This is a genomic window from Streptomyces venezuelae, assembly GCF_008642355.1.
In the GTDB taxonomy this organism is placed as follows: domain Bacteria; phylum Actinomycetota; class Actinomycetes; order Streptomycetales; family Streptomycetaceae; genus Streptomyces; species Streptomyces venezuelae_B.
In genome coordinates this window covers 3,413,946-3,527,314 of record NZ_CP029193.1, presented here as the reverse complement: position 1 = coordinate 3,527,314, position 113,369 = coordinate 3,413,946, and the positions used below count along the sequence as shown (strand labels likewise).

At 71.5% G+C, this 113,369-nt stretch carries 103 protein-coding genes, 2 tRNA genes and 2 pseudogenes (2 of these 107 cut by a window edge); 55 read left to right on the top strand and 52 right to left on the bottom strand.

Going from position 1 to position 113,369, the window contains the following annotated elements; all coding sequences use genetic code 11:
- The 7 genes from DEJ47_RS16285 to snpA form a co-directional block, all read right to left on the bottom strand.
- On the bottom strand, window positions 1-275 hold the 5' end (the start) of the coding sequence (locus tag DEJ47_RS16285; RefSeq protein WP_150169046.1) for an alpha-glucoside ABC transporter substrate-binding protein. 976 nt of this gene lie to the left of the window's left edge; the window shows 275 of its 1,251 coding nt (coding positions 1-275); it begins with the start codon at window positions 273-275; its stop codon lies beyond the left edge, outside the window.
- A complete protein-coding gene (locus tag DEJ47_RS16280; RefSeq protein ID WP_223828379.1) occupies window positions 272-1,450 on the bottom strand; it encodes a hypothetical protein in 1,179 nt (392 codons plus the stop codon). Before DEJ47_RS16280 ends, DEJ47_RS16285 begins: the two co-directional genes overlap by 4 nt.
- A complete protein-coding gene (locus DEJ47_RS16275) occupies window positions 1,447-2,913 on the bottom strand; it encodes a VWA domain-containing protein (protein ID WP_150169044.1) in 1,467 nt (488 codons plus the stop codon). Before DEJ47_RS16275 ends, DEJ47_RS16280 begins: the two co-directional genes overlap by 4 nt.
- The gene (locus DEJ47_RS16270; protein WP_223828378.1) at window positions 2,862-5,216 is read right to left on the bottom strand and encodes a tetratricopeptide repeat protein; all 2,355 of its coding nucleotides are present in this window, start codon (window positions 5,214-5,216) and stop codon (window positions 2,862-2,864) included. The genes DEJ47_RS16275 and DEJ47_RS16270 overlap by 52 nt, the downstream gene beginning before the upstream one ends.
- 41 nt (window positions 5,217-5,257) lie before the next feature.
- Window positions 5,258-7,054: a trypsin-like serine peptidase gene (locus DEJ47_RS16265; RefSeq protein ID WP_161237750.1), complete on the bottom strand. Its 1,797-nt coding sequence runs from the start codon at window positions 7,052-7,054 to the stop codon at window positions 5,258-5,260.
- 195 nt (window positions 7,055-7,249) lie between these two features.
- Window positions 7,250-9,136, bottom strand: a complete 1,887-nt coding sequence (locus DEJ47_RS16260; protein WP_190415437.1) for a transglycosylase domain-containing protein — start codon at window positions 9,134-9,136, stop codon at window positions 7,250-7,252.
- 108 nt (window positions 9,137-9,244) lie between these two features.
- Window positions 9,245-9,925 carry a snapalysin gene (gene snpA / locus DEJ47_RS16255; protein WP_150169040.1) on the bottom strand — a complete coding sequence of 227 codons (681 nt, stop codon included), beginning with the start codon at window positions 9,923-9,925 and terminating at the stop codon, window positions 9,245-9,247.
- 304 nt (window positions 9,926-10,229) lie between these two features.
- Here snpA and DEJ47_RS16250 point away from each other — a divergent pair, with 304 nt between their 5' ends.
- Entirely contained in the window at window positions 10,230-10,664 is a 435-nt protein-coding gene (locus DEJ47_RS16250; RefSeq protein ID WP_398337509.1) for a PPOX class F420-dependent oxidoreductase, read from the top strand.
- 3 nt (window positions 10,665-10,667) lie between these two features.
- Here the strand turns inward: DEJ47_RS16250 and DEJ47_RS16245 are convergent, their stop codons facing one another.
- On the bottom strand, window positions 10,668-11,987 hold the full coding sequence (locus DEJ47_RS16245; protein ID WP_150169036.1) for a cytochrome P450: 1,320 nt from the start codon (window positions 11,985-11,987) through the stop codon (window positions 10,668-10,670).
- Between the two features lie 359 nt (window positions 11,988-12,346).
- Here DEJ47_RS16245 and DEJ47_RS16240 point away from each other — a divergent pair, with 359 nt between their 5' ends.
- From DEJ47_RS16240 to DEJ47_RS16230, 3 genes are all read left to right on the top strand, one after another.
- Complete coding sequence (locus DEJ47_RS16240; RefSeq protein WP_161237933.1) at window positions 12,347-13,063, top strand: hypothetical protein; 717 nt, start codon at window positions 12,347-12,349, stop codon at window positions 13,061-13,063.
- A gap of 151 nt (window positions 13,064-13,214) precedes the next feature.
- Window positions 13,215-13,700 carry a two-component system response regulator gene (locus DEJ47_RS16235; RefSeq protein ID WP_150169032.1) on the top strand — a complete coding sequence of 162 codons (486 nt, stop codon included), beginning with the start codon at window positions 13,215-13,217 and terminating at the stop codon, window positions 13,698-13,700.
- A 266-nt stretch (window positions 13,701-13,966) separates the two neighbouring features.
- Window positions 13,967-14,587 carry a DUF4232 domain-containing protein gene (locus DEJ47_RS16230; RefSeq protein WP_150169030.1) on the top strand — a complete coding sequence of 207 codons (621 nt, stop codon included), beginning with the start codon at window positions 13,967-13,969 and terminating at the stop codon, window positions 14,585-14,587.
- 23 nt (window positions 14,588-14,610) lie between these two features.
- Here DEJ47_RS16230 and DEJ47_RS16225 read toward each other — a convergent pair whose 3' ends face one another.
- The 4 genes and pseudogenes from DEJ47_RS16225 to DEJ47_RS16210 form a co-directional block, all read right to left on the bottom strand.
- Window positions 14,611-15,048 (bottom strand): DUF488 family protein, encoded by a 438-nt coding sequence (locus tag DEJ47_RS16225; RefSeq protein WP_150169028.1) that lies wholly within the window; start codon window positions 15,046-15,048, stop codon window positions 14,611-14,613.
- Entirely contained in the window at window positions 15,045-15,665 is a 621-nt protein-coding gene (locus tag DEJ47_RS16220) for a DUF488 family protein (RefSeq protein WP_150169026.1), read from the bottom strand. Before DEJ47_RS16220 ends, DEJ47_RS16225 begins: the two co-directional genes overlap by 4 nt.
- Window positions 15,662-16,354 carry a dual OB domain-containing protein gene (locus DEJ47_RS16215; RefSeq protein WP_150169024.1) on the bottom strand — a complete coding sequence of 231 codons (693 nt, stop codon included), beginning with the start codon at window positions 16,352-16,354 and terminating at the stop codon, window positions 15,662-15,664. The genes DEJ47_RS16220 and DEJ47_RS16215 overlap by 4 nt, the downstream gene beginning before the upstream one ends.
- Window positions 16,355-16,524: 170 nt before the next feature.
- Window positions 16,525-16,839: pseudogene (locus DEJ47_RS16210) on the bottom strand (Uma2 family endonuclease); the annotation flags it as partial.
- Between the two features lie 345 nt (window positions 16,840-17,184).
- On the opposite strand from DEJ47_RS16210, the gene DEJ47_RS16200 reads away from it, so the two are divergent.
- From DEJ47_RS16200 to DEJ47_RS36435, 3 genes are all read left to right on the top strand, one after another.
- Complete coding sequence (locus tag DEJ47_RS16200; RefSeq protein ID WP_150169022.1) at window positions 17,185-18,438, top strand: helix-turn-helix transcriptional regulator; 1,254 nt, start codon at window positions 17,185-17,187, stop codon at window positions 18,436-18,438.
- Between the two features lie 89 nt (window positions 18,439-18,527).
- The gene (locus tag DEJ47_RS16195) at window positions 18,528-19,052 is read left to right on the top strand and encodes a hypothetical protein (protein ID WP_150169020.1); all 525 of its coding nucleotides are present in this window, start codon (window positions 18,528-18,530) and stop codon (window positions 19,050-19,052) included.
- Complete coding sequence (locus DEJ47_RS36435; protein ID WP_190415435.1) at window positions 19,049-19,561, top strand: hypothetical protein; 513 nt, start codon at window positions 19,049-19,051, stop codon at window positions 19,559-19,561. The genes DEJ47_RS16195 and DEJ47_RS36435 overlap by 4 nt, the downstream gene beginning before the upstream one ends.
- 400 nt (window positions 19,562-19,961) lie before the next feature.
- Here the strand turns inward: DEJ47_RS36435 and DEJ47_RS16185 are convergent, their stop codons facing one another.
- The 4 genes from DEJ47_RS16185 to DEJ47_RS16170 form a co-directional block, all read right to left on the bottom strand.
- A complete protein-coding gene (locus DEJ47_RS16185) occupies window positions 19,962-20,192 on the bottom strand; it encodes a helix-turn-helix domain-containing protein (protein WP_150169018.1) in 231 nt (76 codons plus the stop codon).
- 515 nt (window positions 20,193-20,707) lie between these two features.
- Window positions 20,708-20,780 (bottom strand) — tRNA-Arg (locus DEJ47_RS16180).
- 105 nt (window positions 20,781-20,885) lie between these two features.
- On the bottom strand, window positions 20,886-21,422 hold the full coding sequence (locus DEJ47_RS16175; protein WP_150169016.1) for a cupin domain-containing protein: 537 nt from the start codon (window positions 21,420-21,422) through the stop codon (window positions 20,886-20,888).
- Window positions 21,423-21,531: 109 nt separating this feature from the next.
- Window positions 21,532-21,948: an organic hydroperoxide resistance protein gene (locus DEJ47_RS16170; RefSeq protein WP_150175674.1), complete on the bottom strand. Its 417-nt coding sequence runs from the start codon at window positions 21,946-21,948 to the stop codon at window positions 21,532-21,534.
- Between the two features lie 116 nt (window positions 21,949-22,064).
- Between DEJ47_RS16170 and DEJ47_RS16165 the strand changes: the two genes are divergently transcribed.
- The gene (locus DEJ47_RS16165; protein ID WP_150169014.1) at window positions 22,065-22,532 is read left to right on the top strand and encodes a MarR family winged helix-turn-helix transcriptional regulator; all 468 of its coding nucleotides are present in this window, start codon (window positions 22,065-22,067) and stop codon (window positions 22,530-22,532) included.
- On the opposite strand, the gene DEJ47_RS16160 is transcribed toward DEJ47_RS16165, so the two are convergent.
- The 4 genes from DEJ47_RS16160 to DEJ47_RS16145 all read right to left on the bottom strand — a co-directional run bounded on the left by DEJ47_RS16160 (window position 22,529) and on the right by DEJ47_RS16145 (window position 27,088).
- A complete protein-coding gene (locus tag DEJ47_RS16160; protein ID WP_150169012.1) occupies window positions 22,529-23,167 on the bottom strand; it encodes an isochorismatase family protein in 639 nt (212 codons plus the stop codon). The two genes, DEJ47_RS16165 and DEJ47_RS16160, sit on opposite strands and share 4 nt — an antisense overlap.
- A 55-nt stretch (window positions 23,168-23,222) precedes the next feature.
- Entirely contained in the window at window positions 23,223-24,893 is a 1,671-nt protein-coding gene (locus DEJ47_RS16155; protein WP_150169010.1) for a (2,3-dihydroxybenzoyl)adenylate synthase, read from the bottom strand.
- On the bottom strand, window positions 24,890-26,149 hold the full coding sequence (dhbC, locus tag DEJ47_RS16150) for an isochorismate synthase DhbC (RefSeq protein ID WP_150169008.1): 1,260 nt from the start codon (window positions 26,147-26,149) through the stop codon (window positions 24,890-24,892). Before dhbC ends, DEJ47_RS16155 begins: the two co-directional genes overlap by 4 nt.
- A 135-nt stretch (window positions 26,150-26,284) precedes the next feature.
- Window positions 26,285-27,088, bottom strand: coding sequence for a 2,3-dihydro-2,3-dihydroxybenzoate dehydrogenase (locus DEJ47_RS16145; RefSeq protein WP_150169006.1), 804 nt, complete (start codon window positions 27,086-27,088; stop codon window positions 26,285-26,287).
- Window positions 27,089-27,433: 345 nt separating this feature from the next.
- On the opposite strand from DEJ47_RS16145, the gene rho reads away from it, so the two are divergent.
- On the top strand, window positions 27,434-28,606 hold the full coding sequence (rho, locus tag DEJ47_RS16140) for a transcription termination factor Rho (protein ID WP_150169005.1): 1,173 nt from the start codon (window positions 27,434-27,436) through the stop codon (window positions 28,604-28,606).
- On the opposite strand, the gene DEJ47_RS16135 is transcribed toward rho, so the two are convergent.
- Window positions 28,593-29,897: a M6 family metalloprotease domain-containing protein gene (locus DEJ47_RS16135; RefSeq protein WP_150169003.1), complete on the bottom strand. Its 1,305-nt coding sequence runs from the start codon at window positions 29,895-29,897 to the stop codon at window positions 28,593-28,595. The genes rho and DEJ47_RS16135 overlap by 14 nt on opposite strands.
- A gap of 278 nt (window positions 29,898-30,175) precedes the next feature.
- Here DEJ47_RS16135 and DEJ47_RS16130 point away from each other — a divergent pair, with 278 nt between their 5' ends.
- Both DEJ47_RS16130 and DEJ47_RS16125 read left to right on the top strand, forming a co-directional pair.
- Window positions 30,176-30,832: a TetR/AcrR family transcriptional regulator gene (locus DEJ47_RS16130; protein WP_150169001.1), complete on the top strand. Its 657-nt coding sequence runs from the start codon at window positions 30,176-30,178 to the stop codon at window positions 30,830-30,832.
- A gap of 120 nt (window positions 30,833-30,952) precedes the next feature.
- Window positions 30,953-32,476, top strand: coding sequence for an MFS transporter (locus DEJ47_RS16125; protein ID WP_150168999.1), 1,524 nt, complete (start codon window positions 30,953-30,955; stop codon window positions 32,474-32,476).
- A gap of 28 nt (window positions 32,477-32,504) precedes the next feature.
- Here the strand turns inward: DEJ47_RS16125 and DEJ47_RS16120 are convergent, their stop codons facing one another.
- Window positions 32,505-33,020 (bottom strand): MarR family winged helix-turn-helix transcriptional regulator, encoded by a 516-nt coding sequence (locus DEJ47_RS16120; RefSeq protein ID WP_150168997.1) that lies wholly within the window; start codon window positions 33,018-33,020, stop codon window positions 32,505-32,507.
- 121 nt (window positions 33,021-33,141) lie between these two features.
- Between DEJ47_RS16120 and DEJ47_RS16115 the strand changes: the two genes are divergently transcribed.
- A complete protein-coding gene (locus DEJ47_RS16115) occupies window positions 33,142-33,912 on the top strand; it encodes a dioxygenase (protein WP_161237925.1) in 771 nt (256 codons plus the stop codon).
- 74 nt (window positions 33,913-33,986) lie between these two features.
- Here DEJ47_RS16115 and DEJ47_RS16110 read toward each other — a convergent pair whose 3' ends face one another.
- Window positions 33,987-34,904 carry a questin oxidase family protein gene (locus DEJ47_RS16110; RefSeq protein WP_150168995.1) on the bottom strand — a complete coding sequence of 306 codons (918 nt, stop codon included), beginning with the start codon at window positions 34,902-34,904 and terminating at the stop codon, window positions 33,987-33,989.
- Between the two features lie 465 nt (window positions 34,905-35,369).
- Between DEJ47_RS16110 and DEJ47_RS16105 the strand changes: the two genes are divergently transcribed.
- On the top strand, window positions 35,370-36,371 hold the full coding sequence (locus tag DEJ47_RS16105) for an RNA polymerase sigma factor RpoD/SigA (RefSeq protein WP_150168993.1): 1,002 nt from the start codon (window positions 35,370-35,372) through the stop codon (window positions 36,369-36,371).
- 114 nt (window positions 36,372-36,485) lie between these two features.
- Here DEJ47_RS16105 and DEJ47_RS16100 read toward each other — a convergent pair whose 3' ends face one another.
- The gene (locus DEJ47_RS16100; RefSeq protein WP_150168991.1) at window positions 36,486-37,490 is read right to left on the bottom strand and encodes a helix-turn-helix transcriptional regulator; all 1,005 of its coding nucleotides are present in this window, start codon (window positions 37,488-37,490) and stop codon (window positions 36,486-36,488) included.
- A 62-nt stretch (window positions 37,491-37,552) separates the two neighbouring features.
- On the opposite strand from DEJ47_RS16100, the gene DEJ47_RS16095 reads away from it, so the two are divergent.
- Window positions 37,553-39,070: an MFS transporter gene (locus DEJ47_RS16095; RefSeq protein ID WP_150168989.1), complete on the top strand. Its 1,518-nt coding sequence runs from the start codon at window positions 37,553-37,555 to the stop codon at window positions 39,068-39,070.
- 137 nt (window positions 39,071-39,207) lie between these two features.
- Here DEJ47_RS16095 and DEJ47_RS16090 read toward each other — a convergent pair whose 3' ends face one another.
- A complete protein-coding gene (locus DEJ47_RS16090; RefSeq protein WP_223828377.1) occupies window positions 39,208-40,461 on the bottom strand; it encodes an extracellular solute-binding protein in 1,254 nt (417 codons plus the stop codon).
- 148 nt (window positions 40,462-40,609) lie between these two features.
- Here DEJ47_RS16090 and DEJ47_RS16085 point away from each other — a divergent pair, with 148 nt between their 5' ends.
- The 5 genes from DEJ47_RS16085 (at window position 40,610) to DEJ47_RS16065 (ending at window position 45,789) form a co-directional block, all read left to right on the top strand.
- On the top strand, window positions 40,610-41,257 hold the full coding sequence (locus DEJ47_RS16085) for a TetR/AcrR family transcriptional regulator (RefSeq protein ID WP_150168985.1): 648 nt from the start codon (window positions 40,610-40,612) through the stop codon (window positions 41,255-41,257).
- Between the two features lie 157 nt (window positions 41,258-41,414).
- A complete protein-coding gene (locus DEJ47_RS16080; protein WP_150168983.1) occupies window positions 41,415-42,176 on the top strand; it encodes a DeoR/GlpR family DNA-binding transcription regulator in 762 nt (253 codons plus the stop codon).
- 131 nt (window positions 42,177-42,307) lie between these two features.
- On the top strand, window positions 42,308-43,255 hold the full coding sequence (pfkB, locus tag DEJ47_RS16075; protein WP_150175672.1) for a 1-phosphofructokinase: 948 nt from the start codon (window positions 42,308-42,310) through the stop codon (window positions 43,253-43,255).
- Window positions 43,256-43,322: 67 nt separating this feature from the next.
- Complete coding sequence (locus DEJ47_RS16070) at window positions 43,323-45,401, top strand: fructose-specific PTS transporter subunit EIIC (protein WP_150168981.1); 2,079 nt, start codon at window positions 43,323-43,325, stop codon at window positions 45,399-45,401.
- A gap of 109 nt (window positions 45,402-45,510) precedes the next feature.
- On the top strand, window positions 45,511-45,789 hold the full coding sequence (locus DEJ47_RS16065; protein WP_150168979.1) for a hypothetical protein: 279 nt from the start codon (window positions 45,511-45,513) through the stop codon (window positions 45,787-45,789).
- A gap of 36 nt (window positions 45,790-45,825) precedes the next feature.
- On the opposite strand, the gene DEJ47_RS16060 is transcribed toward DEJ47_RS16065, so the two are convergent.
- The 5 genes from DEJ47_RS16060 to DEJ47_RS16040 all read right to left on the bottom strand — a co-directional run bounded on the left by DEJ47_RS16060 (window position 45,826) and on the right by DEJ47_RS16040 (window position 51,240).
- On the bottom strand, window positions 45,826-46,602 hold the full coding sequence (locus tag DEJ47_RS16060; RefSeq protein WP_150168977.1) for a DUF6227 family protein: 777 nt from the start codon (window positions 46,600-46,602) through the stop codon (window positions 45,826-45,828).
- Window positions 46,603-46,798: 196 nt separating this feature from the next.
- Entirely contained in the window at window positions 46,799-48,031 is a 1,233-nt protein-coding gene (locus DEJ47_RS16055; RefSeq protein WP_150168975.1) for an Ig-like domain-containing protein, read from the bottom strand.
- A 146-nt stretch (window positions 48,032-48,177) separates the two neighbouring features.
- A complete protein-coding gene (locus tag DEJ47_RS16050) occupies window positions 48,178-49,251 on the bottom strand; it encodes a P1 family peptidase (protein ID WP_150168973.1) in 1,074 nt (357 codons plus the stop codon).
- Between the two features lie 25 nt (window positions 49,252-49,276).
- The gene (locus DEJ47_RS16045; protein ID WP_150168971.1) at window positions 49,277-50,482 is read right to left on the bottom strand and encodes a low temperature requirement protein A; all 1,206 of its coding nucleotides are present in this window, start codon (window positions 50,480-50,482) and stop codon (window positions 49,277-49,279) included.
- Window positions 50,483-50,514: 32 nt separating this feature from the next.
- On the bottom strand, window positions 50,515-51,240 hold the full coding sequence (locus DEJ47_RS16040) for a sirohydrochlorin chelatase (RefSeq protein ID WP_161237898.1): 726 nt from the start codon (window positions 51,238-51,240) through the stop codon (window positions 50,515-50,517).
- A gap of 422 nt (window positions 51,241-51,662) precedes the next feature.
- Here DEJ47_RS16040 and nirB point away from each other — a divergent pair, with 422 nt between their 5' ends.
- From nirB to DEJ47_RS16015, 5 genes are all read left to right on the top strand, one after another.
- On the top strand, window positions 51,663-54,419 hold the full coding sequence (gene nirB / locus DEJ47_RS16035) for a nitrite reductase large subunit NirB (RefSeq protein ID WP_150168967.1): 2,757 nt from the start codon (window positions 51,663-51,665) through the stop codon (window positions 54,417-54,419).
- A 174-nt stretch (window positions 54,420-54,593) separates the two neighbouring features.
- The gene (locus DEJ47_RS16030; protein WP_150168965.1) at window positions 54,594-56,027 is read left to right on the top strand and encodes a NarK family nitrate/nitrite MFS transporter; all 1,434 of its coding nucleotides are present in this window, start codon (window positions 54,594-54,596) and stop codon (window positions 56,025-56,027) included.
- A gap of 267 nt (window positions 56,028-56,294) precedes the next feature.
- Window positions 56,295-58,565 (top strand): formate C-acetyltransferase, encoded by a 2,271-nt coding sequence (gene pflB / locus DEJ47_RS16025; protein WP_150168963.1) that lies wholly within the window; start codon window positions 56,295-56,297, stop codon window positions 58,563-58,565.
- 132 nt (window positions 58,566-58,697) lie between these two features.
- Window positions 58,698-59,519, top strand: a complete 822-nt coding sequence (gene pflA, locus DEJ47_RS16020; protein ID WP_150168961.1) for a pyruvate formate-lyase-activating protein — start codon at window positions 58,698-58,700, stop codon at window positions 59,517-59,519.
- A 37-nt stretch (window positions 59,520-59,556) separates the two neighbouring features.
- Window positions 59,557-59,772, top strand: a complete 216-nt coding sequence (locus DEJ47_RS16015; RefSeq protein WP_150168959.1) for a hypothetical protein — start codon at window positions 59,557-59,559, stop codon at window positions 59,770-59,772.
- A gap of 34 nt (window positions 59,773-59,806) precedes the next feature.
- Here the strand turns inward: DEJ47_RS16015 and mscL are convergent, their stop codons facing one another.
- The 6 genes from mscL to DEJ47_RS15980 form a co-directional block, all read right to left on the bottom strand.
- Complete coding sequence (gene mscL, locus DEJ47_RS16010; protein WP_165284311.1) at window positions 59,807-60,310, bottom strand: large conductance mechanosensitive channel protein MscL; 504 nt, start codon at window positions 60,308-60,310, stop codon at window positions 59,807-59,809.
- Between the two features lie 135 nt (window positions 60,311-60,445).
- Window positions 60,446-60,850, bottom strand: coding sequence for a hypothetical protein (locus DEJ47_RS16005; RefSeq protein ID WP_317850811.1), 405 nt, complete (start codon window positions 60,848-60,850; stop codon window positions 60,446-60,448).
- Window positions 60,851-61,160: 310 nt separating this feature from the next.
- The gene (locus DEJ47_RS16000; RefSeq protein WP_150168954.1) at window positions 61,161-62,039 is read right to left on the bottom strand and encodes an S-methyl-5'-thioadenosine phosphorylase; all 879 of its coding nucleotides are present in this window, start codon (window positions 62,037-62,039) and stop codon (window positions 61,161-61,163) included.
- 95 nt (window positions 62,040-62,134) lie between these two features.
- The gene (locus tag DEJ47_RS15995; protein ID WP_150168952.1) at window positions 62,135-62,470 is read right to left on the bottom strand and encodes an FmdB family zinc ribbon protein; all 336 of its coding nucleotides are present in this window, start codon (window positions 62,468-62,470) and stop codon (window positions 62,135-62,137) included.
- 67 nt (window positions 62,471-62,537) lie between these two features.
- Complete coding sequence (locus tag DEJ47_RS15990) at window positions 62,538-63,809, bottom strand: MFS transporter (RefSeq protein WP_150168950.1); 1,272 nt, start codon at window positions 63,807-63,809, stop codon at window positions 62,538-62,540.
- A gap of 224 nt (window positions 63,810-64,033) precedes the next feature.
- Window positions 64,034-65,539, bottom strand: coding sequence for a potassium/proton antiporter (locus DEJ47_RS15980; protein ID WP_150168948.1), 1,506 nt, complete (start codon window positions 65,537-65,539; stop codon window positions 64,034-64,036).
- Window positions 65,540-65,809: 270 nt separating this feature from the next.
- On the opposite strand from DEJ47_RS15980, the gene DEJ47_RS15975 reads away from it, so the two are divergent.
- Complete coding sequence (locus DEJ47_RS15975) at window positions 65,810-68,656, top strand: penicillin acylase family protein (protein WP_150168946.1); 2,847 nt, start codon at window positions 65,810-65,812, stop codon at window positions 68,654-68,656.
- Between the two features lie 74 nt (window positions 68,657-68,730).
- Here DEJ47_RS15975 and DEJ47_RS15970 read toward each other — a convergent pair whose 3' ends face one another.
- Window positions 68,731-69,354, bottom strand: coding sequence for a 5-formyltetrahydrofolate cyclo-ligase (locus DEJ47_RS15970; RefSeq protein WP_150168944.1), 624 nt, complete (start codon window positions 69,352-69,354; stop codon window positions 68,731-68,733).
- Between the two features lie 92 nt (window positions 69,355-69,446).
- Here DEJ47_RS15970 and galU point away from each other — a divergent pair, with 92 nt between their 5' ends.
- The 9 genes from galU to DEJ47_RS15925 all read left to right on the top strand — a co-directional run bounded on the left by galU (window position 69,447) and on the right by DEJ47_RS15925 (window position 77,027).
- Window positions 69,447-70,358 (top strand): UTP--glucose-1-phosphate uridylyltransferase GalU, encoded by a 912-nt coding sequence (galU, locus tag DEJ47_RS15965; RefSeq protein WP_150168942.1) that lies wholly within the window; start codon window positions 69,447-69,449, stop codon window positions 70,356-70,358.
- Between the two features lie 4 nt (window positions 70,359-70,362).
- The gene (gene glp, locus DEJ47_RS15960) at window positions 70,363-71,709 is read left to right on the top strand and encodes a gephyrin-like molybdotransferase Glp (protein ID WP_223828375.1); all 1,347 of its coding nucleotides are present in this window, start codon (window positions 70,363-70,365) and stop codon (window positions 71,707-71,709) included.
- Window positions 71,710-71,793: 84 nt separating this feature from the next.
- Window positions 71,794-72,318: a cyclic pyranopterin monophosphate synthase MoaC gene (moaC, locus tag DEJ47_RS15955; protein WP_150168938.1), complete on the top strand. Its 525-nt coding sequence runs from the start codon at window positions 71,794-71,796 to the stop codon at window positions 72,316-72,318.
- A 125-nt stretch (window positions 72,319-72,443) separates the two neighbouring features.
- Window positions 72,444-72,959: a molybdenum cofactor biosynthesis protein B gene (locus DEJ47_RS15950; protein ID WP_150175671.1), complete on the top strand. Its 516-nt coding sequence runs from the start codon at window positions 72,444-72,446 to the stop codon at window positions 72,957-72,959.
- Window positions 72,956-73,579 (top strand): GNAT family N-acetyltransferase, encoded by a 624-nt coding sequence (locus tag DEJ47_RS15945; protein ID WP_150168937.1) that lies wholly within the window; start codon window positions 72,956-72,958, stop codon window positions 73,577-73,579. The genes DEJ47_RS15950 and DEJ47_RS15945 overlap by 4 nt, the downstream gene beginning before the upstream one ends.
- A 247-nt stretch (window positions 73,580-73,826) precedes the next feature.
- Entirely contained in the window at window positions 73,827-75,032 is a 1,206-nt protein-coding gene (glpR, locus tag DEJ47_RS15940; RefSeq protein WP_150168935.1) for a gephyrin-like molybdotransferase receptor GlpR, read from the top strand.
- Window positions 75,033-75,118: 86 nt separating this feature from the next.
- Window positions 75,119-75,192: transfer RNA gene (locus tag DEJ47_RS15935), tRNA-Ala, on the top strand.
- Between the two features lie 100 nt (window positions 75,193-75,292).
- Window positions 75,293-75,763, top strand: a complete 471-nt coding sequence (locus DEJ47_RS15930) for a hypothetical protein (protein WP_150168933.1) — start codon at window positions 75,293-75,295, stop codon at window positions 75,761-75,763.
- A gap of 22 nt (window positions 75,764-75,785) precedes the next feature.
- Window positions 75,786-77,027 (top strand): sensor histidine kinase, encoded by a 1,242-nt coding sequence (locus DEJ47_RS15925; protein WP_150168931.1) that lies wholly within the window; start codon window positions 75,786-75,788, stop codon window positions 77,025-77,027.
- On the opposite strand, the gene DEJ47_RS15920 is transcribed toward DEJ47_RS15925, so the two are convergent.
- Complete coding sequence (locus tag DEJ47_RS15920) at window positions 77,009-77,533, bottom strand: GNAT family N-acetyltransferase (protein WP_150168929.1); 525 nt, start codon at window positions 77,531-77,533, stop codon at window positions 77,009-77,011. The two genes, DEJ47_RS15925 and DEJ47_RS15920, sit on opposite strands and share 19 nt — an antisense overlap.
- A gap of 92 nt (window positions 77,534-77,625) precedes the next feature.
- On the opposite strand from DEJ47_RS15920, the gene DEJ47_RS15915 reads away from it, so the two are divergent.
- Together DEJ47_RS15915 and DEJ47_RS15910 are read left to right on the top strand one after the other, a co-directional pair.
- Window positions 77,626-78,417, top strand: a complete 792-nt coding sequence (locus DEJ47_RS15915) for an exodeoxyribonuclease III (protein WP_150168927.1) — start codon at window positions 77,626-77,628, stop codon at window positions 78,415-78,417.
- 221 nt (window positions 78,418-78,638) lie between these two features.
- Window positions 78,639-79,637, top strand: a complete 999-nt coding sequence (locus DEJ47_RS15910; RefSeq protein WP_223828374.1) for a DUF6528 family protein — start codon at window positions 78,639-78,641, stop codon at window positions 79,635-79,637.
- A gap of 28 nt (window positions 79,638-79,665) precedes the next feature.
- Here the strand turns inward: DEJ47_RS15910 and DEJ47_RS15905 are convergent, their stop codons facing one another.
- The gene (locus tag DEJ47_RS15905; RefSeq protein ID WP_150175670.1) at window positions 79,666-80,292 is read right to left on the bottom strand and encodes a MerR family transcriptional regulator; all 627 of its coding nucleotides are present in this window, start codon (window positions 80,290-80,292) and stop codon (window positions 79,666-79,668) included.
- A gap of 247 nt (window positions 80,293-80,539) precedes the next feature.
- Here DEJ47_RS15905 and DEJ47_RS15900 point away from each other — a divergent pair, with 247 nt between their 5' ends.
- The 3 genes from DEJ47_RS15900 to DEJ47_RS15890 are packed head-to-tail and all read left to right on the top strand — an operon-like array spanning window position 80,540 to window position 83,867.
- Complete coding sequence (locus DEJ47_RS15900; protein ID WP_150168923.1) at window positions 80,540-82,066, top strand: flavin-containing monooxygenase; 1,527 nt, start codon at window positions 80,540-80,542, stop codon at window positions 82,064-82,066.
- On the top strand, window positions 82,063-82,992 hold the full coding sequence (locus DEJ47_RS15895) for an alpha/beta fold hydrolase (protein WP_150168921.1): 930 nt from the start codon (window positions 82,063-82,065) through the stop codon (window positions 82,990-82,992). Before DEJ47_RS15900 ends, DEJ47_RS15895 begins: the two co-directional genes overlap by 4 nt.
- On the top strand, window positions 82,989-83,867 hold the full coding sequence (locus DEJ47_RS15890) for an SDR family oxidoreductase (RefSeq protein WP_150168919.1): 879 nt from the start codon (window positions 82,989-82,991) through the stop codon (window positions 83,865-83,867). The genes DEJ47_RS15895 and DEJ47_RS15890 overlap by 4 nt, the downstream gene beginning before the upstream one ends.
- Window positions 83,868-83,936: 69 nt before the next feature.
- On the opposite strand, the gene DEJ47_RS15885 is transcribed toward DEJ47_RS15890, so the two are convergent.
- Both DEJ47_RS15885 and DEJ47_RS15880 read right to left on the bottom strand, forming a co-directional pair.
- Window positions 83,937-84,143 (bottom strand): hypothetical protein, encoded by a 207-nt coding sequence (locus DEJ47_RS15885; protein ID WP_150168917.1) that lies wholly within the window; start codon window positions 84,141-84,143, stop codon window positions 83,937-83,939.
- A gap of 116 nt (window positions 84,144-84,259) precedes the next feature.
- Window positions 84,260-87,547: a S41 family peptidase gene (locus DEJ47_RS15880; RefSeq protein WP_150168915.1), complete on the bottom strand. Its 3,288-nt coding sequence runs from the start codon at window positions 87,545-87,547 to the stop codon at window positions 84,260-84,262.
- A gap of 217 nt (window positions 87,548-87,764) precedes the next feature.
- Here DEJ47_RS15880 and DEJ47_RS15875 point away from each other — a divergent pair, with 217 nt between their 5' ends.
- Entirely contained in the window at window positions 87,765-88,355 is a 591-nt protein-coding gene (locus DEJ47_RS15875) for a TetR/AcrR family transcriptional regulator (RefSeq protein WP_150168913.1), read from the top strand.
- A gap of 94 nt (window positions 88,356-88,449) precedes the next feature.
- Complete coding sequence (locus DEJ47_RS15870; RefSeq protein WP_150168911.1) at window positions 88,450-90,687, top strand: MMPL family transporter; 2,238 nt, start codon at window positions 88,450-88,452, stop codon at window positions 90,685-90,687.
- Between the two features lie 59 nt (window positions 90,688-90,746).
- On the opposite strand, the gene DEJ47_RS15865 is transcribed toward DEJ47_RS15870, so the two are convergent.
- A complete protein-coding gene (locus DEJ47_RS15865) occupies window positions 90,747-91,091 on the bottom strand; it encodes an SsgA family sporulation/cell division regulator (protein ID WP_150168908.1) in 345 nt (114 codons plus the stop codon).
- A 197-nt stretch (window positions 91,092-91,288) separates the two neighbouring features.
- Between DEJ47_RS15865 and DEJ47_RS15860 the strand changes: the two genes are divergently transcribed.
- From DEJ47_RS15860 to DEJ47_RS15845, 4 genes are all read left to right on the top strand, one after another.
- The gene (locus tag DEJ47_RS15860) at window positions 91,289-92,362 is read left to right on the top strand and encodes an energy-coupling factor ABC transporter permease (RefSeq protein WP_150168906.1); all 1,074 of its coding nucleotides are present in this window, start codon (window positions 91,289-91,291) and stop codon (window positions 92,360-92,362) included.
- 32 nt (window positions 92,363-92,394) lie between these two features.
- Window positions 92,395-93,156, top strand: coding sequence for a cobalt ECF transporter T component CbiQ (gene cbiQ / locus DEJ47_RS15855; protein WP_150168904.1), 762 nt, complete (start codon window positions 92,395-92,397; stop codon window positions 93,154-93,156).
- Complete coding sequence (locus DEJ47_RS15850; RefSeq protein ID WP_223828373.1) at window positions 93,144-93,953, top strand: energy-coupling factor ABC transporter ATP-binding protein; 810 nt, start codon at window positions 93,144-93,146, stop codon at window positions 93,951-93,953. Before cbiQ ends, DEJ47_RS15850 begins: the two co-directional genes overlap by 13 nt.
- A gap of 77 nt (window positions 93,954-94,030) precedes the next feature.
- The gene (locus tag DEJ47_RS15845) at window positions 94,031-95,206 is read left to right on the top strand and encodes a serine hydrolase domain-containing protein (protein ID WP_150168902.1); all 1,176 of its coding nucleotides are present in this window, start codon (window positions 94,031-94,033) and stop codon (window positions 95,204-95,206) included.
- A gap of 361 nt (window positions 95,207-95,567) precedes the next feature.
- Here DEJ47_RS15845 and DEJ47_RS15840 read toward each other — a convergent pair whose 3' ends face one another.
- The gene (locus DEJ47_RS15840) at window positions 95,568-95,834 is read right to left on the bottom strand and encodes a hypothetical protein (RefSeq protein WP_150175668.1); all 267 of its coding nucleotides are present in this window, start codon (window positions 95,832-95,834) and stop codon (window positions 95,568-95,570) included.
- Between the two features lie 5 nt (window positions 95,835-95,839).
- A complete protein-coding gene (locus tag DEJ47_RS15835) occupies window positions 95,840-96,334 on the bottom strand; it encodes a hypothetical protein (RefSeq protein ID WP_150168899.1) in 495 nt (164 codons plus the stop codon).
- 110 nt (window positions 96,335-96,444) lie between these two features.
- Here DEJ47_RS15835 and DEJ47_RS15830 point away from each other — a divergent pair, with 110 nt between their 5' ends.
- Both DEJ47_RS15830 and DEJ47_RS15825 read left to right on the top strand, forming a co-directional pair.
- The gene (locus tag DEJ47_RS15830; RefSeq protein WP_150168897.1) at window positions 96,445-96,807 is read left to right on the top strand and encodes a PadR family transcriptional regulator; all 363 of its coding nucleotides are present in this window, start codon (window positions 96,445-96,447) and stop codon (window positions 96,805-96,807) included.
- A complete protein-coding gene (locus DEJ47_RS15825; RefSeq protein WP_150168895.1) occupies window positions 96,804-97,442 on the top strand; it encodes a permease prefix domain 1-containing protein in 639 nt (212 codons plus the stop codon). Before DEJ47_RS15830 ends, DEJ47_RS15825 begins: the two co-directional genes overlap by 4 nt.
- A gap of 43 nt (window positions 97,443-97,485) precedes the next feature.
- Here DEJ47_RS15825 and DEJ47_RS37630 read toward each other — a convergent pair.
- Both DEJ47_RS37630 and DEJ47_RS15815 read right to left on the bottom strand, forming a co-directional pair.
- Window positions 97,486-97,650: pseudogene (locus DEJ47_RS37630) on the bottom strand (DUF397 domain-containing protein); the annotation flags it as partial.
- Between the two features lie 27 nt (window positions 97,651-97,677).
- Window positions 97,678-98,538, bottom strand: coding sequence for a helix-turn-helix domain-containing protein (locus DEJ47_RS15815; protein ID WP_398337656.1), 861 nt, complete (start codon window positions 98,536-98,538; stop codon window positions 97,678-97,680).
- Window positions 98,539-98,617: 79 nt separating this feature from the next.
- On the opposite strand from DEJ47_RS15815, the gene DEJ47_RS15810 reads away from it, so the two are divergent.
- Window positions 98,618-99,394 (top strand): alpha/beta fold hydrolase, encoded by a 777-nt coding sequence (locus DEJ47_RS15810; RefSeq protein WP_150168893.1) that lies wholly within the window; start codon window positions 98,618-98,620, stop codon window positions 99,392-99,394.
- A gap of 314 nt (window positions 99,395-99,708) precedes the next feature.
- On the opposite strand, the gene DEJ47_RS15805 is transcribed toward DEJ47_RS15810, so the two are convergent.
- From DEJ47_RS15805 to DEJ47_RS15780, 6 genes are all read right to left on the bottom strand, one after another.
- Entirely contained in the window at window positions 99,709-99,906 is a 198-nt protein-coding gene (locus DEJ47_RS15805; RefSeq protein WP_150168891.1) for a DUF397 domain-containing protein, read from the bottom strand.
- 113 nt (window positions 99,907-100,019) lie between these two features.
- The gene (locus DEJ47_RS15800; RefSeq protein WP_150168889.1) at window positions 100,020-100,871 is read right to left on the bottom strand and encodes a DMT family transporter; all 852 of its coding nucleotides are present in this window, start codon (window positions 100,869-100,871) and stop codon (window positions 100,020-100,022) included.
- Window positions 100,868-101,413, bottom strand: coding sequence for a YbaK/EbsC family protein (locus DEJ47_RS15795; protein WP_161234813.1), 546 nt, complete (start codon window positions 101,411-101,413; stop codon window positions 100,868-100,870). Before DEJ47_RS15795 ends, DEJ47_RS15800 begins: the two co-directional genes overlap by 4 nt.
- Window positions 101,414-101,517: 104 nt before the next feature.
- Window positions 101,518-103,233 carry a penicillin-binding transpeptidase domain-containing protein gene (locus tag DEJ47_RS15790; RefSeq protein ID WP_223828372.1) on the bottom strand — a complete coding sequence of 572 codons (1,716 nt, stop codon included), beginning with the start codon at window positions 103,231-103,233 and terminating at the stop codon, window positions 101,518-101,520.
- Window positions 103,234-103,361: 128 nt separating this feature from the next.
- Window positions 103,362-104,990: a penicillin-binding transpeptidase domain-containing protein gene (locus tag DEJ47_RS15785; protein WP_150168885.1), complete on the bottom strand. Its 1,629-nt coding sequence runs from the start codon at window positions 104,988-104,990 to the stop codon at window positions 103,362-103,364.
- 157 nt (window positions 104,991-105,147) lie between these two features.
- Window positions 105,148-106,887 (bottom strand): dolichyl-phosphate-mannose--protein mannosyltransferase, encoded by a 1,740-nt coding sequence (locus DEJ47_RS15780; protein WP_150168883.1) that lies wholly within the window; start codon window positions 106,885-106,887, stop codon window positions 105,148-105,150.
- A 95-nt stretch (window positions 106,888-106,982) separates the two neighbouring features.
- Here DEJ47_RS15780 and rsmI point away from each other — a divergent pair, with 95 nt between their 5' ends.
- From rsmI to DEJ47_RS15745, 7 genes are all read left to right on the top strand, one after another.
- Entirely contained in the window at window positions 106,983-107,846 is an 864-nt protein-coding gene (rsmI, locus tag DEJ47_RS15775; protein ID WP_263398894.1) for a 16S rRNA (cytidine(1402)-2'-O)-methyltransferase, read from the top strand.
- Between the two features lie 207 nt (window positions 107,847-108,053).
- On the top strand, window positions 108,054-108,503 hold the full coding sequence (locus tag DEJ47_RS15770) for a hypothetical protein (protein WP_150168879.1): 450 nt from the start codon (window positions 108,054-108,056) through the stop codon (window positions 108,501-108,503).
- A gap of 41 nt (window positions 108,504-108,544) precedes the next feature.
- Window positions 108,545-109,420, top strand: a complete 876-nt coding sequence (locus DEJ47_RS15765; RefSeq protein WP_150168877.1) for a TatD family hydrolase — start codon at window positions 108,545-108,547, stop codon at window positions 109,418-109,420.
- Window positions 109,421-109,554: 134 nt separating this feature from the next.
- Complete coding sequence (locus DEJ47_RS15760; RefSeq protein WP_150168875.1) at window positions 109,555-110,934, top strand: resuscitation-promoting factor; 1,380 nt, start codon at window positions 109,555-109,557, stop codon at window positions 110,932-110,934.
- Between the two features lie 71 nt (window positions 110,935-111,005).
- Window positions 111,006-111,872, top strand: a complete 867-nt coding sequence (gene rsmA, locus DEJ47_RS15755) for a 16S rRNA (adenine(1518)-N(6)/adenine(1519)-N(6))-dimethyltransferase RsmA (protein ID WP_150168873.1) — start codon at window positions 111,006-111,008, stop codon at window positions 111,870-111,872.
- Entirely contained in the window at window positions 111,869-112,762 is an 894-nt protein-coding gene (locus DEJ47_RS15750; RefSeq protein WP_150168871.1) for a 4-(cytidine 5'-diphospho)-2-C-methyl-D-erythritol kinase, read from the top strand. The genes rsmA and DEJ47_RS15750 overlap by 4 nt, the downstream gene beginning before the upstream one ends.
- Before the next feature lie 370 nt (window positions 112,763-113,132).
- Window positions 113,133-113,369, top strand: the 5' end (the start) of a protein-coding gene (locus DEJ47_RS15745) for a DUF4328 domain-containing protein (protein WP_150168869.1). Its footprint extends 591 nt past the window's final position; only the first 237 of its 828 coding nucleotides appear in the window; the start codon lies at window positions 113,133-113,135; the stop codon falls past the right edge of the window.

Here is a 113,369-nt window from a genome sequence, read left to right as displayed (position 1 = left end):
TCGCCGATGCTGTTGAGGATCGCCACGTCCGGCGGGTCGCCCGCCTCCAGCTGCGCGCCGAGCGTCTCCCGCAGCGAACGGGTGCCCTGGTACGTGTACGACTTGCCGGTGCCGTCGTCGAGGCGGTGCAGCATCGCCTCGAAGGCCTTGCCCTCCGGACCGGTCCAGGGCCCCAGCACGACGAGGGTCTCGGGCCGCTCGCTCCCGCAGGCACCCGCGGTGACGGCGAGCAGACAGGTCGCGAGGAGGGTGCGGAACACGGTCCGGGGACTCATGGGGTGGCTCCTGGGCGGGAGACGAGGACGTACTCGCGGCGGTAGGCGTGGAGGGTGACCGCGGTGACGCCCGCGCTGAGGAGACCGGCGGGCGCCACCCACGGCGCGACCCCGTCCAGCGAGGAGAGGCGGCCCGCCGCCAGGTCGCGGTTCGCGTGCTCGTCCAGGGACCGGATCAGGAGCGGGTGGCGGGCGCCGAACGGGTCGTCGTCGACGGTCGACTCGATCGCCGGGGTCGTCCGCTCGGCTATCCCGGCCGCCGTCGACACCACCCGTTGCTGCGCCCGGTGGGCGAGGACGGCGTCGGCCGTCAGGAACGGCACGGCGAGCAGCGGCAGGGCGGCGACGAGCAGCGGGACGCTGACGTGGAGGTGCAGCCGGTGGTGGACGAACACCTGGGTGCGCCAGTGGCCGCACGCGAGCAGCACCAGGGCGAGGGCGGAAAGGGATGCCGTGGCGAGGACGCGGCCGCCCGGCGCCGCCCGGTCCGCGAGCCTGTCGCGCAGCCTGTCCTCCAGGGAGGAGATGCGGTCGACGACGGCGGTCGCGTCGGAGCGCGAACCGGTGGCGGGACGGCAGGCCGGATAGCCGTCCGCGCCGGCCTTCCCGGTGGGCGCGGGCCCGGGGGCCGAGCAGAGCATGCTGCGTGCGTACGAGAGTCCGGCGTCCCGGAGCGTGGGGTCGGCGACGTTGTTCTGGGCGAAGGTGATCCAGGTGCCGTAGTCGACGACGAGCCCGGAGACGACGTCGAGCTCCTGGCGTTCGGCGGTGGTCAGGGCGCCGCTGCGGGCCACCTGGTTGAGGTGCTGCACGGCCCTGGTGGTGCGCGTGGTGTACCGCTTGCTCAACCCGCTGAGCTGTACGGCCTCCCCGGCCGCCAGGCTCTCCGCGGCCTCGCGGTCGGCGATGCGCAGGGACGTCTCGGCCTCGGCGAGCCCGACGAGCGCGGGCAGGAAGCTGTCCCGCAGGGTCGCCGAGTCCTCGCGCACGTCCGCGTACGCCCAGCCGAACGTTACGGCCGCGACGACGGTGAGCAGCGGCAGCGCGACGAGCCGGTCCCGCAAGTACCGGCGGTTGCGCGGACGTTCGGCCAGCGGTACCGGCCACGCGTACCGGCGCAGGGCGCGCAGCGCGTCGGCGGCGAGCGGCGGGACGGCGCGCCACAGGGCCGTCACCGGGCGGCTCCGGGCGGCCGTGGGCCGGGCAGGTGGACGCCGGGCAGGACGGTCGTGCTGGTCTGGATGCGGGCGGCCTCGACGTCGAACTTCGCGATGCGGTCCCGGAGTTCGACCCGCCCGCTCGCCGAGTCGCGGACGCGGACGAGGCGGCGCAGATGCTCCTGCATCGCGGTGTCGCCGGTCTCGGCGGCGAGCCGCCACGCGGTGCCGAGCAGCGCCTCGGCGGCCGACCGCCTGCCGAGCTTCAGCTCCGCGCAGGCCTCCTCGAAGGTGCGGTGCAGCTCTTCCTCCTGCCGGTAGTGGGCGACCTGCGGGTCGAGTCGGCTGTACAGGTCGGGGTCGTCGGTCCAGCGCATCAGCACGGGCTGCGGCGCGGGCAGCCGCAGCGGCGCCGGGCTCTCCGCGTCCAGTTCGACCTCCGTGAGGAGGAGCTCCTTGCCGAGCTGGGCGGGGTCGTAGGGCGCGCCGACACACAGCAGATAGGCGCGGGTCTCCTGGCCGCACGGGCCGAGGTCGTACTCCTCGACGGGACCGCCCGCGCCCGTCCCGACACCCGACAGGTCGACGCGGTCGGGGTGGAGCGCGACCCGCGTGGGATGGACCTGCTCGAAGGAGTGCGGACGCACCCCGGCGCGGTGGTAGAGGCGCAGCCGCAGGCCCGTGACGTCACGCCCGGCGGCCCGCCCGGTGAGCGAGGCCAGCTCGTCGGGCAGCCGCGTCAGATCCGCGACGGCACGGGCGCCGCCCCCCAACGCACGGGCGATGAGCAGGAGTTCCTCGGTCTCCCAGGCGTCGCCGATGCCCACGACGTCGCAGGCGAAGGCCCGCGCGCACCGCTCGACCCGCTCCTGCAGCTCGGCCCGCGTCTCGTACCCGGGTTCGTTCTTGCCGTCGGTGAGCAGCAGCGCGTGCCGCACCCAGCCGCCGCCGTCGCCCGTGGCCGGCAGTTCCCGGAAGAGCTGCCGGGCCCGCTCCAGCCAGGTGCCCATCGCGGTGCCGCCACCCGGGGTGCAGTCGTGCAATGCGGCCTCGGCGGCGGCCCGCGACTCGGCGTGCGCGACGGCGAGACCCGGCCGCCTGGGATAGATCATGGCGGTCCTGTCGCCCCCGGCGACCAGAGCGAACAGCGAGCCGTCGGGGATGCGGGCCAGCGCGCTGACGGCGGCGGCGCGGGCGGCGGCGAGACGGCTCGGCGGCATCACCATGGAGGAGGAGTGGTCGATGAGCAGCACCTCCGCGAGGCGGGCCCCGGCCGCCCCCGCATCCGCTGCGGCCGGGTCGCGCACCGTTGCGGCGGGCGGCGCGTGCGCGGCGCCCGCCCTGCGGACCGTCACCGTGAGGACGGCGTACATGCGGGCCGTGTCCTGCCCGCCCGGGGTGCGCGGGCGGGGCAGCTCGACGACCTGGCTCACTTCCAGGCCGACCGAGGCGGCCGGTTCCTGATCTTCTTGCCCAGCCATGGGAAGTCCTTGCCGAATCGTGCGTGCAGGAAGCCGAAGGGGCGGACCGCGTAGGCGCGGTCGAGGAGGATCTCGGCGAGCGGTATGCCGTCGTCCGGCGTCGGCGCGTCCCGGGCGGCCTGGTGGGCCAGGACCCGGTAGAAGCGGGACAGGTCGGTGCGGAGCGCCCGTACGTCGGCGGGGAATTCGAGCAGGGGATCGGCGTGCGCGGCGACGGCACGCAGCTGGGCCCCGGTGATCGCCCCGCCCCCGCCGTCCGCGTCGCCGAGGAGCCGGTGCGCCGCGCCCCACACCTCCGTCTTCATCCGTACGCGCGACGGTTCGTCGGTCAGGCCGTGTGCGGAGAAGAGCCGGCCCAGCGCGCGCACCGCAGCGCCGAGGCCCTCGGCGTCCCGCGCGTGGTCGACGCGGATGCGGACGGCGGCCGTGCGGGCGGCGGTGCGGTGCCGGGAGTGCTGCGGGACCGCGTCGAGCGCGGCGATGGCGTCGGTGAGGGCGTCGGGGCCGCCGAGGGCGAGCCGCGCCCGGACGGCGCCGAACGCCGCGCTGCCCAGCGAGGGGTTCCGCAGCCGCACGGCCTCGTAGAAGGTGAGGGCCTCGTGCAGCCGCCCGAGCTGTTCGGCGCAGTAGCCGAGGGCGAGTTTCGGGGCGTACTCGCCGGGGATCGCGGCGTAGACCCGGTCGAAGCGGCCGCGGGCCTCCGGCACCCGGGAGCGGGCCAGGGCGAGCAGCCCCCGGTGCCAGTCGAGCCGCCAGTCGTGCGGTCCGTTCGCGGGCCCTATGGCGTCCTCGGCCAGGGCGAGCGCGGTCTCGGCGCCGGTGAGGTCCCCGTCCTCGGACCGCAGCGCCACCCGCAGCCGCAGCCTGCACCGCAGCAGGTGCACCTCGGGGGAGTCCCGCCAGTCGCCGGTGTGCTGGAGCAGCGCCTCGGGGTCGTCGTCGCTGAGCCTGCTGAGCTCGCCGTGGTGGTCGTCGTCCGGGTCGGGGCGCGGCACGGGGAGCCGCCCGGCCACTTCGGGCGGGCCGGGGGCGGGGTGGTGCGGCGCGGCCGGGGCGGTGGCCCAGTGCCGGACCTCGGGGGCGGCGCCGAGCCCGCCGTCGAGGGCGTACGCGGACTGGAGGAAGAGCGGGGAGGGCTCGAACGTCTCGGCGCCCGTGCGCAGGGACCGCAGTTCCCGGAAGACGCCGCGCAGCTGCTCGTCCATCTCGCGGGCCGTGGCGAAGCGTCCGGCGCGGGCGGTGCGGGTGGCGCGGCGCAGCGCTCTGGCGAGGGAGACGAGACCGAGTCCGCGGTGGCCCCCGGTGGCGTCGTCGAGCGGGGCGAGCGCCGCGAGGTCGGCGAGGTCGTGGCGGGTCGCGCCGAGCCCGCACAGGGTGCGCAGTGTCTCGCCGAGGCTGAACAGGTCGTCCTGCGGCTCGGATTCGCCGTGCGGGCCGACGCTGGGCGCGCGGTAGAGGGCGGTGGTGAGGCCGGGGGCGCCCGCGCGGCGGACGCTGCCGACGTCGACGAGCTTGGTGGTGGAGCCGTCGTGCATGACGTTGGGCGGCTTGAGGTCGCCGTACACCTTGCCGCGCTCGGGGGCGTGCAGGTGCGCGAGCGCCGCCAGGATCCGCACGCCGTACGCGAGGACGAACTCCAGGAAGCGGTCGCCGCCGAACTCCTCGGGGTGCTCGTGGGCGCGGGCCCGCACCTCTTCGAGGTTGAGCCCGTCGACGTACTGGAGGACGAGGAAGTCCCCGACCCCGGCGTGGTGCCCGTAGTTGAACACCCGGATGAACCCGTCGTGGTTGAGCTCGACCAGCTCTCTGCGCTCGCCCTCCAGGAGGCTGTACGACTCCGTGGCGAGCTCGGCGTGGAGCATCTTCACGGCGACCGCGCGGTCGTCGACCTTGGTGTCGTGGGCGAGGCAGACCTCGCCCATCCCGCCGTACCCGAGGGGCCGCACGAGGCGGTACTGACCGGCCAGCAGGGTGCCGGGCGGCAGGGGCAGCCCGCTGGGGGCGACGGGGTTGTCGCCCGCGCTGTCCGCCCGGTCCAGGAGCGTGATCTCGGGCAGGACCGTGGGGTCGGGGTGCTCGGGGGGAAGGGCGACGTGGGCCGGGCGCGGCGGTTCTGGGGCGACGCCCAGGTCGACGATCCAGTGCTGGGAGGACTCCTCGCCGGATGTCGCCGCGTCGGGGGGTCTCGGTGCCGACTCCGACACGGGCGCCGACGGCGCGGGCTGCACGTCCGCGGCGGAGTGCAGTCCGGTCGCGGGGTCGACGCGCTCGCCGCTGGCCAGGCAGTACCCGGTCGGCGTCACGGTGCCCGAACACCCGGGGTGCGGACAGGACTTCACGGCCGTCACACGTCACCACCCGCGCCCGCGTTCCCGGCCGCACCCTCTTCCACGTCCGCGAGCCGCCGCACCACGCGTGCGAACGCCGTCACCGCCCGCTCGGCGTCGGCCAGCGGGCAGGGCCCGGCCAGCAACAGCTGCTGCGCCGCGCGGTAGGGCCCGACCGCGTCCGGGTGCTCGGCGAGGCCGCGCCGGGCGAGCCGCGCCAGGTGGTCGCGGAGCAGCCCGCGCAGCCGCAGATGCTCGTCGAGCACAGCGCGCAGTTCGCTCTCGGCCCGCTCGGCCCGCAGCAGGTAGGTGTCCACGGCCTGTTCGGCGTACGAGAGCTTCTCCAGGAGGCGCGGCCCGCCCCGGCCCGTCAGCGGGCGCAGCTCGTTGCTGAGCTGCACGGTCCACAGGGCGGCCCGCGCGGCGTACCCGGTGGCGACCGGTGGGTCGACGACGTGCGGTTCGACGCGGTGGAAGAGGCGCCGCGCGCTGCGTTCGGTGTCGGCGAGCGCGTCGACGCGGGTGCCGATGCGCTGCAGCCACTGTGCGGCACGCTCGGCGGGCAGCAGCTTCTCCGCGAGGGCGTACGTGAAGCCGTGCGTGCTGGAGCGCACCACGAGCAGCAGCCGGGCGCCGGAGGCCGCCAGTTCGCCGAGGGCCTTGGCCGCCGCCGCGGGTTCGGTGGCGGACCGGTCGGCGTAGAGCACGGCGACGGCGGGGCGCCGCCGCGGGGCCGTCGGCCGGCCTCCCGGGTGCCGTCCCGCCGCGTGCCGCAGCTCGTGCCGCAGGACGGCGAGGGCTTCGCGGAGCTCCGGCTGGTCGGGGTCCTCCAGTGCGGCGCCCTCCAGGTCGAGGACGAGGCCGATGCTGCCGACGCGGGGCGCGATGCCGGCGCGCGACAGGAGCGAGTCGCCGCCGTCCCGCGGTGCGTCGCCGCCGGGTCCCACGGGCCGCACCGCCAGCTGCGGGGACTGCTCGCGGTCGGCCATGTTCAGGACGACGTACAGCGCCTGGCGTGCCCGGTCGTCGTCCTCGGCGATGAAGAGGACCTCGGTGTCCCAGGCGTCCACGTCCCCGTTCAGCCAGCGCGTGACGGTGCGCTGCAGGCCGTGCGGGCGTGCGGTGCGGGCGGCGTCCGCCGAGACGACGCGGTGGCCGGGGATGGCGTGCGGCCCGGTCACGTACCGCTCGGCGAAGCGGCGGAAGTACTTGGCGACGGTGGCCGCCGGGATCATGTACCCGTGCTCGCCCCGCTCGTCGGCCTGCGCCAGGATCCCGAGCAGCCGGTCGCTGCCCTCCTCGCGTACGCCCGCACCGCTGAACCCGCCCCGCAGCCGCTGACCGGAGTCCGCGCCCGCCCCGGTGAGGTCGATCTGCACCCGCTCGTCGCCCTGCCCGCCGGGCCCCCGGCAGACCCCGGTGAGCCACTGCCCGCCCGACTGGTACTCGGGGAACCCGTCGACGAGGACCGTGGCGCCCCGGTAGTCGAGGGTGCGGTGCAGGGTCACGGAGGAGGGGAGGGGCGCGGGGTCGTCCAGCACGAGGACGGCGAGGTCGCCCTGCGCCTTGCCGAAGGGCGGCACCCAGTGTCCCGCGGCGACGGTCGCGGTGCGGTGCGGAGTCCGGGTGAGGCCCTGGAGCAGCGGGAACTCGACCTGTACGCGGTCGGGGCGCTGTCCCGTCGCCGGGTCGCGGATCACATGCGCGCAGGTGAGCACGCGGTCGGTGCCGAACAGCACCCCGGCGCCCAGCACGTCGCCGCTGCCCGAGGCCGCCCAGCGTCGCAGACGTACCCGCCAACTCGCGTGATCCATGGGTGAGTTGGTTCCCCCGTCCGCGTTGACCGCGTCCCCCTCCATGTCTCCTCAGGATAGGTGCGGGGGCGGCCAAAGGCTCCTGGGCTGCAAGGTGAGGCAGGGGGAGGGCCGCGCACACAGGGAGCGCGGGGGAGCGCGCAGGGCGCACCGGCCCCACGAGCACCTCCTGTCCGGTGGTGAGCCGACCGCGGCCTACCCCTCGTACTCCTTCCAGATCCGCGGCGGCAGCACGTTCCCCCGCTCCGACTTCTTCCCGGCCACCCCCGACAGGGGCAGCAGCTGAGGTTCGCCGGGCCGCAGCCGGAACAGCGTCACCGCCGTGGACAGGTCCTTCGAGAAGCCCGCGAACCAGGCCGACCTGAGCCGGTCCTGGTCGCCCGTGCGCCCCGCCGCGACGTCCACCCCCATGCGCTTGCCCGCCGTGCGCAGCGCGTCGGCGACCTCCTGGGCGACCTGCGGGTCGAGCGCGCGCCGCGACGAGGGGGGTGCGAGGCCGGACAGCGGCTCACCGTCCTTGACGACCTTCGTGACCGAGTACGGGTCGCGCCGCACGCCGTCGTTGGCGAACGTCCCGTACGCGGTGGCCATGCGGATCGCGCTCGGCGTCGACGTGCCGATGGAGAACGTCGGCTCCAGGCGGGCCATGCTGTGCCGCAGCATCCCGGCCGCGACCGCGGTCCTGCGCACCGTGTCCCGCCCGACGTCCTTGCCGAGGCGTACGTACGTGGCGTTGCCGCCGGACACGAGCGCCTCGCGCAGCGTCGGCCGGTCGGGGTCGGGGGCGCCGTCGGCCCGGCGCAGGACTCCGTCCGCCGCGTAGTGGCTGTCGGCCCCGACGCCCTGCCGCGCCGCCCCGTACTGCAACGCCGCCGCCAGCACGAACGGCTTGAACGCCGAGCCCACGGGGACGCCCGATGTGTCGGCGTTGTTGGTGAAGTGCGTGGTGGCGTCGGGCCCGCCGTACAGCGCGACGAGCGCCCCGTCGGACGGCCGCACCGAGGCCGCGCCGACCTGCACGTGCCGGTCCGCGGGCCGCTTCTCCGGGTCGAGGTCGCGCGCGACGACGCGCCGCACCGCCCGCTCCAGGCGGTGCACCTTGGTCCTGTCGAACGTGGTGTGGATCTCGTAGCCGCCGCGGGCCAGCTCCTCGTCGGTGAGGCCGGTCTGCTGCTTGAGGTAGCGGTTGGCGACGTCGACGAGGTAGCCGGTCTGGCCGCCGAGGCTGGTGGAGCGCGACCGGCTGCGGGGCTCGGGGAAGACCCGGTACTTCGCCCGCTCCTTCTTCGCCATCAGCCCGACCTCGACCTGCCGGTCCAGGATCCACGCCCAGCGCTCCCGCGCCCGCTCGTGGTTGGCGGCGCTGACGGCCGGGTCGTACAGGTCGGCGCCCTTCAGCATGGCGGCGAGCATCGCGCCCTGACTGGGGTCCAGCTCCTTCGCCGGGATGCCGTAGTAGGCGCGGGCGGCGGCCTCGATGCCATGGGCGCCCCGCCCGAACCAGCTGGTGTTCAGGTACCCCTTGAGGATCTCGCTCTTGTTCTTCTTGCGGTCCACCTTCAGGGCGATGACGAACTCCTTGACCTTCCGTGTGACCGTCTGGTCCTGCGAGAGGTAGGTGTTCTTCACGTACTGCTGGGTGATGGTGGAGCCGCCCTGCGTCTCGCGGCCGCGTGCCATGTTCACGGTGGCGCGGGCCAGGCCTTTGAGGGAGACCCCGGCGTCGTCGTAGAAGGTCTCGTTCTCGGCGGCGATCACCGCGTCGACCGCGGACGGCGCGATCTGGTCCAGCTCGACGTTCTGCCGGTTGACGGCCCCGGTGCTGACCATCTGTGAACCGTCGGACCAGTAGTAGACGTTGGCCTCGCGGCGGGCCGCCGCGTTCTCGTCGGGGATGTCCACGCTGACGTACACGCAGACGAAGAGGGTGGCGACGGAGGCGGCGCAGAGCCCCGCCGCGCCGAGGAGCTGGCGCCACGAAGGGAGCCAGCGCCGGACGCCGCTCCTTCCGGCGCGCGGGTAGTCCACGATCCGTCGCCGGCCGCGGCGACGCGGCTTCTTCCGCTGAGCATGTGTACCCATGCCGGAGGAGAGCCCGCCGCACGCGGCCGGGTTGGCCCGGAGGCCGTCAGCGGTACGTAACAGTCCGCTCGCGAACGCGGTGGGGAGACCGCGCGCGGCCGACTGGGGTCAGCGGACCTTGGTCAGCGCGCCCTTGTCCTTGAAGGCGGTGAGGCCGTTCGCCCAGAGCTGGTTGACCCGGGACCGCTCCTGCGCGTTCGGGTAGGCGTTGGTGCAGGACGTGCCGGGGCCGCCACCGGACATCAGCTCGCTGCACGGACCCGAGTAGTGGTCGGGCAGACCGAGAACGTGGCCCGTCTCGTGCGCCGTCACACGCGTGGAGTTGTACTGCTGGTTCTGCCGGTAGTCCAGGAAGATGTACCCGCGGCCGTGCCCGTCGGTGGAGGCGTACGAGCCACGCGGGTCATTGCCCTCGCGGTACTGGAAGTTACCGGTCGAGCTGGTCTCCTGCAGCTTCACGTTGCTGACCGAGGAGTTCCAGATCTGCGTGCTCCGGGCTATCTGGGTGCGGAAGCTGGGCGCCCGGCTGGTGTTGTAGGTGACGGTGACGACCTGGATGCCGGGCTTCGCCGCCTGCTTCTTCAGCGCCGACTTCATGACGGCGTCGAAGAACCTCTTGTTGGCGGCCTGCTCCTCGGCCGAGCCGACGTACGACGACGTGGCGTACGTCGACGAGGGCTTGACCGTCTCGGGAGCCGGGGCCGCGAGCGCGGAGGGCGCGGCGGCCAGCGAGGCGACGAGGGCGGCCGAGCCGAGGGTGGCGAGGAAGCTGATGCGGGATCTGTTCATGGGGGTGTCCCTTCCGGGGAAAGGCCGGTAGCCGGTACGCCCGGGATGTCCGGGCCGCCGGGACCGGAGGCCTGCGGGTGCGGCTTCCGGTCGGGGACGAGTATTCGGGGAACGGGGCCTGTTCGTACCGATGTCATTCGGCGATAACGTCAAAGCATCAACTGTTCTACGTACGTGTGCCGTTGCGACGTCCGGACTCGGCGCACGTGGCTCGAATCGACCATCGGGACGGGGAATTACCCGGACCGCCGGGCGATTGCTGATGCGTGTCAGCCGGTTCCGATCCGCTCTCCGAGAGGCCCCCGTGTCCGAACGCACCGCTTACGACCCCCGCACGCTGCTCGCGGCATCCCGTCTCGGCGTACTCGCCACCATCAAGAAGGACGGCCGCCCCCAGCTCTCCCCCGTCATGCCCTTCTACGACGCCGAGACGGACACCGTCCACGTGTCGATGACCGAGGGCCGCGCCAAGACGGCGAACCTGCGCAGGGACCCGCGCGCCACGCTGGAGGTCACGAGCCCCGACGGCCGCTCGTGGGCGACCGCCGAGGGCACGGCGACCCTCACGGGCCCCGGCACCGACCCCGAGGGCCCCGAGGTGGAGGCGCTGGTGCGCTACTACCGCCGGGCGTCCGGGGAACACCCGGACTGGGACGAGTACCGCGCGGTGATGGTGGCCGACCGAAGGGTGCTGATGACGATGACGGTCGACCGCGTGTACGGCGAGAACCTCGGCTGAGGCTCAGCGGCCTGCGGTGGCGCGCGGGGTGACGACCATCGGAATGTCGTCGGCGGCCCACAGCACGAACCGTTCGACGGGCGTCACCTCGTGCCCCTCCACGGGCCGGAACCGGAACCGCTTCAGCAGCACGGCCAGCGTCAACTGGGCCTCCACCATGGCCAGCCCGGCGCCCTCGCAGCTGCGCGGCCCGAGCCCGAAGGGAACGTAGGCGAACCGCGACCGCGCCGCCACCGCCTCCGGGGTGAACCGCTCGGGCCTGAACTCCTCGGGCTCGGGCCAGTGGTCGGGGTTCATGTGCACGGCCCAGAAGGGATAGAAGACGGTGGTGCCGGCGGGAATGCCGTACGTGCCGTCGGCACCGCTCAGCACCATGTCCTCGGTGGTCTCGCGGGCCCCGTAGGGACCCGGCGGGTAGAGCCGCATGGACTCTTTCAGGACCATGTCCAGGTACGTGAGCTCGCGCAGGTCGCCATAGTCGGGCGCCGAGCGGTCGCCGAGGACGCGGTCGAGTTCGGCGGCGACGCGTTCGGCGACCTCGGGGTGGCGCCCGAGCAGGTGCAGGGTCCAGGAGACGGCGACGCCGGTGGTGTGGTGGGCGGCGAGCATGGTCACCATGACGGTGTCGCGGATGCGGGCGGGGGAGGTACGGGCGGCCATGAGGGCACGGATGAGGTCGCTCCGGTCGTCCTCCGGCGCGATCTCCCTGCCCCCTTCGTGGGCCGCGATGACGCGGTCGACGGTGGCGCGCAAGTGGTCGAGGGCGAGGGAGGCGCGCTGTGTGGTGGGGTCGGCTTCGCTGAGCACGACTTCGAAGGCGTCGACGACCTCCTCGGCCCGGACGACGTCACTGCCGGCGCCGCCCAGCGCATAGGCGCAGATCATGCGCAGGGAGAGGGCGGTCAGATCCTTCTGAAGGAGGACGGCGTCCCCGCCCGCACCGGCCCACCGCTCGGCGAGCCCCTCCACCAGAGAGACGAACTCCCCGAAGTGCCGTTCGTGGGAGGGCCGCCCGGCGAGTGCCTCCAGCAGCACGCGGCGCCAGGGCGCATGCTCCTCGGCCCCGATGACCTGGAGGTTCCCGGCTTCGCAGAGGGGTTCCAGGAAGGCGAAGAGGGCAGAGGGCCGCTCGTCGATGCGGACGGTCTGCTCCAGCACCAGCGGATCGGCGACGGACACGGCGACGCCCACTCCCGGCAACTGGAACCGCACGACGCCCCCGTACTCGGCGTGCAGCCGACGCTGGTAGAGATGCAGCCCACCCGCGTCCGAGATGGCCCCGACGCCACCGTCGGCACGTAACACGGGCCCTGGAATCGGCATGGGTTTCCGCACGGCGATACCTCCGTAGTCCGTCGCATTCCGTCGAACACGATCTCCGTCGAACACGATCTCTGGCGAACACGTTCGAGGCCAGTAAACTGCGCGCGCTCAGAAGCGACAGGGCGGTCCCGGAAAGGTGAGGAAGACAAGTGGCGCACGGGGGATACCAGGGCTGGAGCCCGACGAACGGCCAACCACAGGGAGGCGGTGCGCCGCTCCCCTACGCACCACCACCCCACCCCCCGCACCCGTACACACCGCACCCGTACACACCGCAGCCCTCACCACCCCCGTACCCCCACCCTGCCCGGCGCCGCCGTACGCTCTGGGGCTTCCTCTTCGTCTCCCCGCTGGTCCCGGTGATCCGTTCCGCCCGCCGCCGGGCGGAGGCGCTCTTCAACCGGCCGGGCGCGGGCCGCGTGGAGGACCGGCTGGTGACGCGGGTCCAGCTGTGGCGGGCGATCGCGGGCGCGGCGGCGAGTCTGTACCTGATCTACACGTACGGCGCCGACGACGGCTGGAGCGGAGTGGCCAACGACGGCGTGGTGAAGCTGATCCTCGCGCCGCTCCTCCTGATCCTCACAGGGCCGCTGGTGGTGCTGGCCTTCATCCGTTACGCACCCGCCGACCAGCGGCACGTGCTCCGCTCCCGCCTCGGCGCGCCGCTGAAGGCCGTGGCCTGGTACGTGGGAATCCTGACCGGCGTCGCTCTGGTCCTGGCGGGCAGCGCCCTGCTCCTCAAGCAGAACTACGGCACGCTCCTGAACGGGCTGGTGGCCCTCGCCCTCCTGCTCGGCCTGATCTGGCTGCTCCCGTTCCTGGCCTTCGCCTCGGCGTATGCCGCGCGCTACGCCTTCAACACGGCCCACGTGCACGCGGCGCTCCCGGCGGCACTCACCGTCGTACTCGTCTGGGAACTGATGATCTGCAGCGTCGCGCTGGAGGGCGGCCTGCCGCACGGCCCGCCGGCGGCGCAGTGGGGCGCGATCCTGGGCGGTCCGGTCTCGGTGACGGCGGTGGCTCTCTGGGAGCTCCACCGCATGCGCACTCGCCACGGTGTCCGCATCCGCACCTGAGCACGGGAGTTGAGTGCCCGGAGGGGGCGCATTTTCCTCTGTTGCTGAAGATACTGCGGTCATGAACATAGTTATGGCCCGTGTGGTGACACAGGGATTACACGCCCAGGTGTCGGTTTAGCGTGGTTACTGACAGAGGGGGCCTCAGTCCATGCTGAACAACTCCGTGATCCTGGTCGTCGACGACCACAAGGACACCCTGTTCGCGCTGGAGAGTGCGCTGGCCCCGCTCGGCTACCCCTTGGTGAGTGCCTCCAACGGCGACGACGCCCTGCGCGTGATCCTCCGCGGGAACGTGGGCCTGATCCTCCTGGACGTCCGTATGCCGGGCGTGAGCGGCCTGGACGTGGTCCGCTACGTCCGCCGCCTGGAACAGACCCGCGCCATACCGATCGTCCTCCTGACGGGCTTCGACGTCAGCAGAGAGATCTCGGCGGCGGCGTTCCGCCTGGGCGTGGCGGACGTCGCCCTGAAGCCGATAGACCCCCTGACCCTCCGCACAAAAGCGCGCTACCTCTTCGAGACGTACGGGCAGCTGAGGTCGCTGCAACGGGAGAACGAGGACCTCAGGGCCCAGCTCAAGTCGGGAATCATCACGTCGACGTCGCTGAACGACGGGGCGCGGGACGAGGCGTGAGCTGAGGGCGGTCCCGGGGGCCTTACGGGGGTGGTCCCCGGGCCCTTACGGGCGGCCCCGGGCGCCTACGGGGTGGCGCCGGGGCCTTACGGGGGTGGCGCGGGCGCCCGAAGGGGACGCCGTAAGGGGCGGTAAGGGCAGCGCGAGGGCAGTGCGGGCATCGGCTGTGACGGAACGAAGACGTCGCGGGGGACCGCCTGTAACTCCGTGCGAGCTACAAATAGTTCAGACCGCACGGACAACCGCCACTCCCCCGGGGGGACACCATGAAGAAGACCCGCCTCACCGCTCTCGCCGCCGTCACCGTCGCCGCGGCCCTCTCGCTCACCGCCTGTGGCGGCGAGGACTCCGGCTCAGGCACGTCCTCGAAGGGCTCCTCGGCCTCGTCCTCGAATTCGTCCTCCTCCGCCTCCTCGAAGGGCGGCTCCGGCGAGGACATCAAGGCAGAGGCCGCGGGCAGCGCGACGAAGACCGGCGCCAGGGTCACGTTCTGCAAGACCGCGGACCTGGCGATCGACGCGCAGGACGCCGCGCCGGACGAGAAGACCGGGCGGATCGACATCACCATGGTCAACCGTGGCTCGAAGACCTGCTCTGCGACGGGCTTCCCGGGCGTGGACATCAAGGACGCCGACGGCACGTCCAGCTCCACCCGGCGCGGACAGGCCCAGCCGCGCGTCACGACCCTGAAGCCCGGACAGGCCGCCGTCGCCAACCTCGCCTACGACATCGACACCAGCGGCGAGAGCATGTCCGACCCGACCCACCTCCTGGTGACCCCTCCCAACGAGACCCACACCGTGACGCTGAAGTGGCCCGCGGGCGCCGGCGCGATCAAGGGCATTGCCGCCGACGTGCAGGTCTACCCCACGCACAACGTCAACTAGCTCGGGTATGACGGGCGCCGGCGTCAGACCAGGTGCTCGATGGTCGCGCCGCCCCACCGCTCCGCCAGATACTCCGCGACCAGTCGACGATGACACTCGTGCGGTTCATGCTCGCTGCACAGCAGAACCGCATTGGTGACCAGTTCCCGGGGAACGGTCTCTGACGCTCTCCGCTGTGCCATAAGGCCCAGGAACTTCTCCTCGTAGGCCGCCCAACCGGAGCCGTGCTTCTTGAGATCGTCCAGGATGGGCTGCGTCGGAGCCAGATCGGGCCGGTGAACGTACGCCATTCCGCACAGCTCGCCGAGGAAGTACTTGAGGTCGTCGCGCTTGGCGAAGCCCGACAGCTGCGAGACGTTGTTGAGCCGGACGTCGACGAGGGTCGACGCGCCGGACTCCTTCAGAAGACCGAAGAACTTCTCCGCAGGCTTTTTCGTGAAGCCGATCGTGTAGATCTTCATACGTCCGCCGTCCGTTCGGTGTCGGCAGGTGAGTCCTGTCTGACGTACGCGATGCGCTCTTCCTGACGACTAAGAGCCTCGTCCAGCCGCTCGGCCGGCGTGCGGAACAGCTCGGGTTCCGCGAGCCCGAACTTGCCCATGAGGCGTTCCATCGCCGAGTCGTGGCTCTCCACCCGCCCATCACCGTGGATGTGCTGGATGGTGGCGCCCCCTTCCACGAGCACCCGCGAAACGAGCACCGTGCGGTGGCAGTTCAAGGGTTCGCCCTCGGTGCACATGATGGCGATCCGCTCGGTCACCGCGCCCTTGGTCAGCCGCTCGATGCCTTCTCGGAACTTGGCGGTCCGTGCGAGTCGCCCGTACTGCACCCGCCCGCCCGCATAACAGCTCATGTCGTCCGTGCGCGCGCCGAGTTCCTCGCCGAGGAAGACGTACTTGATGCCGGCCTCATACAGCGCGGGCTCAAGGGACTTGCGGTTGAAATGCGGCGCGAACTGGCTGGCGGGGACCGACCGGACGTCCGCGACGGCGGTGATGCCGTGCCGGCGCAGCAACTCGACCAACGTGTCGAGGTCGTGGTTGGAGTGCCCGATGGTCATCAGCATGTCGGAGCTCATCTGTCGCTGCCCGGTTCTGTCGTGCGACGCTCGATTATGGCCGCCACCATCTTATAGAGGTAACCCTTGAATTCCTCACCCAAGCTCACGGTCAGGAAGGACTCGGATAAACTGTAACTTCCCACGCCGAGTGCCCTGAATTTCTCCTCGTACACGGCGTCGGTCACCTTGAGGATGTAAGTGGTTCCCTCATGGCGGAACTTGGCCCGCACCTCGAGGTCTCTGTTCGCGTCGTAGGGCCGATCCACCTCTATGGTGAGAGACGCGACCCGGATGAGTTTGAGGGAGTTCAGCAGCGCGAACTCATGCTCCACAGGGACTCGGTCGTTGAGCCCTTTCCTGGTGCTGTCCTCGCTGTTCACCCATAAGTGCTTCGGCCTCTGTTCCAGCCGGCACAGTTCGTCCCACCCGACGCGCCCCCGCTTCGTCCACTGACTGCTGGGGTCGAGGATCCAGTTCTCGGTCTGGAACCCGAACCTCTTGGGCCTGAGAAGCCGCATGGACACGACGTCGAGTACGCGCGGCTCCGCACCGTCGCGATACTGCCTTTCCGGCGCCGAGACCTCGTGGGTCCGCCGACTGCTGACAGGCCGCACCCACGCGTTCGACTCGATATCGATCCCGGCGATACACCGCCCGAGGTGTTTCCGGGAATTCGCCAAGCAGACCAACTCTTTGGTAACCGCCACGTGCCCCCCTGGGAATTGTGACCGAGCTGCATCCGCCACGCTATCTGGGTAGGCGTCGACAGCGCAATGACCTTCCGTTCATTAAACGGACGAAATGGCTATTGCGCTGAAATCCACTCCGGACCCAGGAGGAATGAGCTCGCGCCGCCGCCAGACCTGACCGAGGCCGATCAGACCTGACCGAGGTCGATCTCCACCGGGAAAGGCGCCGCCACCTCGAGGGTGCCGGTGAACAGGTCCGCCTCCCGGTAGGTCGTCTCCCATCCCGACGACACCACCTCCGCGACCAGCGGCACGTGCTCGGGGCGGGTGGGGGTGATGTCGATCGTCTCGGCGCGGTACGCGATGACGTCCGGGCGACGATTGGTGAGCGGGACGTCCTGGAGCCGGACATCGAAGTCGGTGTCGGCGTTCCACTCCGGGCCGGCGGCGGCCAAGGCATTCGCCAGGATCCGGGCGAGTCGGTAGGGGAGCCGGGTCCCGCTGGCCCGCGCGGCGAGCCAGGCCCTGCCGGAGCGGACGGGAAGGACGGCATCGACGGTCAGGCATGCCCGGATGGGTACAGCCTCCAGACGCCGCCCGGCGACCCGTACGCCCTCGTGTGCCGCCGGGACGGGGCACCACCGCCCAACCCCGACGAGGAGCCGCGCCCCGAGACGGCCGCGCTTGATCCTGCACGCCGTCAGTACCCGTGAAAGTGGCCCCCTTCCGCCTCGGCGGAAGGGGGCCATTCGCCATGCTCGGGGGCGGGGTTGACAGACGCCTCACATAGAAACGGCCCTGCCCATACCCTGACAGTGTCGAGCTGTTCAGAGAGGGGCAAGGCCGCAATGTCTCCAGATGCTACCCCGGACCCGTACGCCGACCCGTTGCGCTTCGGGCAACGCGTACAAATTCTCCGCGAACGCCGCGGGATGACTCGGCTGCAGCTAGCTGACTTCGTGGGCGTCTCACCACACACCCTGAAGAAGATCGAGAACGGGCAGCAGAAGGCCCCCGGGCTGGACATGGTGCTGCGTCTCGCCGAGGCCCTACGAGTGCGCAATCTTGTCGAACTGACAGGTCATCCCGAGGACATGCACACCGAACTCTTCATCGGCCCCGGACACCCACGGCTTGCGTCCGTAAAGGCCGCGGTCGACTCCTTCACTCTCGGATCCGACGTCGAGCCGCCGCCCGTCGCCCACCTTGAGGCGCGGCTCCACGCAGCGTGGAAGGCACGCCACCAGGCTCCCGACCACCGCGAAGTGATCGGCAGGCTGCTGCCTGCCCTCATCCGCGACGGCCAGGCCCTCGTGCGGCACGCGGACACGGCGACAGACCGGCGGGCAGCCCAAGCGCTGCTCGCCGAGTCGTACAGCCTGTGCCAGTTCTTCGTCGCCTACCAGCCCGACAGCAGCCTCTTGTGGCGTGTCGCCGAGCGCGGCATGACAGCCGCTCAGGAATCCGGGGACCCACACACGATCGGGGTGGCGGCCTGGCTGCTCGCCCAGGCGCACCGCGACAGCGGGCCCAGGCACTTCGACGCAGCTGACGCCGTCAACCTGGAGGCGATCCGTTTCCTCGAGCCGCTCCTCCCGGACGCCTCGGATGACGTGCTCGCCATCGCGGGCGCCCTCACGTTCGAACTCGGCTACACCGCCGCCCGCCGACGGGAGACCGGCACAGCGTGGCACCACTGGGAGAAGGCGGAGGGCATGGCCAAGCGTCTGCCGGCGGATTACTACCACCCAGTCACCAGCTTCTCGCGCGCCATCATGGGCGCACACGCCGTCACGGTGGCCGTCGAACTGCATCAGGGCGGGGAGTCCGTGCGTCAGGCTGCCAAGGCCGACGAGGCCGTCATTAAGTCGCGACCCCGCCGGGCACGGCACCGCATCGAGGAGGCTCGCGCTTTCCAGCTCGACGGGCAGCCGGATGTCGCTATCGCCACGTTGCAGAAGGCGTGCGAAGCAGCGCGGGAGACCATCGCGTACAACGGTTACGCGCGCAGGATCATCCTCGAAGAGGTCGAGTCGAAAGTGGCCGAGCGGCGCGAACGTGCATCCGAACTGGCAGTAGACATCGGCATTCTGGCGGCATAGAGGGGACCGGAATCCGGTCCTCCCTTCTGAGTATCCCCCCTTACGGTCACACGTGTGAGACACGTCACTGCGGCCGTGGGGGTAGACGAATGACGACCGGGCGCGAAAACAGCGGCGCTCTCAGCGCGGGTATCTGTGAATTTCCGACGCTGACCAGCGCCGCCTTCGACTGGCTGGCGCGCGCTCAGGCAGAGCCGCGCCAGGCCCATCAGGAATGGGAACAGGGCGGGGCCGCTCTGCTGCCGCTCGGCTCGCGGTTCAATGCGGTGCGCCTGTCGGCGCCGCTTGTGCACGCCAGCATCGGATCAACAGACCTCGACACCGTCACGACGGCACTGGCCGAGCTACTCGACGGACCCGTGATACACAACGGCCCTCAGCGCACGTACCACGCGCTCGTCGAGCCGTACCCACCTGCTAAGTGGGGATATGCAGGATTCGCACCGATGCTCGGCATCGGACAATTCCTCAGCGTCCCGGCTGCCGATCGGACCGACCCAACCGGACTGCATTGGGCGGTGCAACCGCACACCGTTGGCGGCTTGTGCGCCGTACCGGCTGTGGCCGTGCTCGTGGACCTCGGCCGACAACGGCTCATGGGGACCCTGCGATGACTCTCACCGACCGCCTTACAGCACCGCTGCTGCCCTCGATGGGGCTGCTCTCCGAGGGGCAAGTGCGCGGCCAGGACTGCGTGTTCTGCGGCTCCCCCGCAGCTATCGACCTCGGCCGCCACGACATGAAGTGCCTCGGCGCCGTCATCAGCTGGTTCCCCCGAGCCTGCCGCCCCTGCGCCGACGGCGGATACGTCGACCACCTCATCACCGCGGCGACCTCCGCCTGCCAGGACCTGCCGCCCCCACCGCGGCTGGCCGACCTCTACCGCCGTCTGCAGCACGAGGTACGCCGACGTCTCCCGATCGCCGAGCGCGCCGCTTCCGTCGCTGTCCAGGGCACGATGAGCTACCACGCGCACCAGCGGGTCGTGGACGCCGCCACCGACGCACTGACCGACGCGGCGGACGACAGCGAGCCCAGCCCCCTCGTGCTGGCCATGCGCTGCCACGAGCTCGGCCGCCGCCTGCACGACCTCGTCCCTTACCGGCCCTGTGGTGACTCGTGACCGCGCCGCAGCTCGTTGTCGTTCCGTGCCCGCCCTGCTTGCAGAGGGCACTGCAGGGAGGAGAGACCGACGCGCCGCACGACTGTCGGCTGACGACCGCGGTGGCCATCGAGGGCACCCGCCTTGTCGTCGGCCCCGCGATGGAATGCCCATGCCGCTGCCCAGTGCAGCCAGAGAGTCCCGCACTCCAGGCGGCTCGGGCCGAAGCTCGGCAGAGGACCAGCCTGACCTGACGGGCGGTCACACGCAGACTCCCGTGCCGCCCCGTGGCGGTACGGGTGAAGGCGGCGAGTCGCTGGACGGCCCCACGCCGCCGACCGCCCGCCCCCGTACTCCCTGAGGGGGCGGCGCACCAGGCCCCGGTCGGAGGGGTGCGTCCTCCGACCGGGGCCGACCACCGCTACACGAGATCGCGCAGCGGCACACCGATGGCGTCCGCAATACGGATCAAGGTGTCGAGCGTGGGGGACTGCTGGCCCTGCTCAATACGGACGACTGAGGATCGGTCGACGCCGGTCATCAGGGAGACCCGCTCCTGGGTCATGTTGGCCTGCAGGCGTGCGGAGCGGATGCGGGTGCCGACGGCCCGGCGGCGGGCGAGGACCCAGTTGGGCGGTGGGGCTGACGGCACTCGCCCACGGTCACGGTTGATGATCGAAAGTCTGTAGGTAACAACCTACATTGAATGATCTTGGCGGCATGGGGTACGCCGTCGATACCGACACTGCTCCGCGGCCTCACCTGCAGCCCTGCGGCTCTGGCATATGCCACAGGGCTCCAGGTACTGTCTGTAATAGAACATGTGTTCACTCTTTCGGGCGATGCCCCGAAGCGGAGCGGGCTGTTACACATAGATGCAGCCCCCGTAGGCGTGGCGGGGTCGTCTCTCAAGGGCACCCCCCTCCGGACGGGCCCGGCACACCGGCCGCCCCCCATGCCGCGCATGGGGGGCGGTCTACGTTCGCGGTCTGCGCGACCTGCGCAAACGCAGTGATCGTTTAGGGGCCATTTAGGGGCCGCGCTCGTGTAGTCAGGGTGTATTCAGAGTGCGCGGGGCGGTAGTCAAAGTGCACGTGGACGGCATGAGAAAGGCCCCGGCACCCGCTTGACCTGCGGATACCGGGGCCTTTGCCCTGATCAAACTCGTGCCCCCGGCAGGATTCGAACCTGCGACACCCGCTTTAGGAGAGCGGTGCTCTATCCCCTGAGCTACGAAGGCGGGGTCCTGCGCGGACCGCTGGAGCGGTCCCTGCACAGGGTAGCGGATCAGGGTGCGGCCGTCGGCCCCCCGGGGTTCGTGGGGGGCGACGGCCTGCGTGTGGTGTCAGGACACGGGTGCCGTCGCCGGTGGGGCGAACTTCATCGGGGTGATCTGCTTGACGTCGTAGCGCGACCGCATGCGGCGTACCGCCTCCGGGTCCACCGAGTCGCCGCCCGCCGCCCAGATCTCCGCTATCTCCTCGAAGTACGCCTCGTGCTCCGGCGACGGGTTGCTCTGGAACAGCATCCGGACCGGTCTGTCCGTGGCGTTGCGGAACGCGTGAGGCGTGTTGGGCGGGACGAACATGCTGCTGCCCGCCGGGGCGCGGACCACGCGGTCGCCGTCGGCGGACTCCCAGTCCAGCCAGTCGTCCGTGCGTTCCGCGGGCTCGAAGGCGAGGAGCTCCAGCTCGCCCTCCAGGATGTAGAAGAATTCCTCCGCCTCCTCGTGGTAGTGGCCGCCCGTGTCGAAACCGGGCGGGACCACCACCTCGAAGATGGACGACGACGAGCCCTGCGCGCCCGTGGCCTTGAAGGTCACTTCCTGCGCTTTCGTGACCAGCTTGCGGCCCTCGCCCGGCAGGCGGATGAGGTCACTCATGCGATCGACTCCTTGCATGGCAGTGTGCGGGAGCAGTGCGGGATGTAGCGATCGCCGTCAGGGTATGACCCTTACCTCAAGGCTTGCTCGGGTCTGCCGCGAGTGCGCGCTACTCGATCACCAGGTCCACCTGGATGTTGCCTCGCGTCGCCTTCGAGTACGGGCAGTACGCGTGCGTCTTCTTCAGGAGCTCCTCGCCCGGTGCGCCCTGCAGGTGGTCCGGGAGCTCCGCCCGCATCACCACGGACAGGGCGAAGCCGCCGTCCGTCTCGTCCTTGCCGATGCTGACCTCCGCCGTCACCGACACGTCGGACACGTCGATCTTCTCCTGGCGCGCGATGCTGCCCATCGCGCTGGCGAAGCACGCGGCGTACCCGGCGGCGAAGAGCTGCTCGGGGTTCGTGCCCTGATCGTTGCCGCCCAGCGCCTTCGGGAAGCCGAGCGGCAGGTCGAGCTTGCCGTCGGAGCTGACGGCGCGGCCCTCGCGGCCGTTGGCGGTGGCTACTGCGGTGTACAGCGCGTCCATGGGGATCATTCCGTTCTCATCGTCGTGGCTGCCTGGCCTACGACTACGAGTGTTGCACGCTATTTAGTTGTGCACAACTTAATTGGGTGTGGCGAGGTGCGTTGTAGCCTTGAGCCATGGACGACGAGGACCTTCTCCGGCTCGATCAGCAGATCTGCTTCTCGCTGCACGCCGCCGCCCGCGCCTTCAACGGGGTCTACCGGACCCTGCTCAAGGACCTCGGCCTGACCTACCCGCAGTACCTGGTCATGCTCGTCCTCTGGGAGCACGACGAACTGGCCGTCAAGAAGATCGGTGAGCGGCTGCGGCTCGACTCGGGCACCCTTTCGCCGCTGCTCAAGCGGCTCGAAGCCGCCGGGCATGTCGAGCGGCGACGGAGCGCCGAGGACGAGCGCTCCGTCACCGTGCGGCTCACGGAGGAAGGGCGCGCCCTGCGCGAGAAGGCCCTCGCCGTGCCCCGCGCCCTCGGCGACTCCACCGAGCTCTCCCTCGATGATGTTCGGGACCTGCGCACGCGGCTCGATCGGCTCACGGCCGCCCTCGACGCCCACGCGGGCCAGGGTTCCAGGAAGACGGCGTCCTAGCGGACGTCGTCCGCGAACACCCCCTCCGTCGTCGTCACCACCGCGCACTTCCCCGCCGCCCACCGCAGCGCCATCGCGTGGTCGTCCGCCGAGAAGTCCGCCACCGCGTCCGCCACGACGAATGCCTGGATGTCCTGCATCCACGCGTCGCACGCCGTCATCAGGACGCCGATGTGGGCGTAGACGCCGGTGATGATCAGTTGGTCGCGGCCCTGTTCGCGTAGGCGCTCCAGGAGGTCCGTGCGGACGAAAGCGCTGTACTTCCACTTGGTGAGGACCGTCTCGGCCGGCGCCGGACCGATCTCCGGCGCGATCGCCGCCGCCTCCGCGTCGTCGGGCAGACCCGGGCCCCAGAAGTCCTGCTGGAGGCCGCGTTCGGCGGGGGACTGGCCGCCCGGCTGCGCGGTGTGCACCACCGGGATCGCGAGACGGTCGGCCCGTCTTTTCAACTCGGCCACGTGTGACAGGAGTTCCGGTACGGGGGACGCGGTGCGGTCGTACGCCGAGAGGAAGTAGTTCTGCAGGTCGTGGACGAGCAGCACGGCGCGGGACGGGTCGACCTTCCAGTCGACGCGGTTCGCCGGCAACTCGTCGGGTGCCGGCATCGGATAGGGGGTGATGGCGGGGAGAGCCATGGTGCGGGTGGTTCCGTTCGTGTGTGTGGCAGTGGTGTGCGGCAGTGGACGGGGGTCAGGCGGAACTCGGCGTCGACGCCGTCTCCCTCAGCGCCGTTTCCCGCAGCGCCTTCTTCGAGATCTTTCCCACGCCCGTCTGCGGGAAGACCTCCACGAACTCGACCCGGTCGGGCACCTTGTACGCGGCGAGTCCCCTCTCCCGTACGAACTTCCTGATCGCGGCGGGACGCATCGGCTCCGCGTCCGCGCGCAGGATGACGTACGCGCAGGTCCGCTCGCCCAGGTACGCGTCCGGCTCGGCGACCACGTTCGCGTCGTGCACGGACGGGTGGGCGAGGATGTGGTTCTCGACCTCCTCGGCCGCGACCTTCTCGCCGCCCCGGTTGATCTGGTCCTTCGCCCTGCCCTCCACCACGAGGTGGCCGGTCGCGGTCAGGCGCACCACGTCGCCGGTGCGGTAGAAGCCGTCGGCCGTGAAGGAGCGGGCGTTGTGCTCGGGGGCCCGCCAGTAGCCGCGGATCGTGTACGGGCCGCGCGTCAGCAGGTGGCCCGTCTCGCCGGGCGGCAAATCGTTGTCCTCGTCGTCCACGACGCGGATCTCGTCGTCCGGGGAGATCGGACGGCCCTGGGTCGTGACGATCGTCTCCGGATCGTCGTCCAAGCGCGTGTAGTTGACCAGGCCCTCCGCCATGCCGAAGACCTGCTGCAACGTGCAGCCGAGCGCAGGCTTCACCCGGCGCGCCGCCTCCTCGCTGAACTTCGCGCCGCCGACCAGGAGCACGTCCAGGCTGCTCAGGTCGTACGCGGTGGCCGGTGCCGCCTCCGTCCAGAGGAGGGCGAGCGGCGGGACGAGGCCGGTGATGGTGACGCCCTCGGACTCGATGAGGGGGAAGGCGGCCTCCGGACCGGGCTGCGGGCAGAGCACGACGCGGGCGCCCGCGTACAGCGCGCCCAGCGAACCCGGGGAGGAGAGCGGGAAGTTGTGGGCCGCGGGGAGGGCGACCAGATAGACGCTGTCCTCGTCGACCGCGCACAGCTCGTTGGAGCCGCGCAGGGAGTAGATGTAGTCGTCGTGGGTGCGTGGGATGAGTTTCGGTACGCCCGTACTGCCGCCGGACAGCTGGAGGAACGCCAGGTCGGAGGGGGCGGGGGCGGCCGGAAGATGCTCGGGCGCCACCTCCGTCGCCACGTCCGGCAGCGCCTCGAACGGGCCCGCGTCGCCCTCCGCCACGAACACGTGCCGCAGCGTCGGGATCTCGTCGACGAGTTTCGCCGCGAGGCCGCGGTAGTCGAAGCCGCCGACCTGCTGCGGGATGACGTACGCGGCGGCCTCGGTGAACTCGCAGAAGTAGCGGATCTCCGTCTCGCGGTGCGCGGGCAGCGCGAAGACCGGGAGCGCGCCGATGCGGAACAGCGCGAAGACCGTCTCGAAGAACTCGGCGATGTTCGGCAGCTGGACGACCACCTTGTCGCCCTTGCCGATCCCGCGCGCCAGCAGGCCCGCGGCCAGGCGGTCGGCCCTGCGGTCCAGTTCCCCGTACGTCCAGCGGCGCGCCGGCGCGCCGTTGCCGCCCGGGTCCACGATCGCCACGCGGTCCGGGTGTTCGGCGGCTCTCTCGCGCAGCATCCCGCCGAACGTCTCGCCCCGCCACCAGCCCGCGGCGCGGTAGCGCTCCGCGAACTCCTGCGGCCAGGTGGGCGCGTCCTTGCCGGGTGAAAGGTTCACAGCTCCGCCCCCACCGCGTTCAGGAACGTACGGAACTTCGCGCCCGTCTCGGCGGTCTCCGCCGCCGGGTCCGACGCGGCGACGACGCCCGCACCCGCGTACAGCCGCAGGCTGCGCTCCTCCGCCTCGGCGCAGCGGATCGTCACGACCCACTCGCCGTCGCCGTTCGCGTCGCCCCAGCCGACGACGCCCGTGAAGAACCCGCGGTCGAACGGTTCCGTCTCGCGGATCACCTCCCGCGCGGTCGCCGTGGGCGTGCCGCACACCGCCGGGGTGGGGTGCAGGGCGCAGGCGAGTTCGAGGGCCGAGGTGTCGGGCGAGGTGAGGGTGCCGGTCACCGTCGTGGAGAGGTGCCACATGGTCGCGGTGCGGACGAGGGTGGGGCGGGCCGGGACGGTCAGGTCCGTGCAGAAGGACGCGAGCGCCTGGTGCACGCCGTCCACCACCACGGAGTGCTCGTGCAGGTCCTTCGCCGACTCCAGGAGCGCGGCGGCGCGGCGCACGTCCTCGGCGAGGTCGTCGCTGCGGGGCGTCGAACCGGCGAGGGGGTTCGCCACGACCTGGTTGCCGTGGCGCGAGACGAGCAGCTCGGGGCTGGCGCCGATGAGGGTGCGGCCGGGCGCCGTCGGCAGCGCGAAGGTGTAGCCGGAGGGGTCGCGGCGGGCCAGGCGCTGGAGCATCGCGGGGAGGTCCAGCGGGGTGGGCGCGGTGAGTTCGAGGGTGCGGGCGAGCACGACCTTGCTGAAGTCGCCGCGCCACATGCGGTCCACGGCGGCGGCCACGCCCGCGCCGTACTCCTCCGGGGAGGGCACCGGACGTATCCGCCAGCCGGTGGCGTCGGCCGTCTCGACGGGGAGCGCGATCAGCGGGTCCGCGGCCAGCGGGGGCGCGGTGCGCAGGGCCGCGGGGACGGTGAGCGCGGCGGGCGCGGTGGGGTCGAAGGGGACGGCGCCGACGACGTACGGCTCACCGACCCCGGTGCGGCGCGCGGCGGCCAGGGTGGCGGCGACGCGCCGCGGCAGCGGCCGGTCGTCGTGCGGGACGTGCGCGTGCACGCCCTCGGCGAGCAGGGTGCGGGTGGGTGTCGCGAGGAACCGGTCGCCGGGGGTGTAGGCGGCGAGCAGCGAAGTCGCGGCTCCGACAACGGGGTTGGCCTGCTCGGCGGTCGTGACGAGCGGGGCGGGTGTGGCGTGAGAGGCGGGTGTGGTGTGCGGGACGTGCTCGTCGTGCGTGGCGACCTCGGGTGCCGTCGACACAGTGGCTCCAATTCTCGGGTGGGGCTCGGGTGTGTGCGGGGAGGGAAGGTGTGGGTGCGGGGAGGGAAGAGCGGGGCAGGGTGGCAGGGGGAGGGGAGGGCCGGGATGACACCGGGCGGGTTGTCCGCCGAGGGGTCAGCGCAGCGTCGCGCCGCCGTCCACGTACAGCTCCTGCAGCGTGATGTGGCGGGCGCGGTCCGAGGCGAGGAAGACCACCGCGTCGGCGATGTCGTGGGGTGTGGCGATACGGCCGAGGGGGATGCCGGTGCGGTACGTCTCCAGGTTTCCTTCGAGCACCCCGGCGGGCGCCTCCGGCGCCGAGTCGTCGGGCCAGAGCGCGCGCTGCATGGCTGTGTCCGTGGTGCCGGGCGCCACGACGTTGCAGCGGACGCCGCTGCGCGCGATCTCCAGGCCGAGGCACTTGGTGAACGCGGCGGCAGCCGCCTTGGACGCGGCGTACGCGGCCATGCCGGTACGGGGGATGCCGGCGGCGTTGGAGCCGACCGTGACGATGCAGCCGGAGCCTCGCGCCGTCATGTGGGAGGCGGCGGCGCGGGACGTGTGGAACACGCCGGTGGCGTTCACGGCGAAGGTGTCGGCCCAGTCGGCGTCGGTGAGTTCGGCGACGGCGGAGCTGCGCAGGATGCCCGCGACGTTCACGAGGAGGTCGAGGGCGCCGTGATCGCGGACGATGCCGTCGACCACCGAGGACACCGCGGCGACGTCGGTGACGTCCATGACGCGGGGCGTGACCGTGCCGGAGAGGCCCCTCGACGCCGCCGCCAGTTCGTCGACGCCGTGCGCGTCGCGGTCCGTCGCGACGACGCGCGCGCCGCGGGCGGCGAGCGCGGTGGCCACCGCGGCGCCGATGCCCTGGCCCGCGCCGGTCACCAGAGCCGTACGCCCGGCGAACTCGCCCTCGGGCATGTGTGAGCGCATGTGTGAGAGACCTCCCCCAACTCGTTAGGTAAGGCTAACCTAACGTACAGGCTTTGGGGGGAGATCTTGCGGGGTCGGGTGCCGACTCGGGGCCTGTCCGGTCGGCCGCCCCTGTGCTACCTTCCGAGAGGTACGTGTGTACGCCCTCTCCCGGGCGCCCGTACCGTCCACCCTCCTCCCGGTTCACCGGGGCAGGGTTCTCCCAGGTCGCCTTCTGTGTGCGGCCCGCTTCTCTCTCCGTACTGCCTGCGCTCGCGCAGCAGTTTCTTCCGCCCGTCGCGCGGGACGTGGTCAATGCCGTCCTGCCGGGCCCTCTTCCTCGCATGTCGCGAAAGGAACCTCACCATGACTGCCACCACCATCGAACAGCCCTCGTCGGCTGTCACTGCCACCTCGACCGACCACTCCCGCACCGGAGTTCTCGACATCGTCCGCGAAGGGCGCGGGTTCCTCCGGGGCGCCGGCTGCCTGCCGGGCGACGGCGACGTGCAGGTGCCCGCCCCGCTCATCCGTCAACTCGGCCTGCGCTCCGGCGACTTCGTCGAAGGCGTCTGCGGGAAGCCCCGCGTGCTCGCCGGGGTCGAACGCGTCAACGGGCGCGCCACCGCGACCCTGCGCGGCCGACCCCGGTTCCAGGAGCTCACGCCGCTGCACCCCCGCGAACGGCTCCGCATGGAGACCGAGGGCGGGCCCGTCGCCGGGCGGCTCGTCGACCTCGTCGCGCCCGTCGGCAAGGGGCAGCGCGGACTGATCGTCGCCCCGCCGAAGACCGGCAAGACCGTGCTGCTCCAGCAGATCGCCGCCGCGGTCGCCCGCAACCACCCCGAGTGCCACCTCATGGTCGTCCTGCTCGACGAGCGGCCCGAGGAAGTCACCGACATGCGGCGCTCGGTCCGCGGCGAGGTGCTCGCCTCGACCTTCGACCGGCCCGCCAAGGAACACATCGCCCTCGCCGAACTCGCCGTAGAACGCGCCAAGCGCATGGTCGAGGACGGGCGGGACGTCGTGATGCTCTTCGACTCGCTGACGCGGCTGTGCCGCGCCTACAACAACGCGGCGACCGGCAGCGGCCGCACCCTCAGCGGCGGCGTCGACGCTGCGGCCGTGCACGGGCCGAAGCGGCTCTTCGGTGCCGCGCGCCTCGCCGAGGAAGGCGGCTCCCTCACGATGCTCGCGACCGTGCTCGTGGACACCGGGTCGCGCGCGGACGACTACTACTTCGAGGAGCTCAAGAGCACCGGAAACATGGAGCTCAGGCTCGACCGCACCCTCTCCGACCGGCGCGTCTTCCCCGCCATCGACATCACCCCTTCCGGTACGCGGAGGGAGGAACTGCTCGTCGGCGAGGCCGAGTTGAGCGCCGTACGCGGGCTCCGGCGCGCCCTGCACGGGCAGAACTCCTACGAAGCGCTGCTCGACCGGCTCCGCAAGACACCCGGCAACGCCGCTTTCCTGCGGCAGGTGCGGCAGACCGTGCCCGGGTCGATGCCCCTCGGGGGCGACGCTACGGCCGCGTGACGTGCACGCGGTAGTCGCCGTCGTCCGTCACCCCCGCCACCGTGACCCGCACCCCCGTCTTGCGGTCGGTGAAGGTCTCGCCGACGCCGTACGTCGCGTCGGAGAGCTCCGCGTGGACGTTGGGGCGGCGCGTGCAGCCGCCGCTGTCGGGTGTCGCGTCGGAGACCGTGACCGGGCCGTGGCCGGTGTCGACCTCGGCGTCCACGCGGTAGACCAGGACGCCCGGCTTGCAGACCGCCTCGTCGTTGCCGCCGCGCGTGCGGGCCTCGATCGCGTACCCCGTCTTCTCGCCGAGCGGGGCGAACGCCAGCTTCGTCCCGCCGGAGCGGGCCAGCGGGGACAGGGTGTGCTCGGTCGTGCCGGAGCTCGCGGCGCAGCCGACCTGGTCGTCGTCGAGCCAGCCCAGCTTCCACTTGTGCCAGGCCAGCAGGTCGTTGTTGGCGCCCCAGTCCTCGCTCATGATGTCCCAGTGGCCGACCGCCCCGCCACCGTCCTGCGTGTACAGGTCGGGCAGGCCGAAGACGTGGCCGTTCTCGTGCGGCAGGACGCGATAACCCGTCTCCCGGTAGCTGCCCGAGCCGTCGTCCTGGCGGCTGTAGACGAAGGACGCGTTGGAGACCGGGACACCGTCCGCGACCGGCGCCTCGTGGTTGCCCGCGAACGTCACCGACAGGACCGTGTCGAGCGCCGAAGGGCCCGCGTTCGGGGTGATCAGGATGTTCACGAAGTCGTACGCGCGGAAGTCCACGTCGGGGTCGGCGGTCGCCACGATGTCCTCGACCAGCGTGCGGTAGCCGGGATCGAAGGGGGCGCCGCGCTCTATCCCGTACTCCTCGAACGACTTCGGCATCCGCAGCCAGTCCGGCAGGGGGGACTCGGGGCGGTAGTCGAGGCGCCCGTACGAACTGGTGCGGAACCACTCCGAGGTCTGCGGGAAGAACTCCGCGAGGCGGTCCATCGCGCTGCCCTGGCCGGGCGCGTCCGAGAAGTCCACCATCAGGTTCAGGGCCCGGATGGTGCCGGTGGAGCGGGAGTAGCCGGGCGGTGTGGGCACGCCCTCCGTCATCTGTACGCCCATCGTGCCGCTGATCATGCAGGGGCCGAGGGTGGTGCCGCGGGCCAGGGCCACCGAGCCCGCCGCGCTCTGCGCGCCCTCCATCAGGCGTCCCGTGCTCGCCGACGTGGTGACCGCGAGGGCGAGCGCGGCGACGGACCCGAGGGCGATGCCCCGACGGGCGGGGCGGGTGCCCCGGAGGGCGGGGCCTATCCGGCGCCAGGTCGGCTGCTGCATGCATGGGCCTTCCGCTCCGCGGCAGCCGCCGGTCATGGCTGCACCCTGTTCGATCACCCTCCGCCGGGGGGTGCGGGGGCGCTCGTTGGGCGCGACCGATCGTGGGTTTCTTGCCCGAGGGAGGTGTGACTCGGCTCACACCGAATAGTTCGGCGGGCGGGAAATATCCGGGGACTCCCTCCCCGTTTAGCACTGTGTCCGCGTGAAACGGGGAGTCACTCCCCACATCGCGGAACGACTTTCGGACACCGACCTACGCCGACACACGAGGAGCAGCCGTGGACACCGCCACCGCCCCGCAGCGCCGAGTCCCGCGACCGCGGGCCGACGCCCTGCGCAACCGGGAGCGGATCGTCGCCGCCGCACGCGAGATGTTCGTGGAGTACGGACCGGACGTACCCTTCGACGAGGTCGCGCGCAGGGCAGGCGTCGGCAACGCCACGGTCTACCGGCACTTCGCCGACCGCGCCGAACTGGTGCGGCAGGTCGTCCTGTACGTGACGGACCGCGTCGCGGCCCACGCCGAGCAGGGCATCGCCACGGCGAACGCCGACCCGAGCGCCTCGTTCGGCGCGCTGCGCACCTTCGTGCACGCCGCGGCCGAGGAGCGCATCGGGGCCATGTGCCCGATGCTGTCGGCCGACTTCGACCCCTTCCACCCCGACCTGCTCGACTCCCGCGAGCGGTTGGAGCAGTCCATCGAAGGCCTCATGGAGCGGGCTCGCGAGGCCGGCCAGCTGCGCACCGACATCGCCGTCGGTGACCTGATGGTCGCCCTCTCCCAGCTCACCCGGCCGCTCCCGGGCACGGCCTGCCCGAGCATGGACCGCTTCATCCACCGCCATCTGCAGCTGTTCCTCGACGGTCTGATGGCGCCCGCCCGGTCCGAGCTCCCGGGGGCGGCGGCGACGCTGGAGGACCTCCGGCAGCACTGACCCACGCCGCTCCACCGCGCTCTTCGCCGCACCTCACCGCCCGCCCCGCCTCCACAGTCCTTTACTCGTTACCTTTTCGTACCTTTTTCACCACTTTCGTACCGCTAGGTGGCTACCTCCATGTCTCAAACAGCCCTCAGGCCCGACACCGGGCCCGACGCCAACCGCTGGAAGGCGCTCGTCTTCATCGCGCTCGCCCAGCTGATGGTCGTCCTCGACGCGACCATCGTGAACATCGCGCTGCCCTCCGCGCAGGAGGACCTCGGCATATCCGACGGCAACCGCCAGTGGGTCATCACGGCCTACGCGCTCGCCTTCGGCGGTCTGCTGCTCTTCGGCGGCCGCATCGCCGACCTGTGGGGCCGCAAGCGCACCTTCGTGACCGGCCTGATCGGTTTCGCCGCGGCCTCCGCCCTCGGCGGCGCCGCGACCGGCGAAGCCATGATGCTGGGCGCCCGCGCCCTCCAGGGCGTGTTCGGCGCGCTGCTCGCGCCCGCCGCCCTCTCCCTGCTCGCGGTGATGTTCACCGACGCCAAGGAGCGCGCCAAGGCCTTCGGCATCTACGGCGCGATCGCCGGTGGCGGCGGCGCCGTCGGTCTGATCCTCGGCGGCTTCCTCACCGAGTACCTGAACTGGCGCTGGACCTTCTTCGTCAACATCCCGTTCGCGGTGATCGCCGCGCTCGGCGCGTACTTCGTCATCCGTGAGCCGGCCGGCGGCCGCAACCGCTCGCCGCTCGACATCCCCGGCGTGGTCCTGTCCACCCTCGGTCTGGTCGCGCTCGTCTACGGCTTCACCCGCGCCGAGTCCGACGGCTGGTCCGACGCCGTGACCGTGACGATGTTCGTCGCGTCCGTCGTGCTGCTCGCCGCGTTCGTCCTCACCGAGGCCAAGGTCAAGTCGCCGCTGCTGCCGCTGCGCGTCCTGACCGAGCGCAACCGCGGCGGTGTCTACCTGTCGCTCGGCCTCGCGGTCATCGCGATGTTCGGCCTGTTCCTGTTCCTCACGTACTACCTGCAGATCGTGAAGGGCTACTCGCCGGTCAAGACCGGCTTCGCGTTCCTGCCGATGATCGTCGGCATGATCACGGGCTCCACGCAGATCGGCGCCCGGCTGATGACCCGCGTCCCGCCGCGGCTGCTGATGGCCCCGGGCTTCCTGCTCGCGGCGGTCGGCATGCTGCTCCTGACGCAGCTGGAGATCGGCACCTCGTACGCCGGTCTGATCCTGCCCGCGCAGCTGATGCTGGGCCTCGGCATGGGTACGGCGTTCATGCCCGCCATGTCCCTGGCCACGCACGGCGTCGAGGCCCGTGACGCCGGTGTCGCCTCGGCGATGGTCAACACCTCGCAGCAGGTGGGCGGCGCCATCGGCACGGCCCTCCTGAACACCATCGCGGCCTCGGCCACCACCGCGTACCTCACGGACCACGCGGCCGGCGCCACCAACCCGAAGCTCCTCCAGGCGCAGGCCATGGTCGAGGGCTACACCAGCGCCATCTGGTGGGCGGTCGGGATCCTGGTGGTCTCCGCGCTGATCGCGGCCACGTTCATCACCACCGGCCACCAGGGCGGCACGTCGGCGTCCGCCGACTCGTCGGACGGGGCCGAGGACGAGGTCAAGATCCCGGTGATGGCCCACTGACCCGGGCCACGCGGGCCCCGGTCGGCACCTAGCGGAGCCAGGGGAGGTCCGCCCCGGCCTCCTCGGGCTGAAGTCCCTCGGCGACGATCTTCATGATCTCGCCGAGGGACTTCTGCTGTTCCGGGGTGAGCCGGTCGAAGAGGGCCTGGCGGACGGCGGTGACATGGCCGGGAGCGGTTCGGCGGAGCACCTCGAACCCGTCGTCGGTCAGGATCGCGAGCTGCCCGCGCTTGTCGGACGGGCAGTCCTCGCGGCGCACCCAGCCGCTCTTCTCCAGGCGTGCGATCGCGTGCGAGAGACGGGACCGGGTGATCTTCATCGTCTTGGCCAGCTCGGTCATCCGCAGCCGCCGCCTGGGGGCGTCGGACAACTGGACCAACAGGCCGTAGTACATGTGGGGCATGCCCGCGTCGCGCTGCAACTGACGGTCGAGGAAATCGTCGAGAAGGGTCGTCGCCTGAAGGTAGACCCGCCAGACGCACTGCTCGTCGCCGTCCAGCCAGCGCGGCTCGCCGGCCGGGGGAGGGGTCGCTGCCGTATCCATGTACCCCACTGTACGAGGTCGTTCCTTGAACTTTGAACAAACCATCCGTACGATGGCGAGTGGAAAACTTGAGCTTTCAAGTAACTAAGTGACTGTTCGGTTCGCTCGCCGGAGGTGCGCGATGTCCCGCATGCCCGCCCTGTATCTCAGCCACGGTGCCCCGCCGCTCGCCGACGACCCCGTCTGGCCCGGCGAGCTGGCCGCCTGGTCCGCGGGACTGCCGCGCCCGAAGGCGATCCTCATGGTCTCCGCCCACTGGGAAGAGGCCCCGCTCGCTCTCTCCGCCACCGAGACGCTGCCCCTCGTGTACGACTTCTGGGGCTTCCCCGAGCACTACTACCAGGTGACGTACGCCGCGCCCGGCGCCCCCGGACTCGCCGCCTCCGTACGGAAGCTGCTGCACGCGCCCGGTACGCCCGTCCAGGACGTGCCGGACCGCGGGCTCGACCACGGCGCGTACGTCCCCCTCGTGGAGATGTACCCGGACGCCGACATCCCCGTCCTCCAGATCTCCCTGCCGACCCTCGACCCGCGCCGCCTCATGGACATCGGCCGCAAGCTGGCGCCACTGCGCGACGAGGGCGTCCTGATCGTCGGCAGCGGCTTCTTCACGCACAACCTGGCCGCGCTGCGGCAGGGCGGCATCCCGTCCTGGTCGGCGGAGTTCGACGCGTGGGGACACGAGGCGCTGGAGGCGGGCGACGTGGACGCGCTGCTCGACTTCGGGCACAAGTCCCCGGCGGGGCAGCTCGCCCATCCGCGCACGGAGCACTTCGCGCCGCTGTTCGTCACGCTGGGCGCGGCGGACGCGGCAGGTGAGCTGAAGCGGCAGCGGAGCGTGATCGACGGGTTCTGGATGGGGCTGGCGAAGAGGTCGGTGCAGTTCGGCTGAGGGGGGGTGCCCCTGAAAGGGGCGCGGGGAACTGCGCGCGACCAGCCACGCCCGACCCGCGGACGAAGCCCGCCTCAGCCGAGCGGCACGCTGAGCTCGACCGCCCGCAGAACCGCCCCCAGCGCCCGCTGATCACCGACGTCCAACGCCGTGTCCGCGAACTTGATCACGTGTTCGTCCCCATGCGCGAGCGCCCGCGCGAAAACCTCCTCGGCATCGAGGTCACCGACCGGCTCGTACGCCACCGGCTCGTCCGGCGCGTACATGGCCGTCACCGCCGCCGACGCCGTCCACGCGGCGTGCAGGCTCGGCACCCACAGGGCGCGGGGGAGCGCGGGCAGGGCGCGCAGCACGGCGTTGGGCGCGGTCGCCGCGTGCACCAGCATCGTCTCGTCGCCGTGGCCGTGCGTGGCGTACCGGTGCGTGGCCGCCCGCACGAGCTCGGCCAGCCCGCGCCGCGCCTCGTCCGGGTCGTCCACGGCGGCGGCCCACGCCGGGAGCCCCTCGACCCGTGCGAGCCGCGCGGCCGAGTAGCCGAGGCCGTGGGCGAGCTCCGCGAGGCGGGGCCCGTCCTGCGGCCCGCCCGCCTCCAGCGTGCGCACCGCGTGACCGACCCGGATCACGGGGTGTGTGGAGCCGCCGTACAGACCGGGCAGCAGCCGCGGCCACCACCGGGCGAGCACATCGCGCCAGGGCCGCTCGGCGACCTGGCGCTCGAAGTACGCGATCCAGTCCGCCGCGCGCCGCGGGTCACCCAGCGCCGCGGACCGGTTCACCTCGGTGACCGGCTCCACGGGGGCGGGAAACTCCTCCAGTTTCGGGGCGTAGAGATCGAGCCACCGGTGGACGGCACCGGCCTGCCCGCGCGCGGTGAGCGCCTCGACGGCCATCGGGGCGTGATTGGTGAGCCGGCCGAGCCGCTCGGGCCCGGTGCCGTGCAGCCGCTCCAGGGCTTCGTCGAGGGCGCCTGTGGTGTCGCTCCTGTGATTCATGGGGGGACGGTAGGCGGCTGCCCCGGCGGTGGGTAACGGTCCCGGGTCCTCGGCCCCGGGGCCGAGGACATGACGACCCGGTCCGATCGGACATGAGTACTTGGCGCGTAACGGAGCACACGATCAGGGCGGAGAGCGGAGGACCGGACTCGAGCGCTCTGAGCAACCAACAGGGTGCGCGGGTCGTCTTCACGAGAGAAGAGCAGCCAACGGCGCCGTGTCTTCCGGCAGGAATCGGCCCTCGAAGCCCGGCCTGACCTGCGTCTCCGAGCCCTCAGAGGGCACCAGGGCGCCCGTGCGGCGCCACAGGGTACTGCACCGTCAAGAAAAAAGATGCGCGGCTTGGGAATTCTGTCCGGATTCCAGTCGTTGTTTCCATCGGATGCAGGGCACCCGAGGGTGTGCCATCCACCACAGAGGCCCCAGGAGTGGGCCGACCAGGACAACCATCGCAAGGGAGCACGCATGGCAACCCGTGCCGTCGCCCGTCGTAAGTCCGCCGTCTCCGGCGAGACCGACGCGGCTCGCAGTGTTCGCGCCGTAGGCGGGGAGATCGCCGACCGCGACCTGGTCGGCATGTACCTCGACGAGATCGCGCGTACGCCGCTGCTGGACGCCGCCAAGGAAGTGGAGCTGTCCCAGGTCATCGAGGCGGGCGTCTATGCCCGGAAGATCCTGGACGGAGAGGTCGAGGACAGCAGGGTCACCGCGGACCGCGAGGAACTCGAGGCCCTCGTCGCCGACGGAGAGCGCGCCAAGGACGTCTTCATCCGCTCGAACCTCCGCCTGGTCGTCGCGGTCGCCCGCCGCTATCCGCGCAGCGGCCTCCCCCTCCTCGACCTGATCCAGGAGGGCAACGCGGGCCTGGTTCGCGCGGTCGAGAAGTTCGACTACGCGAAGGGCTTCAAGTTCTCCACGTACGCCACGTGGTGGATCCGCCAGGCCATCACCCGCTCCATCGCCGACCAGTCCCGCACGATCCGCCTCCCCGTCCACCTGGTGGAGGAGCTGGGCCGGATCCGCCGTGTGCAGCGCGAGTTCAACCGTGAGAACGGCCGCGACCCGGAGCCCGCGGAGATCGCCGCGGAGCTGTCCTCGACGCCCGAGCGCGTGACGGACGTCCTGGACTGGGCGCGCGACCCCGTCTCGCTGAACATGGGCGTGGACGACGAGGGCGACACGCAGTTCGGCGACCTCCTGGAGGACACGTCCGCGGTCTCGCCCGAGCAGTCCGTCCTCTCGCTGCTCCGCAGCGAGGAGCTCGACGGTCTCATCGGCCGCCTGGACCAGCGCACGGCCTCCATCATCAAGATGCGGTACGGCATCGACGACGGCCGTGAGCGCACGCTGACGGAGGTCGGCAAGGAGCACGGGCTCACGCGTGAGCGGATCCGCCAGATAGAGAAGCACGCGCTCCTGGAGCTGAAGAAGCTGGCGCGGGACACGGGCTTCGACGCGGCGGCCTAGGCGAGGGCCTGGGCGGCAGGCCCTGGGCGGTGCACTCGCCGGGGCCCCGATGCCGTTTCCCGGCACCGGGGCGGTGGCCTCGCGGTCACGCTTCGGGTCAGGTCGTGGATCGGTTCAGGCGACGGAGCGGGTCAGGCGTGCGCCCATCTCCCGCACGCACTCCACCAGCTCCCCCGGCCCCCGCACGCTGAAGTCGCAGTCCAGGACCGCCAGCCGCACCGCCAGCCACTCGACCGAGTCCGACGTCTCGCAGCGCAGGCGGCAGCTGTGCTCGTCCACCGGCTGGACGGGACCCAGCGCCGACGGCAGCCGCGCCGTGACGAACTCGGCGGGCGCCGCGAAGGTGACGTCCAGTGCGTACGAGCGCTGACGCCCGCGCCACATCGACTCGCGGATGAACGTCGCCGCGTCCCCCTGCGGCAGCTCCCGCGGCGCGAACCGCGCGCCCGTCGCGAACGGCTCGGAAACCCGGTCGACGCGGAAGGTCCGCCAGTCCTCGCGGTCGATGTCGTACGCCACGAGGTACCAGCGGCGCCCCGTCGACACCAGCCGGTACGGCTCCGTGAGCCGCCGGGACTCCGTGCCGTCCCCCGCGCGGTAGGCGAACCGCAGCCGCTCGTGCCCGGCCGCGGCGGAGGCCATCACCGTCAGCGTCTCCGGCGCGATACTCGCCCCGTCCCCGCTGGTCAGCGGCGTCGTCGCGATCTGCAGCGCGGAGACCCGGTGCCGCAGCCGTCCCGGAAGCACCTGCTCCAGTTTGGCGAGCGCCCGCACCGACGCCTCCTCCACACCCTCCACCGCGTGCCCCGCCCCGGCCCGCAGCCCCACCGCGATGGCCACCGCCTCCTCGTCGTCCAGGACCAGCGGCGGCATCGCCTTGCCCGCGACCAGGCGGTAGCCACCGGCCGCGCCCTGGCTCGCCCGCACCGGATAGCCGAGGTCCCGCAGCCGGTCGATGTCCCGCCGCACCGTACGCCTGCTGACCCCGAGGCGCTCGGAGAGCTCGGCGCCCGGCCACTCGCGGGGCGTCTGCAGGAGGGAGAGGAGCTGGAAGAGCCGGGCCGGAGTGTCGGCCCCACCCGTGCCCGATGTCGTCGTGCCGTCCGCATCCGTCGTCATGCCGACCAGGATGCCGGAGAACTAGGACATGAGCTGACCTATATGACCTCTAGCCTTGCGGCATGACTTCACCCAGCACCACATCCGCTCCCGGGACACCGGTGGCCGCCGGCGACCGGCGGCGTTGGTTCGCCCTGGCCATCGTGATGACGGCCGCCTTCATGGACCTCGTCGACGTCACGATCGTCAACATCGCCATACCGTCGATCCAGCGTGACGCGGGCGCCTCGTTCAGCCAGATCCAGTGGATCACCGCGGGCTACTCGCTCGCCTTCGCCGCCGGACTCGTCACCGGCGGGCGACTCGGCGACATCCACGGCCGCAAGCGGATCTTCCTCATAGGCATCACCGGGTTCACCGTCGCCTCCGCGCTCTGCGGCTTCGCGGCGAACCCGGAGATGCTGGTCGCGTCGCGCATCCTCCAGGGCGGCATGGCCGCGCTGATGGTGCCGCAGGTGCTGTCGATCGTGCACGCGACCTTCCCGGCCCACGAGCGGGGCAAGGTCTTCGGCCTCTTCGGCATGATCGTCGGACTCGGCGCGGTCTCCGGACCGCTGCTCGGCGCGCTGCTCACCGAGTGGAACATCTTCGGCCTGGAGTGGCGGCCGATCTTCCTCATCAACCTGCCGGTCGGTATCGCGGGCATCATCCTCGGCCGTAAGTTCATCAGCGAGTCCAAGGCGCCGCGCGCCCTCAAGCTGGACCTCGTCGGCGTCGTCCTGGTCACCGCCGGTCTGCTGATGCTGCTCTACCCGCTCACCCGAGGCCGCGAGCTGTCCTGGCCGACCTGGGGTTACGCGATGATGGCCGGGTCCCTCGTCGTCTTCGGCGCACTCATCGCGTACGAGAAGAGGAAGGCCGCGAAGGACGGTTCGCCGCTCGTCGAGCTGTCCCTGTTCAAGGTGAAGAGCTTCGCGGCGGGCATCGCCGTGCAGACGGTCTTCGGCATCACGCTGGGCATCTTCTTCCTCGTCTGGACGCTCTACATGCAGGTCGGCCTCGGCTGGAGCGCGCTGCGCGCCGGTCTGACGGGTGTGCCGTTCTCGATCGCCGTCTCGGCGGCGGCCGGCATCTCCGTGCAGAAGCTGGTGCCCCGTTTCGGCCGCAAGGTGCTGCAGACCGGTGCCGTCGCGATGGCCGCGGGCGTCCTGATCTACATCTGGGAGGCCGGACGGTACGGGGCGGACATCGCGCCCTGGCAGATGGCGCTCCCGCTGGTCGTGATGGGCATCGGCATGGGCCTGATCGTGGCCCCGCTCACGGACGCGGTCCTCTCCGAAGTCCCCCAGGAGCACGCGGGTTCGGCCTCCGGACTCATCAACACCGTGCAGCAGATGGGTACGGCGCTCGGCCTCGGCCTCGTGTCGGTGGTCTTCTTCGGGGTCATCGACGAGCACGTACGGCCGGAACGGATCCCGGCGGAGTTCGTGGACGGTTTCCAGAACGCGCTGTGGTGGGTGGCGGGCGTGCTCGCCGTCATCTTCCTGGTGATGTTCGCCCTGCCGGCGAAGCCGAAGCAGCATGTGGAGGGCGGCGCGACGGACGCGACCGTTCCGGAGAAGGAGCCGGCGCTGACGTAATGAGCGCCGGCCATACGCGTCCCCCCGCCCCCCCCGGACAGCCCAGGGGTGCGGGGCCGTGACGATCTGCGGCTCCGCCGCGGGGCGCGATCAGCCACAGCGGACCCGCAGCCACGAACCGACCGACCAGCGGAGCGCTAAAGCTCCGCTTGGGCCGCCACCGCGTCAAGGCCTTCCAGGACCTCCTCGGGGTTGCCGCCCTTGACCACGCCCTCGCCGATACGGCGCCGCACCGCGTTACGAACCTCGGGCCAAGACCTGAGATTCGTAGGCTGGAACTGCGCCTCCGGCATCTGATCGATGAAGTCCCACATCGGCCGTTGCTTCGGATCCTTCCGCAGCGCGTCCGACGCGGAACTCGTCACGGGGAGAGCGGACTGGCTCCCGCCGTACGCGAGGGCGGACTTGCGCCCGTACAGGTAGCTCAGGAACGTCCCGCACTGCTCGCGCCGCCCGTTCTGCTTGAACGCCATCAGCCAGTCGTTGAGCCCCACGGGCGGCGCGGCGCCGCCCAGCTTCCGGGGGAACGGGGCGTGCGCGTAGGGGAACTCGGCCTGATCCGCCGCGCCCATCAGGACCGGGTGGGCGATCAGCATGCCGATCTTCCCGCGCAGGAACTGGGCGTACGCGTCCGTCCTCGTCAGCGACTTCGGGTCGGGGCCCGCGAGGCCGCGCGTCACGAGGTTGTCGCGCAGCCAGGTGAGCGTGTCGATGTTGCTGGGGTTGGCGAAGTCGTAGCCGGTGAGGCCCGCGTAGCCGCCGCCGTCCGCGAGCAGCCAGGCCAGCACCTCGTCCTCGGCGGCCTCCGGACCGAGCTGGAGCCCGTACGGGGTGGGCACGCCGATCGCCTTCAACGCCACGGCCGCGTCGCGCAGTTCGGCCCAGGAGCGGGGCGCCTTGACGCGGGCCTGCTTGAACAGCGCCTTGTTGTAGAAGAGCCGTGGGGTGCTGGCCAGGAACGGCAGCCCGTACTGGACGCGGTCGACCATGCCGGCCTCCGCGTAGGAGCGGATGAAGTCCCCCTCGGTACGCACGTCGAACAGGTCGGACGCGCCGTACAGCCTGCCGTCCTCGGCGTACGGCGCGAAGAGGTTGGACTGGGCGATGTCGGGGGCGTCGCCGTCCTTCACGCGCCGGGCCAGGGTCTGGTCGAGCTTGGCGAAGGGGACGCGTTCGAGGTCGACGCCGATGCCCGGGTGGGCCTTCTCGAAGGCGCCGATGAGGCTGCCCCACTGGTCGCCGATGGAGGAGCCCACGCTCTTGTCGTAGCTGGCCACGAGGAGCTTGAGCGGGGTGTCGGTCTCCGCGGAACAGGCGCTGAGGCCGGCGGCGCCGAGCGCGGTGGCGCCGGTGAGCCCGGCCGTGTGGAGGAGGAACTGCCGACGACGCACCGCTGATTGCCACCCTCTGCTTGTCCGCGCGCATCCGACGACGGCGAGCAGCCTCGTCGATGCGCCTCTGGCGGTGGCAGATTCTGCCATACGGGCAGTAAGTGCCGACGAGGCCGTGTCGGCGAGTGGCTCGCATAACCTGCCTGGCATGCCTGACATGCCTCCCGTTTCGCTCACGGAGCGACGCAAGAACGAGACCCGCCTGGACATCGCCCGTACAGCGGCGGCGCTCTTCGTGGCGGACGGGCTGCGGGCCACCCGCGCCGAGGACATCGCGCGGGCGGCGGGCGTCGCGCCGCGCACGTTCTACCGCTACTTCCCGACCAAGGAGGAGTCCGTCGCACCGCTCTTCGCCGCGGGCGCGCAGCAGTGGGCGGAGGCGGTGCGTGCGGCACCGGCGGAGCTGTCCGTTCCGGACGCACTGCGGCACGCGGTCCGGGAGGCGCTCGGGGCGGAGACCGCGGGGGCCGTGGAGTCCCTGGAGTGGGTGCGGTCGCTGCTGCGCATGTCGGTGGAGAGCGCGGCGCTGCGGGCGGTGTGGGCGGACGCCTGCCACGCGTCGGAGCAGACACTGCTGGAGGTGCTCGGGGAGCGGGCGGCGCTCGGGGAGCGGGTGGGGCCCGGGAGGCAGGCGGGCGCCGCGCGCTCCCTCGATCTGCGGCTCGCGGCGGCGGTCGCGAGTGCGGCGGTGCGGGTGGGGGTGGAGACCTGGGCGGAGGACGCCTCGGGGGGTGACGGTCCGGCCGCGCTCGCCGAGCGCTGTCTCGCGGCGCTGGAGGCGTTTCCCTGGCCGTAGGCCGGTGGCCGGTGGCGGCGGGGCCCAAAGCACCATCACGTCGGGACTGAAGTCCGTTTGTGTCCGAGTCACGCCCGAGTCTGTTTACTTCGCGGGAACCCAGCCGTACTCTCGTGGTGAAACCACAGGCTCGGGCATGCGGCGGAGGCAAACGGACATGTACGCACCGGAGCGGCAGCAGGAGATCCTGCGGCTCGCACGCGACGGCGGACGCGTCGACGTCCTGTCGCTCGCCGAGGAGTTCCAGGTCACCGCGGAGACCATCCGGCGCGACCTGAAGGCCCTCGACCGGGCCGGACTCGTGCGCCGCGTGCACGGCGGTGCCATACCGGCAGGGCGCCTCGACTTCGAGCCGGATCTCGCCGAGCGCGAGGGCACCGCCGCCGACGAGAAGGACCGCATCGCCCGCGCCGGGCTCGCCGAACTGCCCGCCGAGGGCAGCGTCGTCCTCGACGCGGGCTCGACCGTCGCGCGGCTCGCGGCGGCGCTTCCCCTGGCGTCGACGCTCACGGTCGTCACGCACAGCCTGCCCACGGCCGCCCGCCTCGCCGACCACCCCGGCATCCAGCTCCACCTCGTCGGCGGCAGGGTCCGGCAGCGCACGCGCGCGGCCGTCGACGCGTGGGCCCTGCGGGCGTACGGCGAGATCCGCGCCGACGTCCTGTTCCTCGCCGCCAACGGCTTCTCCGCGGAGGCGGGGCTGACCACCCCCGACCTGGCCGAGGCGGCCGTGAAGCGGGCGGCCGTCGCGGCGGCTCGCCGGGTCGTGCTGCTCGCGGACTCCGCCAAGCACGGCCAGGAGCACTTCGCGCGCTTCGGCGACCTCGCCGACGTGGACCTGCTGATCACCGACACCGGCCTGACCGACGACGACGCCGCAACGATCGAACGCGGCGGCACGGAAGTAGTACGAGCGTGAGCAAAGAAGCAGCGGCTCCGCGCACGAGCAAGGAAGCAGCCGGTACGAGCGTGAGCAAGGAAGCAGCCAGTACGAGCGTGAGCAAGGAAGCAGCCAGTACGAGCGTGAGCAAGGAAGCAGCCGTTACGAGCATGATCCTCACCGTCACCCCCAATCCCTCCCTCGACCGCACCTACGAGGTGCCCGCGCTCGACCGCGGCGAGGTCGTCCGCGCCACCGGCGAGCGCGTGGACCCGGGAGGCAAGGGGGTCAACGTCTCGCGGGCCGTCGCGGCGGCGGGCGTGAAGACCGTCGCCGTACTGCCGCTCGGCGGGGCGCCCGGCGCGCTCGTCGCCCAACTCCTCGACGACCAGGGCATCGAAGCCGCCCCGGTACCGGTGTCCGGGCAGACGCGTTCCAACATCGCGGTCGCGGAACCCGACGGCACGCTCACGAAGATCAACGCCCCCGGCCCCGAACTCTCCGACGCGGAGCGGGAACTGCTGCTCGCCACCGTCGGCGAGCGGTCGCGGGGCGCCGACTGGATCGCCTGCTGCGGGAGCCTGCCGCGTGGCCTGAAGCCGTCCTGGTACGCGGAGCTCGTGGCCCGCGCGCACGCGGCGGGCGCCCGGATCGCCCTGGACACGTCGGGGCCCGCGCTGCTCGCCGCGCTCGCCGAACGCCCCGACGTCGTCAAGCCCAACGTCGAGGAACTCGCCGAGGCGGTGGGCCGTCCCCTCGCCACGGTCGGCGACGCGGTCGCAGCCGCCGAAGAGCTGCGGAAGGCGGGCGCCCACGCGGTCCTCGCCAGCCTCGGCGCCGACGGCCAGCTCCTCGTCGACGCGTCCGGCACGTACTTCGCGAGCGCCCCCGTCGCCGCCGTACGCAGCAACGTCGGGGCCGGCGACTCCTCCCTCGCCGGATTCCTCGTCGCCGGCGGCTCGGGGCCCCGCGCCCTGGCCTCCGCCGTCGCCCACGGCGCGGCCGCGGTCCAGCTCCCCGGCAGCGCGATGCCGAGCCCGGCGGACCTCGCGCCGGACGCGGTCACGGTGACGTCGGAGGTCCCGCTGAGCCGCGTACTGACGGAGCCCGCCACATGAACCCCCCTGCCGCCGTCCCCTCAACAGCCCCAGCCCACCGGGCGATACGCGTGCGAAGGAGCCCGCGATGAGTGAGATGATCACCGCGGATCTGGTCGACCTCGATCTCGACCTGTCCGCCGACACCAAGGAAGCGGCGTCCCGCGCGCTCGCCGAACGGATGGTGGCCCTCGGCCGTGTGACCGACCTCGACGGGTTCCTGGCCGACGTCGCGGCCCGCGAGGCACAGATGCCGACCGGCCTGGACGGCGGCATCGGCATCCCGCACTGTCGCAGCGCGCACGTCACCGAGCCGACCCTCGCCTTCGGCCGCTCGGCGCGCGGCATCGACTTCGGCGCGCCGGACGGACCCGCCGACCTGATCTTCCTGATCGCGGCCCCGGCGGGCGCGGACGACGCCCACCTGACGATCCTGTCGTCGCTCGCCCGGCAGCTGATGGACGCGGAGTTCACCGGAGCACTGCGGTCCGCTTCGACGGCGGCGGAGGCGGCGGCGTTGATCCGCGGCGAGGACACCGAAGCCGCCGCCCCTGAAGCCCCCATCGCCTCTGAAGCCCCCATCGTCCCTGATGCCCCCGGCGCCCCTGAAGCCTCCACTGCCTCTGACGCCCCCGCCGCTCCCGAAGCCCCCGCCGCCCCTGGGGACAGCAGTTCCGGCAGCCCAGACGAACCCTTCCGTGTCGTCGCCGTCACCTCCTGCCCCACCGGCATCGCCCACACCTACATGGCCGCCGAGTCGCTGGAGAACGCCGCGCGTGAGGCGGGCGTGGAGATCACCGTCGAGACGCAGGGCTCGGCGGGCTTCACCCGGCTCGACCCCGCGGTGATCGCCGCCGCGGACGGCGTGGTCTTCGCCCACGACGTCCCCGTACGCGACAAGGACCGCTTCGCCGGGAAGCCCACCGTCGACGTGGGCGTGAAGGCGGGCATCAACCGTCCCGCGGAACTCCTCGCCGAGGTACGGGAGAAGGCCGAGCGCGGCGAGACGAGCGCCCCCGCGGGCCCCACGCCCGTCGACAACGCCGGTGACAGCGGCGACGGCTACGGCACCAAGCTCCGCAAGTGGCTCATGTCCGGCGTCAGTTACATGGTGCCGTTCGTGGCCGCGGGCGGCCTGCTCATCGCCCTGGGATTCGCCATCGGCGGCTGGAAGATCGACAAGGCGCCGTCGGTCGCCGAGCACTTCATCTGGACGGACCACACCAGCTGGGCCGCGCTGCTCTTCCAGATCGGCGGCCTCGCCTTCGCCTTCCTCGTCCCGGTCCTCGCGGGCTACATCGCCTACGGCATGGCCGACCGGCCCGGCCTCGTCCCCGGCTTCGTCGGCGGTTCGGTCGCCGTCACCATCGACGCCGGTTTCCTCGGTGGTCTCGCCGCGGGCCTCCTCGCGGGCGCCGTCGTCATGGGCATCCAACGGGTCCGCATCCCGGCCGTGTTGCGCGGCATCATGCCGGTCGTGGTGATCCCGCTGATCTCGTCGGCGGTCGTCGGCTTCCTGATGTTCCTCGTCGTCGGCAAGCCCATCGCCTCGCTGCAGAGCGCGCTGACCGACTGGCTCGAAGGCCTCTCCGGGGCCAACGCCGTCATCCTGGGCGTCATCCTCGGCCTGATGATGTGCTTCGACCTCGGCGGCCCGCTGAACAAGGTGGCCTACGCCTTCGCGGTCGGCGGCCTCGCCCACCCGACCGACGGCAGCCTCAAGGTCATGGCCGCGGCGATGGCGGCCGGCATGGTCCCGCCGCTCGCGATGGCGCTCGCCACGACGGTCCGCGGCCGCCTCTTCACCAAGACCGAGCGCGAGAACGGCAAGGCGGCGTGGTTCCTCGGCGCCTCCTTCATCACGGAGGGCGCGATCCCGTTCGCCGCCGCCGACCCGCTGCGCGTCATCCCCGCGTCGATGGCGGGCGGCGCGGTCACCGGCGCCCTGTCGATGGCGTTCGGCTGCACGCTGCGCGCCCCGCACGGCGGTGTCTTCGTGGTCCCGCTGATCGGCCGGCCGTTCCTCTACCTGGTCGCGATCGCCGCCGGCGTCTGTGTGTCGACGGCCGTGGTGCTCCTGCTGAAGGGGGCCAGGAAGACGACGCCTTCCGGCCAGGCGGCCGACGAGACGTCGCCGGTGGAGAAGCGGACGCCGACGACGGTCTGAACGCCCGTGCGGGGCAACGGGTCCCGGAGTGTGCGACTTGCGTCACTTCGGGACCTAAGTCCTATTCCCCCCTGTCGAAAGACCCCACCCCTGTTGTCTACTGGGCCGCATGCTCCAGGATGTCTCGATCGTTCAGCAGATAGGCGTGGCCGTCCTCGCCGTGGCGACCGTCGTCTGGGCCGTCGGCCTGGTGCGGATGATGCGCAAGGATCGCTTCGGGGACCGATTCGAGGGCCGCTTGGACGCCGAGGGGTGGGGGCAGGCACCGTCGCTCCGCGCGCTGCCCGCCCAGCAGGGTCCGCCGTGCACGGAGACCGTGGAGCTGTCGGCGGACGAGCGCGCCGCGTTCGCCGTTCTCGTGCGCCAGTTCGGCGAGGGCCGCCCGTAGCGGCGAGCCGCGAGCAGCAGGAGCCGCGAGCCCCCGTCAGCTACGGGCCCGTCGCTCCCGGGTCCACGCGCGGGCCCTGCGCTCCATCGCGGCGCGGGCCGCCTCCTCGGTGTCGTACACCTCGCACATGTGCCGACCGTCGGGCGTGAGCGTGTGCTCGACCTCCCAGAGGCTGGTCTCGCCGCCGTCGAAGAGCAGGAACGCGTGCTCGTAGAGCGAGAAGCACATGCGTACTTCACCGGCGAGCTGCGGGCGGCCGAAGGCCTGGGTGATCTGGTGCGCGAACGCGGCACGGAGCAGCCGCGCGACGCTCTTGCCCGGCCGGTCGCCGTCCGGGTTCTCCGCGCGGCGCAGGAGCCGACGCGCGTGGTCCGCGGAGTCGTCCGGAACATACACGTGGCGGGGCTCCGGGTCGGGCGGCAGCTCGACGAGCACGGGTCGGCCGCACGAGGGCGGGTCGGGCGGCAGCGGCAGGCGCGACGTGGCGACGCCCGCCTCCTCCTCGTCGGCGTAGAGCTCGTGCGTGGGGGCGCTGCCCGGCGCGGTGTTGTGGACGAGCTCCCAGAGCGTGAGCACGGACGCGTCGGCGAGCAGCCAGGTGTGTCTGAACGTCTCGCGGTGCAGCCCGGAGCTGTGGTGGGCGGAGTGCAGCGCGCTGTCGTGCGCGAGCGCGGTGCCGAGCCGGACCAGCACCTCGTCCGGCAGGTCGAAAGAGTTCATGGCACGGCCGAGGAGTCGCTCGAGATGCTCCTCCGGAGAGTGTGGCTCGGGCGACTCGGGTGGCTCGTACGCAGTGTCGTACGGAACGCTCAAGGCTTTCTCCCGGCGTTGCTACATGTCACCTGGTGAGTGCATACCGTAGCCCCTGGGTCCGACATCATGCCCGGGAACCGGAAAACGCGCGAGCACGAAGCCCGGGAATCGGAAAACGCGCGAGCCACGCGGGGAAGTTCCCACGTGGCTCGCTCAGTTGGTACGCGGCGCGCAGGCGCCGCAGGGGGCGCGTGCGTCAGGTCGCGCTGCCCGCCGTCCACTCACTCCAGGACATGTTCCAGCCGTTGAGGCCGTTGTCCGGGGCGATGGTCTTGTCGGGGGAGCCCTTGACCGTCACGACGTCGCCGATCAGCGAGTTGTTGTAGAACCAGGCGCCCTGCGTGTTGGGGTCGCCCGCGCCGCGCGCGTCCTGGAGGCCGACGCAGCCGTGGCTGGTGTTGGCGCTGCCGAAGATCGAGGGCGAGCCCCAGTAGTTGCCGTGGATGAAGGTGCCCGACGTGGACAGCCGCATGGCGTGCGGCACGTCCTTGATGTCGTACTCGCCGCCGAAGCCGACCGTGTCACCGTTCATACGGGTCTGGGTGAACTTCTCCGAGATGACCATCTTGCCGTTGTACGTCGGGTTCGACGGGCTGCCCGCGGAGATCGGAACGGTCTTGATGACCTTGCCGTCCCGCTCGACCGTCATCTTCTTGGCCTGCACGTCGACCGTGGAGACCTGCGCGCGGCCGACGGTGAAGGTGACCGTCTTGTTCTGCACGCCGGTGACGCCGTCCGCGCCCTTCACGCCGTCCAGGTTGATCTTCATGGTGACCTTGGAGCCGGCCTTCCAGTAGTCCTCGGGACGGAAGTCCAGGCGCTGGTTGCCGAACCAGTGGCCGACGACCTTCTGGCCGCTGTCGGACGTCACCGTGATGTGCGACTGGACGTCCTTCTTCTCCGTGATCGCCTTGTCGAAGTTGAAGGAGACCGGCATGCCGACGCCTACCTTGGCGCCGCCGTCGGGCGTGTAGGTGCCGATGAAGCTGTTGGCGGAGGAGACCGTGGTGAACGTGGCGTTCTCGGTCGCCGCGTTGCCCTTGGCGTCCTTGGCGTTCGCCGTCACCTTGTACTTCGTGCCGCGCTCCAGCTGCGCCTTCGGCTTCCAGGACGTGCCGTCGCCGGAGATGGTGCCCTCGACAGCGGCGCCGGACGTCACCGACGTCATCTTCACGTCGGTCAGCTCGCCGTTCTTGACCTTGACGCCGGTGGCGTTGATCGAGGCGTCGGTGGCCCCGTCCTTGGACGAGATGGTGATGTCGGCGCCCTTGGCCGCCGCCGAGTTGCCGCTCTTCTTGTCGTCGTTGGCGTCGGCGTCGCCACCGCAGGCCGTGAGGGTCAGCGCGCCCACGGCGGCGAGCGCGGTGGCGGCCAGCAGGGCACGGCGCCGGGGGTTGACTATGACCGACCTTGTCACGGGCTGCTCCAAGTACGTGTTCTGACTCAGTACGAGTTAAGAGCGGCCTGTGCCGGGAACGGTTGCGAGCGGACTGTGTGAGTGTGAGCACATTCGGAGAGCCCAACACCGCCCCCACAGCGACGATTTGGGCGACTTGCGCCCATTGTTCCGCCGTCCTACCGCTTGCCGTACAGACCGACGTACGAGGGGAAGATCCCGCCCGGCGTCTCCACCGGGTCGGCCGCCAGCATCGCCCGGGTGATCGCCTCCGTCACCAGGTCCGCGCCCGCGGCGAGGATCTCGTTGAGGGCGAGCGGGTTGCCGGTGTCCAGGGCGCGGTCCCCGGTCGCGAGGGTGAAGACCGTGTCGCCGTCGTTGAGGAGGTGGACGGGCCGCACCGCGCGCGCCATGCCGTCGTGCGACGTGCCCGCCAGTTTCTGCGCCTGCGCCTTGGTGAGTTCGGCGTCCGTGGCGACCACGGCGAGGGTCGTGTTCAGCGGCGGCGGCCCGTTGTGGGCAGCGGTCTCGGCGAGCCGCCGGGTCGCCTCCGCATGCACCTCGGGCGCGGGGACGTTCACGCGCTGTCCGCTGAAGTACTGCCCGTACAACACCCCCGTCCCCGGATCCACCGCTGACCCCGCGGCGTTCGCCACGGCCAGCGCGGCGACCGTGATCCCCGAGTCCAGCCGCACGCTCGCGCTGCCGACCCCACCCTTGAACCTGCCGACCAGCGCACCCGTCCCCGCGCCCACGTTGCCCTCCACGACCGGCGTGAACGGCTCCGTGCGTGCGGCGTCCTCGACGGCGGCCCGGCCCGTCGCCGCGTCGGGGCGGGCCCCGAAGTCGCCGCCGCGGCCCAGGTCGAAGACGCATGCGACCGGGACGACGGGGACGACATGGGTGGGGTCGGGACCCACCCGCACGCCCCGCCCTCGCTCCTCCAGCCACGCCACGACACCGGACGCGGCGTCAAGCCCGTACGCACTGCCGCCCGTCAGGACCACCGCCTCGACGCGCTGCACCAGATTGCGCGGGTCGAGGGCGTCCGTCTCGCGCGTACCGGGTCCGCCGCCGCGCACGTCCACGGCGGCGACGGCCCCGCCCTCGGGGGCGAGGACCACGGTGGTGCCGGTGAGCCGGCCGCCGCCGGTCCGCGTGGCATGGCCGACCCGCAGGCCGGCGACATCGGTCAGGGAGTCGGACAGCGGCCGGAGCGCGGCTCCGGCCGGGCCGGCGGAAGCAGAAGTCATGAAGCAGGCGTACCACGCCCCGCCCTCACGAGCGCCGCGCCATCCGGGTGGTGAGTGTCACCCCCGTCGCGACGGTCGCCGCGGTGACGAGTCCCGCCACCAGCACCGCCCAGCGGCCCGCGAACGTACTCGCGAGCACCGCCAACGCGCTGACCGGCAGCACCAGTTGCTGCGCCAGCCCCACCTTGTAGTAACGGGAGTGGAGTGCCCAGACCGTGATCAGGTAGAGCGCCGTCGGCACGGTCACCGCGGCGGACGCCGCCACCGTCGAGATGTGCGCCTTGCCCACGGCCTGCTCGACCGCCACCTCGATCCCGGCCCCGATCGCCGCGGCGGCGCCCAGGATCACGTAGTGGCCGTATCCCCACAGGAACGCCTGACGGTTGCTCCGCAGGCGGCCGTGGATGGGTACGACGAAGTAGATCCACCACGCGGCGAACACGATGAGCAGGCCGCCCGCCGCGATCGGGAGCAACTCGTCCAGCGCGTCGTTCTCCTCGATGCCCGACTTCACCGCGACGGTCGCCGCCGCGATGGTCTCGCCGAGCACGATGATGGTGAACAGGCCGTACCGCTCCGAGATGTGATGCGGGTGCCAGGCCGTCGTGTACGCGCGCTCCGCGATCACCGGCACACACATCTCCGCGACCGCCATCACCAGGAACAGCCAGGGCCTGCCGCCCTCCGGCAGGAACAGCAGCCCCGTCCAGCCGACCTGGCAGATCAGCACGCCCGCCGCGTACCGCAGGGCAGTCCCGCGCTCGGCGCCCGTCGCGGCACGGGCGACCCGCAGCCACTGCGAGGTGAGGGCGATCCGCATGATCAGGTAGCCGAGCCAGACAAGGAGGAAGTCGTGCTCCTCGAAGGCCCGCGAGACCCCGGCGGCGAAGACCAGCACACCGGCGATCTGGATCAGCGTCACCACGCGGTACAGCGCGTCGTCGTTGTCGTACGCCGAGGCGAACCAGGAGAAGTTGACCCATGCCCAGAACATCGCGAAGAAGACCATCGCGTAGTTGAGGACGCCCTCGCCCGCGTGCCCCTCGGCGACGGCATGCACCAGCTCGGCACCGGCCTGGGCGACCGCCACGACGAAGCACAGGTCGAAGAAGAGCTCCAGCGGAGTCGCCGCGCGGTGCTCCTCGTCGCGGCCCCGGGCCAGCAGCGGCCGCAGGGGTTTGGGTGGGGTGGGCGAGGCGGGTGAGGCGGGCGAGGCGGGTGAGCTTGTCATGCTCCCCAGGACAGCAGAGGGCGTACGCCGAATCAGGCTGCGGCGCCGAACCGCACGACAGGGCCACCCGGGCGATGCAAAGCCGCCTCGTACCGACGCAGGACCAGTCCGGCGATCTCCGGATGATCGGCGATCGGGTCGGCCACCGCGTCGGCCCCGGCCCCGGCGAGCGCCGCCGTGAATCGCCCCGGCGCCAGCAGATGCGCGGCCACCGCCACCTTCCGGTACCCGGCACCCCGCAGCCGCGCCACCGCCTCCGCGACGGTGGGCCCGGCCGACGAGCAGTACGCCCCGCACACCGGCACCCCGCGCAGCAACCGCCGCAGCTGCCGGACGGCGATCCGCGCCCCGCCGTTCCCCCCGGGCCGCGACGAACCCGCCGCAGCGAGAACCACGGCGTCGGCCCGCACGCCCGCGCGCCGTTCCGCCTCGTGCAGCCGGTCGCGCAGCGCGAGCGCGACGGCACGGTCACCGCTGAGCCCGTCGGTGAGCACGCAGCGCCCTTCGTGGCTGCGGACGACGGCGGGGATGTCGACCGTGCGGTGGTAACCGTCACCGAGCAGGAGAGGCACGACGACGGCGCCGTCCCGCAGCGCTTCGGTGAGGGACGGATTCTGGTGGTCGAGGTGCCCGAGGACGGGACGCACCCCACCCAGCTCCTCGACCCGGTCGCAGAGCCGCCCCAGAGCGGACGCGGCACCGGGCACGGAACTGCCGTGCACGGCGAGCACCAGCGAGGGAACACGCTCGAGCCGCACTGCCGCAGACGCGGGCCGCGCTGTGTCAGGCCGCGCTGTGCCAGGCCGCGCTGTGCCAGGTCGCACTGTGTCGGGTCGCACCGTCCACCCCACCCGGAGCCGGAGTACCCGGAGCCGGAGAACTCAGGACCACGGCGAGCAGGCCCGGGGCGGGACAGTGGTGTCGCCGCACTCCCGCCCCGGAAACCGCATCGCGCCGGGCTGCGGTGGTGGTCGGGAGGCAGCCCGTCGCCCACGACGCTATGCCCGCGCCCGACGGACCGGCGCCGCCAAAAGCCCCTTCCATTAGGGCCGTTGGGCCCAACCGATCGGGACCTTGGCGGTCGGGTGCCGCACCGCCACCGGCCTACCGTCGGAGGGAAGATCCCCTCCCCGGGACCGACCGGCAGGGGATTCCCTCTGCGCGACGGAGTGTGACTCCCATGACCCAGAACCTGGTGCTCATCGGCCACGGAATGGTGGGGCACCGATTCCTGGAGACACTCGCGGAGCGTGGCGCGCTGGCCGACCCCGCGGCCCCGGGCAGCCCGGGATGGCGGGTGACCGTGCTCGCGGAGGAGGACAGGCCCGCTTACGACCGGGTCCACCTCTCCTCCGCGTTCACCGGCGCCACCGACGCTGAACTCGCCCTGTGCGACGCCGGGTTCCCCGCCCGCCACGGCATCGACCTGCGGCTCGGTGACCCCGCCGAGCACATCGACACCACGGCCCGCACGGTCACCACGACCTCCGGCGCCACCGTCCCGTACGACGTCCTGGTCATCGCCACCGGCTCCTACCCCTTCGTGCCGCCCGTGCAGGGCGCCGACGCGACCGGCTGTTTCACCTACCGCACCCTGTACGACGTCGAGACCCTCTCCGCGTACGCCTCCGCCGAGCACCGGACCACCGGCGTCGTCATCGGCGGCGGACTTCTCGGCCTGGAGGCCGCAGGCGCCCTGCGCACCCTCGGCCTCCGCACCCACGTCGTCGAGTTCGCACCCCGGCTCATGCCCCTCCAGGTCGACGACGGGGGCGCCGCGGCCCTGCGGGCCACCATCGAGTCGATGGGCGTGTCCGTGCACACCGGCGTCGGGGCGAGCCGGGTCGACACGGACGACGACGGGGCCGTGCGCGCGGTGCGCCTGAGCGACGGCCGCAGTCTGGACGCCGACGTCGTCGTCTTCTCCGCCGGCGTGCGCCCCCGGGACCGCCTCGCCCGCGAGGCGGGTCTGGTCGTGGGGGACCGGGGCGGCATCGTCGTCGACGAGCACTGCCGCACCACCGACCCCTGCGTCTACGCCATCGGCGAGTGCGCCCAGGGCGCCGACGGACGCGTCTACGGCCTGGTCGCCCCCGGCTACCGGATGGCCGAGGCCGCCGCCGACGCTCTCGCCGGGGACGGCACCACCGTTTTCACCGGGGCCGACACCTCCACCAAGCTGAAGCTGATGGGAGCCGACGTCGCGTCCTTCGGCGACCCGTTCGCCCCCGAGGGAGCGGAGGGCGGCGCCGTCTCCGTCGTCTTCTCCGACACCCGCGAAGGCGTCTACAAGAAGCTGCTGCTCGGACCGGAGGGGCAGCTGCTCGGCGGCATCCTCGTCGGCGACGCCGAGGCCTACGGCACCCTCGTGCCGCACGCGGGCCGCCCCCTGCCCGCACCTCCCGAGGCGTACGTCCTGCCCGCCGCGGGCGTCGAACTCCCGGGGGCCGACGCCCTGCCCGACGACGCCGTCGTCTGCAGCTGTCACAACGTCACCAAGGGAGCCGTCCGCGCGGCCGTCGCCGAGAACTCCCTCACCGACATCGGCGGCATCAAGCGGTGCACCAAGGCCGGTACCGGTTGCGGTGGCTGCCTCTCCACCCTGCAGTCCGTGCTCGACGCGGAGCTCGCCGCCACCGGGGTCGAGCGGCCGAAGGGACTGTGCGAACACTTCGCGCTGACCCGCGCCGAGATCTACGAGACCGTCCGCACCGAACACCTCCGTTCCTTCGGCGAGCTGATGCGCAAGCACGGCCTGGGCGGCGAGGGCTGCGCCGTCTGCAAGCCCGTCGTCGGGAACGTCCTCGGCACCCTCGCACCCGAACTCGGCCTCGGCCACATCCTCGACGGCGAGCAGGCCGCGCTCCAGGACTCCAACGACGTCTTCCTCGCCAACCTCCAGAAGGACGGCACCTACTCCGTCGTCCCGCGCGTCCCCGGCGGCGAGATCACCCCCGCCCAGCTCATCGCGATCGGCGAGGTCGCCCGTGACTTCGACCTCTACACGAAGATCACGGGCGGTCAGCGCATCGACCTCTTCGGCGCCCGCGCGGACCAGCTCCCCGCGATCTGGCGGCGCCTGGTCGCCGTCGGTCTGGAGTCCGGCCACGCCTACGGGAAGTCCCTGCGCACCGTGAAGTCCTGCGTCGGTGCCAAGTTCTGCCGGTTCGGGCAGGGCGACTCCGTGCAGCTCGCGATCGACCTGGAGCTGCGCTACCGCGGCCTGCGCACCCCGCACAAGATCAAGGGCGGTGTCTCCGGCTGTCTGCGCGAGTGCGCCGAGGCCCGCGGCAAGGACATCGGCGTCATCGCCACCGCCAACGGCTGGAACCTCTACGTCGGCGGCAACGGCGGCGCCCGGCCGCGCCACGCCGACCTCCTCGCCGCCGACCTGTCGACCGCCGAACTCCTCCGCCTCGTCGACCGCTTCCTCATGTACTACCTGCGCACCGGCGAGCGCCTGGAGCGCACCGCTCCGTGGTGCGAGCGCATCGGCGGCCTCGACCACCTGAAGGCCGTCCTGATCGACGACTCGCTGGGCATCTGCGGCGAACTGGAGGCCCAGATGGAGCGCCACGCGACGGCCTACCGCGACGAGTGGCAGGCGGTCCTCGCGGACCCGCGGGCGCTCGCCCGCTTCGAGCAGCACCTCGCGCAACCGTCTCCCGAGTTCCTGGAGCCGGGCCGCGGCCGGGCGGCGGTGCTGCCCGACGGCACCGAGGTCGCGCTGTTCAAGGACGGCGAAGGACGGGTGTACGCCGTCGGCAACCGCGACCCGTTCTCCGGGGCAGACGTGATCGCCCACGGCATCCTCGGCACCCGCGGAGGCCGCACCGTCGTGGCGTCCCCGATGTACAAGCAGGAGTTCGACCTGCGAACCGGGGAGTGCGTGGACGACCCGTCGGTCCGGCTGCCGGTCCACGAGCTGCCCGGATAGGAGCTGCCCGGATACGAACGGTCGGCCCACGAGGTCTGAAGTCCTCCCGCTTTCCCGGACTTCGACCCGGTCGGGAGGTGTCCTCCGCCTCTGCTCCCGACCGCCCGCGCGCCAGAAGGTGGACACGTCAGGCCCCGAAGCAAGGTCGGGACCCTGAGCGAACTGGAAACCAACATGAGATCGCCTGCCGCCCACACGGCGCCCACCGCGCCCACGGCCACGTCGTTCGACCCCGGGCAGTACCGGCCCGGCAAGACCATCACCGACTGGGAGCCGGAGAACGACCTCTTCTGGAAGTCCACCGGCAAGAAGGTCGCAGCCCGCAACCTGTGGATCGCGGTCCCCGCCCTGCTGGTGGCGTTCGTGGTCTGGCAGGTGTGGTCGGTGACGGCGACCAACCTGAAGGACGTCGGCTTCGGCTTCTCGACCTCCCAGCTGTTCTGGCTGACGGCGGTCCCGGGCCTGACGGGCGGCACGGCACGGATCTTCTACACCTTCCTCGGCCCGATGATCGGCCAGCGCCGCTTCACCGCGCTCTCCACGATCGTCCTGATCGTCCCGCTGATCTGGCTCGGCATCGCGGTCCAGAACCCCGACACCTCGTACGGCGTGATGATCGCCATCGCGGCCCTCTGCGGCATCGGCGGCGCCAACTTCGCCTCGTCGCTCGCCAACATCGGCTTCTTCTTCCCGAAGAAGGACAAGGGCAACGCGACCGGCATCAACGGTGGCCTCGGCAACCTGGGTGTCTCCGTCGTCCAGCTGCTCACCCCGATCGTCATCACCAGCTCGGTCGTCGCGGTCGGCTCGGCCCAGCACAAGGCCGACGGCACGGCCGTGTGGCTGCAGAACGCGGCGTTCCTGTGGGTGCCGGTCCTGGTGATCCTGGCCGCCGTCGCCTGGTTCGGCCAGAACGACCTCAAGGTCGCGTCGACACCCTTCAGCCAGCAGAAGATCATCTTCAAGCGCAAGCACAACTGGCTGATGACCTGGCTCTACGTCGGCACGTTCGGCTCCTTCATCGGCTTCGCAGCGGCCCTGCCGATGCTCATCAAGACCACGTTCACCCCGATCGACGCGGCCTACTCCGCGGCCACCTACGCCTGGATGGGCCCGGCCGTGGGCGCGCTCGCCCGCTGGGCCGGCGGCTGGATCGCCGACAAGATCGGCGGTGCGAGGGTCACGATCATCTCGTTCGTCGGCATGGCGCTCTCGATCATCGGCGTCATCAACTTCCTGCCCTCCGGCGGTGACGACGGCAACTTCTGGGGCTTCTTCGCCTGCTTCCTGCTCGCGTTCTTCTTCTCGGGCATCGGCAACGGCTCCACGTTCCGGCAGATCCCGGTGATCTTCCGCAACCAGCACCTGAAGGGCCTGACCGAGGGCACGCCCGAGTACGCGAAGGCGCTGAAGCAGTCGGAGATGGAGGCGGGCGCCGTCACGGGCTTCACCTCCGCCATCGCGGCGTACGGCTTCTTCTTCATCCCGGCGATGTTCGCCAACTTCGCGGTCACCAGCGCGATGTGGGGCTTCGTGGCCTTCTACGTCAGCTGCATCGCGGTCGCCTGGTGGTTCTACGCCCGCAAGGGCGCCGAGTCGCCGAGCTGAGCCCTCGCGCCGTTCCTTCTCGCACCACCCCTCCCTCCCGGCCGTTCCGTACCACGGAGCGGCCGGGAATTTCTTGTGAATGCATTCACAAGTGAACTTGGGTCCAAAGTCCCGCGAGAATGAGCAGGTCAGCGGCGGTGTGCGAGCTTCTGTTCGGCGGAAACGGGGACCATCGGTCCCGGATCGAGGACCATTGCCGACCCTTTGATCGATCACACAGGAGTGGAATGGAGGTGTACCGAAAGAGCGACACGGAAGGTGCGGGTCATGACTGCCACTCCTGCGGAAGCGACTGTGAACGGCGGGGCCTGGGACGGCTTCAAGGGTGGTCTGTGGCGGGACGCCATCGACGTCCGCGACTTCGTGCAGCAGAACTACACCCCGTACGAAGGTGACGGCTCCTTCCTGGCCGGCCCCACCGAACGCACCAGCGAAGTCTGGCGGAAGCTCCTCTCGATGTTCCCCGCCGAGATCGAGCGCGGCATCTACGACGTCGACGTGAAGACCCCCTCCCGCATCGACGCCTTCGGCCCCGGTTACGTCGACGGAACCGCCGCCGACCACAAGGACCTCATCGTCGGTCTGCAGACCGACGCCCCGCTCCGCCGCGCGATCATGCCCAACGGCGGCTGGCGCATGGTCGAGGGCGCCCTGAACGCCTACGGCTACGAGGCCGACCCCGAAGTGCGGGACATCTACACGCACCTGCGCAAGACCCACAACGAAGGCGTCTTTGACGCCTACACGCCCGAGATCCGCGCCTGTCGTTCGTCCGGCATCATCACCGGCCTGCCCGACGCCTACGGCCGCGGCCGCATCATCGGCGACTACCGCCGCGTCGCCCTCTACGGAGTCGACCACCTCATCGCCGCGAAGGAGGCCGACAAGGCCGCACTCGGCGAGGAGTGGGCGACCGAGGACGTCATCCGGGGTCGCGAGGAGATCTCCGAGCAGATCAAGGCGCTCAGGGAACTCAAGGCCATGGCGATGTCGTACGGCTACGACATCGCGAAGCCCGCCACCACCGGCCGTGAAGCCATCCAGTGGCTGTACTTCGCCTACCTCGCCGCGGTGAAGGAGCAGAACGGCGCGGCCATGTCGATCGGCCGCATCGACAATTTCCTCGACATCTACCTGCAGCGCGACATCGACGCGGGCCGCATCACCGAGGAAGAGGCACAGGAGTACATCGACGACTTCGTCATCAAGCTCCGCATCGTCCGCTTCCTGCGCACGCCCGAATACAACGAGCTCTACTCCGGCGACCCCACCTGGGTCACCTGGTCGATGGCCGGCATCGGAGAGGACGGCCGCCCGCTCGTCTCGCGCACCACCTTCCGCGCCCTCCAGACCCTCTACAACCTCGGCCCCGCCCCCGAGCCGAACCTCACGGTCTTCTGGTCGCAGCGGCTGCCCCAGGGCTTCAAGGAGTTCGCCTCCCGCGTCGCCATCGACACGTCGGCCATCCAGTTCGAGTCCGACGAACTGATGCGCCCCAAGTACGGCGACGACACCGCGATCGCATGCTGCGTCTCCGCGATGGCCGTCGGCAAGCAGATGCAGTTCTTCGGCGCCCGCGTGAACGTCGCCAAGGCGCTCCTCTACGCGATCAACGGCGGCCGGGACGAGAAGTCCGGCAAGACCGTCGTGCAGGGCTTCACGCCCATCGAGGGCGAGTACCTGGACTACGCGACCGTCGTGAAGCAGTACGACGCCATGCTCGACTGGCTCGCCAAGACGTACGTCCACGCGCTCAACGTCATCCACTACATGCACGACAAGTACGCCTACGAGCGCATCGAGATGGCGCTGCACGACCAGGAGATCCTGCGCACCATGGCGTGCGGCATCGCGGGCCTCTCGGTCGCCGCCGACTCGCTCTCGGCGATCAAGCACGCCAAGGTCAAGGTCGTCCGTGACGAGACGGGCCTCGCCGTCGACTACGAGATCGAGGGCGACTACCCCGCCTACGGCAACAACGACGACCGTGCCGACGACATCGCGCGGCGCATCGTGCACGACTTCATGCAGAAGGTCCGCAAGCACCCCACCTACCGGAACGCGGTGCACACCCAGTCGGTGCTGACCATCACCTCGAACGTCGTCTACGGCAAGAAGACCGGCAACACCCCCGACGGACGCCGCGCCGGCATGCCGTTCGCCCCCGGCGCCAACCCGATGAACGGGCGCGACGAGCACGGCTACATCGCCTCGGCCATGTCGGTCGCCAAGCTGCCCTACGACGACGCCGAGGACGGCATCTCGCTGACCAACACCATCACCCCGGACGCGCTCGGCCGCACCCCCGAGGAGCGGATCGCGAACCTCGCCGGAGTCCTGGACGGGTTCATGGCGAGCGACGGCTTCCACATGAACGTCAACGTGCTGGACAAGGCGACCCTCGAAGACGCCATGGAGCACCCGGAGAACTACCCGCAGCTGACCATCCGGGTCTCCGGATACGCGGTCAACTTCATCCGGCTCACCCGCGACCAGCAGCTCGACGTCATCAACCGCACCTTCCACGGCTCCCTCTGAGCCACCGGCTCTCCCCGAGCCATCGGCTCCCCCCGGGGAGCCGCCCCCGAACCGCGGCCCCGGGGCCCGGCCCTCACCCCGGCCCCGGGCGCCGCGCCCGCCGCTTCCTGCCAGTAGTCCAGGAGTCACGCCATGGCTGTCCTGCTCGGAACCGACATCCCCGTACGCCCCCGCACCACCGACGACGAAGCGGTCACCCCCGCCGCGGCCGCCACCCACCGCCCGGTCACCGGCTCGATCCACTCCTGGGACCTGTCCACCGGCGTCGACGGACCGGGGTCGCGCTTCGTCACGTTCCTCGCAGGCTGCCCCCTCAGCTGCCTGTACTGCCACAACCCCGACACCTGGCGGATGCGGGACGGCAGGCGCACCACCGCGGACGCCGTGATCGCGGAAGCCGCCAAGTACACGAAGTTCATCTCCGCGGCCGGGGGCGGCGCCACCGTCAGCGGCGGCGAACCCCTCCTGCAGCCCGTCTTCACCGGCGAGCTGCTGCACCGCCTCAAGCACGAGCTGGGCCTGCACACCGCACTCGACACGTCCGGCTTCCTCGGCGCCCGCGCCACCGACGCCCTGCTCCGCGACGTCGACCTGGTCCTGCTCGACATCAAGTCCTGGGACCCCGACACGTACCGCACGGTCACCGGCCGTCCCCTGCGGCCCACGCTCGACTTCGCCCGCCGCCTCGCCGCTCTCGGCCAGGAGACGTGGGTGCGCTTCGTCCTCGTCCCGGGCCTCACCGACGACCCGGCGAACATCGAGGGAGTCGCCCGCTTCGCCGCCTCGCTCGGCAACATCTCGCGCGTCGACGTGCTGCCCTTCCACAAGCTGGGGGAGGCGAAGTGGGACGCGCTCGGCAAGGAGTTCACCCTGCGCGGCACCCCCTCGCCCACCCCGGGGCAGGTGGCCGCCGCCAAGGAGATCTTCGCGGCTCAGGGCCTCAAAGCCGTATGAATCGAGGGGGCGGTCCGGCGCGACGTACCCTGGAGGCATGAGTACCGCCCCCGCCCCCGAACCGCGAGATCCGGACGAGCCGGCGCCCAAGCCGACGGCCAAGGCGAAGAACGCGCTGGTCTTCGACGACCCGCTGGCACAGCAGTCATCGGACGACACGGACCGTGGGTGGGGCGAGCGGGCCGACACCGGCGGCGACGGCGCGGCCGACCTCGCACGCTTTCTCGACGAGAAGCCGCCCCACCACCTCTGAGCCCTGGCCGCTCCGTGCGCGGCTGCTCCGGCGGCTACTCCTCGCGCGGACCCGAGTCGCGCGGTCCCGAGTCGCGCGAGCCGCGCTGTGCCACCAGCTCGTCGCGGATCTCCTTGAGCACCTCCAGCTCGGAGACCTCGATGACCTCCTTCGTGCCCTCCCTCTCGGCCCTCTTGGCCGCGACCCGCGCCAGGTACTTGGCCATGGGCAGCACCATCAGGAAGTACACGACGGCCGCGGTGATCACGAAGCTGAGGACCGCGCTGAGCACGGGGCCCCACATGATCGGGATGCCCTTGACGACCTCGCCCGCCGCGTTCGTCTCGCAGGGAGCCTTCAGGCACGAACGGTAGTGATCGAGGTCCTTCGTGCCGAAGGCGCCGACGAGCGGGTTGATGACGCCCTTCACCACCGAGTTCACGATGTTCGTGAAGGCGGCTCCGATGACCACCGCGACCGCCAGGTCGACGACATTGCCGCGCATCAGGAAGGCCTTGAAGCCCTCCCAGACGCCCGGTTCCTTCTTCTCGCTCACCACGAGGCCTTTCGTTGCATGTGCGGGTTGCTGGACAAACAACTTCGCAACCTACGTGAGCCCCGGGCCGACCTGTCCAATCGAGAGGCACGAACCAGCGACTTGACCGGCCTTCAGTGCGATCGTGAACGTTCCGGTTCATCGGAAGGCCACCGCCAGAGGCGCGCTCGCCCCGGCCCCCGCCAGCCGCGCCGCCGTGTCCCTCGGGACGGACAGCACCACCAACGCGCCGGCCTCGGGGGGTCCTTCCCCCGGCTCGGGCACGGCGGTCACCCGGGCCCCGGACGCCACCGTGTGCGGCTCTCCTCCGGCCGAGCGCGATCCGTCGGCGGCGATCACGTCGACCCGGTCCCCGGGGCGCAGCAGGCGCACGGTCTCCGCGTCCGCGATGCGCACGGGGGCGGTCACCGTGGCTGCGGCACGCTCAGTCGCGGTCGCGGTCGCGGCCGCGACCCGGTGCGGCGCGGGCGCCTCCCGTGGAACCGCCTCGCGCGGGACCGTGCTCGCGAGGGCCGCCGCTGTCATGGCGAGCCCCACGGCCATGACCCGCCGCCTGTGCCGCAACAGCCGTCTGAGCCGCGGGTGCCCGCCGTGCACCCGCACGGGCGGGAAGGAGGGGACCCGGCGGCCCTCGGGGCGTGCGAGAGCTTCCGCGTGATGTTCCGCGTGTTGTTCCGGTCGGGTCTGAGGAGGGACGTGCGTCACGACAACCACCGCCTGCGATGCGAGGAGCTCGGCTTCCGCTCTCACGATGCAGGCCCGCGCCGATCCCCGCTGAGCCCCGTGGACTACTCGCCGGTTGTGGACAACTCCCTCACCCGAAGGGGACCTTCCACCTGCTCGGGGCCGCTGCTCACGGCAGCCGGATCCCCGTGTCCACCCCGCCCAACGCCCCCGCGCACGGACACGCACGACGGCCCTCGGCCCGGCCCACGTCCCCCTCCGGCAGCCCCGCCACCGCGTCGAACAGCACGCCCCGCATCCGGTCCACGTTGGCGGCGAAGACCCGGAGGACCTCGTCGTGCGAGACGCCCTCGCCGGTCTCGGCACCCGCGTCGAGATCCGTGACCAGCGCCAAGGACGTGTAGCAGAGCTCCAGTTCGCGGGCGAGCGCCGCCTCGGGATGGCCGGTCATGCCCACCACCGACCAGCCCTGCGCCGCGTACCAGCGCGACTCCGCCCGGGTCGAGAAGCGCGGCCCCTCGACCACGACGAGTGTCCCGCCGTCGACCGGCTCCCAGCCTCGGGCGCGTGCGGCCCGCACGGCGGTGTCGCGGCCCACGGGGCAGTAGGGGTCGGCGAGCGAGACGTGGACGACGTTCGGCACGCTGCCGTCGGGAAGCGGGACCCCGTCGAAGAACGTCTGGGCGCGTGTCTGTGTACGGTCCACGAGCTGGTCGGGGACGAGCAGCGTTCCTGGTCCGTACTCCGCCCGCAGTCCGCCGACCGCACACGGTCCGAGGACCTGGCGCACGCCCACGGAGCGCAGCGCCCACAGGTTGGCGCGGTAGTTGATGCGGTGCGGCGGCAGATGGTGGCCGCGGCCGTGCCGGGGCAGGAAAGCGACCCGGCGTCCGGCGACCTCACCGAGGAAGAGGGAGTCGCTCGGGGCTCCGTAGGGGGTGTCGACCTGGACCTCGGTCACGTCGTCGAGGAAGGAGTAGAAGCCGGAGCCGCCTATGACGCCGATCTCGGCCCGCTCGGTGTCCGCCGTGTTCACCCTGTTCGCCATGGCCGCACAGTAGCCGGGCAGACAGGGGCATCACACGCCGACGACCCCGCCGTCGCGAGGACGGCGGGGTCGGGCGGAACGGTGTGCGGGAGGTCCTACGCGGCCGAGCTCGACGACGTGGACGCCGCGGAGGAGCCGGACGACTTCGAGTCCGAGGACGAGGAGGACGAAGCGGCCTTCGAGTCCGACGTGGACGACGACGAGCCGGATCCCGACTTCGACGAGGCGTTCGCCGGCGTGCTGCTCGACGACGAGCCGCGGCTGTCGTTGCGGTAGAACCCGGAGCCCTTGAAGACGATGCCGACCGCCGAGAACACCTTCTTGAGGCGTCCGTCGCAGTTGGGGCATACGGTCAGGGCGTCATCGGTGAACTTCTGCACCGCCTCGAGGCCCTCGCCGCACTCGGTGCACTGGTACTGGTACGTCGGCACTTGCTTCCTCCTGGCACTCTCACTCGATGAGTGCTAACGACGGTCCATAGTGACGTATTCCGCGGGATCAGTCCACCGTCACCGGCACGCGGTGACCGACGCCACGCGCCACCGTGCGCCCCGGGGCCTTGGGGACGAGCCGCGAACGGAGCGTCACGAGGACCGCCAGGGCCAGCGCCGTGCCGCCCAGCGGGACGAGGAATCCGGCTCCGTCCCAGAGGCGGTCCTCCAGCTGTCCCGCGACGGTCACGGCGGCCGCCTGGCCGAGTGCGACCGCGCCGGTCAGCCAGGTGAAGGCCTCCGTACGGCCGGTCGGCGCGACCAGCTTGTCGACCAGCGTGTAGCCGGTGATCAGGGCGGGCGCTATGCAGACGCCGACCAGCAGGCCGAGCCCGGCGAGGAGCAGCACGGAGTGCGCCGCCCACAGACCGGAGGCCATCAGGGTCAGGGCCGTGTAGCCGACCAGGAGGCGCCGCTGCGGGGAGACCTTCCAGGCGATGGCGCCGCAGACGACGCCGGAGAGCATGTTGCCCGCCGCGAAGGTGCCGTACAGGACACCGTTCAGGCCGGGCTCGCCGATCGACTCGGTGAACGCGGCGAGCGAGACCTGCATGCCGCCGAAGACGGCCCCGATGCCGAGGAACGTGACGATGAGGACCCGCACTCCGGGGACGCGCAGGGCGGAGACGTGCTCCACGCGTGCGTGCTCGTCGTTCAGCGCGGAAGGCTTGGGCTGGGTGCTCTTCTGTGCGGCGAACAGGAGACCGCCGACCAGCGTGAGTCCGGCCTCCGTGAGGAGTCCGGCGGAGGGGTCGATGGTGGTGCACAGCGCGGTAGCGAGCAGCGGACCGAGGACGAAGGTCAGCTCGTCGGTGACCGACTCGAAGGCGGCCGCCGTGGTGGCCAGGGGGCTGTCCTGGAGCATGACGCCCCAGCGGGCGCGCACCATGGGGCCGATCTGCGGCGTGGAGGCGCCTGCGGGCACGGCGGCCACGAACAGCGTCCACAGGGGCGCGTCGGAGAGCGCGAGCACCGTCAGGGTGACGACGGAGGCGGAGTGGACCAGGACGCCGGGAAGCAGCACGGCGCGCTGGCCGAACCGGTCGGCGAGCTTGCCGCTGAAGGGGGCGAACAGCGCCATGGAGACGCCGGTGGCGGCCGAGACGGCGCCCGCGGCACCGTACGAGCCGGTGGTGTGCTGCACCAGCAGGACGATGGAGATCGTCAGCATCGCGAACGGCTGTCGCGCCGCGAAGCCGGGGAGCAGGAACGTCCAGGCGCGAGGGGTGCGCAGGAGCTGTCCGTAGCCCGGGCGGGATTCGGTGACCGTGGATGCCACGGCCCGTGCCTTTCTGCCGCCTGGTAGCGCCCGTGCGGGGGCGCCGAGAGCTGTCCTCTTGCGCGGAACTGCGGTAGATGCCGGGCGCCACTGCGGGGGTGCCTCGACCGCCATACGGTCGCGCCAGCTCTGCATCAGGCAGAGTTGGTTCGATCAGGTCCCTTCATCGTACAGGGGGGAGTCCCATTAGCACCTGTGATTGCAGCCGATGAGACCCCCGCCACCTACGATTGGTGTTTTTCTCCGTCGGTTCCCAGCCAGCCGGCCAGCTTTCCGCCGTGGCCGACCGCGCGCAGCCGCTTCTCGGCGGCGTCCCGCACCGGGTCGGTCGCCACCACGAGCAGTTCGTCGCCGCGCCGCAGGACGGTCGTCGGCAGCGGCACGAACGATTCGCCGTCGCGGACGACGAGAGTGACCGCGGACCCCGTGGGCAGCCGCAGCTCGGCCACCTCGACGCCGTGCATGCGCGATTCCTTGGGGATGGCCACCGACAGCAGATGGCCCTGGAGCCGCTCCAGGGGAGCCGACTCGATGCCGAGGTCCGCGGCCTCCGAGGAGTCGCCCAGACGCAGCTTCCTGGCCAGCCAGGGCAGCGTGGGGCCCTGGACGAGGGTGTAGACGACGACCAGGACGAAGACGATGTTGAAGATGCGCTGGCTGTCCTCGACGCCGTTCACCATCGGGATGGTCGCCAGGATGATGGGCACGGCGCCGCGCAGGCCCGCCCAGGAGAGCAGGGCCTTCTCCGGCCAGGGCACACGGAACGGCAGCAGGCTGAGGACGACTTCCAGGGGGCGTGCCACCACTGTCAGGACCAGGCCGATGACGATTGCGGGCCAGGTGTCGTCGAGCAGGTCGTGCGGGGTGACCAGCAGGCCGAGCAGGACGAACATGCCGATCTGGGCGAGCCAGCCGAGGCCCTCGGCGAACCCGCGGGTGGCCGGCCAGTGCGGCAGCCGCGCGTTGCCGAGCACCATCGAGGCGAGGTAGACGGCGAGGAATCCGCTGCCGTGTGCCATGGCGCCCGCGGCGTACGCGGCGACGGCGATGGCCATGACGGCGATGGGGTACAGGCCGGAGGCGGGCAGCGCCACGTGCCGCAGGCCGTAGGCGCCGAGCCAGCCGACCGCGAGGCCTATCGCGGCGCCGATCGCCAGCTCCAGGGCGATCTCGCCGAGCAGTACGTACCAGTCGTCCACCGGTCCCGCCGTGGAGAACGCCACGACGAGGATCACCACAGGGGCGTCGTTGAACCCCGACTCCGCTTCCAGGACACCCGTCACGCGCGAGGGAAGCGGCACCTTGCGCAGCACCGAGAAGACCGCTGCCGCGTCCGTGGACGAGACCACCGCACCGATGATCAGCGCCTGGCGCCACTCGAGGCCCACGAGATAGTGGGCGCCCGCCGCGGTGATGCCGACGCTCACCGCGACGCCGACGGTCGACAACACGGCCGCCGCGGGCAATGCGGGTTTGATCTCTTTCCACTTCGTCCCGAGGCCGCCCTCCGCGAGGATCACGACCAGGGCGGCATAGCCGATGACCTGGGTCAGTTCGGCATTGTCGAAGTGGACGTCGCCGACGCCGTCCTGGCCCATGGCGATGCCGATGCCCAGGTACAGCAGCAGGCTGGGGAGCCCGCTGCGCGACGAGATGCGGACCGCCGCGACGGCGACGAGCAGAACGAGCGAGCAGACGAGCAGGAGCTGGTTGAGGTGGTGGACAGTCAGGGGCCGTTCCTTCCTCCGTGAAACCGCGTACTACGTAGAGGTCCTCCGGGGGAGTCGAGTGTCTACGTAGGAGTACTTCGTTACCTTACCTAATTGTTAACGCTTTCTTGACGCCGTCGAATGACTATTCGATCTCAAGGGGGCCCGGTTCCTGACTCCGCGTCCGGAGCGCCGACGCCCTGCGCCTATGGTTGCTCCTGCGCTCCCAGAGCCGCCCAAGTCGACAGCACAGCCCGCCCTGCCGCTCGCGTAAGGACAGCAAGGACAGCGATGCCCTCCAACACCAACGCCTCTTCCGGTCATAAGTCCGGCAAGAAGAAGGGGCGCCGAGCCCGACTCGTCGTGATCGTCCTGGTCCTGGCCATCGTCGGAGGCATCGGCTTCGGCGCGTACTGGAGCGTCAGTACCGTGCGTGCCTCCTTCCCGCAGACCAAGGGAACGATCAAGCTCGACGGGCTCGCGGGGCCCGTGGACGTGAAGCGCGACGGGAACGGAATCCCGCAGATCTACGCCGAGTCGGACGCGGATCTCTTCATGGCCCAGGGCTTCGTCCAGGCGCAGGACCGCTTCTGGGAGATGGACGTCCGCCGTCACATGACCTCCGGGCGGCTCTCCGAGATGTTCGGGAAGAGCCAGGTCAAGACCGATGAATTCCTGCGCACGCTCGGCTGGCACCGGGTGGCGAAGAAGGAGTACGACTCCAAGCTCTCGCCGGAGACGAAGAAATACCTCCAGGCGTACGCCAAGGGAGTCAACGCCTACCTCGCCGGCAAGGACGGCAAGGACATCTCCGTCGAGTACGCGGCGCTCGGCTTCGAGAACGACTACAAGCCGCAGGAGTGGACCCCCGTCGACTCCGTGGCGTGGCTCAAGGCCATGGCGTGGGACCTGCGCGGCAACATGCAGGACGAGATCGACCGCTCGCTGATGACGAGCCGTCTCGGCCCGTCGCAGATCAAGGACCTGTACCCCGAGTACCCGTACAAGCGGAACAAGCCCGTCGTGCGGGAGGGCGCCTTCAGCAGCGTCACCGGCGAGTACGACCCCGACGCCAAGCCCACCGGCACCGGCACCGGCACGGGAACGGGAACGTCCGGAACCGGCAGCACAGGCACCGGGACGGGCACAGGCACCGGAACCGGAACCGGAACCGGCACAGGCACCGGCGGCGCGGCCGGTACGGGCCTCGCGGGCGGCGCCGAGCCCCCCAACACGCTTCAGTCGCAGCTCAACGGAGTCTCCGGCGCCCTGGACGAGGTCCCGGCCATCCTGGGCCCGAACGGCAACGGCATCGGCTCGAACTCCTGGGTCGTCTCCGGCAAGCACACCATCACCGGCAAGCCGCTCCTCGCGAACGACCCGCACCTGGCGCCGCAGCTGCCCTCCGTCTGGTACCAGATGGGCCTGCACTGCCGCTCTGTCTCCGAGAAGTGCCGGTACGACGTCTCGGGTTACACGTTCTCCGGCATGCCGGGCGTGGTCATCGGCCACAACCAGGACATCGCCTGGGGCATGACGAACCTGGGCGCCGACGTCACGGACCTGTACCTGGAGAAGTTCACCGGGGACGGCTACCAGTACGACGGCAAGGTGAAGCCCTTCGTCTCCCGCGAGGAGACCATCAAGGTCGCCGGCGGCAAGGACAAGAAGATCACGGTCCGCGAGACCAACAACGGGCCGCTGATCTCCGACCGCGACGACGAGCTGGTGAAGGTCGGCAAGAAGGCCGGCGTGGACACCGCGGCCCCCGACCGGGGCGACGGCTACGGAGTGGCGCTGCGCTGGACCGCGCTGAACCCGGGCAAGTCCATGGACGCCGTCTTCGAGCTGAACAAGGCGAAGAACTTCACGGAGTTCCGCAAGGCGGCCGCTTCCTTCGAAGTGCCGTCCCAGAACCTGATCTACGCCGACACCGAGGGCAACATCGGCTACCAGGCGCCCGGCCGGATCCCCAAGCGCGGCAAGGGCGACGGTTCGCTCCCCGCGCCGGGCTGGGACCGCTCGTACCGCTGGACCGGCTACATCCCGCAGGACGCGCTGCCGTACGAGTACAACCCGAAGCGCGGCTACATCGTCACCGCCAACCAGGCCGTGATCGACGACCGCGACAAGGCCGACTACCCGTACAAGCTCACCTCGGACTGGGGCTACGGAGCGCGCAGCCAGCGGATCGACGACCTCATCCAGTCGAAGATCAAGAACGGCGGCAAGATCTCCACCGAGGACATGCGCCTCATGCAGATGGACAACAGCAGCGAGATCGCCAAGCTGCTCGTGCCCAAGCTGCTGAAGATCGACGTCAAGGACAAGTACGTCCGCGAGGCGCAGAAGCTCCTGGAGGGCTGGGACTACACCCAGGACGCCGACTCCGCGGCCGCCGCGTACTTCAACTCGGTCTGGCGCAACATCCTCAAGCTGGCCATCGGCAACAAGCTCCCCAAGGAACTGCGCGTCAAGGGCCAGTGCCTGACCGTCGAGCCGGCCGGCAACACCGGCCCGGCCGACGAGGGCAAGAAGGTCCGCGAGTGCGGTGAGCGCGACGCCGACTCGGCCCAGCCGGACGGCGGCGACCGCTACTACGAGGTGATCCGCAAGATCATCGACGACGAGACCAACGCCTGGTGGAAGTCGCCGGGGACCCGCACCGACGAGGAGACCAAGACCCGCGACCAGCTGTTCGAGCGGGCCCTCGAGGACGCGCGCTGGGACCTGACGGCCAAGCTCGGCAAGGACGTCGACTCGTGGAGCTGGGGCCGTCTGCACCGGCTCGAACTGAAGAACCAGACGCTCGGCACCGACGGTCCCGGCTGGCTGCAGTGGGTCCTGAACCGCGGCCCCTGGAACCTCGGCGGCGGCGAGGCGGCGGTCAACGCGACCGGCTGGAACGCGGCGGGCGGCTACGGAGTGCTCTGGGTGCCCTCCATGCGCATGGTGGTGAACCTCAAGGACCTCGACAAGTCCAAGTGGATCAACCTCACCGGCGCGTCGGGGCACGCCTACAACGACCACTACACCGACCAGACGGAGAAGTGGACCAAGGGCGAACTGCTGCCGTGGGTGTTCTCGGACAAGGCGGTCGAGGGCAGCACCAGCGACAAGCTGGTCCTGCGTCCCTGAGACCGGGAAACGGCACATCCTGAAAGGGCCCTCCACGCACGCGTGGAGGGCCCTTTCGGCATACAGGCGGTGCCTTAGCGGAACCGGCGCGCCCCCGACGGCGACACGACGGCGTGCACCGGCCGGTCGTGCTCCTCGTCGGGGAGGTGCGCGACGACTTCCGAGTCGTACAGGAGCACCACGAGCGCGGGACCGGCGGCCGCGCGCTCCAGCCGGGTGAGGACGCGGTCGTACGATCCGCCGCCCCGCCCGAGCCGCATCCCGCGCGCGTCCACGGCAAGCCCCGGCAGCAGCACGGCGTCCGCCTCCAGGACGGCGTCCGGCCCGAGGCGCGGCCCGGACGGCTCCAAGAGGGCCATCTTCCCGGCATGATGTACGCGGGTGAGGGAGCCGGTCCCGTCGTACGCGCCCCAGTCCAGGTCGTTGTCCGGGAGCAGCACCGGCAGCAGGACGCGGGTGCCGCGCGCGTGGAGGGCGTCGAGCAGGGGGCCGGTGCCGGGTTCGCGGCCCACGGACACGTACGCGGCGACGGTCCGCGCGTCGGCGAGCTCCGGCAGGTCGAGTGCGCGGTCGGCGAGAACCGCGGCCGCCTTCCGCGCGTCATCCTCAGTCAACCCGTTTCTCACCGCGAGGAAGCCTCGCCGCAACGTGCGCTTGGTTGGCTGTCCTTCGGCATCGGTAGGGCTGGTTCCGTTCATGGGGATCACGCAATTCCTTCCTGGTCGGCGCAATGCCGACGAATAATCCGGACCCACAGATTCCACACATACGCACCGGATATGGTGACGGCATGACTGAGTCTCAGCCCCCCCACGGCCGGATCACCAAGGCGGTCATCCCCGCCGCAGGTCTCGGCACGCGCTTCCTGCCGGCCACCAAGGCCACGCCCAAGGAGATGCTGCCGGTCGTCGACAAGCCGGCGATCCAGTACGTGGTCGAGGAGGCCGTGTCCGCGGGTCTCGACGACGTCCTCATGATCACGGGTCGCAACAAGCGCCCGCTGGAGGACCACTTCGACCGCAACTACGAACTGGAGTCGGCCCTCCTGAAGAAGGGCGACGAGGCGCGACTCGCCAAGGTCCAGGAGTCCAGCGACCTCGCGACGATGCACTACGTCCGCCAGGGCGACCCCAGGGGGCTCGGTCACGCCGTCCTGTGCGCCGCTCCGCACGTCGGCAACGAGCCGTTCGCCGTGCTCCTCGGCGACGACCTGATCGACCCGCGCGACCCCCTGCTCGCCCGCATGGTCGAGGTCCAGGAGAGGCACGGCGGCAGCGTCATCGCCCTCATGGAGGTGGCCCCCGAGCAGATCCACCTCTACGGCTGCGCCGCCGTCGACGGCACCGAGGACGGCGACGTCGTCAAGGTCACCGACCTGGTCGAGAAGCCCGACGCCGCCGACGCCCCGTCGAACTACGCGATCATCGGGCGCTACGTACTCGACCCCGCCGTCTTCGGCGTACTGCGCACGACCGAGCCGGGCCGCGGCGGCGAGATCCAGCTCACCGACGCCCTGCAGCAGCTCGCGGCGGACGAGAAGATCGGCGGCCCGGTCCACGGCGTCGTCTTCAAGGGCCGCCGCTATGACACCGGCGACCGCGGCGACTATCTGCGTGCCATTGTCAGACTCGCGTGCGAACGTGAAGATCTGGGACCGGACTTCCAGTCCTGGCTTCGCAGTTACGTCACCGAGGAGATGTAGCACTTTGAGCAGCAGCACGACGACACCGCCCACCGGCCAGAACGCGTTCTGGTCGGTGGAAGAGCATCTGGACGACATCCTCGAAGCCGTCCGCCCGCTCGAACCCATCGAGCTCCAACTCCTGGACGCGCAGGGCTGCGTCCTGGTCGAGGACGTGACGGTGCCCGTCTCGCTGCCGCCCTTCGACAACAGCTCCATGGACGGGTACGCGGTGCGGGTCGCCGACGTCGCGGGCGCGAGCGAGGAGTTCCCCGCCGTCCTCACGGTCGTCGGCGACGTGGCCGCGGGCGCGGGCGCGCAGCCCACCGTCGGCCCCGGCCAGGCCGCCCGCATCATGACCGGCGCCCCACTGCCGCCCGGCGCCGAGGCCGTCGTCCCCGTGGAGTGGACCGACGGAGGCCTCGGCGAGGGCCCCGTCTCCGGAATGCGAGCCCACAGCGCCGCCCCCGAGGGCGCGTCCGGCGAGGTCCGCGTGCACCGCCCCGCCGCGGCACGCGCGCACGTGCGGGCCCGCGGCAGCGACGTCCAGGCGGGCGACCGCGCCCTGGCCGCGGGCGCCGTCCTCGGCCCCCCGCAGATCGCCCTCCTCGCCGCGATCGGCCGCGGGACGGTGAAGGTGCGCCCCCGCCCGCGCGTGGTCGTCATGTCCACCGGCAGTGAACTGATCCAGCCGGGCGAACAGTTGGCGGACGGCCAGATCTACGACTCCAACAGCTTCGCCCTCACCGCCGCGGCCCGCGACGCCGGAGCCATCGCCTACCGCGTGGGCGCCGTCGCCGACGACGCCGAGACGCTGCGCTCCACCATCGAGGACCAGCTGATCCGCGCCGACCTCATCGTCACCACGGGCGGCGTCAGCGTGGGGGCGTACGACGTCGTGAAGGAGGCCCTCTCCGCGATCGGTGACCCCGACGACGAGGACGGCATCGGGGCGGGCAGCGGCGTCGAGTTCCGCAAGATCGCCATGCAGCCGGGCAAGCCCCAGGGCTTTGGCTCCATCGGCCCCGACCACACACCGCTGCTCGCACTGCCGGGCAACCCGGTCTCCTCGTACGTCTCCTTCGAGCTCTTCGTGCGCCCCGCGATCCGCACCCTCATGGGCCTGCCCGAGGTGCACAGGACCACCACGCGCGCGGAGCTCCTCTCCGACAAGGCCCTGTCCTCTCCCGAGGGACGCCGCCAGTTCCTCCGCGGGAAGTACGACGCCGAGGCGGGCCGCGTGACACCCGTCGGCGGGTCGGGCTCACACCTGATCGCCGCTCTCGCGCACGCGAACGCGCTGATCGTCATCCCCGAGGACACCACGTCGGTGGAGCCCGCCGCCGAGGTCGAAGTGGTCCTGCTCGGCTGAGAAGGCCACCCGCGCGGTACCGTGTCGCGCACAACAGGCCCGCGCGCCGCACCGCGCGGGGCCCGGACCGGGAGCGCCAAGCACATGACCGCGATTTCCCGGGGGAACACCCCCGGAGCCCCTGAGCAGCAGCGACTGACCCACATCGACGAGGCGGGCGCCGCCCGCATGGTCGACGTGTCCGCCAAGGACGTCACGGCCCGCACCGCCCGCGCCAGCGGCCGCGTCCTGGTCTCGCCGCGCGTGATCGAGCTGCTGCGCGGCGAGGGCGTGCCCAAGGGGGACGCCCTGGCGACCGCGCGGATCGCGGGGATCATGGGGGCCAAGCGCACCCCTGACCTGATCCCGCTCTGCCACCCGCTGGCCGTCTCCGGAGTGAAGCTCGACCTCTCCGTGGCCGACGACGCCGTGGAGATCCTCGCCACCGTGAAGACGACCGACCGCACGGGCGTCGAGATGGAGGCCCTCACCGCCGTCAGCGTCGCCGCCCTCACGGTGGTCGACATGGTGAAGGCCGTCGACAAGGGCGCCGTCATCACGGACGTCCGGGTCGAGGAGAAGACCGGCGGCAAGTCGGGGACGTGGAACAGGGAAGGAGCCGGGGCGTGAGCGCGGGTGACACCGGGGACCGGTCCGACGCACCGCACGGGCACGCACGCGTGGAGCACGACGCGGCATCGCAGGCGGGCCGGGAGCCGGGCGAGGCGCCGCGGCAGACGGCACCGGACACCGCGGTGGGCGGTGCCCTGCTCGCGCCGTACAGCGCGCTCGTCGTGACCGCGTCGAACCGTGCCGCCGCGGGTGTCTACGCCGACCGGGGCGGACCGATCCTCGTCGAGGGGCTCACCGCCCTCGGCTTCGCCGTCGACGGACCGCGGGTCGTCCCCGACGGCGACCCCGTCGAAGAGGCCCTGCGCGCGGGCGCCGAGGCCGGCTACGACGTCATCCTGACCACCGGCGGCACCGGCATCTCGCCCACCGACCGCACCCCCGAGGCCACTCGCCGCGTCATCGACCACGAGGTGCCGGGCATCGGCGAGGCGATCCGGGCGTACGGCAGGGAGAAGGTCCCCACGGCCGTGCTCTCGCGGGGGCTCGCGGGCGTCGCGGGCCGGACGCTCATCGTGAACCTGCCCGGCTCCACCGGAGGCGTACGCGACGGCCTCGCCGTCCTGGAGCCGCTGCTGCGGCACGCCGTCGACCAGTTGCGCGGCGGCGACCATCCCGGTCCGCCGGGGGGTGCGAGCTGAACGGCTCCTCCTGGCCCGTCGAGCTGACGGACGGCGACATCGCCCTCCGTCCCATAAAGATGCGTGACCAGCGGGCCTGGCGCGAGGTCAACCGGCGCAACCGGGACTGGCTGCGCCCCTGGGAGGCCACGATCCCGCCGCCCACCCCGACCGGCCCGATCGTGCACCGTCCCACCTACCGGCAGATGGTCCGTCACCTGCGCGCCGAGGCCAACGCGGGCCGGATGCTGCCCTTCGTCATCGAGTACCAGGGCCGCCTCGTCGGCCAGCTGACCGTCGCCGGGATCACCTGGGGCTCGATGTGCTCGGGCCACGTCGGCTACTGGGTCGACCGGTCCGTCGCGGGCCGCGGGGTCATGCCGACCGCCGTCGCGCTCGCCGTCGACCACTGCTTCCGCTCGGTCGGGCTGCACCGTATCGAGGTCTGCATTCGCCCCGAGAACACACCGAGCCGACGGGTCGTGGAGAAACTCGGATTCCGCGAGGAGGGACTTCGCCCGCGGTATCTGCACATTGACGGAGCGTGGCGCGATCACCTCGTCTTCGCGCTCACGACCGAAGAGGTTCCGGAAGGTCTGCTGCGCCGCTGGCACGAGGCACGACCTCGCAAGACGGCGTAGGAGCTGGTCCGGACCTGTGCACCGCCCCGGCCGGTTCTCGACCCCGGTAAATGAAATAAGTGTTCGAAATTGAACTCCGAACGGCCGTCTGAGACGCGTATGAGACTTGTCTCAGGCATTAATTCCCCGCTCCCGGTGGCCCGTTGATCGCACCAGTCACAAAAAAAGTTCGAGATATCAGCCAGATCGTGCGACACACCGGCGCAATTGGCAGATGGCCTCACACAAACCCCTCTACCGTGTGAGCGTGAGCAGCAGCGGCCTCATCTACGCAGTCATCGTCGGGGCCTGGGCCGCCTACTTGGTGCCGATGTGGCTCCGTAGGCAGGACGAGCTGAACGAAGCCCGTCCGACGGAACGCTTCAGCACCGCCATCCGGCTGCTGTCCGGACGGGCGGGGATGGAGCGCCGATACGCCAAGGACCTGCAAGCGCGCTCGCCCGAGGAAGGGGAGTCGCTCGACGACCCGGACGGCATCACCGGCTCGGTGGACGTCCGGTCCTTCGTCGCGCCCCTGACCGAGTGCGGGCCCGAACGGGAGCGAGAACCCGCGCGAGAACCCGAACGCGAGCGCGCGCCCCTGCGTGAGCGGGAGCCCGCGCATGAGCGGGAGCCCGTACGGCAGCGGAAGCGGGAACCCGCGCCCGCGACCGGCGCACCGTCCCGCGGGACACCCGCGCAGCGCGCCGCGTCGGCCGAGGCCGCCGCACGCGCCCGGCGCACCAAGGTGCTCGCCCGGCGCCGCCGTACGACGGTTCTCCTTTTCCTCGCCTTCACCATCGGCACGATCGTCGCCGCGGTCGGTGGGCTCGCGTTCCTGTGGGCGCCCGCCGTGCCCGCCGTGCTTCTGAGCGCGTACATCGTCTACCTGCGCGGCCAGGAACGGCGCCGCTTCACGTACACGATGGACCGGCGCAGGGCCGAGGTCGCGGCGCAGCGGCTGCGTGAGCGGCAGCCCCGGCGCAGGCCCGCGGAGCCGACGGCCGACGAGGCGGCGGACGAGGGCCCGGCGTCCGGGACGGAGACCGGACTCTCGGCGCTCGCCGCGGACCGCCGTGCTCTCGTCGAGCAGACCGACCACGCCGAGTGGGTCGACCAGCAGCGCGAGCGGCAGCGCGGCCCCGGCCGCGGCGACAGCTGGGACCCGGTCCCGGTTCCGCTGCCGACGTACGTGACCGCGCCGGTCGCCCCGCGCGCCACCGGCAGCGTCGACCTGGGCGCGCCCGACGCGTGGAGCGCGACCCGCTCCAGCACGGCGGAGCCGACCGCCGCGCCCGCCGCCGAACGTGAGGCGGGTCCCGGCGACATCGACGCGGCCGACGGTCCCGACGCCGCGGGCGGCCGCAGTGACAAGCGCCGGGCGGCGTCCGCGCGGCGGGCCCGCGAGCGCGGCCGCACGCCGCTCTTCGACCAGTACGAGGACGGCGACCGGCCGCGCGCGGCGAACGAGTGAGGGACCGAGCGGTCCCCCTGGGCTGACCAGCCAGGAACGGATTTCCAAGCACCCCGATCGGGATGCTAGAGTTTCACTCGTTGCAAGGGCCTGTGGCGCAGTCTGGTAGCGCACCTCGTTCGCATCGAGGGGGTCTGGGGTTCAAATCCCCACAGGTCCACTGCACATGAGATCCCGTCCAGTTCTTCGAACTGGGCGGGATCTTTGCGTTGCCCGCGCAATCCGCGTGTGACGAGCGTCTCCCCGGTTACATTTGACGCATGCTGTCCCCTTTGAGGGTTTCTGTCGCATCGCCTGTCGTGCTGATCGTCCTGGTCGTGCCGGCGCTGGGCGGGTGTGTCGCCGAGCCTCGGGGGCTCCATGTGGAGGGGCCCGCGTTGCAGCCCTCGCGGGTGGCCGGGCCCGTCTACATCGCGGACGCGGCCGGGGTCGCGCTGCAGCAGCCGACGTCGGCTCAGCTCACCGAGTACGTCGTCGTCTCGCAGTTGAGCTGGCGGGACTGGGGCGGGCCCACCGCGCGGGCCACCGGGAAGCTCGGCGGGCCCTGGTGCGGTCGCGGGTGCGCCGACGATCCGTACGACGCGACGCTGACGCTCAGCGGTCTCGAACAGCAGGAGCGCATGGCGTACTACCGGCGGGCGACCGTCGAGCCCAAGAAGCCGGAGGACCTTCCCGCGGCGGCGGTGAACGTGCAGTTCCAGGGGATCCGGCTGTCGATCCCGGATGTCTGAGGGCGCGGGGAGCGGGAACGGCATGGGACTTCGCACCAAGATCGGTCTCGCCATCGCGGGCACGGCCGCGCTGGTGTCCGTCGTGATGGGGCTGCTCGTCCACCATCGCACCGTCGAAGCGCAGTACGCGGGCGCGCGCAGCCAGATCGGGGACCGGCTGCAGACCGCCGTGCAGGACCACGCGGCCGGGGTCGACGGGGACCGTACCCTCATCGACCCCGTCGACCTGCCGGGGCCGCTCGCCGGGGCCGTGGCGAACGGGCGGTGGGGCGTCTACCTGGACCGGACCGGGCGCATTCCGCAGCTCTGGGCGGCCACCAAGTACGGCAAGGAGGTCATCGCGCTGAAGCGGCCCTACGACAGGGAGGCGGATACCGTACGGGACCTGGACCGGGTGCTGTGGATCTCGGGCGGGTTCGGGACCGCGCTCGCCTGTGTCGCCGGACTGCTCGTCGCCACCCGGCTCGGGCGGCGGCTCAGGGCCAAGGCCGGGGCGGCGCAGCGCATCGCGGAGGGCGACTTGACGGCGCGGCTTCCGCTGCGCGGCAACGACGAGATCACTCGGCTGGCGTCCGCCGTGAACACCATGGCCGACGCGCTCGCCGCCCGGTTGCAGGCCGAGCGCGAGGTGACGGCGAACATCGCGCACGAACTGCGCACGCCGGTGGCGGGCATGGTGACGGCGGCCGGGCTGCTGCCGCCGGGACGGCCCTCCGAGCTGGTGCGGGAGTCGGCGGGACGGCTGCGGGAACTCGTCGACGACGTCATCGAGGTGGCGCGGCTCGACGGCGCGGGGGAGCAGGTCGCGGCCGAGGAGTGCGGGCTGGCGGCGCTCGTGCGCAGGTCGGCTGCCGCCGGGGCCGCGGGTGCGGACGGCGTGACCGTGTCCGTCGTGCGGGACGTGGAGGTGGTGACGGATCCGCGGCGCGTGGAGCGGATCGTCGCCAACCTCGTCAGCAACGCGCTGCGGCACGGGGCGGCGCCGGTGACGGTCGAGGTCGACGGCGGGGTGGTGCGGGTGCGGGACTCCGGCAGCGGCTTTCCGGAGTCCCTGCTGTCCGGCGGGCCGCAGCGGTTCCGGAGCGGGTGCGGCGAGAAGGGCGTGGGCCTCGGGCTCGGGCTGACCATCGCGCAGGGGCAGGCGCGGGTGCTCGGAGCCGGGCTGCGGTTCGGCAATCCGGCGGAGGGCGGGGCCGAGGCCGTGCTCGATATGCGGTCGGCCGCCAAGGAGGGGAGCCGGGCCGGCTACAGGAGCTTTTCGTAGCAGCGGCTGAGGTCGTCGAAGCGGTAGAGGCCGAACTTCTCCGCGGCGGGGGTGTAGCCGCTGGAGGTGTAGAGGGCTATCGCCTCGGGCTGCTTCGTGCCCGTCTCCAGGACCATGCGGACCCGGCCCGCCGCCTTCGCGTCGGCCTCCAGCGCTGCGAGTATCCGGCGGGCGAGGCCCAGGCCGCGGGCCTCCGCGGTGACGAACATCCGCTTCAGCTCGGCGTCGCCGTCCCGGTAGTTCTCCTCGTTCTCGTCCATGCCGCGCCAGCCGCCCGTGGCAAGTGCGGTGCCGTGCTCGTCGTACGCGATGAAGTAGCGGCCGCGTGGTGGCTCGAACATGGTCGGGTCGAGGGGTGTGAGGTCCCCCTCGTCGCCATAGCGCTCCGCGTATTCGAGCTGGACGAGGTCGTTGAGCCGGACCGCGTCGGGGTGCGCGAACGTGACGGTGCGCAGGTGTATCCCGGTGGCGGTGACGGTGTCGGCGGCATTCGTCTGGATAGTCATGCGCTCCATCGTACTTCTATGCGTTTCGGCTGTCGGGTGTGGTGACGGTGGTGCCGGACCAGTGTGCCGGTAAGGGCCGGTATCGTGCCGGGATGCTCACTGTGACCAGCGTGAATGTGAACGGGCTGCGCGCCGCCGCCAAGAAGGGCTTCGTGGAGTGGCTCGCCGGCACCTCGGCCGATGTGGTGTGCCTCCAGGAGGTGCGGGCCGAGGAGCACCAGCTGCCCGACGAGGTGCGGGCCCCCGAGGGCTGGCACGTCGTGCACGCGCCCGCCGCCGCCAAGGGGCGCGCCGGTGTCTCGCTGTACACGCGCCGTGAGCCGGACCGGGTGCGGGTCGGCTTCGGGTCGCAGGAGTTCGACGGCAGCGGCCGGTACGTCGAGGCGGATCTGCCGGGCCTCACCGTGGCCAGCCTGTACCTGCCCTCCGGCGAGGTCGGCACCGAGCGGCAGGACGAGAAGGTCCGCTTCATGGACGAGTTCCTCGGCTACCTGAAGGAGCTCAAGGTGCGGGCCGCCGCCGACGGGCGCCACGTCGTCGTCTGCGGCGACTGGAACATCGCCCACAAGGAGGCCGACCTCAAGAACTGGAAGGGCAACAAGAAGAACTCCGGGTTCCTGCCGGAGGAGCGCGCCTGGATGGACGAGGTCTTCGCGGAGTACGAGGACGTCGTGCGGGCGCAGCATCCGAACGTCGAGGGCCCCTACTCGTGGTGGTCCTACCGCGGGCGCGCCTTCGACAACGACACGGGCTGGCGCATCGACTACCAGGTCGCGACGGCGGGGCTCGCGGAGCGCGCCCTGAAGGCGTACGTGGAGCGTGCCGCGAGTCACGGGGAGCGGTGGAGCGACCACGCGCCCGTGACGGTGGTCTACGACCTGTAGGCCATTCCTGGCCGTACGTCCTCCATCGGTGTGGTGGGCGGGCGGACCCGGGCACAAAGTCCGGTAGAAGGCTGTCCCGGGGGCGGGCGGCATGGCAGATTTCGGTCGCGTACAAGCGTCGCGTACATGACCAACTGCCGAGCTGCCGGGGGGACTTCATGTCGAGCGTGCCCAGACCTTCGAGACCTTCGAGGCCTTCGAGGCCTTCGAGACGTGCCGTCGTGCTGGGTGCGGCCGGCGCCGGGATCGCGGCGGCGCTGCCCGCCACGCGCGCGCACGCGACGGGCGGCGACGGCGGGGTTCCCGTCGGTACGCCGCCCGTTCTGCTGACCGAGCAGGCCTCCAGACGCCTTCTCGTGCTCGATCCGGGGCGCCGCGTCTGGGACCCGGCCGCCGACCCGTCCGTCGTCCGCTGGGAGTTCTCGCCGGTCGGCGACCCCCGCTACAGGGATCTGCTGCCGGACGTGAGCTGGGTGTATCCGTGCGAGGCGAAGGTGCGGCTGCACCGGCGGCGCGCGTACGTCCTGACGACGGCGTCGTTCGGGTTCGTGGCCGTCGTCCACTATCCGACCGGCAGGCGGTACTGGGGCACGGCGATCGGGCCCGGCGACGACCTGTTCAACCCGCACAGCGCCGAGATCCTGCCCGACGGGAACGTGGCCGTCGCGTGCAGCACGGGGGCGCGGGTGCGGCTGTACGCGGCGTCGCAGGGGCCGCGGGCCACGCGGTACGCGGAGGCTGAGCTGAAGGGTGCGCACGGGCTGCACTGGGACGCGGCGCGGGGCGTCCTCCGGGCGCTCGGTGACGACGAGCTGGTGACGTACGAGGTCGGCGGGACGGCCGCGCGGCCGACGCTGGAGCGGACGTACGCGGTCGGGCTGCCGGTCGGCACGCCGGGGAAGACCCCCGGGGGCCACGACCTGTTCCCCGTCGCCGGGCGCCCGGGGCGGCTGTGGGTGACGACCAACGCGGCCGTCTTCCAGTACGAGACGAAGGGCCGCGTCTTCGTGCGGGACTACGCGGGGGCCGCGGAGATCTCCCGCAAGTCCGTGAAGGCCGTCGGCGACGATCCGCGCACCGGGCAGGTCCTGACCACCGTCCCGGAGCCCGGTCTCGGGGAGACCTGGTGGACCACGACGGTGAGCGTGCACCGTCCGGAGTCCGCCTACAAGCTGGTCGACGGCGGAATCTACAAGGCGCGTTGGTGGCTGCCCGTCTGAGGGCGCGGCCCGTTGTGCGTGGATTCCTTCAGGACTCCTTGAGGCGGCGGTCCAGCGCCATCGAGAGCTCCGCCTCCACCACGCTCTTGGCGAGCGGGCGCAGCTGGTCGATGTCGACATCGGCCGTGTCGGGCGTATGGGTGCGCATGACGGTGATGAACAACTCCGCGAGCGCGTCGGCGTGTTCGCGCACGCGCTGCCCGGCCTCCAGGACGGCGGCCAGCGGAACTCCCTTGCGCACCAGGGTGGATGACGCGTCGAGCAGGCGTCGGCTGATGTGGACGAGTTCGTCGCCGTCCGTGCCGAGATAGCCGAGGTCCAGGGCGGCGACGAGGTTCTCGGGGGTGACCTCGCCCGCGAAGTGGTCGGCGAGCTCCTCGGGCGTGAGGCGGACGGGCTGCTCCTCGGTCGGCTCGCCGAGGCCGAGGAGTTCGCCGACGTCGCGGCCCTTGTCGAAGGCGTCGGCGAGCTCCGCGATGCCGTTCAGGGTGTGGCCGCGCTCCAGGAGGGCGGCGATCGTGCGGAGTCTGGCCAGGTGGTGCTCGTCGTACCAGGCGATGCGGCCCTCGCGGCGGGGCGGCGGGATCAGTCCGCGCTCGCGGTAGAAGCGCACGGTGCGCACGGTGATGCCGGCCTCCGCGGCCAGCGCCTCCATACGGAACTCGCGTACGCCGCCGTCCGCCGAGCCGCCGCCCGCGCCGCCGGAGGGTGCGCGCCCGGCTCCGCCCTCTCGTTCGTCTGCCACGTGGGAAGCCTAGCCCGACCGCACAGGACCCCCCTGGGGCGATACCGGCGGTAACTTTCCCCCGCCGCACCCCTACCCATGAGTACGCGACTGCCCTACTCTCCCAATTGCGCCAGTAGACACTGGCAGGGTTCAGGTACTTCCGGGAGGCTGCGGAATGACAGAGCACGAGCACGTACGGGTGGCGGTGATCGGATCCGGCTTCGGCGGCCTCGGTGCCGCCGTGCGGCTGCGCCGCGAGGGCATCACCGACTTCGTCGTCCTGGAGCGCGCCGGCGCGGTGGGCGGCACCTGGCGCGACAACAGCTACCCGGGCTGTGCCTGCGACGTGCCCTCGCACCTGTACTCGTTCTCCTTCGCGCCCAACCCCGACTGGCCGCGCACCTTCTCCGGGCAGGAGCACATCCGGGAGTATCTGGAGCACGTCGCCGACACCTTCCGGCTCCGCCCGCATCTGCGCCTCGACACCGAGGTGAAGCTGATGACCTGGGACGCCGACCAGCTGCACTGGGTCATCGAGACCAGCAACGGCACCTACAGCGCCGACGTCGTCGTCTCCGCGACCGGCCCGCTCTCCGACCCCAAGACCCCGGACATCCCCGGCATCGACACCTTCCCCGGCAAGGTCTTCCACTCGGCCCGCTGGGACCACGACTACGACCTGAGCGGCAAGCGCGTCGCCATGATCGGGACCGGCGCCTCCGCCATCCAGATCGTGCCCGAGATCCAGAAGAAGGTCGGCAGGCTCACCCTCTTCCAGCGCACGCCCCCGTGGGTGATGCCGCGCGCCGACCGCGCCATCAGCGGCGCCGAGCGCTGGCTCCACAAGCAGCTGCCCTTCACCACGCAGGCCAGGCGCGGCCTCCTGTGGGGCATCCGGGAGCTGCAGGTCCAGGCGTTCACCAAGCGGCCCAACGAGCTCGGCATGGTCGAGCAGATCGCCAAGCGGAACATGTACCGGGCCATCAAGGATCCGGCGCTGCGGGCCAAGCTGACCCCGACGTACCGCATCGGCTGCAAGCGCATCCTGCTCTCCAACACGTACTACCCGGCGCTCGCGCAGCCCAATGTCGACGTCGTCGCCAGCGGTCTGAGCGAGGTGCGCGGCAACACCGTCGTCGCCGCGGACGGCACGGAGACCGAGGTCGACGCGATCATCTTCGGCACCGGCTTCCACGTCACGGACATGCCGATCGCCGAGCGCGTGGTGGGCGACGAGGGCCAGACGCTCATGGAGAGCTGGAAGGGCGGCATGAACGCGCTGCGCGGCGCGACCGCGGCCGGCTTCCCCAACTGGATGACGATCATCGGTCCGAACACCGGGCTCGGGAACTCCTCCATGATCCTGATGATCGAGTCGCAGCTGAACTACATGGCGGACTACCTGCGCCAGCTCGACGTCCTCGGAGGCCGTGCCGCCCTCGCCGCCCGGCCCGACTCCGTGAGCGCCTGGAACCACCGCGTGCAGGAGCGGATGAAGCGGACCGTGTGGAACACGGGCGGCTGCAACAGCTGGTACCTCGACGAGAACGGCGTCAACACGACGGTCTGGCCCGGTACGACCACCGAGTTCAGGGCGGCGACACGACGGGTCGACCTCTCCGAGTACGAGGTGGTGCGGCCCCCGAAGCCGCGGGCCGCGGAGGCCTCCGCCCGCAAGAAGAAGGTCGAGGCCGGGGCATGAGCCGGCTGACCCACGTGACCAGCGGCCCCTACGCCCCGCCCGTCGCCGCCCGCGAAACCACCGCCGTCTCCGCCGACGGCGCCCGCATCCACGTCGAGGTGCACGGCCCCGAAGGGGCGCCCGCCGTGGTGCTCGCCCACGGGTGGACCTGTTCGACGGCGTTCTGGGCGGCGCAGATACGCGACCTGTGCACCGACCACCGCGTCATCGCGTACGACCAGCGGGGGCACGGACGGAGCGTGGCCCCCTCGGCCGCCGACGGGTACAGCACACGGGCCCTCGCCGACGACCTGGAAGCGGTCCTCGCCCAGACGCTCGCGCCGGGCGAAAAGGCCGTGCTCGTGGGGCACTCCATGGGCGGCATGACGATCATGGCCGCGGGCGACCGCGCCGGGGTGCGGGAGCACGCCGCCGCCGTCCTGCTGTGCAGCACGGGGAGTTCGGCGCTGGTCGCCGAGGCGCTGGTCGTGCCGCTGCTGCGGGCCGGACGGGCCAGGACCCGGATCACGCGCTCCGTGCTCGGCTCGCGCGCCCCGCTCGGGCCCGTCACGCCCGTGGCCAAGCGCATCCTCAAGTACGCGACGATGGGCCCCGGCGCCGCGCCCGAGAAGGTCGAGGCCTGCGCGCGCATCGTGCACGCCTGCCCCCGGGACGTGCGCCACGGCTGGTCGAGCGTGCTCGACGCGCTGCAACTGGACGTCGAGGTGGGCGCGTTGCAGACACCCACGGCCGTGATCGCCGGCACAGCCGACCGTCTCACGCCCGTCGTGCACGCGCGGCGCATCGCCGCCGCCCTGCCGGAGTGCCTGGGGCTCACCGAGCTCCCCGGGATCGGACACATGACACCCATCGAGGCGTCCGAGGCCGTCACCGGACGGATCAGGGAGCTCGTCACAACGTACGTACAGGTCAAGGAGGGCGCATGAGCAGGGTCAGCCTCGAAGGACAGGTCGCGGTCGTCACGGGCGCGGCGCGCGGAGTCGGTGAACTGCTCGCGCGCAAGCTGTCGGCGCGGGGCGCGAAGGTCGCCCTCGTCGGCCTGGAGCCGGACGAGCTGAAGCAGGTGTCGGAGCGGCTGCACACGGAGTCCGCGCACTGGCACGCCGATGTCACCGACCACGCGGCGATGGCGCGGGTCGCGCAGGAGGTCAAGCAGCACTTCGGCAAGGTCGACATCGTCGTCGCCAACGCGGGCGTGGCCAGCGGCGGACCGTTCGTGGAGTCCGACCCGGACGCGTGGCGGCGCGTCATCGAGGTCAACCTCATCGGCAGCGCGGTGACGGGCCGGGCCTTCCTGCCCGTCCTCATGGAGAGCCGCGGCTATCTGCTGCAGATCGCGTCGCTCGCCGCGATCACTCCGGCGCCGATGATGACGGCGTACTGCGCGTCGAAGTCGGGTGTGGAGGCGTACGCGCACGCGCTGCGGGCCGAGGTCGGCCACAAGGGCGTCAAGGTCGGTGTCGGCTATCTGTCCTGGACCGACACGGACATGGTGCGGGGCGCCGACCAGGACGACGTGATGCGGGAGTTGCGGCAGCGGCTGCCGTGGCCGTCCAACAAGACGTATCCGCTGGGTCCCGCCGTGGACCGGATCGTGGCGGGCATCGAGCGCCGCTCCAGCCATGTGTACGCGCAGTGGTGGCTGCGGGGAATGCAGGGCATCCGCGGCTACCTGCCCGCGGTCATCGGGTCGGTCGGCCAGCGCGAGATGAAGCGGTTCGAACCGCGGCTCGGCAGCGTGTCCACGGGGCTCGTCGGGGCGGGCGGCTCGGCGGACGAGCAGGCGCGCGCGGTGAGTTGATCCGCGGGCTCTCAGCGGGAACGGCAGAGGCCCCCGGCGTCCCGGGGGCCTCCTCGCACGAGCTACACGTCAGGCGTCGTAGTCCCGGTCGAACTTGTCCCGCTGCTGCTGCGCGGCGTCCTGCGCCTCGTCGGGCAGCTGCGAGGACCGCTCACTCGCCTCGTCCTGGGCCTGCGAGGCGCGGTCGCGCGCCTGGTCGCCCTGGTCGCCCATGGAGCCCTTGGCCTTGTTGGCGAGGTCCTGAGCCTTGTCCTGGAACTGGTCCTTGATGCCCATGCGTTTCTCCCGTTTCTGGGTGAGGGGGATGGGGCCTCGACCAGATTTACACGCCCGGACATGTCGCGCATTTCGATCATGTGAGGCCCTGCGTACGGGGCTTCACGACCGGGCCCTCAGGGCCGGGGCGGCAGCGGTGGGCGGCTCCGGTCCGGCACGTCCGAGTGGTCCGGTGGCGAAGCCGCCGGGTTCCGCTCCAGGAGGTCGAGGGCCAGCTGCACCGCGTCGTCGAGCTGCGCGTGCCGCCCCTCGGCCCAGTCCAGCGGGGTGCGCAGGATGTCGAGGTCGGGACTGACTCCGTGGTTCTCCACGCCCCAGCCGTACGCGTCGAACCAGCCCGCGTTCATCGGCACCGTGATCACCGTGCCGTCGCCGAGCGTGTGCCGCCCGGTCATGCCGACCACGCCGCCCCACGTGCGCTGCCCCACGACGGGCCCGAGCCCGAGCAGCTTGAAGGCCGCCGTGATCATGTCGCCGTCGGAGGAGGTCGCCTCGTCGGCGAGCGCCACCACGGGCCCCCGGGGGGCGTTGGAGGCGTACGACACCGGCTGGGCGTTCCGCGTCAGGTCCCAGCCGAGGATCTTCCGCGTCAGCTTCTCGATGACGAGTTCGCTGATGTGGCCGCCCGCGTTGCCGCGCACGTCCACGATGAGCGCGGGTCGCGACACCTCCAGGCGCAGGTCCCGGTTGAACTGGGCCCAGCCCGAGCCGCCCATGTCGGGGATGTGCAGGTAACCGCACTTGCCGCCGCTCAACTCCCGTACGACGTCGCGGCGTTTGGCGACCCAGTCCTGGTAGCGCAGGGGGCGTTCGTTGATGAGGGGGACGATCGCGACCCGGCGGGCCCGCCCCTCGCCCTCGGGCTCGAAGGTCAGCTCGACCGTGGTGCCGCCCGCCGCCGAGAGCAGGGGGTAGGGGCCGGTGACCGGGTCGACCGGGCGGCCGTCGATGTGCGTGAGGACGGCGCCCTCCCGGATGCCCGCGCCGGCCAGCGGGGAGCGTGCCTTGGAGTCGGAGGAGTCGCCGGGCAGGATGCGTTTGACCATCCAGCCGTCGTCCCTGCGCACGAGGTTGGCGCCGAGGAGGCCCATGGCGCGCTGGTAGTGCGGGGGGCCTTCGTTGCGGCGGGCGGGGGAGACGTACGCGTGGGAGGTGCCCAGTTCGCCGAGGACCTCGCGGAGCAGGTCCGCGAACTCGTCGGGGGAGGCGACCCGTTCGACCAGCGGCCGGTACTGCGCGAGGACGCCGTCCCAGTCGACGCCGGACATCTCGGGGTCCCAGAAGTAGGCGCGGATGATCCGGCCCGCCTCCTCGTAGGCCTGGCGCCACTCGGCGGCCGGGTCGACCTCGTGCAGGATGCGGCGCAGGTCGATCCAGACGGTCGTGTCGACGTCGCCGACCTCGGTGGAGGGCACGGCGCTCAGGTCGCCCTCGTCGACGACCACGAGCCGCGATCCGTCGCCGCTGGGTGCGAACCAGTCGAGGTGGTCGACGAGCTGGGACTTCTTGGCCTTGGTGATGTTGAAGTACTCGAGGGTGGGGCGGCCGGACATGTCGGCGGGGTTCACGAAGGTCTCGCCGAGCGCGCCGGAGATCGGCCAGCGCAGCCAGACCAGGCCGCCGCCGCTGACGGGGTGCAGCGCCGAGTACTTCGACGCGGAGACGGGGAACGGCGTGACCCGTGACTCCAGGCCCTCGATCTCCACCATGGTGGTGCCGTCGCCGCCACTGCCCTCGGCCGGGTCGAGGCCGCCCGCGGCGGGCCGCCCGTCGGGCAGCAGCGCGAACGGGGACGGGGTCGCCGAGGAGAGCGGTACGAGGTAGGGGCGGCAGCCGAGCGGGAAGGACAGGTCGCCGGTGTGCACGTCGTAGACCGGGTCGAAGCCGCGCCAGGAGAGAAAGGCGAGGTAGCGGCCGTCGCGGGTGAAGACGGGGTTCTCGTCCTCGAAGCGGCCGTTGGTGACGTCGACGATCGCGCGCATGCCGGGGCCCGCGATGCGGGCCAGCTTGATCTGGCGCAGGGAGCGGCCGATGCCGGGGTGCGACCAGGTCAGCCAGCAGCCGTCGGGCGAGAAGGCCAGGTCGCGGACGGGCCCGTTGATGGAGCGGATCAGCTCGGTGACCTCGCCGTCGGACTCCTCCGTGACGTCGAGGAGGAGCAGGCGGCCGTCGTTGGAGGCGATGGCGAGGCGCTCGCCGTCGCGGTCGGCCACCAGTTCCTGGACGCGGCCGAGCTGCCCGCTCGCCAGCCTGCGGGGGTCGCGGGCGCCGCTGGCCCGGGGCAGGTAGGCGATCTCGACGGCGTCCTCGCCGTCGGCGTCGGTGACGTAGGCGACCTGCCCGCCCGTGCCGAGCATCTCGGGCAGCCGGACGCGCACGCCGGGGGTGTCGTGGATGGTGCGGGCGGGGCCGTCGCGGTGGGTGAGCCAGTAGAGGGAGCCCCGGACGACGACGGCACTGGCCCGGCCCGTCGTGTCCACGGAGAGCGCGTCGACGTGCTGGGCGGCCGGCACCTGGTAGATCCGGCGCCCGGCGCGCGGCCCGCCGAGCCGCACGTCGAGCCTGCGGGGCACGGAGTCCGCCGCGAGACCGTCGACGAGCCAGACGTCGCCCGCGCACTGGTAGACGACGCGGGTGCCGTCGCTGGAGGCGTGGCGGGCGTAGAACGTGTCGTGGTCGGTGTGGCGGCGCAGGTCTGAGCCGTCGGGCAGGCAGGAGTACAGGTTGCCGACGCCCTCGTGGTCGGAGAGGAACGCGATGCGTCCCGCGACGAACATGGGGGAGTCGAGGTGCCCGTCGAGGTCGGCGAGGATCTGCTCGCCGTGCACCCACAGGCGGCCGGTCGCGCCGCCCCGGTACCGCTTCCAGGCGGCGGGTTCGTGCGGCGGCTTGCCCGTCAGGAGCAGGGTCTTGCGGTCGCTGTCGCCGTCGGCGAGGGAGTCGGTGATCGCGATGTCCCAGACCGGGCCCCAGGGCAGCTTGCCGCCGGGGGAGCCGTCGGTGGGAACGCTGTAGGCCCAGCAGAAGTACGAGAAGGGCTGGCCGTGCGAGGAGACGGCGAGGATGTCGCCGTCGGGGGACCAGCCGCAGACCCGGGTGTCGGTGCTGCCCCAGTACGTGAGGCGGCGTGCGGGTCCGCCGTCCACGGGTGCGAGGTGGATCTCCGGGTCGAGGCTGCGCCAGGTCGTGTACGCGATGTGGCGGCCGTCCGGCGAGAAGCGGGGGTGGCTCACCTTCGTACGGTCGACGGTGAGCCGCCAGGCCCGGTCGGCGGGTGAGCCCTCGGGGGAGAGGGGCGCCACCCACAGGTCGTCCTCGGCCGCGAAGCAGAGGCGATCGCCGCTGAGGTGCGGAAAACGCAGGTAGGCGTGGTCGTCTTGGAGGTCGTCGCGCTCGTCGGTCACCTCACCATGCTTTTCCGCTCGGGGGGCGGCGGCAACTTGTGCCGGGGGTGAATGGCGGGGGAGGCGGGGGCCACGCGGGCGGGGTGACGCAGCACACGTACGAAACGGTTTCGTTTCGCTCGGCGGGGGGCGTACAGTCTTGGCGTACGAAACCGTTTCGTTCCGAGAAGCGCGTTCCGTGTGATGAGCACCGAGTGACGAGCAGGAGGTGAAGATCGTGGCGGAGACCGCGACCACGCGGCGCACCAGGATCACGCCCGAGCGCGAGGCCGAGCTGTACGAGGCCGTGCTCGACCTGCTCCGCGAGGTCGGTTACGACGCCCTCACCATGGACGCCGTCGCCGCCCGCACCCGGTCCAGCAAGGCGACCCTCTACCGCCAGTGGGGGAGCAAGCCGGAGCTGATCGCCAAGGCGCTGCGGCACAACAAGCCGGCGTCCCTCGCGGACATCGACACCGGGTCGCTGCGCGGCGACCTGTACGAGATGGTGTCCCGCTCGGACGACTGCCAGATGGAGAAGGACGCCGCGCTGATGCGGGGCCTGTTCCATGCCATCCACGACAACCCCGAACTCCACCAGGCGCTGCGGAACCTGCTCATCGAGCCGGAGCTGACGGGCCTGAACGACCTGCTGCGCAGGGCCGTGGAGCGCGGCGAGGTCGCCGCGGACAACCCGGCGCTGGAGTTCGTCGTCCACATGATGGTCGGCGGTTTCGTCGCCCGGGACCTCATCGAGGACCGCCCGGTCGACCGCGAGTTCCTCGCCTCGTACATCGATGCCGTGATCCTCCCCGCCCTCGGCATCTGACCCTCCCCCCCGTTCCTGACGCGCACCGCTCACGTCGTCGGGCTGATCTCCCCTGCCCAATCCGGACACACGACCTGACCGGGAGTACGCCTCCGTGGCCACTTTCCTCTACAAACTCGGCAAGCTCGCCTTCAGGCGACGCCACTTCGCCGCCCTCATATGGGTGGCGCTCCTGACGCTCGCCGGGGTCGGCGCCGCGTCCGCGCCCACCGCCGCCTCCAGCAGCTTCTCCATACCCGGCACGGAGGCCCAGAAGGCCTTCGACCTGCTGGAGAAGCGGGCCCCCGAGGCCAGCGCCGACGGGGCGAGCGCCCGCATCGTCTTCAAGGCGCCGGACGGCGAGAAGGTCACCGACAAGGCCAACAAGGCCGAGATCGACAAGACCGTCGCCGCCGTCAAGGCGGGCTCGGACCAGGTGGCCCGCGCCGACAGCCCCTTCGTCTCCAAGACGGTCAGCAAGGACGGCTCCACGGCGTACGCCTCCGTCTCGTACAAGGTCACCTCGATGGAGCTGACCGACGACGACCGCGACGCGCTGGAGAAGACCACCGACAAGGCGCGCGATTCGGGGCTCACGGTCGAGGTCGGCGGCGACGCGCTGCAGGCCATGCCCGAGACCGGCTCCACCGAGATCATCGGCATCGCGGTCGCGGCGGTCGTCCTCGTCATCACCTTCGGCTCGCTCATCGCGGCCGGACTGCCGCTGATCACCGCGCTGATCGGCGTGGGCATCGGCGTCTCGTCGATCACCGCGCTCGCCGACGCGCTCGACCTCGGCACCACCACGTCGACGCTCGCCATGATGATCGGCCTCGCGGTCGGCATCGACTACGCCCTCTTCATCGTCTCGCGCTACCGCGGCGAACTCGCCGAGGGCCGCGACCGCGAGGAAGCGGCGGGCCGGGCCGTCGGCACCGCGGGCTCCGCGGTCGTCTTCGCCGGACTCACCGTGGTGATCGCGCTGGTCGGCCTCGCCGTCGTCAACATCCCGATGCTCACGAAGATGGGCTTCGCCGCGGCCGGCACGGTCGTCATCGCCGTCCTCATCGCGCTCACCCTCATCCCGGCGCTGCTCGGGTACGCGGGCAAGCGCGTGCTGCCCATGGGCGAGAAGAGCAAGCTGTTCGGCGGGGGGAAGAAGAAGGCCGCCGACGGTGAGACCGCCGGTGAGCCGAAGCAGAACATGGGCACCCGCTGGGCCCGCTTCGTGGTCCGCCGCCCCATCGCGGTGCTGCTCGTCGGCATCGTGGGCCTCGGCGCCGCGGCCATCCCGGTCTCGAAGCTGGAGCTCGGCCTGCCGGACGACGGCGCGCAACCGACGTCCACGACCCAGCGCAAGGCGTACGACCTGGTCTCGGACGGCTTCGGGCCCGGCTTCAACGGCCCGCTGATGGTCGTCGGCGACCTGGAGGGCGCCGACGACCCGAAGGCCGCCGCCGGTGAGATCACCAAGACGATCTCCAAGCTCGACGACGTCCTGACGGTCACCCAGCCGATGTTCAACAAGGAGAAGAACACCGCGATCATCAGCGTCGTCCCGTCCTCCAAGCCCAGTGGCCTGGAGACCGAGGACCTGGTCCACTCGATCCGCGACAGCGGCGCGCAGATCACGTCGGACTCGGGCGCCGAGATCATGGTCACCGGCACCACGGCCATGAACATCGACGTCTCGCAGAAGCTCAACGACGCCCTGCTGCCCTATCTGGCGCTGGTCGTGGGCCTCGCGTTCCTGCTCCTGATCGTCGTCTTCCGCTCGATCCTGGTCCCGCTCAAGGCGGCCCTCGGCTTCCTGCTCTCGGTCCTCGCGGCCCTCGGCGCGGTCGTCGCGGTCTTCCAGTGGGGCTGGCTGGGCTCGCTCTTCGGCGTCGAGCAGACCGGCCCGATCATGTCGATGATGCCGATCTTCATGGTGGGCGTCGTCTTCGGCCTCGCGATGGACTACGAGGTCTTCCTCGTGACCCGCATGCGGGAGGCGTACGTCCACGGGGAGCGGCCGGGGCAGGCGATCGTGACCGGGTTCCGGCACGGGGCCCGGGTGGTCTCGGCGGCGGCCGTCATCATGATCGCGGTCTTCGCCGGCTTCATCGGCTCGTCCGAGCAGATGGTCAAGATGATCGGCTTCGGCCTGGCCATCGCGGTCTTCTTCGACGCGTTCGTGGTCCGCATGGCCCTGGTGCCCGCGGTGCTGGCGCTGCTCGGCAAGAAGGCGTGGTGGCTGCCCAAGTGGCTGGACCGCGCGCTGCCGAACGTCGACGTCGAGGGAGAGGGCCTGCGCACGGCGGCGGAGAGGGACGCGGACGCTGCGGCGGACAGGGAGCCGGCGCGCGTCTGACCTGGCTGACCCGCGTACGCCCTGGTGGGTGACCGGGCCGGCGGTCGCGTGGGTGCGGCTCAGTGGGTGACCGGGGTGGCGGTCGCGTGGGTGCGGCGCAGGAAGCGGATCAGCGCCGACGCGTCGAACTGGACGACCGTCACCCCGTCCGCCTCGTGGAACTCCACGACCGTCTGGACCCGCCCGCACGGCCATACGTGCACGTTGCCCGAGGTCACGGGCGCCCGGAGGCCCCGCTCCAGGAGCTGCCGGGAGAAGACCCGATGAGGGGAGCCGGGGAGGCCGATCCGCACCGCGTGCGGGTCGGCCTCCGCGTCGTAGTGGAGGATGACGGGGACCGCGCGGTGGCCCTCGGAGGAGTCCGTGACGAGGTGGGCGCGTGCGTACTGCTCGACTGCGGACATCGCTGAACTCCTCATCCTTACGGGCGCTTCATCACCAATGTCCCATATGTACGGAACTTCGCCGCGGGTGGGACCGGCGGTCGGCGTAGTCGAATCGGGACCGACGCGCTCTTGCAAGCCGTTTGCAACAGGGCACTATCATTGAACGGTTCACGAGCCGTCCGCCCTGCCCAGGGCCCCTGCCCAGGAGCGCGCGCATGCATGTCCCCGACGGGTTCATCGACGTCCCGGTCTCGGCAGCCGCCGGGGTCGTCGCGGCAGGCGCCGTCGCCGTCAGCCTCAAGGGCGCCCGGCGCGAGCTGGACGAGCGCACCGCGCCGCTCGCCGGACTCGTCGCGGCCTTCATCTTCGCCGTGCAGATGCTGAACTTCCCCGTCGCGGCGGGCACCAGCGGCCACCTCCTCGGAGGCGCGCTCGCCGCGATCCTCGTCGGACCCTTCACCGGGGTGCTCTGCGTCTCCGTCGTCCTGCTCATGCAGGGCGTGCTCTTCGCGGACGGCGGGCTGACCGCGCTCGGCGTGAACATCTCCGACATGGCGATCGTCACGACCGTCGTCGCCTACCTCGTCTTCCGCGGCCTGGTGAAGGTGCTGCCCCGAGGCCGCCGCTCCATCACCGTCGCCTCCTTCGTCGCCGCCCTCCTCTCCGTGCCGGCCGCCGCGGTCGCCTTCACCTTCCTCTACGCCCTCGGCGGCACGACCGACGTCTCCATCGGCAAGGTGGCCACCGCGATGGTCGGCGTCCACGTCCTCATCGGCATCGGCGAGGCGGTCATCACCGCGCTGACGGTGGGCGCGGTGATCGCCGTACGGCCGGACCTGGTGTACGGGGCGCGGGGCCTCACCCAGCGGCTCAAGCTGCGCGTCGCCGGTGAACTGGTGGACGCGCCGTCCGCCGAGCCCGCGCCCGTCGCCGCCCGCTCGTCCCGGTCCACCCGCCCGGTCTGGATCGCGGGCATCGTCGCCTCCCTCGTCCTCGCGGGCTTCGTCAGCTTCTACGCGTCCGCCGACCCCGACGGTCTGGAGAAGGTCGCCCACGACAAGGGCATCGACAAGAAGGCGGAGGAGCACGCCACCGCGGACTCCCCGCTCGCCGACTACGGCGTCAAGGACATCACCGACGCCCGCCTCTCCGGCGGCCTCGCGGGCGTGATCGGCGTCGGCGTCACGGTCGTCGCGGGCTCGGCGGTCTTCTGGACACTGCGCCGCCGCCGTACGGGCGACACGTCACCGGCCGCCGCGCCGGACGACGTCACCTCCGAGAAGGTCTGACGTGGACGACGCCACCTCGGGAAAGGCCTGACATGGGTGCGGGCCACGCCCACCGGCTCTACCGGCAGGGCCACTCACCGGTGCACGCGCTGCCCCCGCAGACCAAGCTCGCGGCGGTCCTCTGCTTCGTGATCGTCGTGGTCTCCACGCCGCGCGAGGCGATGTGGGCGTTCGGCCTGTACGCGGTGCTGCTCGGCGTGGTCGCGTACGCCGCCCGCGTCCCCGCGGGCTTCCTGCTGAAGCGGCTCCTGATCGAGATCCCGTTCGTGGCGTTCGCCGTGCTCCTGCCGTTCGTCGCGCAGGGCGAACGCGTCGACGTCCTCGGCCTCTCCCTGAGCGTCAACGGACTCTGGGGCGCCTGGAACGTCCTGGCCAAGGGAACGCTGGGCGTCGCCGCCTCGGTGCTGCTCGCCGCCACGACCGAGCTGCGCGAGCTGCTGCTCGGACTCCAGCGGCTGAAGCTGCCGCCGCTGCTCGTCCAGATCGCCTCGTTCATGATCCGGTACGGCGACGTGATCACGGACGAGATGCGCCGCATGAAGATCGCCCGGGAGTCGCGCGGCTTCGCGGCGCGCGGCGTACGGCAGTGGGGCGTCCTCGCCAAGTCGGCGGGCGCGCTCTTCATCCGCTCGTACGAGAGGGGGGAGCGGGTGCATCTGGCCATGGTCAGCCGTGGCTATGCCGGGTCGATGCCGGTCATCGACGACATCACGGCCTCCCGCGCCCAGTGGACGTACGCGCTGACCCTGCCCTTGACCGCGCTCGTCGTCTGTCTGCTGGGATGGATTCTGTGACCGATGTGCCTGATGTGACTGCTGTGCCTGGTGCGGCCTCTTCGAAGATTCCCGCATCCCTTGAGGTGTCGGGCCTCGCCTTCGCCTACCCGGACGGGCACCAGGCCCTCTTCGGCGTCGACTTCACCGTCGGGCGCGGCGAGCGCGTGGCCCTGCTCGGGCCGAACGGCGCGGGCAAGACGACGCTCGTCCTGCACCTCAACGGCATCCTGACCGGCGGCGCGGGCACGGTCACGGTCGCCGGGCTGCCCGTCGGCAAGACGCACATGGCGGAGATCAGGCGCCGCGTCGGCATCGTCTTCCAGGACCCGGACGACCAGCTGTTCATGCCGACCGTGCGCGAGGACGTGGCTTTCGGGCCTGCGGCGGCCGGGCTGCGGGGGCCCGAGCTGGAGGCGCGGGTGCACAAGGCGCTGGGGCAGGTGGGCATGGCGGAGTTCGCCGACCGGCCGCCCCACCACCTCTCCTTCGGGCAGCGGCGCAGGGTCGCGGTGGCGACGGTGCTCGCGATGGAGCCGGAGATCCTCGTCCTGGACGAGCCGTCCTCCAACCTCGACCCGGCCTCGCGCCGCGAGCTCGCCGACATCCTGCGCTCGCTGGACGTGACGGTCCTGATGGTCACGCACGACCTGCCGTACGCCCTTGAGCTCTGCCCCCGGGCCCTGATCCTCAGTGACGGCGTCATCGCGGCGGACGGTCCGACGGGTGAGCTGCTCTCCGACGGGGACCTGATGGGCGCCCACCGCCTGGAACTGCCTTTCGGCTTCGATCCGAAGACGGTGCGGGTGACAAGCTAGGGAATCGACGGCGTTCGGGTGCTGTTGGCCTTGTCATGGATGGCGTTGTTGATGGCGTTGTGGGTGACGTGGGTGTGATGGGCAGGGTGCACGGCACCGTGGCCCCGGGGTACGAGCCGGTGCGGGACGCGTTCGTACGCAACTTCGGCGAGCGCGGGGAGCGGGGCGCGGCGGTCACCGTGTACCGGGACGGGCGCCGTGTCGTCGACCTGTGGGGCGGTGCGAAGGACGTCGACGGGGACGTCGGGGCCGGGGGCGCGCCCTGGGAGCGGGGTACGGCTCAGATCGTGCGCTCGGCGACGAAGGGCGTGGCGGCGGCCGTGCCGCTCCTCCTGCATCAGCGGGGGGAACTCGACCTGGACGCGCCGGTCGGCTCGTACTGGCCCGAGTTCAAGGCGCGCGGCAAAGAGCGTGTTCTCGTACGTCACGTCCTCGCGCACCGCGCCGGTGTACCCGCCCTGGACCGTCCGCTGACGCCCGCAGAGGCGCTCGACCCTGACCTCGGCGCCGCGGTGGTCGCGGCGCAGGCCCCCTTCTGGGTGCCCGGCGAGGACCACGGCTACCACGCGCAGACGTACAGCTGGCTCGTCGGCGAACTCGTCCGGCGCGTGACGGGGCGGCCGGTGGGGGAGTGGCTGGCGGAGGAGATCGCGCGCCCGCTGGGGCTGGACCTGTGGTTGGGGCTGCCCGAAGCGGAGGCGCGCCGGGTGGGGCGGCTGGGCCGCGTCGAGGCTCCGGCGGGGCTGGGCGGGCTCCGGATGCGGCCGAAGCGGAACGTGGCGGAGGCGTATGCGGATGCGGAGTCGCTGACTCGGCGTGCGTTCGGGGCGATCGATCCCTCGCCGGACGAGAACGACGCGGCGTACCGGGCGGCGGCGTTGCCCGCGTCCAACGGTGTCGCCACGGCGGACGGGCTGGCCCGGTTCTACGCGGGGTTGGTCGGCGGGGTGGAGGGCGGGGGGCGGCTGTTCACCCCGGCCACGGTGGAGGCGGCCCGTGCGGAGGCGTCCGCGGGGCCCGACCGCGTCCTGGTCGTCAACACGCGCTTCGGCCTCGGCTACATGCTCCACGGCGCGGCGTCGCCACTCCTCGGCCCCGGCTCCTTCGGCCACCCGGGCCGCGGCGGCGCGCTCGGTTTCGCCGACCCGGAGTCGGGCGTGGCGTTCGGCTACGTCACGAACGGCATGAACAAGGGGGTTACGGCGGATCCGCGGGCGCAGTCCCTTGTGCGGGCGCTGCGGGAGTCGCTGTAACCGTCCGGCACGCCGCCCTGCGGAGGCGCACGTTCGCGCGCCGTGCCTTGCCGCCACGGTCTGGCCTGACGCCCCCCTGCGCGCGGGGGCCGCACCCGAGCCTGCGGCCCCGCCCCCCTGGCGCGTCCCGCCAGCTCCCCACCCGCCCACCCTGACGGTGCGCCCCAGGCCTCACGGCCCAGCCCACCGATTCATCGCCCAACCGCCTCCGCCTCCGCCACCAGCCAGTGGACCGGCACCGTCGCACCCCATTCCTCGGCGCCACGGCGCGACCGCCTCACCCCGCCCACCACCCCGCCACCGTCTTCTACCGGCGCCGACGCGTCACTGGCACCGTCCAGCCCCAGCCCCAGCCCCAGCCTCAGCCCCAACGCTTGCCTTCGCCCCCCGCCTCGACCCGGCGCAGGACCAGCAGGCCCCCGACCCCGGGGGCGACCGAGCGCCACCGTACGGCCCGCGTCGACGTGCACGGCAGCATCCACGTGGACGCGATGACGACCAGATACGCCGTGCCGTGCAGCGGGCCCAGCAGTGCCGAGAGCGGACGGGCGTGGACTGTCAGCAAGTTGGCCAGGAGCAGCACCAGGGACGCCGCCTCGACCACCGCCGCGATGCGAAGCGTGCGCACGGCGATCACGCCCCCGTCGTGGAGCCGGGACGGACGATCATCAGGACGGTGACCGTCGCCCAGAGCAGGTTGAAGATGCCAGTGAGCATGGCGAGACGGGCCGCCGCGCGGCGTGCGCCCCGGGCCGGGTCCGACGCATCCGCCGCCCTGTCCAGCAGCGCCCGCTGCCTCGGCAGGATCACCAGCGCGAGCAACCCCGCCGCGATCATCGTCAGGATCAGCGAGGCGATCAGCCAGGCGTCGGTGAGGACGTCGAGCTGGACGGCCGTGGCGATGCCGAAGACGGGGACGGCGAGACCTGCGACGGCGTAGGCGCGGCAGACGCGGTGCAGCAGCGCGGCGATGCCGGGGGCCCGATCATCAGCCGCCTCCACGTCACCGTCACCACCACCGCCCAGGGCCCGCAACGCGTAACGCGGAAACATCGACGCGGCGACCGTGATGGACCCCACCGCGAGGATCGCGGCGAGGACATGCACGGACAGCAGGAATTTGGTCACGGCGGGACCCCCGAAGGTCGGAGTGGCACGGATGCGTTGGCAGCCAACGCAATTACGTTGGCTGCCAATACATACACCGCCAACCCATCCTTTGTGTAGGCTGCCTACTCATGAAGGCGGATGCGGTGCGAGGGCACCTCGACGGGCTGCTGCTTGCCGTACTGGAGCCGGGCCCGCTGCACGGGTACGCGATCATCACCGCCGTGCAGCGCCGCAGTGGTGGCGCGCTGGAGCTGCGTACGGGCACGATCTACCCGGCGCTGAACCGCCTGGAGCGCCTCGGCCTGCTGAGCAGCAGCTGGGAGTCGGCGTCGGGCGAGCGTCGCCGCAGAGCGTACGAGCTGACGGACACGGGACGCGCGACGCTCGCCGGGGAGCGGGCGGCCTGGACGGAATTCACCGCGGCGATCGGCGCGGTCCTGAACCCCGGACCCCAGACCGCAGGCGGCGCACAGCCCGGACTCGCCACATGAGCCCCATCGACGACCATGTCGCCGCGCTGACGGCGGCCCTGCGCGGCCCCGAGCGCGCCAAGTCCCGCCTCATCGAGGAGATGCACGACGGGCTCCTGGACACGGCGGCCGCGTACGCCGATGCGGGAGTGGACGAGGGGGAGGCGGCGCGCCTGGCGGTAAGGGACTTCGGCACGATCCAGGACCTCGCCCCCGCCTGCCAGCACGAACTGACCATCGCCCAGGCGCGACACACGGCCCGGACGATCACGCTCACCGCCCCGTTCCTACTGGCCTGCTGGTACCTGGCGAGGGGCGACCTGCTCTGGCAGCAGCTCGCAACGCACCTGACCCTGATCGCCACGGTCGCGGCTCTGCTGGCGGCGGCAACGCCGGCGGTCACGGGCACCCTTGCCCGCCGCTTGCCTACCCCCCACCGCCTGCCGCTGGCGGTCGCATGGGCCGGCACGACGGCCAGCGCGGCCATGGCGGTGGCAACCCTCTCCCTGGCCGTCGCGGCGGCCCTCGCCACGAACTGGCTCCTGCTGACAGCGGCGGGCGCCCTGGCGGCAGCGTCCCACGCGGTGGTGGCGACGTCGGTGCGGGCGTGCCGCCGCTGTGTGGGTCTGAACCCGGCACAACCGGCGGCCGGCTGACCCGGGGCTGCCTGGCGCGGGCGCCCTTGTTCTCGTCGACGAAGCGCCGCCACGCGGTACCGTCGAAGGCAAGGGCGGGCCCCGCCGGGTCCTTGCTGTCGCGGACGGCCGTGCGGTACGGCAGATAGGCGCGGTGGTACCCAGACAGCGAGGCGGGTACTGGGCCCTGAGCCCTGGCGATCACGGAGGTGCAACGCTCTGTGATCATGGTTCTGAGTGCCTTGAGTGCACCCCCTCACTCGACGGCCACCGTCGCCTGCCATGCGCCCGGACGCATGCCTGTCGCCTTCCGGAAGAACACCGAGAAGTTGGACGCGTCGGGGAAGCCGAGCGTGTTGGCGCAGGCGGCCGCGGTGAGGCGGTCGTGTGCGAGGAGCCGTTTGGCTTCCAGGACGATCCGATCGACGATGTACGCCTTCGCGGTACGGCCGGTGACCTGCCGCACCGCTCTTGAGAGGGTGCGGGGCGCGTATCCCAGTGTCCGGGCGTAGTAGCCGGCGTCGTGATGTTCCCGGTAGTGCGCTTCGACGCTGGACCGGAACAGTCTGAACACCGGATTGATCGACCGTGCTTCGGCGTGTGGGGGCCGGAGCCGGGCGATGAGCGCGGAGAGCAGGATCTCGGGCAGCTCCGTCGAGCCATCCCCTGGTGGAGCGGACGCTTCGAGGAGGAGATGGTTGCGGGCGGCGTCGACGAACGGCCAGTCGGCGTCGGGAATGTTCCAGTGTGCAACCAGGTCCGGGGACCCGACGAGCTCCCGGGTGGCGTGGGTGACCGGCGCGGTCGGCACGAACAGCACGACGTGCCCAGCCACGCCAGCGATGTCATCCCATCGGTGCACAGCTCCAGGAGCGACCCACACCGCGGACCGCTCTTGGAGCGGGTGTCGGAGGAAGTCCACGGTGACGGATCCGTGCCCGGCATCGACGACGGCGAGGACGTGGAAGTCGGCACGCTGTGTCCCGCCGTCGTTCAGCTCGCGAAGGCGGTCGAACGTCATGGTTTCGACAGTGGCGGCACGGCGCCCGACGGGCTGGTAGGTCATCTGCCGGATCACAGTCATCTGTCCAGTTTCCACCATCGGGCGACCAGTCATGCCGATGCCCCGGCGCAGCGGCAAGGATTCAATGGACACGCAGATAAACCGCCCCAGAACACTGACCGAGAGATGCACGATGAACACGACGCAGCAGCCGCCACTGCCCGCTTATGACCACCGGCCGGGGGCCGGACCGACCCTGGTGTTTCTGCACTACTGGGGTGGATCCGCCCGCACCTGGGACCTCGTCGTCGACCGCCTGGCGGGACGCGACATGCTCACTGTCGACTTCCGAGGGTGGAGTCGCTCGAGCAACCTGACCGGCCCTTACTCCCTCCGCCAACTCGCCGATGACACGCTCGCCGTGATCGCCGACGCGGGCGTCACCGACCACGTCCTCGTCGGACATTCCATGGGTGGCAAGGTCGCGCAGCTCATCGCGGCGACCCGGCCCGTCGGCCTCCGGGGGATCATCCTCGTCGGTTCCGGTCCGGCGAAGCCCGCCGCAGGGATCACTCCCGAGTACCGGGAAGGCCTTTCCCACGCCTATGACTCCGACGAGTCCGTCGCCGGCGCACGGGATCACATCCTCACCGCGACCGAGCTGCCTGAATCGATCAAGTCGCAGATCGCGACCGACTCGCGGGCCAGCACCGACGCCGCCCGCACGGAGTGGCCACTGCGCGGCATCGCGGAGGACGTCTGCGAGCACACCCGCATGATCAGCGTCCCCGCCCTCGTCGTCGCCGGGGAGAACGACCATGTCGAGCCCGTCGACGTGCTCGTCGACAACCTGGTGCCCTACCTCCCCGGAGCCGATTTCACGGTGATTCCGAACACGGGTCACCTGATCCCGCTGGAAGCTCCGGCCGACCTCGTCGACGCAATCACGGCATTCGCACCAGCAGCCTGATCACCTGCGCGGCCGGAAAATCGACTTCGTCCCCGATCACCCGCGGGACGCCCCGCCGCGTGACAGCGCGTGGCCCAGGTCCGATCCTCCCGCGTTGATACGCACCCCGGCCAGACCCGCTTGCCGCGGCCGGCCGGGGCGACAAGCAGGCCGCTCTGTCGCTCTACGAGCCGGAGCAGCGACGACTTGACCGCCTGAAACGCTCAGGCATGACGGACGGAGCTGCCGTACCCAATGGGGCTGGCGGCGGCTGAACGCCGACCATGCAACGCCCGGTTGTCAGATCGGGACTTTCGGCGTGCCCACGCCCAAGGTCACTCGGACCGTGCTGACTTGAGCCCTGTGACGAAGGAGTTCCCTGCCTCTTCAGGGAAGCTGAGCGTCGACCCCTTCGGATCCTTGCTGTCGTGTACGGCAAGCCCTCCAGTTGCAGTGTGCGCGATCTCCAAGCAATCAGCGAGGTGGAGACCCGGTATCTGCGGATGGCCGACGGCGTACGGATCGAGGCGCACGACGACGCCTGCGAGTTGCCGCAGTCAGCCCCGCTGACCGGTGACGACGCGCGCTCCCGGCGTGGGCGGCCGCCCGGGTCGCCGGGCGGCCCCCCCTCACACACCCCGCCGCACTACCCCGCATGCAACATCAACCCGATCCCCGCCACCATCAACCCCGCCGCCACCAACCTCGGCGCCCCGAACCGTTCCTTGAAGAAGATCGCGCCTATCGCCGCGCCCACAATGATCGAGGACTCGCGCAGCGCGGAGATCGGGGCCAGGTCCGCCCGTGTCTGGGCCCACAGGACCAGGCCGTACGCGGAGACCGAGAGCGCCGCGCCCACGAGGCCGACGAGAGCGAACGGGCGCAGGCGTGGGGCGAGTTCGCCGCGCCAGCGGTACGCCGCGTAGAGCGGGACCGCGATGCCCTCCAGGATCATCAGCCACGCGATGTAGCCCATGGAGGAGCCGGAGGCGCGTACGCCCAGGCCGTCCACCACCGTGTACGCCGCGATCGACACACCCGTCGCGAGTGCCGCGCCGATCGCCGCCCAGTCGGGGCGGCGGCCCGAGCCGCGGATGCCCCACAGGGCGAGGCCCGTGAGGCCCGCGCACGAGACCGCGACGCCCGCCGCCTGCCAGCCGTCGGGGACCTCACCCGCGAAGACCGCCGCGAGGACGGTGACGACCAGCGGCGCCGTACCGCGCGCGATCGGGTACGCCTGGCCGAAATCGCCCAGCTTGAACGACTTCATCAGCAGGGCGTAGTAGCCGACATGGATCGCGGCGGAGAGGAGCAGGTACGGCCACGCCTCCGCGTCCGGGACCGGGACGAAGGGGGACAGGAGCAGGCCGATCAGCGTGCCGCCGCCCGATATGAGCGTGAAGCCGACCAGCTTGTCGGTGATGTGGTGGGCTATCGCGTTCCAGCACGCGTGCGTGACGGCGGCGAGCAGGACGGCCGCCGCGACCAGCGGGGTCACGCGGCGGTCTCGCGCACGTCCACCAGCGTGCCGCCCGCCTGGGCGATCAGCGTCTCGGGGGCCATCGGGAAGACCGCGTAGGGCGTGCCGGCCGCCGCCCACACCTCCTCGTGGGCGAGGAGGGAACGGTCGGCCAGGACGCGGGTCTTCGTGGCGTGGCCGAAGGGGGGTACACCCCCGATCGCGTAACCGGTCGTCTCGCGCACCACGTCCGCCTTCGCCCGGGTCACCTTCTCCGCACCCAGCTCCCGGCGTACAAGGTCCAGATCCACTCGTGACGCGCCGTCCATCAGGACGAGTACGGGGACTCCTCCCCCAAGCTCTCGACCTTGCTCGAGCAGGGGGGACCCCCACGCCGCGAAGATCAGCGACTTGCAGATCTGGCTCAGGTCGCAGCCGATGGCCGCGGCCGCCTCCTGCGCGGTGCGCGTCTGCTCCGGGAAGCGGCGGACCCGGGGAAGCAGATCGCCGAGGCCCCGTTGCTTCAGGGCCTCGGCGAATCGGGGGTGGGCGTCGGATGCTTCGGGTGCTGTTGCGCTCATGCCCGGCACGCTAGCGGTCCGTGTACGGGGCACGCGACCACGTATCCGCATAGCGGACAGCGCGTATCGAGACGCGTACGCCGCACCCCTCCGGCATCCCCTCCTCAGCCCCCCGCCCGCAACATCGCCCGAACCACCGGCCCCGCCGAGTCACCGCCATGCCCGCCCTCCTGCACGACCGCCGCCGACGCCAGGTCGCCCCGGTACGCCGTGAACCAGCCGTTGGGCTTCTTCTGGCCGTCGACCTCCGCCGAACCCGTCTTCGCGCCCATGTCGGAGCCGAGACCCGACATCGGCTTCGCCGCCGTGCCCGCGACCGCCGTGTAGTGCATCAGCTCCCGCAGCGCCGCGACCGTCGACCCCGACATCTTCCGCGTCGCCGTCGCGAGTTTCCGGTCGTCGATGTCCGGCGAGACCAGGTAGGGCTGCCGGAACGTGCCCGACTTCACCGTCGCCGAGACCGACGCCATGTTGAGAGGGTTCATCCGCACCCCACCCTGCCCGATGAGCGACGCCGCCATCTGCGCGTCGCTCTGCACCGGCACCGCACCGTCGAAGGACGAGACGCCGATCGACCAGTTGTCGCGGCCGAGTCCGAAGACCTCCTGGGCCTGCCGGGTGAGGGAGTCGTCCTCCAGCTTCTTCGCCTGGCTGATGAAAGCCGTGTTGCAGGAGCGCGCGAAGCTCGCCCGGAACGTGCCACCCTTGATCTGGAACTTGTCGTCGTTCTGGAACTTCCAGCCGCCGTACGTCTCGTACTTGGGGCACGGGTGCTTCTTGTCGACTCCGGCGAGCTTCTTCTCCAGGAGCATCGACGCGCTGACGACCTTCATCGTGGATCCGGGCGCGATGGAGCCCTGGAACGCCGTGTTGAAGCCGGCCGGTGCGGAGTTCGCCGCGGCCAGGATCTCGCCGGTGCTGGGCTTGACGACCACGACGGACGCGCGCTTCCGCTTCGCGGTCTCGCGTTCGGCGGCGGACTGGAGTGAGCCGTCGAACGTCGTCTTCAGCGTTCCCGGAGTGCCGGGGGAGAGCGTGAGGAGCGTCTTGTCGGGCGCCGACTTCGCGTCGTCCCCCTTGCCCGCCCCGCCCTTCTTGGTTCCCGCCTTCTCCGCGCGGACCACTCGCAGCTCGACGCCCGCCTTGCCGCCCGCCTTCTTCCCGTACCTCTCGCGCAGCCCGTCGAGGACCGTGCCCAGCGACGGGTACTTGGCCGCCGTCAGCTCCGCCCCGTCCCTGTCCACCGCCTTGATCGGCGGGTCGCCCGCCTCCCCCGTGACCAGCCGGTCGCCCTGCTTCAGGTCCGGGTGGACCACCGACGGCTCCCAGCCGACCAGCGTCTTTCCGTCGCTCTTCCTGCGGACGACCGTGAGTTCGGACGCGTAGGCGAGAGCCTTGCTCTTTCCCTCGTACGAGACCGTGGCCGCCGCCTTGAACGGGACGTCGGCGCCGGCGCGCCTGCCCGGCGTCAGACGGGGCTTCGTGAGGTGGGCGTCCTCGCGGTACGACGTCAGGGCCTTCTTCGCCGCCGCCGGGTCGTCCGTCAGCGCTGCCGCGCGGGTCGTGTCGCCTTCCGCCCACGCGGTGAGGAACGCCCGTGCGGTGGACCGGACTTCGGCGGGCTTCGGCGGGCCCGACGCCACCGGCTTCTCGTCGACGGTCGAGCCGCCTCCGGAACCCGACCCGCCGGACAGCGCGAACGCGGCGGCCCCCACGCCGCACACGACCACGGCCCCGGCCGCACCGAGCACACCCGGGTGCAGTCTCTTGTTCCCGCCGCCGACGTTCTTGCGCCCGGCGGCGCGCCTTCGCTTGCCCACAAACCCTCCGCTGTTCCCCGGAACCCCCGGAACTCCCGGCTCCCCAGAGCCTGGAGGCCACCTTAGAGGCGTACGGAGAAGCCCTCGACCAGTTCGTCGCCCGGCCGGGCGACGGACCCGCGCACCGATTACCCTGCGCCCAGCACCGCCGCCACGATCGGCCCCGCCGCGTCGCCGCCGTGCCCGCCCCGCTGCGTGAGCGCGGCCGCCGCGACATCGCCCCGGTAGCCGGTGAACCAGCTGTCCGACACCTCCTGGCCGCCGATCTCGGCCGACCCGGTCTTCGCGCCGATGTCGCTGCCGAGCCCGGCCATGGCGCGTGCGCCGGTGCCGCTGACCGCCGTGCGGTGCATCATCTGGCGCAGCTGCTGGACGGTGGAGGCGCGCAGGCCCTGGGCGGTCGCCAGTCGGCGGTCGTCGAGGGAGGCCGGCACGATCACGGGCTGCCGGAAGGTGCCCGTCATCGCCGTCGCCGTGACCGACGCCATGTTCAGCGGGTTCATCAGGACCTCGCCCTGGCCGATGGCGTTGGCCGCGCGGTTGGGGCCGGACGACTCGGGAACGGAGCCGTCGTACGACGGGATGCCGACCTTCCAGTCCTGGCCCAGGCCGAAGTTGTTCCGCGCCTCCTCGGTGAGGGACGCGTCCGATATGCCGTCCTCGTCGATGAGCTTCACGAACGCGGTGTTGCAGGAGCGCGCGAAGTCCTCCGAGAACGTCGCGGACTCGTTGGGCGCCATGCCCTTGAGGTTGTTGAACGTCCGGCTCTGCCAGGTCGCGGTGGCCGGGCAGGGCGCGGGGCCGCTCGCCTTCGTCACGCCCTTGTCGATGAGCATCGCCGCCGAGACGATCTTCATCGTCGAGCCGGGCGGGACCTGGCCGAGGAACGCCGCGTTGAACGCGTCCTTGCGGTTGTTGGCGACCGCGAGGACTTCACCGGTGCTCGGCTTCAGCGCGACCACGGACGAATCGTCGTTCCGCAGCACGGCCTGCTCCGCCGCCTTCTGCACGCCCGCGCCGAGCGTCGTGCGCAGCTTGCCGGGCTTGCCCGGCGCGAGGCTGACCAGGGAGCGGGTGCCCGCGTCCTCGTCCGCGTGCTGGACGTACAGCTCCACGCCCGGCTTTCCGCCCGCGCTCTCGCCGTACTTTCCGCGCAGCTGGTCCAGGACCGGGCCGAGCGAGGGGTAGTCCTTCTTGCGCAGGACGGTGCCCGCGCGGTCCACGGCCTGGATGGGCGGGGTCGCCGACTCGCCCGTCACGAGGGTGTCGCCCTTCTCCAGGGAAGGGTGGATGACGGTTTCCGACCAGTCGACGAGTGCGCGCCCGGTGGTCTTGCCGCGGACGACGGTGAGCTGCGAGTCGTACGCGAAGGGCTTGCTCTTCCCCTTGTACGACACCGTTGTCGAGACGGAGAACGGCACGCGGGCGCCGGACGCCTTCTTCGGGACGAGCTTCGCCTTCGTGAGGTGCGCTTCCTCGCGGAAACCGGTGAGTGCTTCCTCTGCCGCCGCCGAGTTGTTCGTGTACGCCGCGGCCTCCCCGGCGTCCCCCTTGGCCCACGCCGCCAGGAACTTCCGGGACGTCTCACGGACTTCGTCGTCCGACGGCGGCCCCGTCCTCACCTCGGCGGACTCCGACCGCGGCGCACCGTCGTCCCCGCTCACGTCGCTCACCAAGGTGTACGCGCCGTATCCGGCGCCCCCCACCATGACGGCGAAGACCCCACCGACCAACGTGGCCTTTGCTCCTCTGCGCACGATGCGCCCCCCTCCCCAGGAGCCTTCCCGGAGATATCCGGGAAGGTCATACGACCTGAACACTAAAGGGCCGGGAGGAACGGAGGTGGGGTACGGGACTGTCGTTATCCGACGGTGTCCAAGGTGTGTACTACACCGATGCTCGCCACCGAAGGCGTCACACCCATGTGTCCAGCCACATCCGCGACCGCCACGAATCGATCGGAATCGCGGTGCCCGTATAGATCGGCCAGAAATAGATGAAGTTCCAGAGGATGAGGAGAACGAGGACGCCCGAGGCCGCGGCGCCCACCACCCGGCGCCGTTCGCTCGACCCCGGCGGGCCGAGGATCGCGCCGATCGTCATCGCCACCGCGAGACACAGGAACGGCACGAAGACGACCGCGTAGAAGTAGAAGATCGTCCGCTCCTGGTAGAAGAACCAGGGGAGATAGCCCGCCACGACGCCGCACAGGATCGCGCCCGCCCGCCAGTCGCGGCGGAACGCCCACCGCCACAGGACGTACAGCAGCGCGAAGGCCGCCGCCCACCACAGCAGCGGCGTGCCGAGCGCGAGGACCTCGCGGGCACACTTCTCCGTGGTGTCCGGGGGGCAGCCGTCCTTGCCGGGCAGCGGCGACTCGTAGAAGTACGAGACGGGCCTGCCGTCGACGATCCAGCTCCACGGGTTGGACTGGTAGGTGTGCGGCGAGGAGAGGCCCACGTGGAACTCGTACACCGCGTGCTCGTAGTGCCACAGGCTGCGCACCCAGTCCGGCAGCCACGTCCAGTGGCCGCCCTTGCCCGCCGTCGCCGCCCAGTTGCGGTAGTAGCCGCCGGTGCCGTCCGTCGGCGACAGGATCCAGCCGAGCCAGGAGACGACGTACGTGGCGAGCGCCACCGGCACCGTCGACACGAACGCCGGGAGGACGTCCCGCCGCAGCACCGCGAGGTGGGGCCGGCGCGCGCCGGCCACCCGGCGCGCGCCCACGTCCCAGAAGACGGTCATCAGGCAGAGGAAGACCATGACGTACAGGCCGTTCCACTTCGTGCCGAAGGCGAGCCCCAGGCAGAGCCCGGCCGCCCACCGCCACGGCCGCCACCCCAGGCGCAGCGTCTCCGCGACGTGCACGTCGGGGCGCACCCGCCCCTCCTCGTCGGACGGCAGGGCGGCCGCGAGCCGCGCCCGTGCCTTGTCCCTGTCGATCAGGAAGCACCCGAACGCGGCGAGCACGAAGAACATCAGGACCTGGTCGAGCAGCGCCGTGCGGCTCATCACGAAGTGCAGGCCGTCCACCGCGAGCAGCCCGCCGGCCAGACACCCCAGGAACGTGGAGCGGAAGAGCCGCCGCCCGATCCGGCACAGCATCAGCACCGACAGGGTGCCGAGCACCGCCGTCATGAAACGCCAGCCGAACGGGTCGAAGCCGAACAGCCACTCGCCGACGCCGATCACGTACTTGCCGACGGGCGGATGCACCACGTACGACGCGTCGTGCGGGATCGCGATGTCGCCGCCCTGCTTCAGGACGTCGCCGTTGACCTTCTCGGGCCAGTTGACCTCGAACCCGCGGTGGATGAGCGCCCAGGCGTCCTTCGCGTAGTACGTCTCGTCGAATATCACGGCCTTCGGATTGCCGAGGTTCCAGAAGCGGGTCACCCCGGCGACGAGCGTGATCAGCAGCGGACCGACCCAGCCGGCCCACCGCCCCACCAGGTCCGCGCCCTGCCGCGTCAGACCGAGCGTCATCCACAGGCGGGGGCTCGGCCGCGTGTACGCGGGCACGAGACGCGCCCTCACGTCCTGCCTCGGCCGCTCCACATGGCCGAATCTGCGCAGCCGCCGCTGCCACGGAGGCTGCTGCTCCTCGGCTGCCTGGCCCTCGCGGGTGTCCGGGGAAGACGCGGTACTGGTCACCGCGCCATCGTAGGGAACCAGACTGTGCGAGTCCCGTCCGTGGGCCCTGCGAGGATGGAAGAGTGACAGGAAGCGCTGATTCCCCCGGAACCCTTGTGTTGGCAGGCACGCCCATCGGCGACGTCGCCGACGCGCCGCCGCGGCTCGCCGCCGAGCTGGAGTCGGCCGATGTCGTCGCCGCGGAGGACACGCGGCGCCTGCGCAGGCTCACCCAGGCACTCGGCGTGCAGGTCGGCGGGCGCATCGTCTCGTACTTCGAGGGCAACGAGACCGCGCGCACGCCCGAGCTGGTCGAGGCGCTGGTGGGCGGCGCCCGTGTGCTGCTCGTGACGGACGCGGGCATGCCGTCCGTCTCCGACCCCGGCTACCGCCTGGTCGCGGCGGCCGTCGAGCGGGACGTACGGGTGACGGCCGTGCCGGGCCCGTCGGCCGTGCTGACCGCGCTCGCCCTCTCCGGGCTGCCCGTCGACCGCTTCTGCTTCGAGGGCTTCCTGCCGCGCAAGGCGGGCGAACGCCTCTCGCGCCTCAAGGAGGTCGCCGAGGACCGCAGGACGCTCGTCTACTTCGAGGCGCCGCACCGCATCGACGACACGCTCGCCGCGATGGCCGAGGCGTTCGGCGAGGAGCGCAGGGCCGCGGTCTGCCGCGAGCTGACCAAGACGTACGAAGAGGTCAAGCGCGGTTCGCTGAAGGAACTCGCCGAGTGGGCGGCCGACGGCGTACGGGGTGAGATCACCGTCGTCGTCGAGGGCGCGCCCGAGAGGAGCGCGGCGGAACTCGGCCCGGACGAGCTGGTGCGCAGGGTGCGGGTGCGCGAGGAGGCGGGGGAGCGACGCAAGGAGGCGATCGCCGCGGTGGCCGCCGAAGCGGGCCTTCCCAAACGCGAGGTGTTCGATGCCGTCGTCGCGGCAAAGAATGCGGATCGGGGCAGCCCAACGGCCGGCAAAGGACTATCGTGAAAAGCAAAGCGCGGGCCGCGCACCAGGCTGTTTTCGGGCCCCTTTCCTAAGGAAAGGCCAAAACGGCTCCAATGCTCGACAGGTCTGATGCGCTCGCTCCCGGAAAGGCGTCCACTGGTTGAAGGGACGCACCCGTCCCCACGCTTCCGGCCGGGGCCTCCCCGGACGCCGGGAGCGCTTGTCCCTCGGGCAAGAGGAGCAGCTGGCATGAGTGAGATCGCAGACACCGGCCACCCCACCACGGCGCTGAATGTCGTTCACGAGTCGTACGCCTTCGCCTGCATGCGGTGCGGGCACGGCTGGGAGCAGTCCTACGAGATAGAGCACCACGTGGACGCCACGGGTCAGGAGTTCGTGACGTACATGGCGGACGGTGCGCGCGTGCCGTCGCCGCTGACCCGGCCCACGTGCCTGAACTGCGGCGGCCACGTCGTGCGGATCATGCGTGCCGGGCAGGTCTCCTCCGTGCTCGACATGATGCGGCGCCAGCACGCGGGCGCGGGCAGCGGCGTGGCGAAGGGTGTGGGGAAGCCGGCCGGTCCGGTGGACGCCGTCGAGCCGCGTGCCGGAGGGGCGGGCGAGGGGGACGGCGCGGAACGCCACCACTGGCATCTGTCCGACCTGCTGCACCCGTTCCAGCACCGCAGGGAGCACTAGCCCCGGTCCGGGGTGCGGGCCCTTCTCCGTAGGATCGAGGCATGCCTTCGAAGAACGCCGACGTGCCGCCGCCCCTGCCCGAACCGCTCCGGGTGGCGGTCGCCGACTCCCACACGCACCTCGACATGCAGTCGGGCACCGTGGAGGAAGGCCTCGCCAAGGCCGCGTCGGTCGGCGTCACGACGGTGGTCCAGGTGGGGTGCGACGTACGCGGTTCGCGGTGGGCGGCCGAGACCGCCGCCGCGCACGAGAGCGTGCACGCCACCGTCGCCCTCCACCCCAACGAAGCGCCCCGCATCGTCCTCGGCGACCCCGACGGCTGGTCCCGGCAGGGCGCCCGCGAGCCCGGCGGCGACGCCGCGCTCGACGAGGCGCTCGCCGAGATCGACCGGCTCGCCGCCCTGCCGCACGTACTCGGTGTCGGCGAGACCGGCCTCGACCACTTCCGCACGGGACCCGAGGGCATGGCCGCCCAGGAGCGTTCCTTCCGCGCCCACATCGAGATCGCCAAGCGGCACGGCAAGACGCTGGTCATCCACGACCGCGAGGCCCACGACGACGTGCTGCGCGTCCTGAAGGAGGAGGGCGCCCCCGAGCGCACCGTCTTCCACTGCTACTCCGGCGACGCCGACATGGCCCGTATCTGCGCCGAGCACGGCTACTTCATGTCCTTCGCGGGCAACGTCACCTTCAAGAACGCGCAGGGCCTGCGCGACGCGCTGGCCGTCGCCCCGCTCGACCTGGTCCTCGTGGAGACCGACGCGCCGTTCCTGACGCCCGCCCCGTACCGCGGACGGCCCAACGCCCCGTATCTCATTCCGGTCACGGTGCGCGCCATGGCCGACATCCGCGGCATCGACGAGGACGCCATGGCCACAGCGGTCTCGGCGAACACGGCACGCGCGTTTGCTTACTGACCGATAACGCCCCGCGCCCCTCGCCGGGGCAGCTCGGGTCAACGCGGCGACACAGCGTAGCCGTGCTGCTTTGGAGAGTGACGAGAGCTCCGCTAGGTTCTGTCCGCCCCGGTACGGACCCCTGGAGCGTCATCGTGAGCAACTCGCAGTACGAGACGTACGAGACGACGTACGCGCCGCAGTACGGCCCGCCGTCGTACGAGCCCGCCTACGAGGTGTGGCAGGAGGCGTCGTACTCCTACCAGGTGGCGTACGAGGAGACGCTGGACGGCGTGCCGCTTGCGCGGGAGCCGGAGCCGGAGCACGCGTACGAGCCGGGGCCGGAGCCCGTCGTTCCGGCTCCCGGGCGGGCCGAGATGCGGCGCGGCGGGCGCGGCAGGAAGTCCACGCGGGTCCCCGAACGGACCGTGGCAGGGGGCGGCAGCGGACCCGACACGATGCGGCGCCTGGTCCCGCAGGCGCTCGTCGTCGCGTTCCTCGCCGGCGGCACGTCCGCGTTCGTCGCCAACGACAAGGCCGTACAGCTCATCGTCGACGGCAAGCCCCGTACCCTGCACACCTTCGCCGACGACGTCGGTGAACTCCTCGCCGACGAAGGCGTGGACGTCGGCGACCACGACATCGTCGCGCCCGCCTCGACCACGGCCCTGGCCAGCGGCGACGAGGTCGCCGTCCGCTACGGCCGGCCCGTCCACCTCACCCTCGACGGGGAGCGCCGCCGGGTGTGGACCACGGCGCGCACGGTGGACGGGGCGCTGCGGCAGCTGGGGGTGCGCGCGGAGGGCGCGCACCTGTCGGCGTCGCGCAGCAGCCGCATCGGGCGGGACGGTCTCGCCCTCGACGTCCGCACGGAGCGCACCGTCACGATCATGGCGGACGGCCGGGAGCGGACGATCCGTACGAACGCGGCGACGGTACGGGAAGCGGTCGCCGAGTCCGGGGTGACGCTGCGCGGCCAGGACACGACGTCGGTCCATCCCGACAGCTTCCCGCGCGACGGCCAGACGGTGACCGTCATGCGCATCACGGGCACGCGGGAGGTCCGGGAGGAGCAGATCCCGTTCGACGTGGAGAGGACCGAGGACCCGACGCTCTTCCGCGGCACGGAGGTCGTGGTGCACGCGGGGCAGGCGGGGGTCAGGCGGGTCACGTACACGGTGCGCACGGTCAACGGCGTCAAGCAGAGGCCGAAGCGGGTCGGGTCCGAGGTGGTGCGGGAGCCGCAGAAGCGGGTGATCAAGGTCGGCACGAAGCAGATGCCGATGTCGGTGGCGGGCGCGGACGGCCTCAACTGGAGTTCCCTCGCGCACTGCGAGTCGGGCGGACGGCCCGGCGCGGTGGATCCCTCCGGAACATACGGCGGCCTGTACCAGTTCGACACGCGGACCTGGCAGGGTCTCGGCGGCTCGGGCCGCCCGCAGGACGCCCCCGCGGCGGAACAGACGTTCCGGGCGAAGAAGCTCTACGTACAGCGAGGCGCCAGCCCCTGGCCCCACTGCGGCAGCAGGCTGTAGGAGGGGCGGGACCGGTCAGGGCTGCTCGACCGTGGGGCGGGCGGGTCGGCCGGGCCCCGTAACCTGGTGCGGTGAGCACTGAGCAAGGCGCCCTCCTCGGCCCCGCCGACATCCGCGAGCTGGCCGCTGCCCTGGGCGTACGCCCGACCAAGCAGCGTGGCCAGAACTTCGTCATCGACGCCAACACCGTACGGCGCATCGTCCGCACCGCGGAGGTCCGCCCGGACGACGTCGTCGTCGAGGTCGGCCCCGGCCTCGGGTCGCTGACCCTCGCGCTCCTGGAGACCGCCGCGCACGTCACCGCCGTGGAGATCGACGACGTGCTCGCCGAGGCGCTGCCCGCCACCGTGCAGGCCCGCCTCCCGGAGAAGGCCGCCTCCTTCGGGCTCGTGCACAGCGACGCGATGCTCGTGGGCGAGCTGCCGGGCCCCGCGCCCACCGCACTGGTCGCGAACCTCCCGTACAACGTGGCCGTACCCGTCCTGCTGCACATGCTCGACACCTTCCCGACCATCGAGCGCACCCTCGTGATGGTGCAGGCCGAGGTCGCCGACCGGCTCGCCGCCGGGCCGGGCTCACGGGTCTACGGCGTGCCGTCCGTGAAGGCCAACTGGTACGCGGAGGTGAAGCGCGCCGGGTCCATCGGCCGCAACGTGTTCTGGCCCGCGCCCAACGTCGACTCCGGACTCGTCTCCCTCGTGCGCCGCGCCGAACCGATCAGGACCAGTGCCTCCAAGCGCGAGGTCTTCGCCGTCGTCGACGCCGCGTTCGCGCAGCGCAGGAAGACGCTGCGGGCCGCCCTCTCCGGCTGGGCCGGATCCGCCGCCGCCGCGGAGGCCGCCCTGGTCGCGGCGGGAGTCTCGCCCCAGGCGCGCGGCGAGGCGCTGACCGTGGAGGAGTTCGCGCGGATCGCCGAGCACAAGGAGGCCGGCGCGTGAGCGCGAGCGTGACCGTACGGGTCCCCGCGAAGGTCAACGTCCAGCTCGCGGTCGGCGCCGCGCGCCCCGACGGCTTCCACGACCTCGCCAACGTCTTCCTCGCCGTCGGCCTCTACGACGAGGTCACCGTCACCCCCGCCGACGAGCCGCGGGTGACCTGCGAAGGTCCCGGCGCGGACCAAGTCCCCCTGGACCGCACGAACCTGGCGGTCCGCGCGGCGGAACTCCTTGCCGCGCGCCACGGCATCGCCCCCGACGTGCACCTGCACATCGCCAAGGACATCCCCGTCGCCGGTGGCATGGCGGGCGGCAGCGCGGACGCCGCGGGCGCGCTCGTCGCGTGCGACGCGCTGTGGGGGACCGGGACGAGCCGCGCCGAACTGATCGACATCTGCGCCGAGTTGGGCAGCGACGTGCCCTTCAGCCTGGTCGGCGGCGCGGCGCTCGGCACCGGGCGCGGCGAGAAGCTGGAGCCCCTGGACGTCGGAGGCACCTTCTTCTGGGTCTTCGCCGTCGCCGACGGAGGCCTCTCCACGCCCGCGGTGTACCGCGAGTTCGACCGGCTCACCCCGGCCGCGCCCGCCCCCGAGGCGTCGCCCGCCCTGCTCGCCGCCCTGCGCGACGGCGACGCCGACGCGCTCGCCGCCACGGTCACCAACGACCTGCAGCCCGCGGCCCTCTCCCTCTTCCCCTCGCTGCGCGACACCCTCGCGGCGGGCACGGCGGCGGGCGCGCTCGCCGCGCTGGTCTCCGGGTCGGGCCCGACGACGGCGTTCCTCGCACGGGACCAGGTGTCCGCGGCGCGGGTGGCGGACGCGCTGGTGGCGTCGGGTACGTGCAGGACGGCGCGGGTGGCACAGTCGCCGGCGCCGGGCGCGACGCTGCTGTAGTACTCGGTCTGCCGCGGGGTTGTCCACAGGGGCGGGCACGGTAGGAGTGATCGCCGTAACCTGATGTCACGAGGCCCCGGGGACGGAGCGCGGCGGGCTGTACAGCTGCGTAGGGGCGGAAGGAATCGGGGGAGTCATGTCACAAACGCCACCGGGCACGCCGGAACCTTCGGGTACGCCGGGCCCTTCGGGTGCGCCGGAGCCTTCGGGTACGCCGGAGCCTTCGGGTGCGCCGGACGCGCCGCTCGACCTGCCGCCGGCGGACACGCCTCCGGTGAGCATCACGAAGCCCGCCGCGCCCCCGACGAGCGGGTCCTGCCCGGCAGGGCCCCCACCGGGCCCGCCACCGCCACCGCCGACACCGCCGGGCATGGGCGCACCCCCCGCCTTCCCGCCCGGTCCACCCCACGCCCACGTCCCCTATCCCCGCTACTACGTACCGATCCCGCCCCGGCCCGCCCCGGTGGCCGGGATCGGCACGGCAGCCATGGTGTTGCTCGGTGGCGTCTCTGCGCTCGCGTTGCTGCGGCTGGTCGCGGACTTCGATCTGTACGACACCCTGGGGCGCTCCTGGTACGGCTTCTACCGCGACGACGACGTCGGGGAC

Excerpts from the sequence above, each read along its gene's own strand:
- DEJ47_RS16275 (WP_150169044.1), bottom strand. The coding sequence starts at position 2,913 with ATGGCTGGGCAAGAAGATCAGGAACCGGCCGCCTCGGTCGGCCTGGAA.
- DEJ47_RS16265 (WP_161237750.1), bottom strand. The coding sequence starts at position 7,054 with ATGGATCACGCGAGTTGGCGGGTACGTCTGCGACGCTGGGCGGCCTCG.
- DEJ47_RS16260 (WP_190415437.1), bottom strand. The coding sequence starts at position 9,136 with ATGGGTACACATGCTCAGCGGAAGAAGCCGCGTCGCCGCGGCCGGCGA.
- snpA (WP_150169040.1), bottom strand. The coding sequence starts at position 9,925 with ATGAACAGATCCCGCATCAGCTTCCTCGCCACCCTCGGCTCGGCCGCC.
- DEJ47_RS16245 (WP_150169036.1), bottom strand. The coding sequence starts at position 11,987 with ATGCCGATTCCAGGGCCCGTGTTACGTGCCGACGGTGGCGTCGGGGCC.
- DEJ47_RS16235 (WP_150169032.1), top strand. The coding sequence starts at position 13,215 with ATGCTGAACAACTCCGTGATCCTGGTCGTCGACGACCACAAGGACACC.
- DEJ47_RS16230 (WP_150169030.1), top strand. The coding sequence starts at position 13,967 with ATGAAGAAGACCCGCCTCACCGCTCTCGCCGCCGTCACCGTCGCCGCG.
- DEJ47_RS16225 (WP_150169028.1), bottom strand. The coding sequence starts at position 15,048 with ATGAAGATCTACACGATCGGCTTCACGAAAAAGCCTGCGGAGAAGTTC.
- DEJ47_RS16220 (WP_150169026.1), bottom strand. The coding sequence starts at position 15,665 with ATGAGCTCCGACATGCTGATGACCATCGGGCACTCCAACCACGACCTC.
- DEJ47_RS16200 (WP_150169022.1), top strand. The coding sequence starts at position 17,185 with ATGTCTCCAGATGCTACCCCGGACCCGTACGCCGACCCGTTGCGCTTC.
- DEJ47_RS16195 (WP_150169020.1), top strand. The coding sequence starts at position 18,528 with ATGACGACCGGGCGCGAAAACAGCGGCGCTCTCAGCGCGGGTATCTGT.
- DEJ47_RS36435 (WP_190415435.1), top strand. The coding sequence starts at position 19,049 with ATGACTCTCACCGACCGCCTTACAGCACCGCTGCTGCCCTCGATGGGG.
- DEJ47_RS16175 (WP_150169016.1), bottom strand. The coding sequence starts at position 21,422 with ATGAGTGACCTCATCCGCCTGCCGGGCGAGGGCCGCAAGCTGGTCACG.
- DEJ47_RS16170 (WP_150175674.1), bottom strand. The coding sequence starts at position 21,948 with ATGGACGCGCTGTACACCGCAGTAGCCACCGCCAACGGCCGCGAGGGC.
- DEJ47_RS16165 (WP_150169014.1), top strand. The coding sequence starts at position 22,065 with ATGGACGACGAGGACCTTCTCCGGCTCGATCAGCAGATCTGCTTCTCG.
- DEJ47_RS16160 (WP_150169012.1), bottom strand. The coding sequence starts at position 23,167 with ATGGCTCTCCCCGCCATCACCCCCTATCCGATGCCGGCACCCGACGAG.
- DEJ47_RS16145 (WP_150169006.1), bottom strand. The coding sequence starts at position 27,088 with ATGCGCTCACACATGCCCGAGGGCGAGTTCGCCGGGCGTACGGCTCTG.
- rho (WP_150169005.1), top strand. The coding sequence starts at position 27,434 with ATGACTGCCACCACCATCGAACAGCCCTCGTCGGCTGTCACTGCCACC.
- DEJ47_RS16135 (WP_150169003.1), bottom strand. The coding sequence starts at position 29,897 with ATGCAGCAGCCGACCTGGCGCCGGATAGGCCCCGCCCTCCGGGGCACC.
- DEJ47_RS16125 (WP_150168999.1), top strand. The coding sequence starts at position 30,953 with ATGTCTCAAACAGCCCTCAGGCCCGACACCGGGCCCGACGCCAACCGC.
- DEJ47_RS16120 (WP_150168997.1), bottom strand. The coding sequence starts at position 33,020 with ATGGATACGGCAGCGACCCCTCCCCCGGCCGGCGAGCCGCGCTGGCTG.
- DEJ47_RS16115 (WP_161237925.1), top strand. The coding sequence starts at position 33,142 with ATGTCCCGCATGCCCGCCCTGTATCTCAGCCACGGTGCCCCGCCGCTC.
- DEJ47_RS16110 (WP_150168995.1), bottom strand. The coding sequence starts at position 34,904 with ATGAATCACAGGAGCGACACCACAGGCGCCCTCGACGAAGCCCTGGAG.
- DEJ47_RS16105 (WP_150168993.1), top strand. The coding sequence starts at position 35,370 with ATGGCAACCCGTGCCGTCGCCCGTCGTAAGTCCGCCGTCTCCGGCGAG.
- DEJ47_RS16100 (WP_150168991.1), bottom strand. The coding sequence starts at position 37,490 with ATGACGACGGATGCGGACGGCACGACGACATCGGGCACGGGTGGGGCC.
- DEJ47_RS16095 (WP_150168989.1), top strand. The coding sequence starts at position 37,553 with ATGACTTCACCCAGCACCACATCCGCTCCCGGGACACCGGTGGCCGCC.
- DEJ47_RS16085 (WP_150168985.1), top strand. The coding sequence starts at position 40,610 with ATGCCTGACATGCCTCCCGTTTCGCTCACGGAGCGACGCAAGAACGAG.
- DEJ47_RS16080 (WP_150168983.1), top strand. The coding sequence starts at position 41,415 with ATGTACGCACCGGAGCGGCAGCAGGAGATCCTGCGGCTCGCACGCGAC.
- pfkB (WP_150175672.1), top strand. The coding sequence starts at position 42,308 with ATGATCCTCACCGTCACCCCCAATCCCTCCCTCGACCGCACCTACGAG.
- DEJ47_RS16070 (WP_150168981.1), top strand. The coding sequence starts at position 43,323 with ATGAGTGAGATGATCACCGCGGATCTGGTCGACCTCGATCTCGACCTG.
- DEJ47_RS16065 (WP_150168979.1), top strand. The coding sequence starts at position 45,511 with ATGCTCCAGGATGTCTCGATCGTTCAGCAGATAGGCGTGGCCGTCCTC.
- DEJ47_RS16050 (WP_150168973.1), bottom strand. The coding sequence starts at position 49,251 with ATGACTTCTGCTTCCGCCGGCCCGGCCGGAGCCGCGCTCCGGCCGCTG.
- DEJ47_RS16045 (WP_150168971.1), bottom strand. The coding sequence starts at position 50,482 with ATGACAAGCTCACCCGCCTCGCCCGCCTCACCCGCCTCGCCCACCCCA.
- nirB (WP_150168967.1), top strand. The coding sequence starts at position 51,663 with ATGACCCAGAACCTGGTGCTCATCGGCCACGGAATGGTGGGGCACCGA.
- DEJ47_RS16030 (WP_150168965.1), top strand. The coding sequence starts at position 54,594 with ATGAGATCGCCTGCCGCCCACACGGCGCCCACCGCGCCCACGGCCACG.
- pflB (WP_150168963.1), top strand. The coding sequence starts at position 56,295 with ATGACTGCCACTCCTGCGGAAGCGACTGTGAACGGCGGGGCCTGGGAC.
- pflA (WP_150168961.1), top strand. The coding sequence starts at position 58,698 with ATGGCTGTCCTGCTCGGAACCGACATCCCCGTACGCCCCCGCACCACC.
- DEJ47_RS16015 (WP_150168959.1), top strand. The coding sequence starts at position 59,557 with ATGAGTACCGCCCCCGCCCCCGAACCGCGAGATCCGGACGAGCCGGCG.
- DEJ47_RS16005 (WP_317850811.1), bottom strand. The coding sequence starts at position 60,850 with ATGGCCGTGGGGCTCGCCATGACAGCGGCGGCCCTCGCGAGCACGGTC.
- DEJ47_RS16000 (WP_150168954.1), bottom strand. The coding sequence starts at position 62,039 with ATGGCGAACAGGGTGAACACGGCGGACACCGAGCGGGCCGAGATCGGC.
- DEJ47_RS15975 (WP_150168946.1), top strand. The coding sequence starts at position 65,810 with ATGCCCTCCAACACCAACGCCTCTTCCGGTCATAAGTCCGGCAAGAAG.
- DEJ47_RS15970 (WP_150168944.1), bottom strand. The coding sequence starts at position 69,354 with ATGAACGGAACCAGCCCTACCGATGCCGAAGGACAGCCAACCAAGCGC.
- galU (WP_150168942.1), top strand. The coding sequence starts at position 69,447 with ATGACTGAGTCTCAGCCCCCCCACGGCCGGATCACCAAGGCGGTCATC.
- moaC (WP_150168938.1), top strand. The coding sequence starts at position 71,794 with ATGACCGCGATTTCCCGGGGGAACACCCCCGGAGCCCCTGAGCAGCAG.
- DEJ47_RS15930 (WP_150168933.1), top strand. The coding sequence starts at position 75,293 with ATGCTGTCCCCTTTGAGGGTTTCTGTCGCATCGCCTGTCGTGCTGATC.
- DEJ47_RS15925 (WP_150168931.1), top strand. The coding sequence starts at position 75,786 with ATGGGACTTCGCACCAAGATCGGTCTCGCCATCGCGGGCACGGCCGCG.
- DEJ47_RS15920 (WP_150168929.1), bottom strand. The coding sequence starts at position 77,533 with ATGACTATCCAGACGAATGCCGCCGACACCGTCACCGCCACCGGGATA.
- DEJ47_RS15915 (WP_150168927.1), top strand. The coding sequence starts at position 77,626 with ATGCTCACTGTGACCAGCGTGAATGTGAACGGGCTGCGCGCCGCCGCC.
- DEJ47_RS15905 (WP_150175670.1), bottom strand. The coding sequence starts at position 80,292 with ATGGAGGCGCTGGCCGCGGAGGCCGGCATCACCGTGCGCACCGTGCGC.
- DEJ47_RS15900 (WP_150168923.1), top strand. The coding sequence starts at position 80,540 with ATGACAGAGCACGAGCACGTACGGGTGGCGGTGATCGGATCCGGCTTC.
- DEJ47_RS15895 (WP_150168921.1), top strand. The coding sequence starts at position 82,063 with ATGAGCCGGCTGACCCACGTGACCAGCGGCCCCTACGCCCCGCCCGTC.
- DEJ47_RS15890 (WP_150168919.1), top strand. The coding sequence starts at position 82,989 with ATGAGCAGGGTCAGCCTCGAAGGACAGGTCGCGGTCGTCACGGGCGCG.
- DEJ47_RS15885 (WP_150168917.1), bottom strand. The coding sequence starts at position 84,143 with ATGGGCATCAAGGACCAGTTCCAGGACAAGGCTCAGGACCTCGCCAAC.
- DEJ47_RS15865 (WP_150168908.1), bottom strand. The coding sequence starts at position 91,091 with ATGTCCGCAGTCGAGCAGTACGCACGCGCCCACCTCGTCACGGACTCC.
- DEJ47_RS15860 (WP_150168906.1), top strand. The coding sequence starts at position 91,289 with ATGCATGTCCCCGACGGGTTCATCGACGTCCCGGTCTCGGCAGCCGCC.
- cbiQ (WP_150168904.1), top strand. The coding sequence starts at position 92,395 with ATGGGTGCGGGCCACGCCCACCGGCTCTACCGGCAGGGCCACTCACCG.
- DEJ47_RS15850 (WP_223828373.1), top strand. The coding sequence starts at position 93,144 with ATGGATTCTGTGACCGATGTGCCTGATGTGACTGCTGTGCCTGGTGCG.
- DEJ47_RS15845 (WP_150168902.1), top strand. The coding sequence starts at position 94,031 with ATGGGCAGGGTGCACGGCACCGTGGCCCCGGGGTACGAGCCGGTGCGG.
- DEJ47_RS15830 (WP_150168897.1), top strand. The coding sequence starts at position 96,445 with ATGAAGGCGGATGCGGTGCGAGGGCACCTCGACGGGCTGCTGCTTGCC.
- DEJ47_RS15825 (WP_150168895.1), top strand. The coding sequence starts at position 96,804 with ATGAGCCCCATCGACGACCATGTCGCCGCGCTGACGGCGGCCCTGCGC.
- DEJ47_RS15815 (WP_398337656.1), bottom strand. The coding sequence starts at position 98,538 with ATGACTGGTCGCCCGATGGTGGAAACTGGACAGATGACTGTGATCCGG.
- DEJ47_RS15810 (WP_150168893.1), top strand. The coding sequence starts at position 98,618 with ATGAACACGACGCAGCAGCCGCCACTGCCCGCTTATGACCACCGGCCG.
- DEJ47_RS15795 (WP_161234813.1), bottom strand. The coding sequence starts at position 101,413 with ATGAGCGCAACAGCACCCGAAGCATCCGACGCCCACCCCCGATTCGCC.
- DEJ47_RS15770 (WP_150168879.1), top strand. The coding sequence starts at position 108,054 with ATGAGTGAGATCGCAGACACCGGCCACCCCACCACGGCGCTGAATGTC.
- DEJ47_RS15765 (WP_150168877.1), top strand. The coding sequence starts at position 108,545 with ATGCCTTCGAAGAACGCCGACGTGCCGCCGCCCCTGCCCGAACCGCTC.